The following is a 115,343-nucleotide window of genomic DNA, read 5'->3' on the forward strand; positions in this document are numbered from 1 at the left end:
AAGGCAAATACTGAAACAATGGGTAACTCGATATACTTACTTCGTGGTAATAAATATTTTCATTAAAAAAATCTAATCTTGATGGCTGACTATATGTAATAAAATGTACTTCATGACCTGCTTTGGCTAATGCTTTTCCTAGCTCTGTGGCTACTACACCACTACCGCCGTAGGTTGGATAACAAACTATTCCGATTTTCATTGAGTAAATTGAGATTGAGTGTTTGATGGTCGTCTATTTGATGCCGAATAATAGTTATTTCGCTTTTTAGTTCAAAAAAACGAACTAGCTTTGTGTTGCTAAAGTTATAAAACCTGTACGGTTTTAGCATTTCAAAGACCCAAAGTATACCTCTATTATCGGTTAATTTCACAAAAAAGATAGATAGTCGTAGGCTCAAAAATATGATTGAATATCACTTTTTTTAAGCGTCCTTTTTAAACAACACGTAAATTGTAAAAAATTCTCCCAAGCAGTCATAAAATATTACAAACGGCCATAACTCATTTCATGATCAGTTGCTATTTTTGGTCTTTTTGCGTATTTGTGCCCATAAAGCATATAATTTTGGCACTATGAAAACTAGCCACAAAATCACTTTTTCGCAGTCTAGCCTCGCATTTGCTCGTCTTATTCGCTGGCCTAATTTATGTATTATTGCATTTACCCAATATTTTACCCGTATTTTTTTGATTCACGAAAGCGATGCCTCTTTGGATATTATTCAAGATACTTTTTTGGAAAAAAACCTTTTCCTCATAACGCTTTCTACAATTTTGATTGCTGCGTCGGGCTATATTATCAATGACTATTATGACATCAAAATTGATTTGGTCAATAAGCCTCATCGTGTGGTGATTGGACGATATATCAAACGCCGATGGGCCTTGGTTATCAATCAGGTATTCAATGCTTCGGGTATTTTGTTGGGTTTGATGGTCAGTAGAAAGGTATTCCTTGTCAATTTATTAGCAGTTTTTTGCTTATGGGTATATTCCAATCGCCTGAAAAGACTAGCCTTTTGGGGTAATTTTTTAGTGGCTATTCTCACGGGTTTTTCATTGCTCATACTGGCGGTATATTACCCTGGCCATCAACGAGAGGTCTGGATTTATGCCATTTTTTCGTTTGCTATTACCCTGATTCGCGAGATTATTAAAGATATGGAAGACCTAAAAGGTGATGAAAAGCACGGCTGTAGAACCCTGCCTATTATTTGGGGAATAGCACGCACCAAAACGTTGTTGTATGTATTTATTGCTGCTTTTATTGTTACCTTATTTGTATTGGCTACCCAACTACCCCATTCACGTATTGGGTATGTATTTTTGGTTTTGATGCTTCCTTTGGGCTATTTAACCTACAAGCTAGTATATGCCGACAAGCCTAAAGACTTTGCTTTTTTGAGCAACGCCTGCAAAATCATGATGTTATTGGGTGTACTAAGTATGGTTTTTGCCTAAAAAAATAGCTCGGTCATGTAAGTGACCGAGCTAAGAATAAAGCTAGCCCATAAATTCACCAGCTACCAGAAAAGTACTTATTGGCCACATTAGCATAAATTCAAAAGCTTGCCTAAAAAACTTTGACTTCACGCCATATTTCAGGACATTCACCCCTATTTATTCTGCTACTAGCTTATCTATCAATCGCTCAAAATCAGCTACCCATTGGTCATAATATTTGCCTGTACCTGGCCCCGAAAAGCCTGTGTGTATTTCACGAGCTTTCCCTTTTTTGTCGATAATAATTGTGGTAGGAAAACCTATAACTTTGTTGAGCATTGGTAGGGTTTTGGAGGCTTCGGCCTTGTCGTTTGTACCTGCCAGCAAAACCTCGTAGTCTATCTCAAAACGCTTCTTCATTTTCTCAATTTTAGGAGCAGATTCTTGCAAATCAGCACTTTTCTCATAAGCTAAACCTATTATTTCAATCCCTTTTTGCTTATTTTTTTTGTACCAAGGCGACAAGAAATTACTTTCGTCCATACAATTAGGACACCACGAACCCATGATTTGTAAAATAACCACCTTGTTTTGATAACGGGTATCAGACAATGAAACTTTCTTGCCCGTCAAATCAGGAAATGAAAAGCTAATACCATTATAACCTGGTTTGATAAAAGTTAAGCTATTAGCATCGGGTAGCTTAGCCTTATCGTCTTTACGGGCAGTCCAGCTTTCATGTCCTGAAGCACCCGCATAAAAATCGCCTTTCATTGTATTATCCGATATTTTGGCTTTGAACAAAAAAACGTGCGAGCCATCAAAACACGATAGCTTGAGGCTATCGCCTACCACATTTCCTTGCAAATAACGATAATCGCCCGTTGAGGTTAAAAATGTTCCTGTGAGCTTTTCATTTTGTTGTTGAAAAACCCCTACAGCAAGGGTTGTATCGCCTTCGTCGCCAATAAAAGTAGTGGCCCATGTTCCCGAAATATCCTTTACACTTGGTGGAATAGGAGTTTCAAATCGACTGGCACTATTGAAAGTAGCTTTTAATGGCAAACTGGTATATTCCGTTCCTTTACGGCGTTTTTTCCAGTAACCCTCAAGGCTATTATTGCTGATTTTAGCCACAATTTCGGCCTCAAAAATCTGGATAGGAATATGGATAGAATCGCCCTGTAGAGTTACGGTATCCATCTTGAGGCGTTCGTCGCCATTGAGTACAACAGCCGTATAAGTAGCCGAATCGGCATTGGGGGTAAGTTCTAGTCCAAAAGGGAGTTCGCCTCCTGGCGATGCCAATACTACACGCCAAAGTCCTGCATGGGGCTTGAGGTTAGCGGTATTTTGTTGACAAGCCCAAAAAGAAAGGCACAATAGGATAACACCTAGAAAGTTGTTTTTTTTCATGTTGATGATTGGTTTTCTAAACAAAAATAGAAAAAATAGGCAATTTTTGCCGATTTCTGTCCAAAAACCTTTGCATTTTCATTAAAGCCCTTGGCCTTTGTACTTAATTCAATGAAGTTCTGGAAAGCCAAACAGATTTTCCGTATTTTTGTCAATATTGCATTTTTGGATCTTGGTATTCTACATTCCGAGTAGACACTTTTAGTACCAAAAGTAGGCTGGGAATAGCATTCCATATAGCCTAATCACGCATAACTTTGATAATTCACAGGGCAAATCATGATTGCCCAAAGCCCTATAAAAACAATGTATCACGAATCAGTAATGCTCAATGAGTGCTTGGATGGCCTCAATATTCGCCCCGATGGCGTTTATGTAGATGTCACTTTTGGAGGAGGAGGCCACTCAAAGGCAATTTTAGCCCGTTTGGGCGAAAAGGGCAAATTGTTGGCTTTTGACCAAGACCCCGATGCCCAACAAAATGCTAAATTAATAGACGACAAAAGATTTACTTTTATTGAAGCTAATTTTAGATATATCAAAAAATACCTTCGTTTGTATGGCATTAAGCAAGTAGATGGGATTTTGGCCGACTTTGGTATTTCGTCGCACCAAATAGACGAACCTACAAGGGGGTTTTCAACCCGTTTTGATGGCGATTTAGATATGCGTATGAACCAAAAAGCTGAAGTTTCGGCCTTTACGGTCATTAATAAATACCCCGAAGACCAGCTTCATAAGATTTTTGGGATGTACGGCGAAATCAAAAACGCCAAAACCTTGGCTTCGGCCATCTGTTCGGCTCGTATGAACGCCCCCATTCAAACGACTGGCGAGTTGAAAACTATTTTAGAGAAATATGCCCCTAAGTTCAAAGAGTTTAGGTACTTTGCTCAAGTATTTCAAGCCATCAGAATTGAAGTAAACCAAGAGCTAGAGGTAATTCAAGAGTTTTTGGAACAAACCCCTGAGCTACTCCGTGATACTGAAAGCCGTTTGTGTATCATGACTTTTCATTCGCTAGAAGACCGTTTGGTGAAGAACTATATCAAAACAGGTAATTTTTATGGCGAACCCCAAAAAGATATTGTATATGGTACTATTACCAAACCCTTAGATGCAGTATCACGCAAACCTATAGAAGCATCGCAAGAAGAACTAGCCCGAAACAACCGTTCAAGAAGTGCCAAATTGCGTATCGCTACTTTGTCGGAATAAGCAACAAGCCCAAGTATTCTAATTGTATAAAATCAATGGCCAGAAACGTATCAAAACAGCAACCTAAGCGAGCATCAAGCCACAAAACCAATCGTGGTATTTTTGATTTTTTTGACAGAGTTTTCAACATGGACCGTCTTTTGGGGGGCGAATTCCCCGCCTATCAGTTACGGTATGTACTGTGGGTTTCTTTACTGATTGTGATGTATATCGCTTCGTCGCTGAATTCGGAGGGCTTGATTCACCAAATAGATAAAAGTAAGGCCGAGCTCGAAGAGATCCGAGCCGATTATACAACCCAACAAGCCGATTTTATGAAAGCTGGAAAGCAATCGGAAATTACTAAGCGTGTTGAGCCTATGGGGCTAGAAGAAAACAAGACTCCCCCTACCAAAATCATCATAAAAGACTGGTAATCAACAAACAATATTGTACCTTTTACCAAAGGGTTACCTGTCTTTTTTTTACTTATTTCTAACATTAGTATTCTATTTATCCATGAATATCAAAAAAGACATAGTAATACGTATTCGTATTATGTTTTTATTTATGTTACTTTTTGCCGTAAGTATTATCGGAAAAATATTCTATTTACAGAATATTGAGGGTGAAAAATGGCGAGAAAAAGCAAATATGTCTTATGTAAAAGAACGTACTATCGAGGCAGTACGAGGTAATATCTATTCGGACGATGGTAGCTTGTTAGCTACTTCACTTCCAAAATACAAACTAGGTTTTGACCCTTTGGTAAGTATCCGAAACAAAAAGAATCGTAAAATTTATGATGAAGGTATCGACTCGCTCTGTCATTTGTTAGCTAATTTTTATAAAGACCGCACCTATAAAGAATATTATGCCGAAATAGACTTAGCTCGTCGCAAAAAAATCACTTATATCGTACTCAACGACAAACTGATTGATTTTCAGGTGGTAAAAAAAATGCGGCAATGGCCCGTTTTTCGTTACGGAAAATTTAAGGGTGGTGTTGTTTTTGAGAAAGTAAATGTGCGTTATAACCCATTTGGCAAAATGGGTGCAAGAACCATCGGTTATAAAAAAGATAAAGACAAAGTAGGTATCGAAAACAGCTTTGATACCCAATTGGCTGGCACACCAGGCAGAGGTATTTTTGAAAAAATCGTAGGTGGAAGCTGGCGACCTGTAGAAGGAGGCGAACAGAGTATTCCTGTACAGGGGCTAGATGTACATACAACCCTCAACGTAAATATCCAAGACGTTGCCGAAACCTCGCTGATGCATGCCCTTAGAAAGTACCGTGCCGACAAAGGTTGTGTAATAGTAATGGAAGTAGCCACTGGCGAAATAAAAGCCATGACCAACCTAACACGTGTAGGCCGCGATACAGCTGTATATGCCGAAACCTATAACCATGCCGTATTAGGCCGTACCGACCCCGGCTCGGTATTTAAACTGCCCTCGATGATTGCTATTATGGAAGAATCGGGGCTTGAAAATACCGAAAAAGTAGCCACTGGCGATGGTACAATCAAAATTGGAAAGCTACAAACTGAAGATTCCAAAAAGGGAGGACACGGCACGATTTCGGCCGAAGAAGTTTTTGCGGTATCTTCAAATGTAGGCGTTATGCGGCTGATGCAAAAGTATTTTGGCGAAGCCAAACAAAAGAAATACTATGAGTATCTCCAAAAGTTCCACCTCAACGAACCGCTCAATTTCCAATTACGGCCAGATATGCCTCCAATTATCAACTTGCCCAAACGAGGCGATAAGTCGGCTATGTACTGGAATTCTATTGGCTATGGCGAGCTAATGACTCCGCTACAAATGCTTACTTTTTATAATGCTGTGGCCAACAATGGCAAATGGATTCAGCCTATTATTGTAAAAAATACCAAAATAGCTGACGAAGTTGTAGAGGACTACCACATGAATCAAATAAAATTTGAAGACCCTATTTGCTCAGAAAAAACCCTAGAGAAAGTTCGAAAAATGCTTGAAAGTGTTGTTGAACATGGTACAGCCAAAAATATCAAAAATCCTTTGTACAAAATTGCAGGCAAAACGGGTACTTCTCAAAAGCTTATTGACGGAAAATACCGTGAAGGGATGTATTATACCTCTTTTATTGGCTTTTTCCCTGCCGATGCCCCCAAATACAGTATTGCTGTAATGATAGACAACCCAAGGGGGGTATTGCGTGAAGCCCTTTATGCCAGCGATGCCTGTGCTCCTGTTTTTAAAGAAATAGCCGACAAAATTTATGCCTGCGATATTCAGATGCACAAATTACTTATTGCCGAAGAAGGACACAAAACCAACTATGCAACTCGTAAGATTATTGCTCACTCATCTGATATTAATACCATTAATAAAGAACTCAATATCAGCAAAGTGCCTCAAACAGAAGGCTGGACAATGGTAAAAACTGACGACTCGAACCGTATGGAGTTTGAAACTAAATTCAATAAAAAGAATAAAATTCCTGATACCCAAGGAATGTCGCTCAAAGATGCCCTATTTGTCCTCGAAAACAAAGGTATCCGTGTCAACTTTAAAGGTGTAGGCAAGGTTGTAAGCCAAAGTATTCCGCCTGGTACGATTTTCTCGAAAAACAGAACTATTGAGCTTACCCTCAAATAAATATCCTGATAATGTGGATTATATCTATAAAAATCCACATTATCACCCTATTTTTGTAAGGTTGTTTCAATATATTTATCCCACCGAATAATAGCTTTTGATTAATTCTATCAAAAATATTTGTATTTTTAGTTCAATTTCTATCAAGTACTATTATTTCGTCGATAATCACTATCTCAATCAATCTATGGCTTCTTTTACTGAGGACACAAACGATTCTGCCCAAGTATCAAAATTCAAATTATATCGCAATGGAGCTTTGGCTCTTATCGGACTTGCGGTTGCCTATTTGGCTTATCAGCAATATATTCAGGCACAAGTACAGGTGAGCCAAATACAGCTCAATTCTGAAGAAATCAAAACTATTAATACCGATTTAGGAAGGTTACGAGACGACATTCAAGACAACCGTACGGGTATTCAAGAAAAACAACAAAAGATTGATGAGCTAAAGGCTCAACTCGATGCCGTTAAAAATGAAGCAAAAAAGCAAAGTGAAGAACGCCAAAATGCCATTGTAGAGTCGCTTCAAAAACAAATTTCTCAGCTTTCGGCCGAAAAAGAACAATTACAAAATAGACTGAACAAAACGATTGGCGAGTATGAAACCAAAATTACTAGCTTTCAAAAAATCGTTAAGCAAAAAGATAGCATTATTGCAGGCCAGCGTACCACTATCGGCCAACTAGAGGTTGTACTGGCTCAAAAACAAAATGAGGTAAAAAAACTCGAATTTGAGCTAAATGAAACCAACGACGTAATTGAATCGCTCGACGATAAACTTCACGTTACAATTACTGACGTTAGTTTTTATGCCAATGGTTTTGACGATACCGACGACGACCTAAATAGTACAAAAAACAAGAAAAATATTACAGAATTAGGGATTTTTTATTCTTTGAGTCGAGAAATCAAAACCAATGAAAAGATTTTGGTAGAACTTTCGTTACCCAATCAGAAAATCATTGGCAAGAAAGAATTTACGAATAAAGACATAGATGATATTCAAAAACAAGCCAAACAAAATGGCGTTGAACGTCCTCTGAGCATCAAAATCCAAAAAGGCTCGTTCGATGTGCCACTCAAAATCAATTTTTACGTAAAAGTGGGTAGCCACAAACAACGTTTATTTTTGATAGACTCAAAGTTAATCCCAGCTATTAGAACAAAAAAATTGTTATAAACTCCCCGAAAAGTGGCAGGCTACAACTCAACGGCCTCCTTTTTCTACTGACACAATGAAAACAGTTACAGAAATCCTTCAGCATGTAAACACAGTCTCTATTTCAGGAAATCCAGCCATAGAGATTCAACACTTAACGATTGACTCTCGTCAGGTTGTGAAAGATACTCTATTTGCAGCCCTCAGAGGAACGCAAATAGATGGACATACTTTTATAGAAAAAGCTATTGAATTGGGTGCATCGGCTATTCTTTGCGAAGAACTCCCCGAACAAACCCATGAAAACATAACTTATATTGTTGTAGAAGACTCATCGGCGGCTTTAGGTGCAATTTCTTCTAATTTTTATAATAACCCTTCGGCCAAGCTGAAGCTAGTAGGTATTACAGGTACTAATGGCAAAACCACTACGGTTACATTACTGTTTCGCTTGTTTCGCAAATTAGGCTATCGTTGTGGGCTTATTTCTACCGTTCAAAACCAAATCGACGAAGAGGTTATTCCTTCTACACATACTACCCCCGATGCCATTAACCTCAACAAGCTATTGGCACAGATGGTAGCAGCAGGCTGTACGCATGCTTTCATGGAGGTAAGCTCGCACTCAGTGGTACAACACCGTATTACAGGGTTAACTTTTGCAGGGGGAATTTTCTCGAATATTACACACGACCACCTCGATTTTCATAAAACCTTCGACAACTATATCAAAGCCAAAAAAGGCTTTTTTGATATGTTGCCCAAAACAGCTTTTGCCCTTATCAATATCGACGACCGCCGTGGGGCTGTCATGGTACAAAATACCAAGGCAAATATCAGTACCTATTCGCTCGAAACCCTTGCTACGGTAAAAGGTCGTATTATTTCAGACAGTATCTATGGCCTTGAAATGGAAATCGACAACCAAGAGATTCATTTCCAACTAATTGGCACATTCAATGCCTACAACCTCATGGCTATTTATGGAGCAGCTATTTTGCTGGGCGAAGACAAAGAGGAAGTTCTCATTAATATGTCGAGCTTACAAACTGCCCCTGGGCGTTTTGAACAACTGGTATCGCCAACTAACAAAAAAGTAGGTATTGTAGATTACGCCCATACACCCGATGCCTTAGAAAACGTTTTGAAAACCATTAATCAAATTAAAAATGGTAATCAAAGTGTTATTACAATTGTAGGATGTGGGGGAAATCGTGATGCTACCAAACGCCCTATTATGGCCAAAATTGCCTGCGAACTCAGTGATAAAGTAATACTCACATCGGACAACCCACGCTTTGAAGAACCCGAAGAAATTTTGGCTCAAATGCAAAAAGGTGTTCCGCCTATCGACTACAAAAAAACCCAAACCATTGTTGACAGAAAAGAAGCTATCCTTTTCGCTGTCAATCACTTATCGGCCAATGGCGATATTATCTTGGTAGCAGGAAAAGGCCACGAAACATATCAGGAAATCAAGGGTATTAAGCACGACTTTGACGACCGAGAAATACTCAGACAAGCATTTGGGATATAACTCATAATCTGATAGTTAGTGTATAATTCATAAAACTTAATCATCATTTGTAATCGTTTATTCATAAAAAATTGTGAAATTTGAGGGCTTAAATCATACCTTATTTATCAACAATTTTCTATCCACTGAACCATGCTTTATTATCTTTTTGATTATTTAGATAAACATTTCAATTTTCCGGGTGCGGGTGTATTTCAATATATCACATTTCGTGCATTTGCCGCTACGCTTACTTCGCTAGGGATAGCCGCTATTTGGGGAAAAACCGTTATTAATATGCTTCGCAAATTACAAATCGGCGAAGATATTCGTGATTTGGGGCTTGAGGGCCAAATGCAGAAAAAAGGAACACCTACAATGGGTGGATTTATTATCCTTTTATCGTTATTAGTTCCTACCCTCCTTTTTGCCAAACTTCACAATGTCTATATTATTTTGTTGGTAATTACAGCCGTTTGGTTGGGTGGAGTTGGTTTTTTAGACGACTATATCAAGGTATTTCGGAAAAATAAAGAAGGTCTTTCTGGGCGTTTCAAAATTGTAGGACAAGTTGGCCTTGGCCTAATTGTAGGGCTTACGATGTGGTTCAACGACGACATCAAAGTTCGTACTTATGAAAAAGCTAAAATTGCAGCCAATATTGGCGAAATCCAAAAATTCACCGATTCAAAAGCTCTTATCACTACTGTTCCTTTTCTCAAAAACAACCAGTTTGATTACAGCTATTTAATTCCTGATGCTTTTGACCAATACACTTGGATTTTGTACGTAATCGTGGTGATTTTTATTATCACAGCCGTTTCAAATGGAGCCAATATTACCGATGGTATCGATGGCCTTGCCGCTGGCACATCCGTAATTATTGGTATTGCCTTGGCTATTTTGGCCTATGTATCGGGTAATAAAGTTATTTCGCAATACCTCAATATTATGTTTATTCCTAATTCGGGAGAGCTGGCCGTTTTTTGTGCGGCCTTTGTGGGGGCTTGTGTGGGCTTTTTGTGGTACAATGCCTATCCTGCACAAGTATTTATGGGCGATACGGGTAGTCTGATGCTTGGGGGAATAATCGCCACTTTAGCTATTGTAATCAGAAAAGAATTATTGATTCCAGTACTGTGTGGTATCTTCTTGGTCGAGCTACTTTCTGTGATTATCCAAGTAACGTATTTTAAATATACTAAAAAGAAATTTGGCGAAGGGCGTCGGGTATTCTTGATGTCGCCATTGCACCACCACTACCAAAAAAAGGGTTATCATGAAGCCAAAATTGTGACACGTTTCTGGATTATTTGTATTCTCTTGGTAGTAATGTCGTTGGTAACTTTAAAGCTAAGGTAACAATAATGACAAAACGAAGTTAGAAGATTCAATAATAGACCTTAAAAACTCATATTGTATGAATACCTAATTTTGGCATTTTTGTATAATAATCGTCTCCAAAAAGAGTTTGTAAACAACAAGCTCTTTTTTTTATGAGCATAGGTTTTACAACCAAGACAAGCAGGATACATAATACTTTTGATATTCGTACCTTACAGTGGGTATTTTATGGGTTTTATCAACCATTCATAAAAACTTACAAAAATTACGCTTTGTCAAATGAACTATTGATTAACTTTGGTGTCAAAACAAAACGTAGTGATGAAATCTAAAAATCATGACTACTCTATTGAAAAACAAAAACGTGTACCGAAATGATGAAGTTCTTCATAATACTAGCCTTGATTCTCTTCGTATTTCCACGATTATTGAAATGGGCACTAAGAGGCTTTGTAGTTTCTCAAATCAACAAAGCACAACAAAATTACCAACAACAGCAACAACCCAATTATCAAAGCTCTCATAAAAGAGAAGGCCAAATCGATGTTGATTTTGTACCTCCAAAATCTGGAAAATCATCCGATGATTTTAGAGGTGGCGAGTATATTGATTACGAAGAAGTAAAAGATTAAATTTAGCTACTAGCAAATTGAACAAAGTAGGATATTTTTTAGTTATACCAATACTCCTCAATTTGCTAGTACAATACCAAAATTATAGATTTATCATAATTTCATCTTACAAACAAGCATTTTGAGATACTATTTTTTCAGTTTTGTCGAATTTATAGCTTATATACTGGCTTTTTCCAACCTAAAAATAGTAATTTTACAAAAAACAAGGTAGTGATAGTAAAGAAACAACATATAATTTTTTTCCTCACATTTTTTATATTAATGTTGGCTAACATTAATATTGCAAAAACTCAAACTATCAAAAATTGTATTAAAGAAAGAATTTATACGTCAAAACATTTACACAATAAAGTCTTTTTTAGTCCACACAGCCATCAACATTCACAGCACGACTCTTGTAATATAGACTACTCTTCATCCGACAATGAAGATAGTGAGAAAGATTACTCTAATTCGGATACCATTCTCAAAATCCAAGACGATGATTTTTTGTACTGGTATCTATACACTTCAACCTTTAATAACAAATACGCAGACAATTACACAGGTATTGTGATAAGCCTGCATACACCTCCTCCCCAATACTAACATTTTCCATATTTTTTCTTTCCAAAACAATCAACCTACATAAATATCTACCACGAATCTATGACAACTAAGCGTTGTGATAGACTAGCGATATTTTTTGAGTTATACTTCATTCAATTAAAATCAACAAACAAAACTAGTTTGGAGGGTATTCTTAGGAGTACCTTCCTCCAAACTAATTTTGAATATATGCTCAAAGGATTATTGGCTCTGGTCAGGTCAATACGACAATAACCACTATTGGAAGAAAACAAGGGAAATCAATCTAGCCGAATTTCTCATTACTTACTGAAAATCAAACAACTGGTATTGTATCTTGATACGATACCACCATATTATCCTGTGCGATTTTTGGTATGATTTTTTTACGAAAAGCACTCTTATAAATTTATAGCAATCTCAAAATAAAAGAAAAGACTCATACTGTATTATCTATCTCTGGTATGGCCTCGTCTGAGTTTTAAGAATGCTCAAATCAGACAAATAGAAAAGTTATGAAAAAATTAGTGTTAGCAGCAGTAGTATGCTCTTTTTTGGCATCCTGCAGTCAAAAGGACGAAAAAGCAGACATTGTAGTCGAGAACTACACGGTAACATCGCCTGTCGTAGTAGATACCTTTCTGCACACCGACTACGTAGCCGAAATTAACGCCGTTCAGAACGTAGAAATCAGAGCCCGATTGAAAGGATATTTAGAAAAAATATACATCGACGAGGGTAAATACGTACAACAAGGACAAGTACTATTTAGTATCAATAACCCCGAACTCAAGGAAGAAGTAGTAAAAGCCAAAGCGATTGTAAGGAGTATGCTTACCGAGCTAAAAGCCGCCGAGCTAGACCTCAACAATGTAAAGAAATTGGTAGATAAAAATGTGGTTTCTAAAACAGAACTAGAACTAGCCCAAAACAAAGTAGAATTGGCTAGTGCCAAAGTTGAAGAAGCTCAAGCCAACGAATCTTTTGCCAAAATCAAACTTACTTATACCCAAATCAAAGCCCCTTTTAGCGGGCTCGTCAATCGGATTCCTAATAAACCTGGGAGTTTGATTGAGGATGGTACGTTGCTAACTACCATTTCCAAAAACGATGAGGTATTTGCTTATTTTGATGTTTCGGAAAAAGAATATCTTGATTATGCCGACAACCTAAAAACCCAAAAAACAGCAAGCCCCCAAGTAACCCTATTGTTGGCCAATGGCGAAGAACACGACTTTAAAGGACGTATCGAAACCAGCGAAGGAGAAATAGACCAAAGCACGGGTAATATTGCCTTTCGTGCCCGCTTTGCCAACCCCGAAAAAATCTTGAAACATGGTGCTAGTGGTAAAGTACGCTTATTGCAACGCTACAGAAATGCCATGCTGATTCCTCAAAAAGCTACTTTCGAGATTCAAGACAGAATATATGTTTATGTAATTGATAATAAAAACAAGGTGAAGTCAAGAGCCATCAAGACTACCAAGCGTTTGCCTCACTTCTATATAGTTGATTCGGGTTTAAGCATAGACGACCGCATTATTTATGACGGTATCCAAAATGTGAAAGAAGGAATGTTGGTTAATCCACAATTCCTTACCATGAGCAAAATTGCAAAAGAACTTTCGAAAAACGACTCTATTAAATAGGCCCAGAAATTATGTTTACTAACTTCATAAATCGACCTGTGCTATCATTGGTTATCTCCATTTTCATTGTGATTTTGGGGATATTATCCATGACTAGCCTTCCAGTAACGCAATACCCCGATATTGCACCTCCAGCAGTAACCGTAACTACCAAATACACAGGTGCCAATGCCGAAGTATGTGCCAAAGCCGTAGTGACTCCTCTTGAACGAGCCATCAACGGTGTACCCGGTATGACCTATATGACTTCGGTGTCGGGCAACGACGGTACGAGTATTATTCAAGTATATTTTGAGGTAGGAACCGACCCCGACGTAGCTGCCGTAAACGTACAAAACCGTGCTACTACCGTACTCGACGAGCTTCCAGAAGAAGTAATCAAAGCTGGGGTAGTTACCGAAAAAGAGGTAAATAGTATGCTTTTGTATATCAACCTTATCAGTGAAGATACTACCCTCGACGAAAAGTTTATCTATAACTTTGCCGACATTAATGTCCTTGCCGAACTCAAAAGGATTAATGGTGTAGGTTTTGTTGATATTATGGGTTCTAGAGAATACGCTATGCGTGTTTGGCTAAAACCAGGGCGTTTGGATGCCTACCAGATTTCGGCAGAAGATGTCATAAAAGCCCTTAAAGAACAAAACGTAGAAGCCGCCCCCGGTAAAATAGGCGAAAGTTCGGGTCGTCAGGCTCAGTCGTTACAATATGTATTGCGTTATACAGGTAAAATGACCGAAAAAGAGCAATATGAAAACGTAGTTATTAAAGTAACTGACAGTGGCGAAATGTTGCGACTCAGAGACGTTGCCGATATAGAATTTGGCTCGCTCGACTACGATGTACTTTCTAAAGAAAATGGAAAACCTTCGGCGGCTATTGTACTCAAACAACGCCCAGGCTCAAATGCCAGTCAGGTTATTGCCGATATTAAAGCCCGTTTGGAATACCTCAAAGAAACATCGTTTCCTCCAGGCATGACCTATACGCTCAGTTATGACGTATCTCGTTTTCTTGATGCCTCTATTCATGAAGTAGTCAAAACTCTTTTTGAAGCCTTTATTTTGGTGGCATTGGTGGTATTTATTTTCTTGCAGGATGTTCGCTCTACGCTAATTCCGGTACTGGCTGTGCCTGTGTCGTTGGTCGGTACATTTGCCTTTATGCAACTGTTTGGCTTTTCTATCAATCTACTTACCCTGTTTGCCTTGGTACTAGCCATTGGTATTGTGGTCGACGATGCCATTGTCGTAGTAGAATCGGTACATGCCAAAATGGAAGAAAAACACCTAAGTGCTAAACTAGCCACGATTGAGTCTATTACCGAAATCAGTAGTGCAATTATTGCTATTACCTTGGTAATGTCGGCGGTATTTATTCCTGTGGCTTTCTTGGATGGCCCTGTTGGGGTGTTCTATCGACAGTTTTCGGTAACAATGGCCATTGCTATTGTCATATCGGGTATCAATGCCCTTACACTTACGCCAGCCTTATGTGCCTTGATTTTGAAAAACCCTCATCTTGGCGAAAAGAAATCCACTTTTGTAAGTCGTTTTTTTGATGCTTTCAATACCAAATTTGACCAACTCACAGGCCGATACGCAAGCTTACTTCGTATTATTGCCAATCGTCGTTTAGTTACAATCTTGGTATTGGTGGGCTTTAGTGTTGGTACTTGGGGGGTTGCTCAGATTTTGCCTACCAGTTTTATTCCTAGCGAAGACCAAGGTACAATCTATGCCAGTGTTACTACACCTGTAGGGGCTACCCTCGAAAGAACCGAGGGTGTTATGAACGAGATTGATAAAATTGCACAGACTATCCCTGAAGTATCTTCTATTTCGAGCTTATCGGGCTTTAGTATGATGACCGATGGCGTTGGGGCTTCGTTTGGGATGAGTACTATCAACCTCAAAGGCTGGGAAGAACGTAAGGCTACAGCCAACGATATTATTGCTATTCTTATCGAAAAAACCAAAAATATCAAAGGAGCAGACATTCAGTTTTTCCCTCCTCCTGCCGTACCGGGTTTTGGTAATGCCAGTGGTTTTGAGATGCGTTTGTTAGATAAAACAGGAACAGGTAACCTCCAAAATACCGCCCGTGTTGCCGACAAGTTTATTGAAGACTTAAAAAAACGCCCTGAAATCAAGGATGTGTTTTCAAGTTTCAACCCCAATTTCCCACAATATTTGATTCATATCGACCAAGATATGGCTGCTAAAAAAGGGATTTCGGTCGACAACGCCATGAGTAATTTACAGTCTTTGATTGGTAGTTTTTATGCAACCAACTTTATTACTTATGGTCAAATGTACAAAGTAATGGTGCAGTCTGACCCTAAATTTAGGGCTCAGCCAGAAGATATCATGAAGCTGCGTATCAAAAACAAAAAAGGAGAAATGGTACCCTATTCTATTTTTAGTAGAATAGAAAGAGTATACGGCCCCGAACAGCTTACTCGTTACAACATGTATATTTCGGCCATGCTCAACGGCGAGCCTGCCGCTGGCTACAGTACTGGCGACGCTATCAATGCGATTAAAGAGGTAGCCAAAACAAGCCTTCCTCGTGGCTATATTTACGAGTGGTCGGGTATGACCCGTGAAGAAGTATTGTCGGGCAATCAGGTTGTAGCTGTATTTTCAATTTGTTTATTATTTGTTTATTTATTGTTATCGGCACAATACGAAAGCTTTGTTTTGCCGTTGGCCGTTATTGTATCGCTTCCAATGGGTATTTTCGGCTCGTTGTTTTTCTTGTATATTTTTGGTCTTGAAAACAATATCTATGCCCAAGTTGCTATGGTTATGTTGATTGGGCTTTTAGGCAAAAATGCTATCCTGATTGTCGAATTTGCTATTCACGAGCAACAACAAGGCAAAAGTATTTTGCGTGCCGCTGTAGGCGGTGCTGTAGCCCGTTTCAGACCTATCCTAATGACTTCATTTGCCTTTATTGCGGGGCTTATTCCGCTCATGTCGGCATCTGGAGCTGGAGCTATCGGTAACAGAACCATTGGTACTGCCGCCGCTGGAGGTATGCTATTCGGAACAGTTTTTGGGATTATTATTATTCCTGGACTCTACGTAATTTTTGCAAGCCTTACCAAAAAGAAGAAGAAAACCAATAAAACCTTAGAAGAAGCTTATGTTTAAATATAAAGGTATATCTCTTTTAATCTTCACCGTCTTTATGGCTGGATGTAAGATAAAACAGGAAATTCCACAGAATAAACCTTTATTGGCAATGGCCAATAAATACACTGCTCTGTCAGACTCAGCACAGGTAACATTACCATCTATCCAAACTTTTTTTGCTGACTCTACTTTGATTAGCTTGATTGACACGGCACTTCACAACAATTTTGATATGCAAATAACCTTGCAAAGAATTGAAATGGCTCGTGCTGGCGTAAGGTTTGCTAAGGGGCTTGGCTTGCCCGAACTTTCGGCCAATGTAGCCGCTGGTGGGCGTAAGTTTGGAAAATATACTGTTGATGGTGTTGGCAATTATGATACTCAATTTTCTACCAATATCGACGACAAACAACAAATTCCATCGCCATTTATTCCTGACTACCTCGTTGGTGTACAATCGGCTTGGGAAGTCGATTTGTGGGGTAAACTAAAAAGTCAGAAAAAGGCTGCTTTATCACGATTTCTGAGTGCGGGTTTTGGGAGAAATCTGGTAGAAACAGCCCTTATTGCAGAAGTTGCCAATGCTTATTTTGAATTGTTGGTATTAGACAATGAATTGATGTTTCTTGAAGAAAATATCAAGCTACAACAATCATCGCTCGACATGGTGCGTATTCTAAAACAAGCTGGTGAAGCCAACCAGTTGGGCGTTGAGTTACTCAAAGCTCAGTTGCTTAGCTCGTCGGCACTCAAGATAGAGGTAAATCAGCAAATCATTTTGAATGAAAGTAAAATCAATTTCTTGCTTGGACGTTATCCTCAGCCTATCAAGCGGCCTGTTTTTGCTTGGGAAAATGTAATTCCGCCAACTTTATCGGCAGGAATACCATCGGCTTTACTCCAAAACCGCCCCGATATTAAGCAAGCAGAGCTTGAGCTTTTGGCCAGTAATGCCGACTTATATACAGCCAAAGCGGCTTTTTACCCTTCGCTCAATATTACGGGAACACTAGGCTTGCAGGCATTCAAAGCATTATTGCTGGTCAACCCTGCTTCGGCAGCTTATGGTATAACGGGTGGCTTGGTAGCTCCTTTGGCCAACCGCCGTCAACTCGCCGCAGGACTTATGAGTGCCAAAGCCGAACAACAAATTGCTTATACCAATTACCAAAAATCTATAGTGAACGGTTTTACAGAAGTGTATAATTACATGAACCTTATTCGTACTAATGCCGAAATTTATAAGCTCAAATCGGAAGAAGTAGCATCGCTTCGCAATTCAATCGGTATTTCATCTGAACTATTCAAATCGGGGCGAGCTACCTATTTGGAAGTAATTACGGCTCAGAAAAATGCTCTACAAGCACAAATTGAGCTTATTAATATTAAAAAACAACAATATTCAGTAGCAATTGGCCTTTATAAGTCGTTGGGGGGCGGCTGGAAAAATAACTAAAAGCCTATCATTGTCAAGGCTCAATATAACTTTACAATTAGCTGGCGAATGTATTCGCTAGCTAATTGTAATTTTCAAGCTAAAACAAGTTAATGTCACCTATTTCGCCAACAATCCAACCATTTTATCAGAAATCCTATTTCTACAACACTTTGTGTCTTGCTGTTTATTACTGTTCGCTTTTCACTAATTGTTCTACTACTTCTGGAAAATGTTTATGTTCTAAAACCTGTCCTTTTTTAGCAACATCCTCAGGCGAATCGCTTGGTAATACAGGGTATGAAGCCTGAAAAATAACCGTTCCTTCGTCATAATGCTCGTTCACATAATGAATCGTAATACCTGATTCTGTTTCTTGATTGGCTACCACGGCTTCATGAACAAAATGTCCATACATACCTTTTCCCCCAAATTTTGGTAATAAGGCAGGATGAATGTTCACAATACGATTGGGATAGGCAGCTACTAAATTTTGCGGTATTAGCCACAAAAAACCCGCCAATATAACCCAGTCGATTTGGTTGTCTTGCAATATCTCTACAATGGCATCGGATTTGAACTGAGCCCTATCAAATAACACCAAGGGTACATTCAAACGTTTTGCCCGCTCAATTACACCCGCTTGAGGATTATTACACAGAATCAATTTGATATTAATAAAATCTGAATCACGAAAATACTCAACGAAACGTTCAACATTCGAACCCGAACCTGAAGCAAAAAGGGCAAGATTTTTCAATTTGTAAGAGTTTTTGATATTTTAATAACTTTTCAACAAAGTTAACGTATCATTTCCAACCTTTCTAGTCTAAAGGTAGTCTTTATCATAACAAATGTACCTCATATAAGTAGGTGTACCGAACCTTGGGTTCAAATAGTTTTGTACAATTACTTACTAACTTCAATCTCAGTATTTAACAACCAGTTTTTGCCCCATGAAAACATATTCAATTGTAGCCATCGCCCTTGTATTTTTGTTGAGTGCCTGCACTCGTGAAAACGTAGATGCTTCTGCCAAAGAAAATACCTCTGGTATTGCGGCTATCAAAGGCTCTTGGAAACTCGTCAATGTATTTTTGAGCGATGCTATTGATAGACCTTGCGGACAAGATTCGCTATCAAAAGACATAACGCTAGTAGTTACCGACGAACCAAGCAATAGTACCCCCAATACCTTTTCTATCAATGGGCAGTCGGCGGTTAATTTGTTTTTTGGCTCGGTAACAATTACCTCTTACGACAACAATACACATATAGGAACTGTAAAGATGAGTGCTTTAGGAAGCACCAAAATGGCAGGAACACCAGAGATGAATCAATGTGAACAAGGTTACTTTGATAAACTTTCGACAGCAACAGACTTTAGCCTTGCCAAAGATGCCTCTGGGAAAACCTTGCTTTACTTGGGTATTTTCAAGAAGAACAATACCCCTTCACGCGATGGAGGTGTATATTTAATTTATGAAAAAATCAAATAGGGATTAAACCATAAGAGATTATTGTGTCTATAGCATTAAATAGACTTTGTCAGCTATAAACAAGCGGTTAAATCTATTTTTCATCCCTTGCAAATGATTCATATCATATACAAACATTACACCTTTGGGGCAATAAGCCTCATAAACCATGTAGTGATTTTCCCCGTTAAACCATCTAACCTATTTCATCGTTAGGCTGTCGTAAAACGACGGCCTATTTTTTTGTTCAAAAAAATAGGCCAGAAACAGTTTCTGGCCTATTACTATTATGATACTATTAAAACAGCTTCATTGTTATTTCTTCTATACAGCTAACTTTGGTACTTGACGTTTGGCCAATTCAAATGCACCAAACATTACTCCCGAAAACAATAGATTGCTCAACATGGTGTTTCTCAAAAATGGAAGGGCGTTTCCATAACATTCTACCAAACCATTCATATCGGTAGTGTAAAGCTGACCACCCAACCATACACATAAATTAGATACTATAAAAAAGCCTAATGTACCTACCACATTAGCAGCTAATAGATTGGTAAGTGTTACTTTTTTGAGCAATACTACACCAGCCGTAACCACAACGGCAAAGCTTACAAATGTACCCCACTCAAAACCCATCGAGAAACTCGGATAATATTCTTTATAAAATACGTTGTTCAATACTAAATTAGAAAGCCACAAGGCCAATACTGGCAAAGCATACGCCCAACGCTTGTTAGCAAAATAAGCTCCACCAAACAAAGCCATTGCTCCGACAGGAGAAAAGTTGGCCAAAGAAGGTGTTAAAAACAAAAAACGACTGACTGCTGCTATGGCAATCATGCCTGCAATTACCCCAAAACGAAGATTTATTGAGTTTTTCATGAAATGTCTTTATTTGAATACACAACAAATTTAATAACCTTTCAATATTTAGCAGTAATTTTGGGTCACAAATAAACACGATTCTTGATTTCGTGCTACAAATCATGCCAATATTCTCGAAAAATTTCAAATTAGGACTTTTAGGTGGCGGCCAATTAGGACGCATGTTGCTCCAAGCTGCCATAGATTTAGACATTCACGTGAAGTCGCTTGACCCCGACCCCGATGCCCCTTGTGCCAAAATAGCACCAGAGTTTGTTTGTGGGTCGTTCTTAGACTTCGATACGGTTTATCAATTTGGACAAGATTGTGAGGTTATCACCATCGAAATTGAAAATGTAAACCTCGAAGCATTGAAGAAACTTCAAGCAGAAGGCAAAAAGGTTTTCCCTCAGCCCGAAGTACTTGAAATCATCCAAGATAAGCGTGTACAAAAACAGTTTTATCGTGACCACCATCTGCCAACGGCCGATTTTGTGCTAACCGACAACCAAGACGCTGTAGCAGCCAATACCGCTTTTTTGCCAGCCTTCAACAAACTAGGCAAAGGCGGCTACGATGGCCGTGGTGTACAACGAATCAGTACTGCCGAAGACGTACATTTGGCTTTTACAGAACCAAGCTTGCTAGAAAAAGCGGTTGATTTTGAAAAAGAAATTGCTGTTATTGTTGCTCGCAATGAGCAAGGCGAATGTCGCACATTTCCAACGGTAGAATGTGTGTTTCACCCTGTACACAACTTGGTAGAATACCTTTTTGCTCCTGCCGAGGTTTCGGAAGAAATCAACCAGCAGGCCAAAGATATTGCGATTCAGACAGCCGAAAAACTTAATATTGTTGGGCTTTTGGCAGTAGAGATGTTCTTGACCAAAGATGGACAAGTATTGATTAATGAAGTAGCCCCAAGAACTCATAATAGTGGGCATCATACCATTCGAGCTAATCATACATCTCAGTTTGAACAGCACCTCCGAGCCGTATTGGGCTTGCCATTGGGCGACACCACCGCACACAGCAAAGCCGCAATGGTAAACCTTTTGGGCGAAGACGGCTATTCGGGCGATGTGCAATATGTGGGTATGCTCGAAACCTTGGCAATCGAGGGGGTTTTCCCTTTTCTATATGGTAAAAAAATCACTAAACCATTCCGCAAAATGGGACATATTACGGTGGTCGACGAAAATATTGATTCGCTCAAAAAGAAAGTAGCGATTGTCAAAGAAACCCTCAAGGTGATTGCCTAAAACAAAAAACTAGTCAATTAATTTTAATCAATGCTCAGCTTGGTCTGAGCATACATCTTTACAAATTATGGTAGGTATTATTATGGGCAGTATCTCAGACCTCAAGGTTATGCAAGAGGCTGCCGACGTTATTAAAGAATTGGGTGTAGCTTACGAAATCGACATTGTGTCGGCACATCGCACACCTATCAAAATGGTAGAATATGCCCAAACTGCTCGTGAAAGAGGCATCAAAGTAATTATTGCAGGTGCGGGTGGTGCGGCTCATTTGCCGGGTATGGTGGCATCGGTAACTACTTTGCCTGTTATTGGCGTTCCTGTCAAATCTTCTAACTCTATTGATGGCTGGGACTCGGTGTTATCTATCCTCCAAATGCCATCGGGTGTACCCGTAGCCACAGTAGCACTCAACGGAGCTAAAAATGCAGGGATTCTAGCAGTACAAATGTTGGGTATTGAAAATGAAAACATTGCAACCACTTTGGCCGATTATAAAAAGCAATTGAGTAGTAAAGTGGACGATATGGTAGTGGAATTAAAAAAGGCCGTTCAATAAATAATATTGGTAATCTTCTTTCACTTACAGCACGAATTGTTATATTAGGTCAAGAATCCTTATTATTTGTCCTGCTAAACGCAAGCAAGCTTATTTGCTGAAGGTATCGTTGCACTTACACGACCTTTAAAAACTTTACGAAATGATGGAAGATAAAAAAAATCCTCGTCCTGCTGAAGAAGGCTCCCAATTGCCTACTGTTACATTATTGGTGCTTCTAGCCCTTATTGGTGTACTTTTATTTGTAGGCTGGCAGTACCTTAAAGATGATTCAATTTCTGACAATGAACTGACCAATGCTGGAGCCGACAGTATTGCCGTTGTTGGTAATGCCAATGAATTTCCTGTAGTAGCAGAATCTTCAGATAAATCCGAAAAAGAGGAAACTACTGAGGCTTCAAAAGCTACTGAAAAAACCAAGAAAGAAGAAGAAAAGCCTTCTAAAAAAGCCAAAAAAGAAGAACCCAAAACAGAAACAACAAAGGTTGTTGACCTGAATTCGGTTAAAGGCGAAATCATTACTCATACCGTACAGGCTGGCGAAACATTCTTTGGTATTGCCAACAGGTATAACCTCAAATGGCAATCTTTACAAAAGCTCAATCCTTCGGTAAATCCAGATGGTATAAAAGTAGGTGTAACCAAACTCAAAGTAAAAATCCAGACAATTCATACGGTTGGGCCTGGCGATGTGCTTCGTGTGGTAGCCCAAAAATACGGGGTCAGCAAAGCCCTGATTATGCAAGCCAATAAAAAGACCAAAGATTTTACAGAAAGAGGCGAAAAGTTGATTATTCCTTTGAAATAAAATCGCTTATTACTATTCTGATTTCTGGAATTTTGACTATCGAGTTATATAAAACCTAAACATAAGTCATCCCAAATTTTTAGATCAAAAAAGTGCGGTCGAAATTAGTTTTTCGACCGCACTTTTTTGATTAATAGTCAATAAATGCCTAACGGTTGTATGCTTTTTTCCAATAAATACAAACAGGTCTCTATCGTAAATTATCCCAAAATTTGGGATGACTCCTATTTTAGGTTAACTTGTCCTGCATCGACTAACTTCAATCGCCCAAACAAGTTACCAGTTTTTCTTTTTGTATCCAATCGTAGCAAAATATAAGATAAACAAATAAAGTGGTATCAATAATGAATAGGCTTTTTGAGCTCCAAAGCTATCGGCAAGTGTTCCGTACAACAAAGGCAAAATAGCCCCTCCTGCAATCATCATCACCAATAAAGCCGAACCTATTTTTGTGAATTTGCCTAGGCCATCAATAGCCAATGGCCAAATAGCTGGCCACATAATGGCATTTGACAAACCCAACACTGCAATACAAACAACCGACACATAACCTGTTGTAAATAAGGATACTAAAGTAATAGCAATACCCAAAATAGATGACAGCTTGAGCCATGTTTGCTGTGAAACGTATTTAGGAATCAATACAATACCAAATACATAACCCAACAACATCGACCACAAAGTATATTGCCCAAAATCCTTAGCTTCTGATTCAGGAAAACCCAACGATATACCATAACTGATAATAGTATCGCCCGAAATTACTTCTAAACCAACATAACAAAATAACGTAATCAAGCCTAATACTAGGCTAGGAAAGGCAAATACACTGGTTTTGGTGCTATTCTGAGCTTCGTTGCCGTCTTGTTCTTCACTCACTTCTGGCAAGCCTTTCGACAGCAAAATCAAGATAGCCAATACTACCAAAACACCTGTCAAAATAAGGTAAGGAACAGTTACCTTATCAAGTTCTTGCTGACTTGTTAGGGCTACTCCTACCGAGCCACCTGCCAATAAGATACTTCCAAAAAAACGTTGGCTCAAAATACCTGCTATTTTGTTGGCAATACCCATAATACTAATACGCTGAGCAGCACTTTCACGTGGCCCCAAAATCGTTACATAAGGGTTTGAGGCAGTCTGTAACAAGGTTAAGCCAATACCAATGGTAAATAACCCAAACAAAAAGAATGGATACGAGGCCATTTTGGCGGCAGGTACAAAAGTAAGTGTGCCGACTGCCATAATACCCAAACCTAAAGCCATTCCTTTTTTAAAGCCTACTTTTTTCAAAATAATAGACGAGGGAATAGCCATAACGGTATAAGAAATAAAAAAGGCAAAAGTTACCAACAATGAACTCGTGTTGTCGAGATTAAAGGCTTTTTTGAAAAAAGCGATGAGGGTTCCGTTTACCCAAGTAACAAACCCAAAAACGAAGAAAAGCACTCCAATAATAATAAGAGGGCCAAGGTAATTTTGTTTAGTATTATTTGACATTTTTAGAAAATTGGGGTTAAAGGTAATATATTACTGTATATAGCTAAATATATTATTCACAAGCATTGATTAGCCATTTTATAGATATTGTAGCAAAAACCCAAAGGTCTTTTTAGCAGATTTAGCCTTATAATTGATGATTCTTATCTATTTTTACACTACTCAAACTTTATGCAATATAAAGAATTGTTAGATTTATTCCCTATTTTCCTTTAAAACTCCTACTTTATTAGCATAAATTCTTAATTTAAAACAAGACAATAAGTAATATATTTCTTATTTATAAGAAAATACCACTTAAAACACTATTTCTTATAAAGCTCTAGCCTATAGCATTATACAAAAAAAGGTCGTAAACCCTAAAAGTTTACGACCCGTATATCTAAAGACAAAGCATTCTTACAAGTTTTTCTCCAAGAAGTTGGTCATCATAGTATAAAGATGCCAACGGGTATTTCCGCCTGCAATTCCGTGATTTTTGTTTGGATAATAAAATGATTGAAATTGCTTGTTATTTTTGATAAGAGCATCTTCCAAAGCTACAGCATTTTGAAAATGTACGTTGTCGTCGCCAGTACCGTGTACTAATAAGAAATTGCCTTTCAAGTTTTTGGCATGAGTTACAGGCGAATTATCGTCGTAGCCCGCAGGGTTTTCTTGTGGCGTACGCAAAAAACGTTCAGTATAAACAGTATCATAATAACGCCAGTTAGTTACAGGAGCAACCGCAATAGCAGCCTTGAATACCTCTGCCCCTTGAAACAAACAATTAGAAGCCATAAAACCACCATACGACCAGCCTTGGATACCAATTCGGCTTTTGTCAATAAATGGTAAATTACCAAAATATTTGGCTGATTCTATTTGGTCTCTTACTTCGAGCTTGCCCAAATTCAAATAAGTACATTTTTTAAACTCTGCACCTCGCCCACCAGTACCACGGTTATCTACACAAGCTACGATATAACCTTTTTGTGCCAAATGCTGATACCAGTAAAAGTTTGTTCCGTCGTATTGATTCATTACTTGCTGACTTCCTGGCCCACCATACACAAACATCAAAAGTGGATATTTTTTGGCTGGGTCAAAATTAGTAGGTTTAATCATCCAAGTATTTAGCTCTACGCCATCGGCAGTTTTGATAGTCGTGAATTCTTTTGGTGCTATATTATAGTCGGCCAAGCGTTTTTTTAGGTCGGTATTTTCTTCTAATACTTTTACTAATTGTCCTGTAGTGGCTCTATGCAAGCTTACTTTCAAAGGACTATTCGAGGCAGAGTTTTTCAAGATATAATATTTAAAATCTGGGCTAAAGTTTGCAGCATTTACACCTCTATCTACCGATAGCTTTCTTTTGGTTTTGCCGTCCAATGAAATACTAAATAAATGACGTTCTATTGAAGCTATTTCGGTAGAAGTAAAATAAAGTGTTTTGGAGGCTTCGTCGATGCCATAAAAATCGGCTACTTCCCATTTTCCAGAGGTAATCTGACGAATTTCTCGACCCGACATATCATATTGATATAGGTGCTTGAATCCATCTTTTTCCGACGACATAATAAAGCTTTTGCCATCGGCCAAATAGGTCATATCATCGCCAAAGTTTTCTACATCTACATAAGTTCTACTTTCCTCAATCAATACAACTTCGGTTTTACCTGTCAAAGCATCTGCATGAATCAACTCCATTTTGTTCTGATTGCGATTCAAGCGATTGATAGATAGCATATTGGCACTTTGAGTCCAACGAATGCGAGGAATATACACATCTTGCACTTTTCCTAAATCTACTTTTATCGTTTTATTATCTGACAAATGGTACACCGAAATAGCTACTGTCGAGTTGGGTTCGCCTGCTTTAGGATACTTATATCGGTAATCGGTTGGGTACAACTTACCCCACATTTGCATATTGTATTCGGGAACTTTGGTTTCATCGAAAATATAAAAAGCAATTTTACGGCTATCTGGCGACCACTGAAAAGCCTTTGCAAATGAAAATTCTTCTTCGTACACCCAATCAGATACGCCATTGATAATGCTATTCCATTTACCATCGGTAGTGATAGCTCGCTCGGTCATGGTAGCAAGGTCTACCACAAACAAATTGTTTTGACGAGCAAAGGCTATCTTGGTGCCATCTGGCGAGAAAGTGGCAAACAATTGTTTTCCGCCATTTGATAGCTGAACAAGTTTCTTGGTTTTGATATCATACACATAATTTTCGGCACGAGAACTACGTCTATAGATAGGCTCAGTTTCGGTTGTAATCAAGATTTTTTGTTCGTTGGGCGAAAGGGTGTAATCTTCGATGGTAACTTTTTTACCAAGATTTTCAACACTTACCCCTTCATCAAACAATGTTTCAACGGCTGCTCCGTCGGTTACTTGGTGCTTTACAATTCTACCGCTTTCTAAAGCCGTATAATAAGAACCATCTTTCATCCAATTCACACTTTGTACCTGTTTTTGAACGAAGGTAAATTTCGACCAAATATCTTCAAGTGTAATATTCTTTTTCTGAGCAACTAAATCGCAACTGCTTGACATGAGTAATGTGGCTACTAACAAAATGATGTGGGCTTTTTTCACTGTTTTTATATGGGTTTCTATGTTGTTGATATTCTTTGGTAAAGTGGTAGCTTGGTATAGTTATTGAAACTAATCCAAATTTATAAAAAATAGCCCAGACTTTAGTCTTTTCGTCTAGTCTGTTTTCGGTAATTTAGTTCGATAAATGACAGCTCCAAACTCGGCTTTTTTGCCATATTTTTGCATTCCATCGCAGGAGTTTAGTACCGCTACCACTTCTAAATCTTTGGTTTTGAACTGCTTCAGCTTTTCTATATCTACTTCCTGATTATCGACAATATACAAAGGTAGCTCGATGGGGTGATGTTCCCTTAAATGTGTTAGGTCGGCAATAATATTGCCCATACTCGAAAATCTATTGACACTATACCCAACCTGCTGCATTTTTATGAAGATAGTATCTATGCCCATTGTCAGCGTTGGCTCTTGACCATTTTTAGCCACAATATCTGCTTTTTTGATAACAATAGATTCTACGTGGTCTAGATTGATACTTTTTCGATTGATATATTCCGTTTCAAAATTACCATCAATCAAATACACGGGCATATTTTGTTGCGTGATTTTGGCTAGTCGATAAGAACTGAAACTCTCCATATCGTCGAGGAGGGTATCGGCTGTTACTATCCAATTACCCTGATTTTGTTGGGTTTCTTCTAGTACCCTAATTTTGAAAGCTAATTCTTTTTGTTGATGAGATTGCTTGGTTTTGATACTTACTAATCCTTTTTTAAAGCGAATACTAAAAAATCGCATCGCATCTTTTGGACTAAAAACATTAATACTAACAATATCATTGAACGGAATAGAGCGAATATCAAATTTGAGTGCTTGTAGCTTACCATTTACCAAGTATCGGGGTACATCAAAAACGGTCTCGGAAGTTGACGAAAATACATCAAAGATAGGCTGTTCGGCCGCACAACGATACCGAATACTTTCGAGGGAGTAGGGTTTTACGGCAAAAAAATCGGAAGGGAAATCTGGATGCTTTTGCATAACCATTGTCGAAAGCCCCAAGAGTTTCACCTTAGTTCGTTCTTCTTTTCCAACTATATAATATTGTGCCGTATCCGAGCGATTGGAGAGAATTCGATAAGAAGGCAGTTTTTGAATATATTTTTTATCAGAAAACCAAACATCATTTATTTGTACAACAGCCTGATAATGAATAGAGTCGTAGCTAATATTTCGGTAAAACCCATTGGCATAAGATACCCTCCTAGTAGGCATACGTGGCACAGTCTTGCTGTCTGTTCGTAGGGCTATCCAAACAGTATCAACATAGATATTTCCACCATCATAATACTGGTCGATAGCCACGGCATAATCGTTTTTTGTGGTTGGGTTTTGTGCTAGCGTAGCTAGCATGTTGGTCAATAAGCCTACCCAAAGCAATAAGTTTTTTTTGTTCATGGCGTAAAAATAGCTTTGTATCATAAAAAAAGGCATAACAACGTTATGCCTAGCGACAAGCCTATAATTTACAAAACTCCTGAAATAAAGCTTGTTAATAAAAAGTTAATTAGCAAATAATACCAACGGCACCGACTGCACAACATTACTTTTGTGCAAAGCCCTATCAATAATCCAAATATCAAATCTTACGGTATCTTTTTTACCTGTTAGCAAAGGAATACCCTTAAAGTTGTTGTAGTCAAAATTCATCGAAAAGTCGATAGTACCTTCAATTGGGCCAGGTTTGTCGCCAGGCTTGTATCGTTCAAAGTGATTCCCCCCCAACGGAAAGCTTGGCTGTGTTTTTACAAACTGCCCGTTTTTTTGTACATAAATATCAACATCGAAAGTACGTAAATCGGGCATATTTAGTTTCTGAAAGTCATCTTGAGTAAGTCCCAAATCGCCATCACCATCTTTAAAATCAATTGTCAATATCACCGAGTCACGTTTGGTGGTATTACCCAAAATATCAGCCGACTGTTTGGTAAGTACTTGTACTCGATTAAAGCCTATTTCAGGAATAATACTAAAATCTGGCTCAGAAATACATGAAATCAATCCAATAAGAGCCAGCACAAATAGTGTAATTTTTTTCATCTGATTATTAGTTCAGTTATTCTGTAAAACTTTGGCTATCGTTTTAGGGTTAAAATTTATGAAAAGACAACAAAATAGAAGTACTGGTGAAACGAAAAATAGCCTTAAATGTTGTTCTTTCGCTTTCAAACTTCCGTAAAGTTAATCATTTGGGTTAATTTTGCACTTTCAATCTATAAAATCATCCAACTATTATGGTAACTCAATCGGCCGAAATATTAAAACAAAGCGTTTTGGAAGTTAATTCCTCTACTTTCGATGCTTTAGCTCTTGATATTTTCAGATTTCAGGCCGAGCAGAACCCTGTTTATCGGCGTTATTTACAGTATTTAGGTATTGATCCTTCACAGATCAATAGTATTTTATCTATTCCCTTTTTGCCTATTGAGTTTTTCAAAACCCAACAAGTAATTACAGGAAATGTTCCTGCAAAAGTCGTTTTTGAAAGCAGTGGTACTACTGGCCTACAAACAAGCCGCCACTTTGTACATGACCCTGATTTTTATATAAAGGTTGCAATTCAGATTTTTGAAAAGTTTTATGGTAGCCTCAAAGATTTTCAAATTCTGGCTTTGCTTCCTTCCTATTTAGAGCGGAACAACTCGTCGTTGGTATATATGGTAAAGCATTTTATTGAACAAACGGGTTCTGAGCATTCGGGTTTTTACCTAAATGAATACCAAAGTTTGTTAGATGCCCTCCAAAAAGCTCATACACAAAACCCCAAAGCCAAAGTACTTTTGATTGGGGTAACTTTTGGCCTACTCGACTTAGCAGAATCTGGACTCGATTTTTCGTTTATGAAAGATTTTGAACAGGTGGTTGTTATGGAAACAGGCGGTATGAAAGGACGTAGAAAAGAAATGCTTCGCGAGGAAATACACGAAATATTAACGCAAGCATTTTCGGTCAATAGTATTCATTCAGAATATGGTATGACCGAGCTACTTTCGCAAGGATACTCCTTTGGAGAGGGTATTTTTGAGCTTCCTGCTTCAATGAAAGTGTTATTACGCGATGTCAATGACCCTTTTGCTTGGGTAGATTCGTCGGCACGCTCGGGCGGAGTCAATGTGATCGACCTTGCTAATGTAGATTCTTGCTCGTTTATCGAAACCAAAGATTTAGGGGCTTTTTTACCCGACAACCAGCGTTTCCGAATTTTGGGTAGATTCGACAACTCAGATATACGAGGCTGTAATCTAATGGTACTATAATATGGGGATTTGTGGTATTGTTCTGTAACCTCATCGCAGATTGATAAACAAAAAACACTCGACTACTAGACAATCCATTTTCCATTAGCTGACAACTATATTTGTCAGCTAATGGAAAAACATAAAAGCTAAAATACTATTTCGGAATGCTGCTTTTGGAATGACTGTATTATTTACAAAATATCTCTGAAAAGTAATCTACCAGCCATAATTTTCGCAATCCTATTGATAGCTCAAATTCACTACCTACTCAGTTCCTAAGCATGTGCTTCTAGCCATTCTTCACCATTTTCGTAAACCTCTTTTTTCCAGATAGGCACAACCTCTTTGAGCGTATCGATCAACCATTTACAAGCCTCGAACGAAGCCGCACGATGAGGAGTAGCCACGGCAATTACAACCGCTACATCGCCAATAGACAACACTCCTTTGCGATGAACCATCACCACTTTTTCGATGTCCCATTGCTGGCAAGCCTGATCGGCTAAGTCCTGCATTTTCTTGACAGCCATAGTATCGTAAGTTTCAAACTCCAAACGTACAACAGCCTTTGATTTATTATGATTACGAACCGTTCCAATAAACACATCGACAGCTCCTGCCCTTTCTGACTGAGCGGCATCTATACAAGCCTGTATATTGATAGGTTGATCTGAAATAGCTATCATGGGTTTTATGCGTCTTTTTTATGATAAGTAACAAAAGAAAAAGGAACAGCGTGTTTTTCGTCGATCACAAAATCGGTACGCTCTATTTCTTGCCAAACAGTTGGCTCTAATGAAGGGAAAAAAGCATCGCCTTCAAAGCCTTGTAATACCTCGGTCAAATAAACTATATCGGCCAAAGGCAAAGCCAAACGGTATATCTCGGCACCTCCAATAACAAAAGCTTCTGATGGCTCAATCTGTTGTGCTTGGGCAATGGCCTCCTCCAACGACCCCACCGTAATACAGCCTTCTACCCGATATTCAGGATTACGACTAATAATAATGGTAGTTCGGTTAGGTAAAGGTTTGCCTATTGATTCAAATGTTTTGCGACCCATTATGATTACATGTCCTGTAGTACGACGTTTAAACATTTTGAGGTCTTCGGGCAAATGCCAAATCAATTGGTTGTTATGACCAATTACGCCATTAGTGGCAGCGGCCACAATAATAGATAGTTTCAAAGCAATATTTTTTATAAAATGATATACACAAAATTACGCATTTTCTCTAGGCAATAGGTCAAATACACCTATTCATCCTAAATTTGTCAAGCTATTATAAAACTGTACCGTAGCAGATACTACAACATTTTATTCAATTGTATTATGTTATAATATTTATAATTATTTTTTAATATAACAATATATGCGTTTATCCCTATTAAGTCTCCTTAGTGTATTTAATTAGAATTTGTTCTAACAAAAAAGTATAATTGAATATTGAAACTTTGACTATGACAAAAATAGGTAATATTCATAGGGCTATTTCAATACTGTTTTGTAAACTACAGTACAACTTACAAATATTAATATAGGTAGAACTCAAAATGCTGGTGGAGGTTTCTGTCAGCTTTTTTTTTAGCCTATTGCCTTTTGTTTTCCACGAGTATATTTCTAAAAAATCACCGTATTTAGATGAAAAATATATTACGCAATATATTTGGCCCTTCCAAAGAAGAAATCTGGTCGCAACTAGAACAGCAAATCAATGCAAGAGTGGTACATACCCAACGGTTTTTATCGTCGGATATTAAGGTTTTGGTAGAACATAAAAACTGGACGATTGTATTGGATACATTTCATCGCCATGAAGGAAAAACCCAAATACCTTATACACGAATGCGATGTGCTTATGATAACCGAGATGGGTTTCGTTTTATGATTAAGAAAGAAGGCTTTTTTAGTGACTTAGCAAAATACTTTGGGATGCAAGACATAGAAATCGGCGACCGTATTTTTGACGACACTTTTATATTACAAAGTAAAAATCCTGCTCAAATCAAAACTTTATTAGAGCTTGACAGTATCAAACAACACTTTATGGCTTTATCTGAGCTGTCGCTTTTTATGGTAAAAGTAAAAGATGATGAAGGCTATTGGGGACAAACTTTTCCTGAGGGTGTCGACGAGCTTTATTTAGAAGTTCGTGGTATTCTAAAAAACCTAGAACAACTCAAAGTGATGTTTATGCTATTTGCTGAAATAATGGATAGGCTTTGCCAAATTGGTTCGGCCTACGAAACACCCCCCAATATTATATTAAAATAAAAACCTCCGACTGCCGAAAGGCAATTGGAGGTTTTTATTTAAGCATTCAAGAATCTATCTTGACAAATACAGGTTTCGTTCGCCGTACACTTTGCGGAAAAACTCATCCTTCAAAGAATCAATAAAGTAAATAGCTTCACCCGTTGATTTCATTTCTGGGCCTAATTCCATGTTCACATTCGGGAATTTATTGAACGAGAATACTGGAATTTTGATAGCCCATCCATTTTTCTTTGGTTGGAAGTTGAACTCGCTTAATTTTGCTCCTAACATTACCTTCGTAGCGTAGTTTACGTAAGGCTCTTGGTAAGCTTTACAAATAAACGGTACAGTACGAGATGCTCTTGGGTTGGCTTCGATAATATACACAACCTCATCTTTTATGGCAAACTGGATATTGATAAGTCCTTTTGTTTGGAGTGCCAAAGCGATTTTCTTAGTGTGTTCTTCTATCTGACGAATTACATTTTCTGACAAATCGAATGGAGGTAACACCGAGTGTGAGTCGCCCGAGTGGATACCCGCAGGCTCGATATGCTCCATGATACCAATAATATATACATCTTCTCCATCGCAAATAGCATCAGCTTCTGCTTCAATAGCATTTTCGAGGAAGTGGTCAAGTAAGATTTTATTACCTGGAATATCACGCAAAATATCAACAACGTGTTGCTCTAATTCCTCTTCGTTGATAACGATTTTCATCGATTGTCCACCCAATACATAAGAAGGACGTACCAGCAAAGGATAGCCTAATTCACGACCTAACTCGGCAGCATTATCTGCGTCTTCGCATACACCAAATTTAGGGAAAGGAATATCGTTTTCACGCAACAATGAAGAGAATGCACCACGGTCTTCGGCCAAGTCGAGGGCTTCAAAAGAAGTACCAATAATTTTGATACCATATTTAGAAAGTTTTTCGGCCAATTTCAAGGCTGTTTGTCCGCCCAATTGTACGATAACACCTTCTGGTTTTTCGTGCTGAATAATGTCGTAAACGTGTTCCCAGAAAACTGGTTCAAAGTATAATTTATCAGCAATATCGAAGTCGGTCGAAACGGTTTCGGGGTTTGAGTTAATCATGATAGCCTCGTAGCCTGCTTCTTTAGCAGCCAAGATACCATGCACACAAGAGTAGTCAAACTCGATACCTTGCCCGATACGGTTAGGACCAGAACCCAATACTACTACTTTTTTCTTGTTGTTGGTTACAGATTCGTTGTCTAACGAAGCCGAACCTTGCGAGAAAGTAGAGTAGAAATAAGGTGTTTTTGCTTCAAACTCGGCAGCACAAGTATCTACGCATTTATAAACACGTGTAATACCCAAGTTTTTACGACGTTCGTACACTTCAGATTCCAAACAACGCAAAGAGTAAGCAATCTGACGGTCGGCAAAGCCTTTGTGTTTAGCTTCTTCTAATAGTTCTTTTGGAACAGAGTGAATATTATATTTTTCTAATTCGTTTTCTACTCTTACCAAATCCTCCACTTGGTACAAAAACCATTTGTCGATTTTGGTAACATTACGAATTGTTTTGAACGAAATACCCATTTTGAAGGCATCGTAGATATGGAAAAGGCGATTCCAAGAAGGATTAGCCAACGACTTCATAATAGCGTCTTGGTCACGCAAGCCTTTACCATCGGCACCCATACCATTGCGTTTGATTTCGAGCGACTGACAAGCTTTTTGAAGAGCCTCTTGGAAATTGCGACCAATACCCATAGCCTCACCTACCGACTTCATTTGTAGTCCGAGGGTTTTGTCGGCACCGTGGAATTTGTCAAAATTCCAACGAGGAACTTTTACAATTACGTAGTCAAGAGCAGGTTCAAAAAATGCAGAAGTACTACCTGTAATAGCATTGGTAAGCTCGTCGAGGTTGTAACCAATAGCCATTTTAGCAGCGATTTTGGCAATTGGATAACCAGTTGCTTTTGAAGCCAAAGCCGACGAACGAGATACACGAGGGTTGATTTCGATAGCAATGATATCGTCGGTATCAGGATTCAAGGCAAACTGAACATTACAACCGCCTGCAAATTTACCGATAGCATTCATCATTTTGATAGCCATATCACGCATTTTCTGATAGATAGTATCAGGCAATGTCATAGCAGGAGCTACCGTAATTGAGTCGCCAGTGTGAATACCCATTGGGTCGAAGTTCTCGATAGAACAGATAATAATTACGTTTCCGAGGTTGTCACGCAATAGCTCCAATTCGTATTCTTTCCATCCCATAATAGACTGCTCTACCAATACTTCGTGAGTTGGCGAAGCGTGCAATCCTTTGTTAAGAGCTGCATCGAAGTCTTTGGGTTCATTCACAAAACCGCCACCAGTTCCACCCAAGGTAAATGAAGGGCGAATTACCAATGGGAAGCCTGTTTCCTGTGCAATTTCTTTACCTTCCAAGAAAGAGCGAGCAGTACGTCCTTTACAAACGCCTACACCGATTTCTAGCATCTTTAATCGGAATTTTTCACGGTCTTCGGTAGTTTCAATGGCCTTGATGTCAACACCAATGATACGAACGTCGTATTTTTCCCAGATACCAGCAGCGTCGCAATCAATAGCTAAATTTAATGCCGTCTGACCACCCATAGTTGGTAAAACGGCATCAACGTTATGTTTCTCTAAGATTTCAATAATGGACTTTTTCTCAAGCGGCTTCAGATATACATGGTCTGCATTGAGAGGGTCTGTCATAATCGTGGCAGGGTTCGAGTTAATCAAAATAACTTCGATGCCTTCTTCACGAAGAGAGCGAGCCGCTTGCGAGCCAGAATAGTCAAATTCGCAAGCCTGACCGATGATAATTGGACCTGAACCGATAATGAGAACGGACTTGATGGATGTGTCTTTGGGCACGGCTGTACTTATGTTAGTTTAAATAATTACGATTTATATAATATTAAATAACTGAGTAGTTTGTAGTATGCCTATTTATTTATACATTGCTTTTAGCAAGAATGAATAGGATAGGCTCAAAAATTGCACAAAGTTAATAGATTGAGCCGAAATAAGAAGGCTAGATTCATATTTATTGAATTTTTAAAATTAATTCTCCAAATATTCCATTTTACAATTTCTTCATTTTCAGGTTATTATCATACTACTGTAAGTCAAATAGACATTAGAATTTAGCTATTGTCTTGTTGAGCATAGTATTCAAGTATCTGTATGAGTGGGTTACTCATACTGCTAGTAAATAGCTAATAATCAATACAATTCGGTTATTGTACTTACGAGTTTTAGTTGTACTAAAGCTTGTTATAAATCGTATTATTTCAACTTTTGTGTACCCTGAGCCAGCTCCCAAGCAATATAGAATACGAGTTGAGCTCTTTTTTGAAGTATATCAAATTGAATTTTTTCAACATCATCACTTGGTTTATGATAATCTTCGTGTTCTCCGTTGGTAAAAAAGATGATAGGAATATTATGTTTGGCAAAATTGTAGTGGTCAGAGCGGTAGTACAATTGTAGAGGGTGCATCTCTGAATTGAAGCTATAATCAAGCGACAAATGGGTATATGTTTCGTTGATTTCAGTAAGAATTTTATCGAGCTTAGGGCTAATTTTGTCTGACCCAATTACATAGACATAATTAGAGTCGTTTTCGGTAATATGATAAGAGTCGACACGGCCAACCATATCAATATTGAGGTCACAAATAATTTTTGAGAGTGGAATAACAGGCTTTTCGGTATAATATTCCGAACCTAAAAGTCCCATTTCTTCGCCTGTAACTGTCATAAATAGCAAACTTCTTTTAGGTTGAAAGCCGTCGTGCAGAGCTTGTGCAAAAGCCGAAGCAATGGCCAATACAGAAGTTGTACCCGAGCCGTCGTCGTCGGCACCATTATTAACTTTTCCGTTTTGTGTACCTATGTGGTCGTAATGTGCCGTAATCACAATTACCTCATCTTTGTGTTCGCTTCCTTCTATAAAGCCCAATACATTTTCGGTAGCAATAACACCTCTTCCTTTTTTATTTTTGGCTGTGGGGTTATGGATAACGCTGTATTGTTCGCCAAAATATTTTTTGATATAAAATGGCTGAAAATATGATTTTTGCTGTAGGCTATCTGCTACAATGGGTAAAAGGCCATTGGCTTGGAAGTGGTTTGCAATATAAACAGCGGCTTTTTTTTGCCCAACCGAACCCGTAAAACGTCCTTCGAGTTGGTCGGAAGCCAAAAAGGTAAGATGTTTTTTTAGTAATGGTTGACTAATTATTTGAGCGTATTTGATAGCTATTGAGTCTTGTGCTTGTGTAATGAAGGGAACAAAGAGAAAAAGAAAAGGTAAAATTTGTTTCATGAAAATGATGTTAAAAAGGTAAAAAAGTAAAAAACAAAGAGGTAAAAGTATGGTACTATTACCTCTTTGTCTACAAACTTGTCAACCCAACTAAGGCTTATTAGAATCTACCACAATTCGTTTGTCACGGTTGGCCAACTCCCAAGTCATGTAATAAACCAATTTGGCACGTTTTTCCATTTTGTTAAATTCGATTTTCTCAACGTCGTCGGTTGGTTGGTGATAATCTTCGTGAACGCCATTGAAGAAAAATGCTACTGGAATCTTATTTTTGGCAAAGTTGTAATGGTCAGAACGGTAGTAAAAACGATTGGGGTCGTTAGGGTCGTTATAACGGTAATCCAACTCCATTTTGGTATAAGTATTGTTGTTACTTTCCATGATTTGGTGCAATTCCGACGAAAGTTTATCAGAACCAATCACATAAATATAGTCGGGTTTGCCTTCATGCTCTTTGTCGGTACGGCCTACCATGTCAATATTGATATCACAAATGGTATTTTCGAGCGGAAGCACAGGGTGTCTTACATAAAACTCAGAACCTAATAGACCTTTTTCTTCGCCTGTTACGGTCATAAACAAAATACTTCTACGAGGTTTTTTACCAGCTTTGGCAGCCTCGCCAAAAGCTTGAGCTACTTCCAATACCGATACCGTTCCAGAACCATCGTCATCGGCACCATTATAAATTTTTCCGTCATTTACACCTACGTGGTCGTAGTGCGACGTTACCACGACAATCTCCTCCTTTTTGTCTGTTCCTTCCAAAAAGCCCAATACGTTATAGGTTTCTACAGGCACAATTGTTCTTTCGATTCTCAGGGCAGCAGCTTTAGGCTTTACCAAACTTGCTACCGATTTTTTGGTTTCTACGGTTTTTGCTTTGGCGGCATCCAAAGTAGCCACGTCGATACCCAGCAAATCGGCTCCCATAGCATTGCTAATATTCAGTACAGCAAAGTCTGCTCCTTTGGGTTCACCATCTTCTCTGAAACCCATACGAGCATTTCCAAAACGCTTCATCATTGTTTGGCGTTGCTTGATAGTCTTTTCAAAATCTTCATCCGACGACTTTGTGATTATCAACATAGCTTTAGCTCCTTTTTCTTTAGCTACAGCCATTTTATCTTTCCAGCTATCGGCTTTGCCCCATTTAGACATCTCGCTAGTACCCGAAAGCATAAATGAACCATCGGCCAAGCGAGGTTCGCCATCAATTACTACGATAACCTTACCTTTAACATCCACCCCTTCAAAATCGTTTAAACGAGCGTCGTCGATGCCATAACCTACAAAGACAAGTTCAACTTGTTCTTCGGTATTGATAGGAGCTGTATTGCTTGTAATAAAATCCTGAAGATAGCGATAGGTTTTGTTAGCAGACTTGACATAAAACTCACCCCATCCTCTTTTTACTAAATCTACCAATTGAAAATGTGATTTTTCGGGACCAACAATTCCTCTTAAGCCGTAGCTATCAAAATGTTTGGCAATATATTCGGCCGCCACTTTTTGTTCTGGCGAGCCAGTGTCACGCCCTTTTAAGCTATCAGAAGCAATAAAAGTGAGATGTTTTTTTAAATCCTCGGCCTTGATGGTATTCGCAAATTTGGTAATCGTCTTATTTTGAGCATTCAGACTACCGACGCTTGCGAATAATAGCACAAACGGAACAATTATTTTTTTCATATAAAGGTAATTTTGTTGATTGATTTCACGAAGATAAGCATTTTTTGGTTGAAGGAAGTAGCTCCTATACAGCACAAAGCACATCACTACAAATCAGACTTGCCAGATAGCTACACAGCTTAGCAACATCATGCCTCTTCATAAGAAGTCTTGAATAAAGACACCCATAAACCACTCATTTCTAAAAACCTAATAATCAATCAAATACAAAAAAACGTAGTATTTGATTAATTACCAAACAATTTTACCATACCATAATTATGACAGTTTTTATCAGAACACTTTTCAGTATTTCTTCTTTATAAAACCCCGTATTCATTTCGTAACTACTCAATTACAAGGCTTTTATGAGTGATTTTATAGCCTCTTGGCAGTAGTAAATTAGTCCATTTTTCTCTCAATTATCTTTTACCAATAACTATTTGTCAAAGATAATTTTCAACCCGCAAATACCCCTGTAGTGCTATAGATTTAGATATTCAAGAAGCTATTTGGTTTTTGTACTTATCCAAGAAAAAACATCATCTGCAAGAAAGCTACAGATAAAGCAAACAAAATAATTTTACAAGAAGTTAGAAGTATAATCATTGAGTAGCATCATGTTTTGGCCTATAAGTATTTATTGTTAGGCATTTGTAAAGATATACTTGCTGTTTTGCTAATAATTCTAATTAAATTTGTGTCAATTTCCGACAAAATATCATCAAATCACCCATTTAATGAAAATCAACTTTCAGTATCAGGAAAAATTTGAGAACCGTCATAACAACTCAAACGAAGCAGACCGCAAGGCCATGTTGGAGACAATTGGCGTAGATTCTATCGAAACACTCATCAATCAAACAGTACCAGCAGCGATTCGTCTGCCCCAAGCATTAAACCTTCCGCAAGCGAAATCTGAGGCAGATTTTTTGAAAGATTTCAAGAAATTGGCTCAGTTAAATGATACCTACAAGTCACATATTGGAATGGGGTATTATGATACAATTACGCCTGCCGTGATTTTGCGAAACATTCTTGAAAATCCATCTTGGTATACAGCTTACACGCCATATCAAGCCGAAATTGCACAAGGACGCTTGGAGATGTTGCTCAATTATCAAACCATGATTATTGATTTGACAGGCATGGAAATTGCCAATGCTTCTTTGCTTGATGAAGGTACAGCCGCCGCCGAGGCTATGACAATGCTTCATGGGCAAAGGAAGGGCAATAAGAAAAATGCTGAAACGATTTTTGTGTCTGAGCTTTGCCATCCACAAACTATCGACGTATTGATTACACGTGCAACTCCACTAGGTATCAAAGTAGTAGTAGGCGATCACCGTACTGTCGATTTGACCCAGGAAGATATTTATGCGGTTTTCTTGCAATATCCAGCTACAGATGGTTCGGTATTTGATTACACAGATTTGATTGCGTCGGCACACGAGTTAAGTATCAACGTTATTGTTGCTGCCGACCTTTTGGCTCTTACCTTATTGAAGTCGCCAGGTGAAATGGGAGCCGACGTTGTGGTTGGTTCGTCTCAAAGATTTGGTGTACCAATGGGCTTTGGTGGCCCTCATGCAGCTTTCTTTGCTACAAAAGATGAATTCAAACGCCACATTCCTGGTCGTATTATTGGGGTGTCTGTCGATGCTGAAGGAAACCGTGCTTTACGTATGGCTCTCCAAACACGTGAGCAGCATATCCGTCGTGAAAAAGCTACTTCCAATATTTGTACAGCACAGGTATTGTTATCGGTAATGGCTTCGGCTTATGCCATTTACCACGGCCCTGCAGGTATTAAGGCTATTGCCGAAAAAGTACATGGCTTAACAAAATTGACAGCTTTGGCACTTGAAAAATTGGGCTACAAGGTAGAAACTGAAGCTTATTTTGATACGATTAAAGTATTTGTCGACGAAGACGAGAAACGTTTGAGAATGGAAGCCCTTGCCAATGGTATCAACTTCCGTTATTATGAAGACTACCGTTATATTGGTATTTCGTTGGACGAAACTTGTACTTTAGAAGATGTAGAAACGATTATTTATGTATTTGAGAAAATCGGTAAAAAAGAGGTAGAATTACCAACCCTTTTCGACCAAGTAGATTTTGCATTTCCTGCATCGTTGAAACGTGAGAGTACTTATTTGACACACCCTGTTTTCAATAGCTACCATTCTGAACATGAAATGTTACGCTATTTGAAGCAACTCGAAAACAAAGACCTTTCAATGGTGCATTCAATGATTTCGTTGGGCTCGTGTACCATGAAGTTGAATGCTACTACCGAAATGATTCCTGTAACTTGGAAGGAATTTGGTAATGTACACCCATTTGCTCCCAAAAATCAGGTAAGTGGTTATTTGAAAATGATTGAAGACCTCAACGCTTGGTTGTCCGAAATTACGGGTTTTGCCCAAATGTCGTTCCAACCAAACTCTGGTGCTCAAGGCGAATATGCTGGCTTGATGGTTATTCGTGCTTACCACGAGTCAAGAGGTGATTTTCATCGCAATGTAGCCCTTATTCCATCATCGGCACATGGTACAAACCCAGCATCGGCTGTTATGGCAGGAATGAAGGTAGTTGTTACTAAATGTGACGAAAATGGCAATATCGATGTGGCCGACCTTCGTGCAAAAGCTGAACAGTATGCCGATACGTTGTCGTGTTTGATGGTTACGTATCCATCTACCCACGGGGTATTTGAAGAATCTATCAAAGAAATCTGTGCTTTGATTCATGAAAATGGTGGTCAAGTATACATGGATGGTGCCAATATGAATGCTCAAGTAGGGTTAACGTCGCCTGCCACTATCGGAGCAGACGTTTGTCATTTAAACCTACACAAAACATTCTGTATTCCACACGGTGGTGGTGGCCCAGGCATGGGTCCAATCGGCGTAGCTGCACACTTAGCACCATTCTTGCCTTCGCACGCAGTAGTAAAAGACTCGGGTGGTAAATTGGGTATTTCGGCGGTATCGGCTGCACCTTACGGCTCAGCTAGTATTTTGACGATTCCTTATGCCTATATTGCCTTGATGGGTGGCGATGGCCTAACACGTGCTACAGAAACAGCTATTTTGAATGCTAACTATATCAAAGCTCGTTTAGAATCATACTATCCTGTACTTTACACAGGTTCGGAAGGACGTTGTGCTCACGAAATGATTTTGGACTGCCGTCCATTCAAGCTATCGGCAGGTGTGGAAGCAGAAGATATTGCAAAACGTTTGATGGACTACGGTTTCCATGCTCCAACTCTTTCTTTCCCTGTAGCTGGTACGTTGATGATTGAGCCTACTGAATCTGAATCTAAAGCTGAATTAGACCGTTTCTGCGATGCTATGATTGCTATTCGTACCGAAATCGCTGAGGTAGAAAATGGTACAGCCGATAAAGCTAGCAATGTATTGAAACACGCCCCACATACTCAGTCGGTAGTTTTGACAGAGGAGTGGACTCGCCCGTACACTCGTGAGAAAGCAGTATTCCCATTGGCTTACGTAAAAGCAAACAAATTCTGGCCAACTGTTTCAAGAATTGATTCAGCATTTGGCGACCGTAACTTAGTTTGTGCTTGCGTCCCTATTGAAGAATATGCACAATAGTGATGTTATTTATTGAGTGATTTTATTTATTGAGTGATTTAGTGAGTTGTGATTTAGTGATTTAGCGAATTAGCGAATTAGTGAATTAGTGAATTAGTGAATTAGTGAATTAGTGAATTAGTGAATTAGTGAATTAGTGAATTAGTGAATAGGCCGAACGCCATCTCTATATTTTGAGTTCTTCAAATACTAACTTTTTTCAAAAAAATCACTCAATAAATAAAATCACTAATTCGCTAAATCACAACTCACTAACTCACTAAATAACATCACTAAATCACAACTCACTAAATCACTCAATAAATAACATCACTAATCTTTCAACGAAATACCATCATTGTACCTTTTAGCTCAAGGCTTGGCATATTAGGAAATGGAATAATATGATAGTTATAAGCTCCAGCAGGAAGTTGTTTTCCACCTTGTGTGCCGTCGAAAGGGGTATAAATTCCTTTTGAATAAAAAATTACACCTCCCCATCGGTCATATATTTTCACCTCAGCTTCTGGATAAGCATTGATACCTGACAATACCCAAAAATCATTGACGTTATCATTGTTAGGCGAAAACGCATCGGGTATCCATATTTTCTCAAAAACCACTACATTAACATCGGCCTCATCCTGACAACCATAAGGACTTTTTACTCGTAAGGTATACGTAGTGGTAGCATCGGGTTTTGCCTGTGGTGTTGCTAGTGTAGCATCGTTTAAATAGCTATTAGGCAACCATTCATACAAATAGCCAGGGTCGGTAATATTACTTTGTAATATTGTAAATGCACCTTTCCACATAAATATGTCTCCAGCAAATTCTACCTCTGGTATACGCTGAATAACAACCTTTTGAGAAACCGTTCCATTCAAACACGTCAATGCACCTGATATTTGGTATTTTACCTCGTGTGTTCCAATACCCAATTTGGCGTAATCAAAAGTAGAAGCAGGCTGTTCATTCACCCTAAAAACCCCTCCTACTGGTAAACCCACCAAAGGCACTGCCGCATGATTAGTACCACATACTGATGGAATAGAAGTGATGGATGGTTGTACTTGGTTTTCAAAAGTAGCCATAAATGGCGATGACTCTACGGTACAATTGTCAGAATCTTGCACCTTTACCGAATAAGTCCCATTACTTGTAATAGCAAGTTTGGCCGTAATTTCGGGCAATACAACACCATCTTTTTTCCATTCATAAGTAGTAAAACCAGTGCTTGCTTCTAAGCTAGCTGGCTGACCTATACAAAACTCGTTGCCTCCTGTACTTGATGTTATTTTAGGTTCTGGATTATTGACCTTTACTACAACTGACTCCACAATATTGGGACAACCATTATTTTGGGGTAATGAATAAGTAACCGTATGTGAACCCACTCCAGCAGCAGAAGGTGAAAACGCCCCCACCGTGGTATTGACAATACCCGTACCAGCAAAAATACCTCCTGTAGGGTTGGCATTAATATTGAAGGTAGGAACGGAAGTAGCACATACCGCAGGAACTGGCGTTATGACTGGATTGAGTGGAGGAAAATACGATATTTTATAAGGAGCAGATGTGGTTACACAGCCTGTTGTTTGGTCTATTACTTCTAAAGTATAATCACCTTCTTCTTTTGCATTGAGTGTTGGTACTGTGACGTTCAAAGCTCCAGCATTTAGCCTCCAGTTGTAGTACACACCTGTTTCAATATTGCCATTTAATACCAAAGCATCGCCTTTACATATCTGATGCACTGGATTGGCTGGAGTAATAATAGAAGGAGGAGATGTAAGATTGACAACTGTTACGGTATTAAACACAACATTTGCTCCACCCGACTTTGGAACGGCAATCAACCGATAATCACCCGCATCGCTTGTACTTAAATCATACGAATTAGCGGTACTACTTCCATTTCTATAGCTAGACCAAGAATTTGAGGTTACATCAAAAATTTGCCAGCTAAATCCTGTATAATCATTGGGGTTGTTTATATAAAGTCTAATAGAACCATTGGGACAAATACCACGGCCATCTTTTTCTATTGTCTGAGAAAACACGTTACTAGCCGATATTACTAGAAGTACCGCAAAGAAAACGTATTTCGCTTTTTTTAACATCATATTAAAAATATTCACTAGCAAACTGATAATCAACTAGAAAGTAAATTTACTTGAAATAACGTTGTGATACAATCAATTATTTTGATGACACTGGTGTTTAGGCATTCATGTATTTTCAATGGATTCTATCATTCATTGAAAATACCATAAACTATTTTGAAAATGAAAGCTTTTACCAAAAAGAAACCCCTAAGCCATAGACTTGAGGGGTTTGCTAATATGGGATAAGATTGGGTCTTCGCTCGCGATGAAAACTTCCTATACTTTTGGTCCCATTTATTCTTATTATCGTTGCTATAATGATAAAATCATTATAGGTAAATTATCTTCCTATTCTTTGAATTGCTATTGGGATACAGATAAGTGGCCCACATTCACAAGTTACAGCTTGAATCGTTACAGTCTTATCGGTAAAGCAATTATTTGTATTGAATACCCGAATAGTGTACGTTTTATCCGTAGTTGGGTTAGTAATATTCGACAGCAACATACCATTGGAAGGAATAACGGTAGCATTAGCAAAAGTTTTTCCTCCGGTATAAGTGCTTCCTTCTACTATATCGTATTTATTGATAGTATCAAAACCGATAATTTTGATATAGCCATTGTTGGCTGGAGTATTGTTATTACAAGTAGAATTAGCTAACACTGGCACAAATACTGGTTTTTCGTAAACCGTTACCGAACTTGTGGCAGTAGCAGTACATCCATTGTTATTCACTGTTACTTCATACACACCTTGCCCTGCTTTTGGTAAGTGGGTTAGTTGTGGGTTTTGAGCCGTCGAAGTAAATCCGTTTGGCCCTGTCCAGCTATATGAAGTTCCGCCTGTTGCCGTCAAAGTAATACTACCCTCTTCACAAGTACTACCACCTGTTGCTGTAGCTGTCGTAGTATTTTTGGTAACACTTACTGAAGTAGTAGCTTCGCAGCCTTTATCGGATATAACTTTTACGACATAGTTTCCTGCCTCTGTTGCAGTAATTGTCTGCGAGGTTGAAGAAAATCCATTTGGCCCTGTCCAGCTATAAGTTTGTCCAGATACCCCCGAATTGATGGTTAAATCAGTAGAAGTATAAGAACAGAAAGCAGTTGCTCCTGTAATGGTAGCCGTTGGTTTTGGATTTTCGGTTACATTAAATGACCCAAACGAAATACATCCATTAATATCTATAACAGTTACGGTATAAATTCCAGAATTGGTTACTTCAATCGATGATGCTGTAGAACCTGTATTCCAAAGGTAGCTGGTATAATTATTTACCGACAATACAGCTTTAGAACCTTGACAGAACCCTACAGTATTATTAACTGTTGGAATAGGCTGTACGGTTACATTTACGGTTGCCGTAGAAGCACATCCAGAATTACCTTCTACTGAAACAGTATATACACCCGATGATGCTACCACTACGTTATTCAAGGTTGGGGTAGCCTGTGTAGAAGTAAACCCTGCTGGGCCAGACCACGCATAAGATTTGATTCCTGAACCTACCGTAGCATTAACTCGTAAGTTGATTGTACCACCAGTACAAGTAATATTTGGAGAAGCAAAAGCCGCCAAACTAAATGTTTCTGTAGTGAGAGCAATCGTTCCAACAGCCGAGCAACCATTATTTGTAACAGACACCTGATATGTTCCTGGATTACTTACGTTCACACTCGATGTAGTTGCAGTAAACGAATTTGGCCCTGACCAACTGTATATTCCTGTTGCATTAGTACTAAGCGTTACCTGACCTGCTGGACATATTACGGTATTTCCTAAAATAGTCACTACGGGATTTTCTTTAACCGTCAGCGTAGCAGTTGCCGAACCAATACAACCCAACGAGGTAGTTGCTACTACAGTATAAACACCGCTGAGGCTTGTACTTGCACTATTGGCAACGATTGGTTCTGCAATGGTTGAACTAAAGCCATTTGGCCCACTCCAAGCATAATTACTACCACCTGTTGCTACAAGTTTGGCTACACCACCAACGCATACTTCTATGTTGCTAGCTGTAATTGTTGCTGCAGGATTTACAGTTAATGAAGCCGTTGCAGTAGCAGTACATCCATTGGTATTAGTACCCACTACGGTATAAATCCCCTGAATATTGACAGAAGGCGAAGCTCCTGTTGCAGTAAAGCCATTTGGCCCACTCCAAGCATAACTTGTAGCTCCTTGGGCATTAAGGTTTGTTGAAAGTCCAGCACATACTACTCCTCCTGTTGCTGTTACCGTTGGTAATGGATTTACAATTACATTGACAGTAGCAGAAGCACTACAGATATTTCCATCCTTAACTGTAAGTGTATAAACACCTTCATTAATCTCATCGACATTGGTAATGGTAGGATTTTGTTGGGTTGAGCTAAACCCTGCTGGGCCAGACCATCCATAACTATTACCAGAGCCATTTCCTTTCAACTCAATAATACCACCTTTACAAACTTGTGAAGTAACTACTGTTGCAGCAACTGTTGGCTGAGCATACACCACAACATTGACGGTAGCCGTAGCTGTAGCAGCACAAGCGTTATTGGCTGTTACAGTTAAAGTATAAACACCACCTTGGGTAGTACTTGCAGAAGCAATAACGGGGTTTTGAACCGAGCTAGTAAATCCAGCAGGACCAACCCATGAGTAACTTGCTACTGTTGGCGAACCTGTTACCACTGTCGACAACTGGATTTGAGAGCCTGCACAATATGAGTTTTTATCAGCCGAAATAGCAATATTAGGAGCAGGACAATTGATACCTGCATCAATGGTTAAATTGATTGTGCCTGGCACTGTAATACTAATAACACCTGTTTTACCATCGGTGTCTACATCACTATCTTTGGTGCTGTCACCTCCTGCATTTTGTGGAGAGAATACATACGCAGGTGGCAAGGTAGTTTTATCGAATACTACTTTATAATCACCCAAACCAAGATTATCAAACAAATAATAACCCGTGCTTGAAGTTGTAGTAGTAGCCAACTCATTACCCAAAGCATCGGTCAAGGTAACTTTCATACCGCTTACTCCTGTTAATGTTCCATTCTGGATACCATCTCTATCTATATCATACCATACATAATCACCAATTTTTGAAGGTTTGAATAACCCAAAATCAACAGTAAGATTCGAGTTATTATCGCTGTCTCCATCGTTAGTTGGCTCAGAGAAATTAATAAGTGTCACTGGTTTTGTAATAATTTCTAAACCTACTGTACTACCGTTATCATCATCATTAATATCATCGTCAGGGTCTGGGGTATCAATACCCTCGTAAGGGCCAGTAGTATTTCCATTTTTACCTGTCGATGAAACATAACCTGCAGGAGCAATAATAGCTACCAAATAATTATCAGGCTCTAATCCTACAAATAAGTAATTCCCTGTACTTGAAGTGATTTTAGTATCTAATGCCGAGCCATCTGGCGTTCCATCGTTATTGGTATCGCGATAAAGCTTTACAGTAACACCTGCTATACCACTTTCACCATTGTCTTTAATACCATTATTATTCAAATCATTCCAAACTAAATCCCCCAATCTCAAGCATTTATCAAGAGTAATACTAATGGTAGTTGCTGCCGCACAACCATTGGCATCTGTAATGTTTACGGTGTAAACCCCTACGTGAATAGGCGATGCGTTGTTGATAGTTGAATTTTGAATTGTTGATGAGAAACCAGAACCCGCAGGGCCAGTCCACACATAACTACCACCAATACCCGCCCCATTGGCATACAAACTAATTGGAGCTCCTTGACAAATAATATTACCACCTTCGCTACTTGCTGTTGCAGAAGGAAGTGGGTTTATCCAAACAAATACTTGTGAAGTAGCAGTACAGCCAAAGCTATCAGTAGCCTTTACGGTATAGAATCCTTCATTTGCCTCAACTGCATTTGGAATAGTTGGGTTTTGAGAAGTACTAGCAAAAGTACTTGGCCCTGTCCAATCATAAGAGGCGATTGTTGACCCGATAGCAGGCGTACCTGCTGCATTTAATAAAATAGAGCTATTGGTACAAACAGTACCATCTATTACGGTTGCTGTTACGGTTGGTTTAGCTTTTACCATTACTTCTACTGTTGCAGTACCGGCACAGCCACCTGCTCCAGCTACCGTTACGGTATAAATACCGCTTGTTGCAAGAGCAACATTGGTAATAACTGGTGTAGCAGAAGTTGAGTTAAAACCATTTGGTCCATCCCACGAATAAGTAGTACCTCCTGATGTTGATAGATTCAATGTGCCCCCAACACAAATCGGTGAATTACCTATAGCAACAGGAGCTGGTTTATCATTGTAAATCACCTCAACGGCTCTTCTATTTCCTGCTGGTGTTTCGCAACTCGAAGCGATATTTTTACATGCTACATAATAGGTCGCATTCGCTGTAACTGCAACCGTATAAGTATTACCTGTTGCCAAAACAGCTGTTGAGGTTTGAGAACTATACCACACAGAAGTCAAATTAGCATCGTTACAATTTGCAGTTAAAGTTAAACTTCCTGTACCGCAAACAGAGCCTCCTTGTACATTACTCGAACTCGGTGAACTTGGAATAGGGTTTACTGTCCCTATTACACCTTGACGACTGCCTGTGGACGTTTCGCAATTTGATGTAGTATTTTTACATGCAACATAATATGTTGTCGTAGTGCTGATATTGGGACTATAACTTGTGCCTGTGGCCAATACCACTGTAGATGTTTGACTTGCATACCATTGTACCGTTTCGCCTACTCCACAACTTGCTCCGAGAGATACAACGCCGGCTCCACATATTGAACCATTCGTGATGTTGCCTGCTACAGGGGCACTTGGAATAGGATTTACTGTCCCTATTACACCTTGACGACTGCCTGTGGGTGTTTCACATCCTGTTGTATTGTCTTTACAACCTACATAGTACGTCGTCGTGGTGCTGATATTGGGACTATAACTTGTGCCTGTAGCCAATACCGCTGTGGATGTTTGACTTGCATACCATTGTACTGTTTGACCTCCACTACATACTGCACTTAAACTTACTACTCCTGTACTACAAACTGAACCGCCTTGGACATCACTACTACTTGGGGATGGTAAGTTAGGGTTGATTGTACCTGTTACACCTCGACGACTGCCCGTTGGTGTTTCGCAATTTGATGTAGTATTTTTACATGCTACATAATATGTTGTCGTGGTGCTGATATTGGGACTATAACTTGTGCCTGTGGCCAATACCACCGTTGATGTTTGACTTGCATACCATTGTACAACTTCTCCAGCACCACAACTTGCTCCGAGAGATACAACGCCAGCTCCACATATTGAACCATTCGTTACATTACCCGAACTTGGTGAACTTGGAATAGGGTTTACTGTACCTATTACACCTTGACGACTGCCTGTGGGTGTTTCGCAATTTGATGTAGTATTTTTACATGCTACATAATATGTCGTCGTGGTGCTGATATTGGGACTATAACTTGTGCCTGTGGCCAATACCGCTGTGGATGTTTGACTTGCATACCATTGTACAACTTCTCCAACACCACAACTTGCTCCGAGAGATACAACGCCAGCTCCACATATTGAACCATTCGTTACATTACCCGAACTTGGTGAACTTGGAATAGGATTTACTGTACCTATTACACCTTGACGACTGCCTGCGGGTGTTTCGCAATTTGATGTAGTATTTTTACATGCAACATAATATGTTGTCGTAGTGCTGATATTGGGACTATAACTTGTGCCTGTGGCCAATACCACCGTTGATGTTTGACTTGCATACCATTGTACAACTTCTCCAGCACCACAAGTTGCTCCGAGAGATACAACGCCAGCTCCACATATTGAACCATTCGTTACATTACCCGAACTTGGTGAACTTGGAATAGGGTTTACTGTCCCTATTACACCTTGACGACTGCCTGTGGGTGTTTCGCAATTTGATGTAGTACTTTTACATGCTACATAATATGTTGTCGTAGTGCTGATATTGGGACTATAACTTGTGCCTGTAGCCAATACCACCGTTGATGTTTGACTTGCATACCATTGTACCGTTTCGCCTACTCCACAACTTGCTCCGAGAGATACAACGCCAGCTCCACATATTGAACCATTCGTTACATTACCCGAACTTGGTGAACTTGGAATAGGGTTTACTGTCCCTATTACACCTTGACGACTGCCTGTGGGTGTTTCGCAATTTGAGGTAGTATTTTTACATGCTACATAATACGTTGTCGTGGTGCTGATATTGGGACTATAACTTGTGCCTGTGGCCAATACCACCGTTGATGTTTGACTTGCATACCATTGAGCAACTTCTCCAGCACCACAAGTTGCACCTAAAGCTACAATACCAGTACCGCATCTTGCACTTGGTGTTACAATTGGAGTTGATGGAGTTGGGTTTACTGTCACGGCTATAGAAGCAGAAGATGAACAGCCATTATTTCCTGATACTGTAAGCGTATAAGTACCAGTAGTACTAGCACTAATATTTTGACTAGATGATGTAAAACCACCCGGCCCAGACCATGAATAACTCACACTAGGAGTTTCGACAGTCATCGAAATATCATCTAGCGCAAAATCATTTCCTCCTGAATTAGTATTCTCATTTCTAATTTCTAAAGTAATTGCAGTATTAGTACCCGAATTCCATGTAGTTGTTAATTGTTGCCACAGACAAGTGGTGGCCGACAATGTTGCTGTTGTACCAACTTTCGTACCATTGATATATAGCGCTAACTGCGATGGCAAGGTTGATGAAATTGATGAAGCCCAAGCCGACAAACGATATGTTGTATTAGGATTCACAACTATTCTTTGAGACCATACTGTCAAGCTTGCAGTAACACCACCATCGGCTACGAATATATTTCCTGTACCTGCGGCTGTTCTATCCTGACATGCCGATGCCCAGTTAAAATATGAATTAGCATTTGTGACAATTCCATAAACACCATAACCGTTGTTCTGGTTGCCATAATTGGTTGTGAAGCCAACATTTCCTGCTGAAAAGTCACCATTATATACCAAATTAGGATTGGCAACGCTACCTGTTCCATTGATTTGAATTGGTACACCACAAGCTGAGGTATTGCCTCCTGAGGCTGTTGCTGTAACACCCGATACAGAACCATTAACAGTTAATGAAACAGCTTGCCTGATGCTTTCGCAAGAATTCAAGGTACAAGTAGCAAATAACGAAAATGAATTTGATTTTGATGTTGGGGTATAGCTTGCTCCTGTAGCTAGTGGAGTAGTCGAGCTTAATGACGAATACCATTTGACAGTACCTCCTGTACAACCTGTTGCTGTAAAGGTAGATGTTCCTGTACCACAAATAGCAGCACTCGATACCGTTGGAGCTGGCGTGCAATCGGTTTCAGTTAAACACACATCGTCGATACCTACACCGTCGCCTTCTTCGTCACGAGGAGTAATATAAAACTCTAGGTAAGATGCTCCTAGTGGTGCTGTTATTTCTACACAGTATTGTTGCCAGCCCAAAGTTTCCCATTTGCCATCGGTATCGGCAGGCACAACTTTGAGAATCTCGCCCGACGATAAAATACCCTGACTTCCATCGTTTCCATTTCTGAATTTATATTCAAAATACACATCTGCATTGCCTTGAACACCCGATGGGTTGAAAGCCGCCATATAAGCACAGATGGTATATTTTTTACCAGGAGTAACAGGTAAGAATACTTGGTTTGAGTTATTGCTAAATACGACACACTGATTGTAACGACCATAGATAAATCTGTCGCCAGAATTGGCATTTCCTGTTACACTTGCATCAATATAATATGCACCATTTTGGTTAGCATAGTCGTTTACATTTGTTCCAATGCTCCAATTGGTCGGCGATGCTCCTCTATATATATCTGTATTAGTAGATGTACGAGTAATATATGAAGCTGGCGATGATTGAAAATACACAGGGAACTTTTTTCCTCCGTAAGTTCCGTTATCGTCTGTTTCAAAACTAGCATTAGTTACAAGGTTATTGGCACAAGGCGTAACAGTACAGTTATTTTTCAAAACTACCAAAACAGCATTTGATTCTGCTACAAAATCAGAACAGTTAGCTCTTTTGGCTGTTCTGATATAACAGGTTGTTTGCGTTATAGCTCCTGGTGTATATTCCGACGAAGTAGCTCCGCTAATGGCTGTATATTTATTTGACCCTGATACGTTGGTTGGACAAGCCCCATTTTCTAATGAAGTAGCTCTGTACCATTGGTAACTAATACCCTGTCCTGTGTCGCCACCAGAAGGAAGAGTTACGTTGGCAATTTTAGCTGGAGTACTACTTACATTTTTGCACAATACCTGATTGGCCCCAATAGTACCACCGCTTGTTAAGTTGTTACAAGTATTATTAACGGTTAAGCAAAGGTTATCTAGTTTTAGCCAGTCGCCACTTGCATAGCCTTCTACTCTCAAATAAGATGTTCCTATCGGAGCAACTCCATTTAATACATATTCTTTTAGTTTTGGTTGACCTGCAGGTACAATATCTACATCCCAGTCAACCTGTGCTTCTACAAAACTCAATAATGTTCCAGCACTATTATAAAAAGCCAAACGATAACGGTGGTTATAGCTTGGTTCGTGAGTTCCTCCATAAGCCGAAAGCGTATAGGCTGTTCCTTCAGTAATATTATTTACTTTTTGCCACATAGCAGCACCACTACTCTTGGCATATAAATAAGCATTGTTAGCATCACAAACCTCAAACCCCGAACCTGTCGTTAATGTTGCCTCCGAGTTCCATTCCCAGTTGCGTGTTTTGTAACTAGCATCATAACCTGCTCTGTTTTCTTGTAATTCAAAACCAGAGTTTAATAACAAACCACCGGGGCAGTCACAAGTTACCGAGCTATAAGTACTACAGTTAAGTGTTGTACCAAAAGGTTGGTAGTGAACTTCGCCTTGATCGTGGTTGTAGTTCAAGCAAACGATTTGTCCTTCAATATTTCCAGAGCCTAATTTAGCCACATGCGAATACGGAGCGAATACTGTACCAATGATTGTTCCGCCACCATTCAGGTTGACTGTTGTTGTACTTCCGTTGACAAAGTTGAATAAGATATACTGACCTGCAGCATTAGGTACACCCGGAAAATTAGGGATATTCCAGTTGTAAGTGGTTAAAGAACCCAGATCGACAGTAATAACCACTGGGTTGGTAGCCGAAGGTACAATACTAAATTTTATCTCATTGAAGTTGGCTAAGGTAGCAGCCGATATTTTGTAAAAATTAGTACGTCCTGCCGTAACATTAAATGTATAAGAATTAACAGATGTAGATACCGTAGTATTGGAACTACAGTTTTTATAAGTATCTGAATAGCTTCTCAATGTAGCAATAGTACCATTAAAATCGAATACATCGGCATTGATTGAAGCCTGTGTTTGGGTTGTCGACAGGTTAATACGGGGATTGGCATCCTGCGATGATGCAGACGAAGAGGTTAATCTAGTTGGGTTGGTAGCCCAGTATTTTGACGTGCTAAAATCTTTTATCTTCACAAAGCCATTGCTGAGTACATTGATACCCGACCCTGCCTGATAATTCACATTTCCTTCTACAATCAATACTGTATTGTTGGCATCGCCAGAGGCTTTGAATGTACCCGTCGAACTCATGGCAAGGGAAAAAGCTCCTTTGGTTGTTAAATTACCAGAAACAGCAAGCCCTCCGTTGAAGTCACCACTATTCACGGTGGCATTACCATAAGAAAAGACATTGAAGCCTTGAATAGGAGTTAATGGATTTACCTGTGCATCAGATAAATAGGAAGCGAAAATTAAGGGTACGATAAAAAAATACCAAAAGTTTGAGAACTTTCCTCTGGCATGATTTTTGAGGCCCGCAGATGGCTTCTTTTTTTGTTTTGAATTAGGCGTACACGTGTTGATAATGTACTCCCCTACTAGGGTGCGTAATGAAGCAGTAAAGTTTTTCATTGGGGAAACTTTATTGATTTTAAGCGGCGGATATAGGAAAAAATTTATATTCCAGTTTGAACACAAACTGAACTGATAACTGCATTGATGCAATTAGCTCGTAGAAATTTGGCGGGAAATACGAATAGTAATTACTAAAAAAACTATAGCAAGAAAACCCGTTTTGTTGGCATATAAAACAGCATGACTATAATCTTTTTACATCAAAGACAGCTAGGATATACAAAGCTAAAATAGCTCAAGACTGTTAGCGGGCGGAAGTCTTGAATGATAAACCTGTTTTTTTTGATTTTAACTACTGAAAATTTGATTTGAAGGCAAGGTGGCGTTCCTTACTTAGGCAAAACAATACAAAAAAATGATAGTTTTTTATGGAAATATCTCTGGGGCGGCTGAGGTATTTTCCTATGATTTGTTACAAAATTATGAAGCGGCTTTGGTAACAATCATACAGTAATAAACATCTTAAAACTAAATTATGGCTCTGTTGTTGTCGGCGAACAACCGCAGATTCTAACATACTTTGAATCCTATAAAATTGTACAAGAATGTTTGCGGCATTGTACTTTTACGGATTCCTTAATTTTTTAATGATTATGTCTAATAATAAACCTCTTTAATATAAGCCAAAATCATGCCAAAATCATATTGCTGATGTATCACTTTTTTTTAACTTTTTAAACGTTTTTTTTTATTTCTTTGGTTTCTTCGCAAATTATAGAGCCTTACCCTATCTATCAATAGCATATAGTTGATTTATCAATCAACTATATGCTATTGATGTGTTTCATAAAATACTTTCAAACACTCCATTTTTTAACATACTCAACCCAACGGATGTAATCGTATCCAAAACAATTCGATACATCTAAGGTTTTAGTTATTCCGTAGTTTATTGAATCTTATCACATTCAATTCTTCCTCAAAATGTCACGACAATTTATTTCTTTTTTTTATATATTAGCCTGTCTATCATGTGCTAATACCGAACCATCTACGGTTATGCCTAGCACTTTACCCAATCCTATGAACAACCCTATTTTACCCAAAACTTTTTTAGCCCTTGGCGACTCCTATACCATTGGCGAAAGTGTACCCGAAAACGACCGTTGGAGCGTTCAGCTTATCAAGCTACTTAGCAGTGATTTTCAAATTACACAACACGATATTGTTGCTAGAACAGGCTGGACTACCGACGAATTGATGCTTGGGATTCAGTCCAGAAATTTGACAGGAACATACGACATGGTATCGCTATTGATTGGTGTTAATAACCAGTACCGAGGCCGTAGCTTGGAACAGTACCGAACACAGTTTAGAGAGCTGCTTGTTATTAGTACTCGTTTTGCAGGCAATAATGCCCAAAAAGTAATGGTTCTTTCGATTCCTGATTGGGGGGTAACGCCATTTGCTAGCACCTTGAACAGAAATAAGATTGCTGATGAAATAGACGCTTTTAATAGAGTTGCATTGGAAGAATGCCAAAAAATGGGTATTGTTTATATTGACATTACCCAAATATCACGCACACACAATGGCGACCCAAGTATGATAGCCTCTGACCAGTTGCATTTTTCGGGCAAAATGTATGCTTTGTGGGCAAGCCAAGCCTTGGATGCTGCCAAGGGGATTTTGAAAAAATAATTATCAACATAAGGCCGTAACATCAATAAATTACGGCCTTATGTTGGTAATGGCTACTGCCCTGTTAGCTCTGCAAAATAATCGGCATTAACGATGAGTGTTAGTGATATGCCAGCTACAACTCCTGATAGTATCAATGTCCAGTCATGTTTTTTGGCCTTGAATATTTCTAAAACGATAAAACTTACCATTAAGGCTATCAATACAATCAATAACTGCCCCACTTCTAAGCCTAAGTTAAATGCCAATAGGGGTTTCCAAAGACTCTCCTCTTTTCCGAGTAGGCTACGCAAATAGTTGGAGAAGCCCATTCCATGAATCAAACCAAACAACATTGCCATTGGATAACGTAGTTTAGACGATGCTTCTTTGGCTGTGCGGATGTCTGTTGATTTATGAAAAAAATTGAGAATACAGGTTAATACAATCGTTATGGGAATCAAAAATTCAATAACATCGGTACGATAGGTAATTAATTGTAGCGTAGCAAGAGCCAATGTAATCGAATGCCCAATCGTAAAAGCCGTTACTAAAACAGCTACTTTTTTCCAATCGCTTATTCTATAAACAGCACACAGAGCTATTACAAACAAAATATGGTCGTAGCCTTTAACATCGGTAATGTGTTGATAACCAAGCTGGAGGAATAATGAAAAATCAGACATGAGACAGTTATTAAATAAGATTAAATAGTTTGTTTGAGTATGAATATTAACCACAAATTTAATGCAATTTCCCTAACAAAGTAACGATGCGTTTTGAACACTATTGGCAAAAACAAAATCTTGAAAAATAATATACGCTATTGTTGCTCGATGCTGCATTGATTTTCCTCTAAATGTAGATGTTCATTGGTGTCGTAAAAAGTTTTTTATTCAAAGTGTTGATGGGTGTATCCATATTAAAAAAGCGATTTTTAGGACAAAAGCTACTACGTTTCGCCTCAAATGTTCATGTTTTAACCCCCGCTTGATTTATACTTTACAATCAATTAACAATCAAGTATTTACTACAAAAACCATCTATGATTTGCTGAGAAACTTCAGGAAAAAAGCTGATATTTATAACCTCTTAGCCAAGAGATAAAAGTTACTTTTGTGTATCAAATAAATCTCATATACAAACCATGAACAATATCCTTATTGCTACCGACTATTCAGAGAATGCCGAAAAAGCATTACAATATGCTATTTTGTTGGGTAAAGCTTACCAAGCAAAAATCTATATTATTCATACTTATTTGCCTCGCTTTGTAGAACCAGGCATATATGCCAATGCCGAAATCATGCAGCAGTCGCTCAACGAACAGCACGATGCCTACCAAGCCAAGCTTGTGCCTTTGGCCAATCAGGTAGAAGAGGCTGGCTTAGTATGTGAGGCTATCCTAGAATTGAATGATGTGGTATCGGGGGTATTCGATGCCATTGAGAAATACGATATTGATTTATTGGTAATGGGCAGAACAGGTTCGGGTGGTTTTCTTAACAAACTGATAGGTAGCAACGCTGCTCATATCACAGCCAAATCTAAAATTCCTGTATTAGCCATTCCTCATCAAGTAGAAAAAGTAGCTATTGAAAAAATCTTATATGCTACCCAATTAGAATTTGATGAAAACCATATTCTTTCACAAGTTTTTGAGATTGCACATAAGCTCAAGGCTGAAGTAAATCTTACCAAGGTAAACGCTTCTTTTGAACCTGATATTCAGTCAGACAAACAGTTTATCGACCAAATTAATACGGCTTTTGTCAAAGAAAACTTTGTGATTGATACTATCACGGCCGACAGCGTTACAGAAGGTGTTTTTAGGGCTGCTGCCACACATCAATCCGACCTCATTGTATTAGCGGCTCATCATCGTAATTTTTTGAGCCAACTAATAGATCCTAGCAAATCAAAGCAAGTTATTATTAGCTCACATTTGCCAGTTCTTACTTTTCAGTGCTAAAACATGAGTCGTCCCGAATTGAGTGAATAGCGATTGAGTAATTATTCTTTATGTATAATTTGCAGTAATAAAGACGTAAGATTTTGTGCCTAAAAATATGCGTCATCCCGCATTTTGGGATAATTGACAATAGAAACCTCTTGTTAGTATTTATTAAAAAATGTACATAATTGTTAGGCATTTATTGACTATTAATCAAAGAAGGCGGTCGAAATTAGTTTTTCGACCGCCTTCTTTATTCTAAATACTCGGGATGACACTATTTTGCTTGAATATGCTGCAAAAACTCCTCTATTGCTGTATAGATATATTGTAAGTCCTCTTCTGAAATACAATAAGGTGTCAATAAATAAATTACATTCCCAAGAGGACGCATAAGTATTCCTTTTTCCAAAAAGAAATTATAAGCTGTATCTCTGATATTACTAAAATACGACGTACCCTCCGACGTTTGAATTTCGATAGCCAAAATAGTACCTCTAATGCGTACATCAGCAATTGCCTTGCCATATTTTTCTTGCAAAACCTCTTTAAAACACTGATGGCTTTGATGAATCATCTGTATTTGAGCCTGTGTTTCGGGCAATAGCAACAAATCTAAACTAGCCAACGCAGCAGTACAAGCCAAAGGATTTGCCGTAAAACTATGGCTATGGAATAAAGTTTTTCGACGGTCGTCAGATAGAAATGCCTCAAAAATAGTCTGCGTACTCGAAGTTACACCTAAAGCCATTGCTCCACCCGTTAAGCCCTTCGACAAACAGAATATATCGGGTTTATGTTCGATATAATCGGTAGCAAACATCTTGCCTGTTCGCCCAAAACCCGTCATAATTTCATCGGCAATAGTCAATACTCCATGGGCTTTGGCCAAAGCAATTAGCTCGTTCAAAACACCTGGTTCATACATAACCATTCCGCCCGCCCCCTGAATCAAAGGCTCGAATACAAAGGCGGCAATTTCGTCGGCATTTTGCAAATATTCTTGCATAGCCTCCAAGGCCCTAGTTTCATGGCCTTTTGTGGGTACAGGCAAATACAAGGTTTCATACAAAAAAGGCTCGAAAGGAGCGTTAAATGCACTTTTAGCACCTACAGCCATAGTACCAAAGGTATCGCCGTGGTATCCATTGGCAAAGGCAATAATTTTGTTTTTCCGAGTATTCCCTTGGTTATGAAAAAACTGAATCGCCATTTTTAAGGCCACCTCCACAGCCGTAGATCCGTTGTCGGAATAAAATATTTTGGCCTGATTATTGGGTAAAATATCTAACAGCCGTTCGGCCAAACAAATAGCAGGTTCATGTGTAAACCCTGCAAAAATCACTTGTTCGAGTTGTAAAAACTGCTCGGCTACCTTTTGAGCAATATATGGATGAGCATGCCCATGTAAATTAACCCACCAAGAGGCAATTGCATCGATATAACGTTTGCCATTTTCATCAAACAAATACGCCCCTTGCCCTTTTACTACAGGAATAGAATAAGGTGCTGTATAATGCTGTGTAAAAGGATGCCACACAGATTTTGCATCACGCTCGCTCATGGAAGTAATCACAGGATTTTCCACGTTTTCTACGGGGTATTCCAAATGCTCATCAATAGAAAAATCTTTTTGCATAACAAGAAAAGTTATAGCCCATTGTCGGCTAAACTATTGGCTAGTTTCAAAACAGTTGCTTGGTCAATTTCGGCCTGTGAGGCTATTCTTCCCAAACACTTTACTTTTGCATAATTTAAAATAAAACTTTCGGTAGAAACATTACTAATACCATTGAAAATAATGCCTTCAATAGCAATATTTCTAGCCCGAAGTGCCTCTATAGAAAGAAGCGTGTGATTAATACTTCCCAAATAATTTTTGGAAACCAAAACAACAGGCAAACCTAATTTTTGTACTAAATCTATTACCAAAGTATTGTCATTGAGAGGTACCATCAATCCACCTGCCAACTCTACTATCAAATTATTGTTGGTTTGAGGCAAATTAATCTGGGCTAATTCTATAGTGATACCGTCGAGAGCCGCAGCAGCATGAGGCGACAATGGTTCGTTGAGGCGATATGCTTCTGGGAAAAAAACAGATTTCTTATTACTAATTAAACTTTTTACTACGTCTGTATCAGAAAACTCTAACCCTCCCGACTGAATAGGCTTCCAGTAATCTGCTTGCAGAGCCTCCACCAATATACTTGAAATAAAAGTTTTACCAATTTCAGTTCCTATTCCTGCTACAATCAATTGTTTTTTCATAAATATTTAGTTAATGGTATGTTCCTATTAATTTGGATGTGCCAGCCGAATACATTTTTTACAAACAAAACATACTTAAATAGATATGCCTGTTTATGTCCAAAAGCTGAATATGTAAAGTACAAATGAGGTTGAGTTACTAATATCAACAATTATATGGTACACAATTGTTTAATTTTAAGGCTCGCTCTTACTTATATTGAACGAATAATGTCGAAAATCTTTTCTATTTCCTCCTCTGTATTGTACTGATGAATACAAATACGTAAACGCTCTTTTCCTTTTGGCACTGTTGGCGACACAATAGGCCGAATATCGAGGCCATTGGCTTGTAAAGTTGCAGCTACCGCTCGGCAATGTTGATTACCCGGTACCACAATACATTGAATAGCCGACCAGCTATCTATGGTTTCATAGTTGCCAAGTGTTTCAGCTTTTTGTTTAAAAAATTTAATTAATTCATGAAGGCGTTTGTTGGTAAAATCGCCAGAAGCAAGAAGGTCATACGCACATTTTATGCTAACATGCGTATGTAATGGAGCAGCCGTTGTATAAATAAACGACCTTGCAAAATTGATTAAATAATCTCGTAATAAACGACTTCCCAATACCACCGCACCATGACAGCCAAGGGCCTTGCCAAAGGTTACGATTCGGGCAAAAACTTGTTTTTCGAGATTGAGTTCATTGACTAATCCCCAACCATTTTTGCCAAAAACACCCGTAGCATGAGCTTCATCTACTATTAGCAGAGCCTTGTATTGCTCACAAATTTGGGCTATTTCAGCTAAATGGGCCGTATCACCGTCCATAGAATACACCGATTCTACAGCTACAAAAATACGAGCATCAGCAGCCTGACTGAGGCAGTTTTTTATTTTTTTCTCTAAATCGTCAATATTGTTATGAGCAAACTTATAGCGGGTAGCATAACTCAGGCGGGCACCATCAATCATACTAGCATGAATAAGCTCGTCGGTAATCAAATAATCACCCTTTTGTGGAATACTTGCCAAAACACCCACATTGGCATCGTATCCTGAATTAAATATAAGTCCAGCCTCGGTTTTATGAAAAGCCGCAATACTTTGTTCGAGGCTTTCGGTATAGGCATAATTGCCCGCCAATAATCGTGAACCTGTAGCACCAATCAAATGCAGACCGTCGGCAACTAGCTTGTTGGTTTCTTGTTGGATACGCTCTTCCAGATTTTGGGAACGGGCAAAACCCAAATAATCATTAGAACAAAAATCTATTAAGCTATTGGCTGTTCTAAGAGAACGAAAAAGCGATTGGTCTTTTCGTTTTTGTAATATTTCTAGAAAAAAAGTATCGAGCTTATTCACAGTATCAACCTATTCTGTATAACTTTTTGTTTTGTTAATAACCACAAATATAACAACAAAACCTGATGGATACGGTGCAAAGCTAGTTATTACCTTTGGCTATGAAGATAATAATAGAAATGGTCATTATCTTTTTGGAAGCCCAGTTTGTCATAAAGAGCCTGAGCCTTTACATTTTCGACATCTGTTTTTAGGGTAAGCCAGCACGCCCCCGACTGAAGTGTATATTGATAGGCCGCCTCTACTAGCAAAGATGCAACTCCTCCTTTTCTAAAATCGGCCGAAACAAATAAATCATTTAGCAACCATACCCGTTGTAGCTTGAGGGTAGAAAACAAAGGGTACAACTGTGTAAAACCCGCTACACGATTCGAGGCTTCGTCTATGGCCAACAAAATAACGGAATCGTTCTGTCGTAGTCTTTCTTGTAAAAACTGGTGAGTGGCAAGCTCGTTGGCTTCTTGCCCAAAATGAGTTCGATAAGCTATTAATACAGGCGTAATAATATCAAGATGCTCAAAAGTTGCTTGAATAATCTTCATAAAAATGATAAAATTTTGAAAAAAATGAAATAAAGCGATGTCATACTCATTGAATACGCCCTTAAAGTTATTAGTATTCCAACAAACATCTTCGCTTAATAGTATTTATTCTACTTTGAAGTACACCATTGGATTATTCGTAATAATTTTTTCTTTTTTTTCACTTTCCTTGTTGATTATTCCATTAATATGTAATAACTTTGCCCTCAATAGGTGTAGAACTATTTACTAGGCTTGCTCAAGTGGTTTCCGCTTGAGCAACTTTTTTTTATAGGATTACAACAAAAAAGACCTTGTCGGTGTGCTGACAAGGTCTTTTTTGTTAACTCAAATACTTGGTGTCATTATTAGTTTTTGGCACCTTGTACTGCTGCACCTGCTTGCTTTTGTTGTTGCATTGGGTTGGGTTGTGCAGGGCGTTGAGCTTTAAATACCTGAAAACGAGAAGGTTGCTCTGGCTCACGAGGAAAGGCATTATCCTCAGTATCAATATCAGCAATTTCTAAGAATGGGTCAAGTACCCATTTAGCTACTTTTTTGTCGGTAGGAATTACTTTTTTCACTTCTTTGTCGTTCAAACGCCAGATTTCTGCTGGAATTCTTACTACTTCGTTTGTTCCGTCTTCAAACACCATTTTGATAATTACAGGCATTGGTAGCCCTCCTTTATTTTTTAGGTTTACCACATAGAAGTTTTTATTGCTTTGTACCAAGTTTTTCTCTTCGTCCGAAAGCCCTGCGGTAGCTTGTTCAAAACGCTTTTTATCAGCTTCTGAAGTAGCATAACGGTCGTAACTGTTATAGAAATCACGCATATCGGGGTTAGCTTCTACGACAGTTTGAGGAATATCTTTTTTGTTGCGGATATTGCTCATGGTTTGGCGTTTTGCTTCGGCATCTGCTTTTGCTTTTTCGTTTTTCTTTTCTGGAGAAAGGTTATCGATGCCAAACCATTCTACATTTTCGATCGATTGGTTTACAGGCTCAACACCATAGAACCAACCACGCCAGAACCAGTCCAAATCTACGCCAGAGGCATCTTCCATAGTACGGAAGAAATCAGCAGGATAAGGTTGTTTGAAAGCCCAACGGCGAGCATATTCTTTGAAAGCAGCATCAAATAATTCACGACCCATTACCGTTTCACGCAAGATATTCAAGGCTGTAGCAGGCTTGGCATAAGCATTAGGCCCAAAAGCCATAATATTGTCAGAGCTACTCATAATTGGTACTTGCTGAGTAGGGTCTGTTTTCATATAAGGAACAATATACTGAGCTTCGCCACGGCGAGAAGGGAAATCTCTGTCCCATTCTTGTTCGGCCAAATATTGACAGAAAGTATTCAACCCTTCGTCCATCCAAGACCACTGACGTTCGTCAGAATTGATAATCATTGGGAAGAAGTTGTGGCCCACCTCATGAATAATTACGCCAATCATCCCAGCCTTTGTTGCTTCAGAATATGTACCATCAGCCTCTGGACGGCCACCATTGAACGAAATCATTGGGTATTCCATACCTCCACCCGATGTAGCGTGACAAGAATATGCTACAGGGTAAGGATACGCAACGGTATGTTTTGAATATGAACGCAAAGTATGTGCAACCACCATTGTTGAGTATTGTCCCCAAAGAGGATTCCCTTCTTTTGGATACAACGACATAGCCCATACTTTTTTACCTTCTACATCTACTTGCATAGCATCCCAAATAAATTTACGAGAACTAGCAAAAGCGAAGTCACGTACGTTGTCGGCTTTATAAATCCACGTTTTTTTACCCGTAGGTTTACCTTTTTCTGCTTGTTCGGCTTCAGCTTGTGACACAATCAACACTGGTCGAGTAGCAGTTTTTGCTTTCTCCATGCGTTTTTGTTGTTCGGCCGAAAGTACCTGTGTAGGGTTTTGTAACTCACCCGAAGCACCAACTACGTGGTCGTTGGGTACAGTAATAGCAACTTTGTAGTTACCGAAGTTCAACGTAAATTCACCTTGACCAAGGAACTGCTTGTGTTGCCAGCCATAAACATCGTTGTACACAGCCATACGAGGAAACCAGTGAGCGATAAAATAGTTGGCATTACCATCCTTTGCATAAAACTCATAACCAGAGCGACCATAATATTCGGTAATCAAGTAATTCCAATCAATAGCAAACGAAACACTACCACCAGCCTTTACAGGTGTTGGCAAATCGATACGCATCATGGTATTATTGATAGTGTATTTTAGAGGAGCCCCCTTACTATCACGTACTGAAGTAATATTGTAGCCATATTTTTTGGGGTCGGTCAAGTTTTTGAACTGAGCCGTACTAGCCTGAGGGCCAATACCACCTGTTTTGGTAGTATTTCCGATAGCATCTTCCTTAAATAGGTTTTGGTCTAACTGTAGCCAAAGGTAGGGCAATTCATCTGGCGAATTGTTGTAATATGTTACTGTTTCAGAGCCCGTAATTTTGCGAGCAATATCATCTAATTCTACCTTAATATCATAATCTGCTCGTTGTTGGAAATAATCCTTACCCGGAGCACCTGATGCGGTACGATAGGTATTGGGCGTTGGGAGTTCTGTACCCAATTGTTCAAAACGCTTGTTGCCATTGTAAGGGTTTGCTTGTTGTGCCAAACTACTAGCATTACAAAAAGCAACCAAGCCAGAAAAAATCAACAGTATTTTTTTCATGTTCGATTTGTTGGTGAAAAATTGTTTTTGACGAAATTAACAAAAAAACTGTTTTATACAGTTGGTTTTTGTATGCTATTTGGCTGGCAAAGTCAGGAATTGAGCGAATTGAGTAGATTTCTGGTAGACTTCCAAACTATAATGTACCATTTTTGTAGGCTTTGAAAAAAGCAAGGGCAACTTCTTGTTCATTTCTTGGTAGATTTGAAATGGCAAGCTTATGGAAATTGTCTGCACTTTCCATGACGAACCATCTCAGTAAAGTAAATGTCCTTTTCTCGTCTGTTTTATGACTATCCAATTTTTGAAATAATTCTTTCATCTCTTCTCTAAACATTTCTTTGGATATGCTCCCTTTAGAAAGCTTTGCAAATATCTTTTTGATTTCAGTATTTACATAGTTATTTATGTAGTCTAACCTATTTAACAAAAGAGGTTGTCGATTAAGATTACAAATACCAATCGCTTTATCACCTCTACCTCCTATTCCATCAATCCCTATTATAGAAACCCCGTTTTTATTAGCATCAATCTCAAATGCTAGAAATTCTTTCGGCTCATCTATTTCTGGATGAAGTAAAAAAGGGGCTTCTTTTGAGTTGAGATAGGCAGCTTTTACTTTTACAGGGTTAATTTTCTGATTATTGGTTAGACAATCAGCATGAGTCAGGTGTTTGTTACTTACAGGAAATTGAGTTCCTTTACTTCCTCCAATTTTATTACATTCATGGCAAGCTGGTAGTAAATTACTCCATTCATAGCATAACCAATAATATCCGCCATGTCTTGAACCTTGTACGTTCCCCTTCGGGCGGTAATGTTCTATGTATATTAGAGTTCGTTCTTCACAATAAGCACATTTCCCATGATATATTTCAGCTAACTTTTCTACAACTTCATCTCCTTTGCTTCCATCTGTTTTAAGATATTTCCCTCTATAAATGTCAGATTTTATCAAGCTGTTATCTTTTGTATCAATAATATTTTGTAAACTGTCTATAGCCTCTTTACTTACTAATGATGCAGGTATATTATTTAAGTCTTTAACTACTTTCCGCATAATTATTTTTCTTTTAATAGGTCTAACAGTTCTTGCTTTCTATCATCTGTCAAAAATTCATCTATTTGCTTATCTAACTGGTCATGAAACAAAACTTCTTTGTAAGTATCCTCTCACCTGTCAAAAAAATCCATTGTGTATCCAATGGGATATTCTCGACTTTCGTGTCTATGATACCTTTGTAATTTTTTATATGAAAGGATTTTAGTGCTATTGGAGGCATATTGGTCGGTTGTTTATCTGTTATAAACGACAAAAACTATCTTTTTACTATACACAAATGTAATCATAAAAACCGCTAATCGCCATAAGTCTACACAAAACAAAAAGCCCAATACAACCAGTGTATTGGGCTAAAAAGTGTTTTTGGATAAGCTTATAAATTACCCATTTTCATTTGTTTTACGGCATAATCTACTGCCCTAGCAGTAAGTGCCATATAAGTCAAAGATGGATTTTGGGTTGAGGTAGATGTCATAGACGCACCATCGGTTACAAATACATTTTTACAAGCATGTACCTGATTCCATTTATTCAAAATCGACGTTTTAGGGTCTTTACCCATTCTTGCCCCACCCATTTCATGAATATCCAAACCAGCAGCCTGTTTTGAATCGCTGAATTTGATGTTAGTAAAACCAGCTTTGGTGAACATCTCGGTCATTTGTTCTTGATAATCTTTCACCATTTTCTCATCGTTATCGTCATAACCTACAGCAATTCTCAACTGAGGAATACCGAATGGATCTTTGAGGCTTTTATCCAGAGCTACATAATTTGATTCCTTCGGAATTGTTTCGCCCATCATGTGCGAGCCCACGCTCCAGCCTCCACGCGTTACTTTTCCTAAATTGGCTTTCAAATCTTCACCAATACCATCATTGCTACGGTACTCGATACGATTAGCACCAAAGCCCGCTGCATACCCCCGTAAAAAGTCTGTTTCTTGTTTATAAACATTTCTAAAGCGAGGGATATAACCGCTATTTGGACGACGGCCGTCGGTAGTGGAGTCGAGCATACCGTCGTATTCTCCCGAAATTCGGGCACGATAATTATGAAAAGCTACATATTTACCCAAAACACCGCTATCATTACCAAGACCATTTTGGAAACGATTAGACGTTGAATTAAGTAAAATTAAATTAGTATTAAGAGCCGCCGCATTTACAAAAATGATACGAGCATAATATTCAATCATTTCGTGTGTATTGGCATCTACCACACGAACTCCGACGGCTTTCCCTTTTTTATCGTCATAAATAATAGAATGTACAACAGAATGCGGGCGAAGAGTCATTTTGCCAGTTTTCATAGCCCAAGGAATAGTAGATGAATTACTACTAAAATAACCTCCAAATGGACAGCCTCTTTCACAAATAGTACGATGCTGGCATTGTCCACGGCCTTGTTGCAGGTGAATAGGCTTTGGCTGGGTAATATGTGCAGCCCGTCCTATAATAAAGTGACGGTCATTATAATTTTTGGCAACTTGTTGTTTAAAATATTTTTCTACACAAGTCATTTCGTGAGGAGGCAAAAACTCACCATCTGGCAAGGTATCTAACCCGTCTTTATTGCCCGAAATACCTGCAAACTTTTCGACATAACTATACCAAGGTGCTAAGTCCTTATAACGAATAGGCCAATCTACGGCAAAACCGTCACGAGCTGGGCCCTCAAAGTCGAAGTCACTCCAACGCTGTGTTTGGCGAGCCCAAAGCAACGACTTTCCACCTACTTGGTAGCCCCGAATCCAATCAAAAGGCTTTTCTTGAATATAAGGGTGTTCTTTATCTTTGGCAAAAAACTGTGTTGTTCCTTCATAAAAAGCATAACATTTACTTACTATGGGGTTTTCTTGTTTTACATCGAAGGGTAATTGGCCTCGGTGTTCAAACTCCCATGGTTGCATCATCGTAGTAGGGTAATCTACCACATGGCGTACATCTCGTCCACGTTCCAGCACTAATGTTTTCAGGCCCTTGCCTGTTAGTTCTTTGGCAGCCCAGCCACCACTAATACCCGAACCTACCACAATGGCATCGAACGTCCGAGCTTTGGCACTATCTATATTGAAGTTACTCATTTCGGTAGTATATAATTAATTTTTTTGGATAGTTTTCTGAAAATATCACAGAAGGCAATACCCTCCTAGCAACGTACAAACTTATTAGCCTTTTACTGGCACACAGCCATAAAAATGCCCCGGTACCATTTCGTAATGAGTAATATTGGTCATTACATATTCAGAATTAAGGTAACCTCGAATAGTCAAGCCTTTTACCAAACCATAAAACTCTTTCTTGTCGTGGTCGGTACTTGTTTCGTAGCCTTTGAGTAGCTCGATACGCTGCGGTGTTGTTAGGCTAGCAAAAGGTTTACTAAAGCTTTTGCTAGCAGTAGCTTCTATACTTGCAAGTCCTTTGGCAAAATTGTCTTGTACAGTTTTGCTGTAACAGTCGGCTATCACTTTTTGGATAAATTGGTCGATACCCAATGCTTTAGCTCCTGGCGTATCAGTAGCAGGAATAATCGTTTCAACGATTTCGGTCAATAACCCACTTGCATTGGCTGATAATAAAGTATTGGGTACAATGGTATTTTTTGACCACCCGTTGGCCCAATCAGGCAGAGCTACTAGCCCTCCTAGCATCATTGCCATATTCTTTAAGGCACTACGTCTTTCCATTCGATTATGGGGTTTATAATTTTATCAAATGCTATTGAAATTGTATTTTTATGAGAATTCTCTTTTGAAAAAAAATTACTTAAAAAAAGCTTCTTTTAGGTATATCAAACCAATACCAGATAGTACTATAATACTATTTTATCTTAAAAGCTGGTAAAAAAATATTAGCGACTTATTATACCAAGGTCTAATTCACAAATTACACATTTTCGGTTAAATTTCTATCCTTCTTAACACGTACTAAATACGAGTCATTTATGGTTTTACTAAGCCTACTACTTGAATAGAATACTAATTTTCGTTATATTCAATACAATTTTAGCTTAGCTAAACCAGTGAACCCATTACCGAGAAAGATGCTAAAATTTCTCAAACAAAAAAACGTACACTTGGTTACAGCAATAACAGAAGTTGGTTTCATTCAAAATTGTTTTATATCATGGCACATGCAAATGCAGAATTAATTCATGCACTTCGCCGTACGGCACAAAAGTTGGCGGGTGGCACAGCGTATCAATGGGGACACATGGGTAGTTGTAATTGTGGAAATTTGGCTCAGGAATTAACACAGCTTACCAAAGCCGAAATTCACCAATTTGCTATGCAAGGCAGAGGAGATTGGCGTGAACAAGTAGAAGAATACTGTCCAACGAGCGGTTTACCGATGGATTTATTGATTGCAGATATGCTCAATCATGGCTTAACTACCACCGATTTACAAAACCTAGAGCGTTTGAGCGATAAACGTATTTTGGCACGTATTCCATTAGAGCGTCGCAATCGCCTGAAGCATAACAATCGTGAAGATGTGGTGTTGTACATGACACAATGGGCTAATATGCTTGAAGAAGAACTTTTGCCACATATCAAATTGGATTTATCATTTATGGCCCAACCCGCACTCATAACAACATAATCAATTGTTCGATAGCCTTTCCGTTTGTGGATAGGCTATTTTAATTTTTCCCAAAACTCATCTACTTTTTCGGGCGAAATACCTGCTATAATACCGCCACGTAGATTTAGGTAGCCTCCATCGCTTTTTACAAACTCTAGGGTTTCGTGAAGGTTGATAATATACGACTTGTGACAGCGAAAAAAATAGGGAATATGCCATAATACTTCTTCAAAGTGCTTGAGGTTGCGGCTAGCCAAAATCTTGCTCCCGTCTAATAGATGTATTTCGCTGTACGACCCTTCGCCTTTAATCATCACAATTTCGGCTGGATTAAGCAACTTATAATTTTGCCCATTAGGCACAACAATTCTTTTTTCCTCCCATGTTTTGGCTACATTCAAGTTTTGTTGTAGGGCTTTTAATTGCTGATTTTGGTTATGTTCTTGTTTTCTGGTAAAACGCCCAACAGCTTCTACCAGTTGGGTATGCTGAATAGGCTTGAGCAGGTAATCAATGGCCGAGAATTTGAAGGCTTGAAGGGCATATTCGTTATAGGCAGTAGTAAAAATAATACCAAAATCGACTTCGTCTTCATCAAAAAAATCTAACAATTCTAAGCCGCTATGACCAGGCATTTCTATATCTAAAAAAATCAAATTGGGTTTATATTTTTTGATGGCTTTGATGCCCGACGGCAGGTCGCTGCACTGAGCGTCTATTTGAACATTGGGGCAATATTGCTCAATAATGGCATTCAGTAGAACTCTAGCTTTAGGTTCGTCGTCGATAATAATACTTTTTAAGATAATGCTCATAGGATTTCAGAATAAGTCTGTAATAAAGGTAGTAAAGTAAGATTTTAGTACCATTTAATGTTTTAGGAAATACCTTTTTTACTTGACCAAAACATTGGCCGATGACTTCATCAATGGGATTCTGATATTGACAAGCGTACCCATTGCCTCGCCCAAATTATTTTGTTTGTCAATAATTTCCATCATAATGCTATATTTTGCCCCTTGGTTCAGAATCTCCAAACGCTTTTGATTGGCCGAAATAGCAAAGCTTTCGTGTTTTTTCTCCTTTAACTTTTTCAACTCGCCCGAGCGTTTTCGGCCTATTCCGTTGTCTTCAATAATCACAAGCAAACAATCTATTTCTTTTCTAAAACGAAGCAATACTTGCCTATTATCACGTTTGTGTAACAGTCCATGTTTGATTGCATTTTCGACATAAGGCTGAATCAGCATCGGGGGAATATACACAAAGTCGGGTTGTAGATCGGGGTCTATTTCGATGGTATAGGACAGTAAATCTTCAAAGCGGATTTTTTCTAAATCGAGGTATAGGGTTAGCGACTTAATTTCTTCGCTCAGTGGTACGCTATCTTTATTACTCATATCTAGGATACGCCGAGTAAGCTCGCTAAATTTCCCTAAATACACTGAAGCATTTTCCTTGTCGTTGGTATAAATATATGCCTGAATAGTATTGAGTGCATTGAACAAAAAATGGGGATTCATCTGGCTTCTAATGCTTGTCAATATACTTTGTTTTACGGCTTGTTCTAACTGTAGTTTGTCGGCAATCAACTGATTTTTTTGCTTAATATCATTGATTCTCCATTGAAAATAGCTGTAAATAATGACGGTCAAAAGTATCAAAACCAGTCCAATAAACCAGCCCTGCCAATAAAAAGGAGCATTGATCCGAAACTGAAGTTCGAGGGGTTGTTTGGTCATCAAACCATCTTCGTTAAATACCCTAATTTGGAGGCGATAGCTCCCAAACGACAATGACGGAAAGCTCAGCATTCGAGACTGAGCAGGCAAACTCAGCCATTTTCCTTCATTGATACGATAGTTGATTTTTAGCTCGTCTTCACTTTTAAAACTTAGCACCGAGAAATAAATACCAATACTATTTTGGTCAGCATTCAGCTCTAATGGGCCATTATAATCTCTGAGCTGGTCGTTGACCGTAAATTTAGTAAGCGATATTAACGGCCTTGTTGTATTGCGTATCGGAATGTGCTTATCAAATACCGCAAGCCCATCGGTTGTAGCCAAAAACACTTGTTGTTTTCCAACAGCAATATCCTTTATTTCGGCACGAGGAAGGCCATCGATACTACTATAATTCATTGTCCGCCCAGTTGGTAAATGATATGCTTGTAGCATTCCTTCTTCCAAGAGCCACAGAGTTTGTTGGTCTTTTTTAAAACGATAAATTGTATTACTAGCCAAACCATCTTTCCGAGAAATCTGTCTTATTACTTTTTGGTTTTGCAATATCAAAAGCCCCTCACTAAAGGTACTCACATAAGTATTGTGGCCTTCGGTTATAATTTGAGAGCCGTAAATATGGCTACCTCTGTTCGTAATAAAGCCTTGTCCTTTGGGCGAAAAATACGCAACACCCATAATAGTCGCCACATACAAAGTGGTATCGGAGGCACTAAAAGCCACATACCTCGACCTACTTTGTACAGCACTCTGAGTAAGAGCATAAAGGCTATTGGCAGCTATATAGGATTCGTGCTTGGTATTTTGTAACCAGCGTGGTACTGCCATTTTTTGAGATGAACGATTCAGCAGATACACCCCTCCAGAATAAGCTACAGCATATAAATTTTCTTGAATTTTGGTAATACTCTTAGCCGCCATTTCAAGGATATTGTTTACGCCATAGTGGCGATTAAGCAACACCAATCTATTACTACAAAACATAAGTTCGTGGCTAGCTTCGTCTTCAAAAATAGAGATTATTTCATGATTGGAGGCCTTGTCATTAAACAGTACTTGAAATTGGCGTTGCTTACCAAAGGTTAACAACTTTTGTGTTTCAGTGCCAATCAAAACCCCTTCGCCTTGCTGGTAGTCGGCTAGGGCGGTTAATTCTAACTGTTGGTACTGGTACAGCCTAAAGCTGATATTAGGCACAAAAAAAATGCCTCTGTTGAGAGTAGCAAACCAATAACACCCCTCACGATCTTTCATCAATTTGCTAATACTAACTCCTTCAAAAAAACAAAAACCCCCATATTTGGGCTTGAAGTCATGGTCAAAGCAATAGGCACCACTCGATGTCAAAACCCAAATTTCATCAGCTAATGTTACAACATCTTGAACGAAGATATTAGGTTTTAGTACCTCGACAGGCCGCCCCCCATGCAATAGCCGCCTAATATAAGGGTAATGATTTTTACTAATTCCATAAACTTCTTTAGAGGTAGCGGTAATAAAAAATGAGTTGTAGGTATTTAAAGGCATAAATGTTCCTTTAACACCATCGGTTTTGTATAAGCCATTGGCACAAAGGGCTAACAAATGGTTGTTAGAAGCACTAATTCCCCAATTAAAATAGTCCTTGATTTTAATTTTCTTTATTTTCTTCGTTTGTAAATCAAATATTCGCAAAGTATCGGCAATACAACTCATTAGTTGCTGGGTATTGATAATAGCCGAAGGCATAAAACCACCTTTCCATATCAAAGATGGCTCTTGAATAAGTCTATCGTGACAAGTATAATAAAAGTTTCCTGCAAAATCTTGACAATAAATAACATTCTGATACTCTATCAAATTGAACAACGAACGCCCCTGCTTGGCTATGCTTTCATAATGCACAAAGCTTTTGCCATCGTAACGGCTCAGCCCTTTGTCGTGAGCTACCCAGACAAAGCCTTTTTTATCTTGCAAAACACTATATATCGTATTGCTAGAAAGGCCATTCAGGTTGTTGATAACTCTATATACAGGGTTTTGTGCCTGTACCCACAAGCACGAGCAAAGTACTAGCAATATTATGTAATATCGAATGGTATTCATATTGTTGGGAATAAAGCTGTTTAAACTTTTGTAACTAACCTATAAATTAGCCTGCGAGAAAAATTTCTTGCTTCTGAGTAGTATTTCTGGAGGTTTGACCCTATTTGAGTAACCTTATTAACTTCTCATTAATTTAAACAGCTTCAATATATAAAAACAAAAGAAGGTCTCCAATGAAACCTTCTTTTACAAAATTCTAACACACTCATTAGCTTTATGCTTGATATACGCTGCATACCTATTTTTGTTTTTTACAAAACCTAGAAATAGGATTGGCCAACCCCAAGAAAGTTGGCTTTATCAAATACGCACATGAGACTTACCTTGTACTTACAATGGTAACAAATCGCCGACAAATTTTTGTATGAGAATTTATCAAAACCTATTTTGCCTCGACCAAAGCACCATTTGGCTATATCCACACCGTTTTTTGTTCTTTGGTAATAGCCCAATGTATCGATATTAGCGAAACTGTCCTTTTTCTGTATTTTTGTATCAAACTTATTTGAGCAAATGTTACAAAATTATCCTCTCCAAATCGACCTTTTTGCAATAATCATCCTCTTGGGTATTGTTCAGGGTTTCTTTTTGGCATTTTTCTTTATTTTTATACCTAAAGGCAATATCATTGCACACCGCTATTTAGGGCTTTTTTTGTTGGCTGTTTCGTTATGTACCCTCGAAGTACTGTTATGCTATACCAACTATATGTTTAAAACACTCCGTTGGGTTGATTTTGCCGAGCCGCTTAATTTTGTTATTGCTCCGTTTGTTTTTTTATATGTCAAAAGCTATCTATCCGAAAAATTTTCAACTACCGATTTACTGCATTTTATTCCTTTTGTTTGCTATTTGGCAGGCATGATTTACTATATCTATCATTTACCTGTCGAATACCGCTATAATTCGTATCTCGATGCGTACCATCCCGAGCTAACGTTTATCAAGGACTCTACGAGGGAATATGGCTGGTTTTTTAGTATTCGAGAATATGTCAATGTTTTGATGTTTTGGCAAATGCTTTTGTATGTTTGTTTAGGGTTTGTATTACTACAAAGGGCCTTTCATCAGGAGCAACTTTCATTATGGTCACGACAAAATCAAAAGCTTAGTTGGTGTCGAACACAGTTACTTTCATTTGCCTCCATTGTATTGATATATCTTATTATTAAGCTTACATTTCCAAGCGATTTGGGCGACCATATTCTTTCGGCACATATTACCTTGGTGATATACACTATTAGTTTTTCGGTTATTCGTCAATCTGTTTTCTTTACCGAAAACCCCACTAAGCCCCTAAGAAAGTATGAAAAGTCGTCATTGACTAACGAAATACAAGACCAAACCCTAGAACGCCTCAACAGCCTAATCGAGCAAGAGAAACCCTATTTGACCGATGTATTTTCCTTGCCTTGGCTTGCCCAAAGGCTATCGGTGTCGCCTCATCATTTATCTCAGATTTTGAATGAAAGTTTGGGACAAAGCTTTTTTGACTATACTGCACAACTTCGTATATCGGAAGCTAAGAAACTACTTCGTTCACCCGAAAAATCCCATCTCAAAATCGAAGAAATTGCCGAGCAAGTAGGCTATAATTCAAAATCTGCGTTTAATACAGCTTTCAAAAAAATTGTTGGGCAAACACCCTCTCAATTTAGGAATTCAGCGTAGGGTTTTGTACTTCCCTATAAAAACGAACGTCTACTTTATCGGCAGAGTTGTGTTATGGGCTATGGCTGTTTTAGTTTTGGGCTATTAATCATTATTTCCTATTACTATGACAACAACTCAGACAACCTCCAGTAAAGACCCCCTACCAACTCGCCAATATTATATCGACTGGATTCGGGTATTGGCTTTTTGTATCCTTATTTTTTTCCATACAGGCATGTTCTTTGTAAAATGGGGATGGCACGTTAAAAACAACGAAATTAGTTCGGCTATCGAAATACCTATGGAATGGCTACACCAATGGCGACTACCTCTGTTATTCTTTATTTCAGGCGTTGGGGTAAGTTTTGCTATGAAATCGCGGTCGGGGTTTCAGTTTATTGGCGAGCGTACCCAACGACTATTTATCCCTTTGATATTCGGTATTTTTGTAATAGTACCTCCTCAAATTTATTTTGAACGCTTACAAAGACATCAGTTTGAGGGTTCTTACTGGCAATTTTACCCAAAAGTATTCGAGTTTGTACCTTATCCCGAAGGTAATTTCTCGTGGCATCACCTTTGGTTTGTGGTGTATTTATGGGTCTTTTCGGTAATATGTACGCCCTTTTTTTCTTGGGTTAAAAATCATGGGCATCGCTTTATTACGGCACTTCATGGATGGATAAATACGCCTATTGGTCTGCTTTCTCTAAGCTTTTTCCCAATGCTATCTTATTGGACATTACACCAACACTGGAGAGTAACCAACAACCTCATTGCCGACTGGTATAATTTCACCCTTTCAATTACGCTATTTTTGTTGGGCTATCTCATTGGCAAAAGCCCCCAAAGTTGGAATCTGATGGAAAAATACCGAGTCCAGTATGCCTTTATTGGTCTGTTTATTACTGTTTTTAGATTTTCTTACGATACTATCTATGGGGGTATTCCCGAAACCACCATAGCCGTTTTGGGTATGAATGGCGTTCTTACTATGGTCGATTTATGGGCTACTATTTTGGCTATCGGAGGTTTTGCCAAACACTATCTAAACTTTAATAACCAGTTTGTGGCTTATGGCAACCAAGCGGTATACCCTTTTTATATTTTGCATCAAACCATCACTGTAGCACTGGGATATTACATGGCCAACTTAGCCCTAAACCTCTGGTTCAAGTTTGTGATTATAGCATTTGGTACATTTTTTATAACATGGGGCATCTACCATTTTTTGATTCGTCCTATAGGTTTGTTTCGCTTTTTGTTTGGCGTAAAAAAGCAATAACCACTCATCTGGCTATAGTACCGTTTATCCAGTAAGTACAGTATCTTACCTAAGCACAAAAAGGCTCAGAATCAGTTTTCACAAAAATTCTGTATTTTCGTGAAAACATCTTTTTCACCAACAAATTCACTATGAAGAAACTTAGCTTTTTTGCGTTTCTGGTTGGGCAATGTTCAATACTGTTTGCCCAAAACCCCTATAATGGAAACGACCGCTTTGAACAAATGGGAACATTATTGCCAACACCCAATACATACCGTGCTGCTTCGGGTGCTCCGGGCAAAGACTACTGGCAAAACCGTGCCGACTATGATATTAAAGCTGAATTAGACGACCAAAAACAGCGTATATCAGGTACAGAAGTGATTACTTACAAAAACTTTTCGCCCGATGAATTGCGTTATCTTTGGTTGCAACTAGACCAAAATAACTTTAAAAAAGGAGGAATTGCCCAAACTACCCAAACGTCGTCGTTGACTGATAAAGCCACCAGTTTTGGTCGCCTTAATGCTGCTGCTGGTGTTTTGAACAACAAAGAATACGGTTATAATATTGCAGCCGTAAAAGACGTAAAAGGGGCTCCGCTTCAGTACACTATCAACGAAACGATGATGCGTGTTGACTTGCCTATTGCTTTGAAACCAGGACAAAGCATAAGCTTTCAGGTAGACTGGAGCTTCAATATTACCGATGCCGTGGCTACTCGTGCTAGAAGTGGCTACGAGTTGTTTCCAAAAGATGGTAATTATGTTTATGAAATTGCACAGTGGTTTCCTCGCATGTGTGTCTATGACGATGTAAATGGTTGGCAACACAAGCAATTTTTAGGGCAGGGTGAATTTACGGTTCCTTTTGGTGACTATAAAGTGGCCTTAACCATGCCAAACGACTTTGTGGTATTAGGTACTGGCGAATTACAAAATCCAGCACAGGTGCTTTCGGCTACTCAAATCAAACGTCTGGAGCAAGCCAAAGGAGCAAAACGCCCTGTACTTATTGTTTCACAAGCAGAGGCCGAACAAGCCGAAAAAGGAAAACCTACAGGTAAAAAAACATGGATCTTCAAAGCCGACAACGTGCGTGACTTCGCCTTTGCTGGTTCTCGCAAATTTATTTGGGATGCTATGCAAGTTGAAGTTGAAGGCAAAAAAGTATGGGCTATGTCGGCATATCCCAAAGAAGCTAATCCACTTTGGGGACAGTACTCGACGATGTTGGTTGCACATACATTGGTATCATATTCAAAAAGAACTATTCCTTATCCATATCCTGTAGCCCAGTCGATTCATGGCCCTGTGGGTGGTATGGAATACCCTATGATTTGCTTTAATGGGGCTCGTCCAGAAGCTGATGGGACGTATTCGGAAGGCACTAAAAACTTCTTGATTGAAGTGGTTATTCATGAGGTGGGTCATAATTTCTTCCCAATGATTGTCAACTCTGACGAACGTCAATGGTCTTGGATGGACGAGGGTATCAATTCTTTCTGCGAGCAGTTGGCCGAGAAAGAATGGGATAGAAACTTTGAAACGTCGTATGGCGAACCTCAAGATATTGTAACTTATATGCGTACCGACAAGTCGCAACAAGTACCTATTATGGCTAGCTCCGACAATATCATGGCTTTTGGGGCAAACGCTTATGCCAAGCCTGCTACAGCCTTGAATATCTTGCGTGAAACGGTAATGGGTCGTGAATTATTTGATGCTGCTTTCAAAGAATATGCTCGCCGTTGGGCATTTAAACATCCAACACCTCAAGATTTCTTCCGTACTATGGAAGATGCCTCTGGCGTAGATTTGGACTGGTTCTGGCGTGGTTGGTTTTATGGTGTCGAGCCTGTTGACCAATCGATCGAAAATGTAGAATGGTTTGGCATCGATAACCTTTCTCCAGAAAAGAAAAACGAAAAAGCAAAAGCAGATGCCGAAGCAAAACGCCAAACCATGAGCAATATCCGCAACAAAAAAGATATTCCTCAAACTGTCGTAGAAGCTAACCCCGATATGCGTGATTTCTATAACAGTTATGACCGTTATACTACTTCAGAAGCTGATAAAAAGCGTTTTGAACAAGCTACCGCAGGGCTTTCGGACGAAGAGAAAAACTTGGTACAAAGCAATAAAAACTTCTATGTAGTAAATTTGAAAAATGTAGGAGGATTGCCAATGCCTGTAATTATCAAAATGGTGTTTGAAGACGGAACAAACGAAGTAGTAAGAATTCCAGCAGAAATCTGGCGTTTGAACGACAAAGAAGTGAAAAAAGTAATTCCTACCGACAAAAAAGTAGCCAAATGGATTCTTGATCCATTCTATGAAATTGCCGATATTGATACCAAAAGTAACTTCTTCCCTCGTGAACCAGAGCAACCTACACGCTTTCAGGTATTCAAACAGCAACAACGCTCACAGCCCAACCCAATGCAACAACAAAAGCAAGCAGGTGCAGCAGTACAAGGTGCTAAAAACTAATCCCTATAACTGAGCCTACCCTAAAAGCCTCACAAGCCCTCGGTTTGTGGGGCTTTTTTTGTTCTATTATTGATTAGCTTTTAGTATCATTTGGGGGTAAAATATAAAAAGAGATAGTTCTTGTTTTCTATGAGAAAAATATCCCATTTTTTACTTGGTTCGTATTCATTTCACCCTGAACTTCAACCCCGAAACATCTCGCTACAAGTTATGAATACTGAAATCCTCTCTCGCATTCAATTTGCTTTCACAGTAGCTTTTCATTATATCTATCCTCCGCTAAGTATTGGATTAGGTATAGTTATGGTTATTATGGAAGCCCAGTACCTTCGCACGGGCCTCAAAGCCTACGAGCAAATGACACGCTTCTGGATTAAAATCTTTGCCTTAATATTTGGCATTGGAGTAGCCACGGGTATTGTCATGGAATTTGAATTTGGCACCAACTGGGCGGTTTATTCTCGGTATGTTGGTGATATTTTTGGTAGTGCATTAGCTGCAGAAGGCATCTTTGCATTTGCCTTAGAATCGGGTTTTTTAGGTATATTATTGTTCGGTTGGAATCGAGTAAGCCCCAAAGTTCACTTCTTTTCTACTATTATGGTGGCTACAGGCTCGATGTTCTCGGCAATTTGGATTGTCGTAGCTAACTCGTGGCAACAAACACCCGCAGGGTTCAAGATTGAAGGCGAAGGCTTACACGCTCGTGCCGTTATTACCGACTTTTGGGCAATGGTATTTAACCCTTCAAGTAGCGAAAGGCTTTCGCACGTATTGATTGGGTCGTTTTTGGCAGGTTCCTTTCTTGTTTTAAGCGTGAATGCCTATTATTTACTTCGCAACAGGCATGTCGAAATAGCCCGAAAGGGTTTTAAAATTGCATTGGTGGTAGCTACTGTTGCATCCTTGCTCCAATTAGTTTCTGGCCATAAATCGGCCGATGGCGTGGCTCATAATCAACCTGCCAAATTAGCTGCTTTTGAAGGCCATTATCCTGCTTCGCAAGTAGCAGATATGTACCTATTGGGCTGGGTCGACACTCAAAAACAGGAAGTAATAGGGCTGAAAATCCCGAAAGGATTAACCTTCCTATTGCACCAAGATACCACTACCCCCGTAACAGGCCTGAATGCCTTCAAAAAAGAAGACCAACCCCACGCTGTAAATTTCGTTTTCCAAACCTATCACCTTATGGTAGCTATTGGAATGCTTTTGATTGGACTTACTTTATTGGCTTCGTTTCTTTGGTGGAAAGGCACACTTTTTCAACAACGCTGGCTTTTACACATCTTTGCTTGGTCGGTATTTCTACCTCAGTTAGCTAATCAGCTGGGCTGGTACTCGGCCGAAGTGGGTCGGCAGCCTTGGGTGGTATATGGCCTATTGCGTACATCCAATGCCCTTTCGCAATCGCTAAAAGCCTCGCAAGTGCTTTTTTCTTTGATTCTATTTACTCTGGTATATATGTTGCTATTAGGTTTGTTTTTGTATTTGCTCAACAAAAAAATCAAACATGGCCCCACCGACGACCATCGTTCTGACGACATCCCAGATTACTCTAAACGTGATAACCCTATCTTTCAATAATGGAAACAATATTCGGTATCGACTTACCCACTTGGTGGTTTCTGGTGGTAGGTGGCGTATTTAGTGGATATGCTATTTTAGATGGCTTTGATTTAGGAGCAGGTGCATTGCATTTGTTTTTCAAGAAAGAAGAAAGCCGCCGTATTGCCCTCAACGCTATTGGCCCCGTTTGGGACGGCAACGAGGTTTGGCTAGTCATTGGCGGTGGGGCCTTATTTGCAGGTTTTCCGGTGGTATATGCAACCGTTTTTTCGGCATTTTACGAATTGTTTATGATATTCTTGGTAATGCTTATTTTAAGGGCGATTTCTATTGAGTTTCGGTCGAAAGAACCTATGATTTGGTGGCGAAAACTTTGGGATATTAGTTATAGTATTTCGAGTATTTTGTTGGCTTTGGCTCTGGGTTTGGTATTAGGCAATATTATTCAAGGCTTACCTATCGACCAAAACTATATTTTCCAAGGCGATTTATCTTTCTTTTTCAATTCCTTTTCTATACTCATGGCTATCACTACGCTATCGTTGTTTATGATGCACGGAGCGATATATTTAGTCATGAAAACCGAAAATAGGTTGTATGCCAAATTAACCATTTTGGTAAAAAACACCACGATTTTCTTTGTACTAATGTTTGCCCTAAGCACGGTATATACTTTGCTGTATTTGCCTCACATGGTCGAGCGGTTCAAAGAAGTTCCATTGATGTTTGCCTTTCCTGTATTAACCATTTTGGGCGTTGCCAATATTACTCGACAAATCACCAAACGAAAATACAGATTCGCCTTTTTATCATCGGCTTTTGTAACAGCCATGCTCATGGGGCTGGTAGCCGTTGGGCTTTTCCCCAACATTGTATTATCTACCCTCGACCCTGCGTTTCATATTACTGTACATAATGGAGCATCCACCAACAAATCCCTTAAAATTATGCTTACTTTTGCGGCCATTGGTGTACCTCTGGTAGCTACTTATACAGGATTTGTTTTTTGGACTTTTAGGGGAAAAGTAAAACTGGACGAAACCAGTTATTAAGCCTAAAAAGATTGGACTTAAAGGTTCTTAAATATCCAATACTCTAAATTTCCTAGTTGTAATACTTGATATATTTTAGAACTGCGGTGATAACCCCTTCTTTCAAGAATAAATCTTTGATTTGGACTGTTATGTAACTTTTATCACGGAAAGGCACTTGGTATTCAGCGAATTTTGGGCTATAATCATTTAGAAAACAACTATAGCTATGTTCGATTTTTTTAAACCCAAGAAAAACTACGAGAACCTGTCGGCAACCGCTTTCAACCAACTTTTGAACGAAATGCCAAATGCAGTATTGATAGATGTAAGAACGCCCCAAGAATTTAGACAAGGTGCCATAGAGAATGCCATTAATATCGACCTTATGAGCAACGACTTTAGTCAAAAAATAGCAAAACTACCTAAAGACAAAGCCTATTTTGTATATTGTAGAAGTGGCAATCGCAGCGGCTCGGCTTGTAAACATCTTGGCAATAATGGCTTTGAGCAAGTGTACAATCTGTCGGGGGGTATTATGAGCTGGAGCTTTTAGCATACCCAATCTTATCACTCAATCCTGTAGAAGTGTTTTTTGCATTTCTACAGGATTTTTGTGTTTAGTACAAAAAACTATTTGGCCCTCCCAAAACTGATATTTATCACATACCTTTTGTGAGGAAAGTTACAGAAGCCCACCTGTCATAGCAATAACTTTGTTCTATCAATTTCAAGCATATTAAATAACTCATCATCATGAAAGTAGAACAAATTTATACAGGATGTTTGGCCGAAGCGGCTTATTATATTGAGTCAGCTGGCGAGGTTGCTATTATTGACCCATTGCGTGAATCAAAACCTTATATAGAGCGTGCCCAAAAAGACCATGCTACTATTAAGTATGTCTTTGAAACACACTTTCATGCCGATTTTGTATCGGGGCATATCGACCTCTCTAACAAAACTGGAGCAACTATTGTATTTGGCCCCACAGCACAACCTGCTTACCCTGCCTATATTGCCAAGGATAATGAAGAATTTGTATTAGGAAAAGTAAAAATCAAGGTACTCCATACGCCAGGCCATACCATGGAATCGTCAACGTTTCTGTTGATTGATGAAAAAGGGCAAGATTACGCTATTTTTTCGGGCGATACCCTATTTATTGGGGATGTCGGTCGTCCAGATTTAGCCGTAAAATCAGACTTGAGCCAAGAAGATTTGGCAGGTTTGTTATACGAAAGTTTACATAACAAAATCATGCCTTTGTCCGATAATGTTATTGTGTATCCTGGCCACGGTGCTGGCTCAGCTTGTGGCAAAAACATGAGCAAAGAAACAACCGATACACTAGGCAACCAAAGGCGATTCAACTATGCTTTGCAAGCCAAAACCAAGGAAGCATTTATCAACGATGTACTTACAGGACTAGTAACGCCACCCCAGTATTTCCCCAAAAATGCAGTTATGAATAAAATGGGGTATGCCAACGTAGACGAAGTACTCCAAAAAGGAACAAGAGCCCTTAGTCCAGCAGCATTTGAAGCAGCCAGCAATGAAGAAAATGCCCTTATTTTGGATGTTCGTCAAGCACAAACATTTGCACAAGGGTTTATTCCCAATGCTATTAATATAGGCTTAGAAGGCCAGTTTGCTTCTTGGGTAGGTACTTTGATTCCAGACTTACAACAGGCTATTGTACTAATAACCGACGAGGGCAAAGAACAAGAAGCGGTATTACGCCTTTCAAGGGTCGGTTACGATAATTGCATTGGTTATTTGGAAGGAGGTTTTGAGGCATGGAAAAACGAAGGCCGAGCAATAGACACTATCGAGTCTATCAGTGCCGAAGAGTTTGCCAAACGTTTCAAAAGCCAAGTCCATATTATGGCCTTTGATGTCCGTCGAAAAAGTGAATACGATTCTGAACACGTAATTGGTATCGAAAATCTGCCCCTTGATTTTCTTAATAATCACTTATCGGCTATCAATCGCAACATTACTACCTATATACACTGTGCAGGCGGTTACCGTTCGATGTTGGCCATTTCAATCTTAAAAGCTCGTGGATTCAACAACCTGATTGATATTACTGGCGGCTTTGCTGCCATTAAACAAACAGGACAATTGGCACTTACCGACTACGTTTGTCCTTCTACTTTGCTATAAATATTCAATACACTTTTATTTAGTTCGCTTATTTATTGGTAGCGTATGTTGTCATACAGCGTTGCAGGATGTTTCTTCAATAGCTTCACAAAAGCCTTTTTATGATTGGCTGTGAATACTTGGCAAACTTCGTGTAACGCTTTGTTGTATTGAAAGTTACGCTACTGTCTATTGAGTTGACAGCCATTCGGATATGCTACGCTGATACCCCAACGAGTTGCTCTTATCAACTTTTCTTCTCAAAAATACGCTTGTGTGATAAAAGTTACATTATGCCCCATTAGTAATATGTACTTTTGTATGCTTTTAGTAGCGAAGGGTTCTCTACAATAATGAACTTTTTATCTATTAATTTATATTTAATAAGTGTACAAAATAGAAAAATGCCCGCTTCGTGAATACTCTGTAATATCATGTTACACTAGCTTTATCGCTTAGCGTTATTTACTTTATAAAATGTCGTATATACATACGTGTAACTTTACGTTCTTTTTTTGCCATTGTTCCATCATCAAAAAAACACTCATTCATTATTGCATTTATCTGTTTATCAAACCATTAAAATACAATTTATCTATTCAGTTGATTACTTAATATGGAAACTTAGTATTTTAAACATTTACTTATTTTATTGAATAAATGTCAGTAAATTTATCCAACAAACTCTATAGAATAGCACGACAAATTAAACATAATATAAATGGAGCTACTTGAATTAATCAAAAAACCTTGGCCTTGGTATGTGGCAGGCCCGCTAATTGGACTTACCGTGCCAACGTTATTACTTATTGGTAACAAATCCTTTGGTATTTCTTCGTCGTTGAGGCATATATGTGCCGCTTGTATTCCTGCCGACATTTCGTTTTTTAAATACGATTGGAAAAAAGAGGTTTGGAATTTATTTTTTGTATTCGGTATATTTTTAGGTGGATTTATCGCCACTAATTTTCTCAAAAACCCCGATACCTTTGTCATTGCCCCCGAAACTATAGCCGACCTCAAGGCTTTAGGTATCAAAGATTTTTCGGGATTGATGCCCTCCGATTTATTTTCTCTGGAAAGTTTACTTAGCTTAAAAGGCTTTATTTTCTTTGTTGTAGGAGGTTTTATGGTAGGATTTGGCACTCGTTGGGCAGGTGGTTGTACATCGGGTCATGCCATCATGGGTATTTCTAATTTACAATTACCTTCGGTTGTTGCTACCTGTTGCTTTATGATAGGCGGCTTTGCCATGACTCATTTGATTTTGCCATTTATTTTCAAACTATTCTAAAAGTACTTTCAGTATTATGAAAAATATAGCAGAAAACCCTCTCAATCAGGTCGAAGAATTTGTGTGCGAAGCACCCAACGATATGAAGAAGCCCGAAAATGGACTTGCCAATCTCAAATACCTTATTGTAGGTATTCTGTTTGGGATTGTGTTTGTCAAAGCCGAAATTATCTCGTGGTTTCGTATTCAAGAAATGTTTCGTTTACAAAGTTTTCACATGTATGGCGTAATTGGCAGTGCCGTAATGGTGGGGATGTTGTCGATTTTTCTTATCAAAAAGTTCAATATAAAAACCCTTTCAGGAGAAAAGGTTGAGTTTCATCCGAAAAAATTTCAGAAAGGACAAATCTATGGTGGTTTACTATTTGGCTTGGGTTGGGCTATTACAGGAGCTTGCCCTGGGCCTTTATTTGCCCAAATCGGCAGTGGGTTCACCGTTGTGATTGTGACTTTACTAAGTGCCATTGCTGGTACTTGGACGTATGGTTATTTCAGAGACAAACTTCCTAATTAAACTACGATCTTGCCTACTTGGCTTTAGACGGTTTGTTGGGTTATGTAACATTTATCACAGAATGATTGTGTTTTTTAAGACAATTTGCAGAAAAAACATAATCATTCTGTGTCATGACTCATCATTTCAACATACTTATTATTGGGGGTGGCAATGCTGGCTTATCGGTAGCCTCTCAATTGTTACTCAAAAATAGTTCTCTTTCGATTGGCATTGTTGAGCCATCAGAAAAGCACTATTATCAACCAGCTTGGACTTTGGTAGGTGCTGGCGAATTTGATATTCGTGATACAGAAAAAACGAAAAAGACTTTATTCCCGACCGTTGTGTATGGCTAAAAGACGCTGCTGATACCTTTCAGCCCAAAGATAACCAAGTAACTTGTGTGAGTGGCCAAGTACTTCGGTATGATGCTTTGGTGGTAGCCCCTGGTATTCAGATCAACTGGCAACAAATCGAAGGGCTCGAAAATACCCTTGGTAAAAACGGTGTAACCAGCAACTATTCATTCCAGATTGCTCCATACACATGGGAGCTTATCCAAAACTTTAATGGAGGCGTAGCTGTATTTACCAATCCCTCCACCCCTATCAAATGTGGCGGAGCTCCTCACAAAATCATGTATCTAGCTTGTGATTATTGGCGTAAAAAAGGAATATTAGACCTTTGCGAAGTCCATTATATTTCGGGAGCAAGCGTTATTTTTGGGGTAAAAGAATACGCCCAAACCCTTGAAGGCGTTGTAGCTCAAAACAATATTCATACTCATTTTGGAGCAAATACTTTTGCTATCGAAGGGGAAAGCAAGTTTGTACGATTTGAACAAAAAGATACCAATGGAGTATCTATCCAAAAAACTATGCACTTTGACTTTTGTCATATCGTACCTCCACAAAGTGCTCCTGATTTTATTAAAAAAAGCCCTTTGTCCGACACCCAAAACCCATTAGGTTATGCTGAGGTTAATAAAAACACAATGCAGCATAGCCGTTTTCCCAATATTTTTGCCCTAGGCGACTGTACCAATGCCCCTTGTAGCAAAACAGGAGCAGCCATTCCTAAACAAGCACCAGTGGTAGTCCAAAATATTCTTGACGTATTGAACCAGCAAGCACCCTCGGCCAGTTATACAGGTTATAGTGCCTGCCCCATACCAACCCAATACGGCAAACTAATGCTGGCCGAGTTTGATTATACCAATACCCCAACTATGACATTCCCCTTTAATCAGGCTGTTCCGAGGTGGAGTATGTGGATACTCAAAAAATATATATTACCGTGGTTATACTGGCATAAAATTCTGAAAGGAAAAGCCTAATCCATCAACTATATTATTGTAGTTTTTTGGCGTAACTTGTCCTACAAACTAGCCGACGGATAAGTTTTAGGACATATCCGTCAGCATGCTTCACAAATAACACGACTATCATGAATCTGACATTTGTAGAAAAAAACTTTACGGGACTTTTTGAAAAAGCTCTTTTAGAAGAATTATCGCAGATTGGTAACTATATGGAACTAGACGAAGGACACGTAATTATGCGACCAGGAGGCTATATTCGTACCGTACCGATTGTATTGACAGGTTCTATCAAAATCCTCAGGCCCGACGACGAAGGCCGAGAAGCCCTATTATATTACCTCGGTGGCATGGATTCCTGTGCCATGTCGCTAACGTGTTGTCTCGACCGCAAAAAGAGTGAAATATTGGCCATTACAGAAGAAAAAACCACTTTGATTACTATACCTGTAGAAAAAATTGAAGAATGGATGTGCAAATATTCTACTTGGCGACAATTTGTGTTTTTAACCTATCAAAGGCGTTTTGAAGATTTGCTTAATGCCGTTGACGAAATAGCCTTTCATAAACTCGACGAGCGGCTATTGAGCCTTTTACAAAGGAAAAGCAAGCAAACCAAAAATAAAACTATTGTTATAACACACGAAGTATTAGCTGGCGAACTAGCAACCTCCAGAGAAGTAGTATCGAGGCTACTCAAACAATTGGAAAAACTAGGTAAAGTGAAATTATCTCGCAACAAAATTGAACTTATGTAACCCTCAAGCACAAGCAAAGCTATAATAACATTATTACTCTTTCTCAGGATTTTGTATTGGAAAAAAAGGCATAGTTTAGCACAAAAACTATCCTTTTTCTATTTTCACCTCTATAAATCTCTTAATAGTCGCAGTATTGATAAAAAAAAAATCAAACTCCTTGACAAATTAAAAGATTGGTATTATCATTGCACTACGAATAACTGTTCAGTGATATTCTCCAGTTAAGCTCCTTACTAATAATTGCTTAACAATCATCTTCCACCTCGTACCAAATTTCCGAATTTTGATTGTAACGTTTATCATCTTTTATACAATTGTAATAAACTTAACCACCAATATCTTTTGAGGCTCTGCAACGCAACAAGCCTTATAATTTACCCGTATGTATAATATTGAAGAATTAGAAATAAAGCTTATTTCAGAGCTTCGTGAGCTTGCCAAAGGGCTAAATATCCAGAATACGATTGACCTACCAAAAAAAGAACTCATCTATAAAATACTTGAACAGCAGGAAAAAAGTAACACCCAAACACTAAAACCTGCTTCTAGCGATGCTATGGAAAATGAACAAAAACCAGAGAGAAAAGTGAGGAAAGAGAGTGCTTCAGCATCAGACAGCCCACGCCCAAAAAGACAACGCATTCAGAAAGGTGACTCTGAGGCCGAAACGCCCGTTGCGGCTATTCCAGAGCCAATATTCAAGCCTGAGCCTGTCAAAACAAAACCTGCTCGTGAGGTAAAACCAAAAAAAGCAGCAGTAGAAGATATCGTATTTGACTTCGATGAAGAACCTATCGTAATAGACCTTCCAGAAGATGTAGAAGACGAATTTGCCTCAATAGACACCTCGTTTATTACAACATCGCCAGAAGAATTAGGCGTAAATGTAAGTACAAACAATTTTCGACCAGAACCAACCGTCGAAAACAATCGTCAAGAGAATAATCGTCCTGCACAAAATACTCCAAATACTGGCGGAAATATCCGCAAACCAATATATAATCAAGCAATTCGAGAGTTTGACGGTATTATCGAGAACGAAGGTGTACTCGAAATTATGCAAGATGGCGGCTATGGTTTCTTACGTTCGGCCGACTACAATTACTTGGCTTCGCCCGATGATATTTATGTATCGCCTTCGCAAATCAAGTTATTTGGCCTAAAAACAGGTGATACTGTACGTGGAGCTATCAGACCTCCTAAAGAAGGTGAAAAATACTTTGCTTTGCTTAGGGTAGAATCTGTCAATGGAAAAACCACCGAAGAAATCCGTGACCGTATTCCTTTTGAATACCTTACTCCGCTCTTCCCTGATGAAAAATTAAACCTTTCTTCTCGTCCTGACCAATATTCAACCCGTATTTTAGATTTATTTGCCCCTATCGGTAAAGGTCAGCGTGGTATGATTGTGGCCCAGCCCAAAACAGGTAAAACGGTGTTGTTGAAAGAAATTGCAAATGCTATTTCTAAAAATCACCCAGAGGTATATTTGTTGATTTTACTTATCGACGAACGCCCAGAAGAGGTTACCGATATGCAACGTAGCGTACGTGCCGAAGTAATATCATCTACCTTCGACGAACAAGCCGAACGCCATGTTAAAGTAGCAAGTATTGTGCTAGAAAAAGCTAAACGTATGGTAGAGTGTGGTCATGATGTTGTGATTTTGTTAGATTCAATCACTCGCTTGGCTCGTGCGTATAATACGGTCGTTCCATCTTCAGGAAAAATTCTTTCGGGTGGGGTCGATGCCAATGCTTTGCACAAACCAAAACGTTTCTTTGGGGCTGCTCGTAACGTAGAAAATGGTGGTTCTTTAACCATTATTGCAACAGCCCTTATCGATACTGGTTCTAAAATGGACGAAGTTATCTTTGAAGAATTTAAAGGTACTGGTAATATGGAATTACAACTCGACCGTAAGCTATCTAACCGTCGTATGTTCCCTGCTATCGACGTTCCTGCTTCGGGTACTCGTCGTGAAGACTTGTTGATGGATAAAGAAACGCTACAACGTGTCTGGATTCTTCGCAAACACATGAGCGACATGAATTCTGTAGAAGCTATGGATTTCTTGTTGCAACAAATGAAACATAGTCGAAACAATGATGAGTTTTTAGCATCTATGAATCGATAACTAAAAAAAAGAGCAGGTATTTTATCTGCTCTTTTTTTATTTGAGAATTCAATGTGTATAAAAGTTGATATATTGAATTTGTATATTTCGGATTTTACTATCTGGTATTTTACAATAATATAAAAAATAGCATCACACAACCATAAACAACTAATTATCAAACTATTATTCAATTCAAAAAACAACACCAAGGCTACTATATCCTAACTACCGCTTTCACAATTCACAATTCCACTAATCACAAATTCTTATTTATAACCATCTGCAAGTTATCTTTGTTTTACTGATATAAAATACTTGATTTCTACCTTCATCCACACGAGGGCTCTACTATTTTTTCACAATTTTTTAAAACACCATGAGAAAACGTTTATTTTTTTTGTTTTTCTGTATCATCTATGGCTCACTTTCAACAAATAGTTACGGGCAAGTCTTCGACAAAGTTACCTTTAGCCAACTCCCTCAAGACTGGCAACTTTACCCTAGAAAAACCAATAACCAAGGTATTATAACAATAAAAGGTACTGTTACAGCCTCTAATATCGATGCTATCTCGTTACTTTTATACAGAAATAAACAACTAATTGGTTACCAAAAAATAACTTCGTTAGCATTAAATAGCTCGTTTTCATTCAAAGACTTGGCCATCAAAGCCGAATTAGCCGAATATGATGTCAAGCTTTATACTTTCAGTAAAACCGACTCCTCGCTTATTGTAGAACGTGTCAATATTGTTGCTGGCGATATATTTGTTATTAATGGGCAGTCAAATGCAGGAGCAAATTTTGGCGATGACCCCGTTTATTTTACCAGCGAATATGCCCGTAATTTTGGCAAACTACTGGACTTTACCTACCTTCCAGCCTATAACCCTGCCGATACTCTTTGGAATACTCAAGCACCTGGCAAGCTCGGCAATGCCCTTCAAAAATTGATAATCGAAAAGCATAAAATTCCTGTAGCTATTCTGAATCAGGCCAATGGAGGCTCGACAGTTACATTTAATGCTATCAGGACTAACCCCGTAGCCAATTTTGGTAATACCTACGGCGTTTTGTACTATCGACTATTAAAAGCGGGCGTTTTGAACGATGTAAAAGGGTATATCTGGCGACAAGGTGAAAACGAATCGTCGGGTGCGGCATCGCTTTGGGGCGAAAATTTTGATATTTTATACAAATACTGGCGACAAGATTACCCTAATATTCAGAAATATTACGTGTATCAAGTTAGTCTTCTCGACTTCCCACTATATGCGGCAGGTCAGTTGCGAGACTATCAGCGACGTACCAAATATATCTATGACCGAGTAGAAAACATCACCGCTATTGGCCTACCCGACTACGACGGTATTCACTATGGCTTACAGGGGCATATCAAAAGTGCTGAAGAGCTTTTCTTACAAATTAGCCGTGATTTTTATGGCTCGACCGATACCGACAATATTACCTGTCCTAATATTCAAAAGGTGTATCGCAACAACAAGGATAATATTATTTTGGAATTTGATAAAGGACAAGAAATTGTTTGGCAAAATGATACAACCCTTATCAATAAATATAATCAGCCTATCAAACAGTACCTACACAATATGTTTTTTACTAAAAACAACAACAGAATGTGGGTACTTTCGGGATATGCTGTAGGTAATAAAGTAATTCTTGATCTGGCCAAAGACCAGTTTTCTTATTCGGTATTGAATTATCTTCCTGCCTTTCATACCTCCGAACAAACCGTGCAGTTTGGTGGGCCTTTTATCAAAAATAAACGAGGATTAAGGGCTTTTTCTTTCCATGAAGTACCAGTTGGTACTATTACCGACAATTTGGCTCTTAAAACACAAATCTCAAACGGTAATCAAGTAGCGCTTTCATGGAATAAACTTAGCTCAGCCGACTATTATATACTAGACCGTAAATCAGCTAACTCGACAGTTACTCATAGTATCAAAATTGATAAAAACCTAAGTGCTTATATCGACACTCTGGCAGCCGATGACACTTTATTTCGCTATGTATTAACGGCTTATAGTAAGGACACAGCCAATAACTTCTCGATGCAAAATGTTGTTATTCCTATTATTAGTCACCCAACAATCACTGCTCAACTGCGAAGCCATAATAGTATTGTATTACAATGGAATCGTGTTCAGCAAGCAAAAACGTATCTGATAGAAAGAACAACCAACAATAGTATCAAAACATATCAAACCAACCAATTGTCATTGGTAGATACTGGCCTAGTGGCCAATGTAACTTATTCGTACCGAATCAAAGCATTAGCAGATATTGGCCAGTCTGATTTTTCGTCATATACCAAAGTAAGTACTTTACCCCTCTTGGCTAGCCCTACGGCAAGTTTGAAGGCTTTGTTCAAAAACAAATTAGAGTTTTCGTTTCAAAACGTACCTCAGGCCGATAGCTTAATAATTGAATATAAAGAAAGTAGTAATCTCAACGATTATACTCTGTTATCAAAACGCAGAAACCTTGCAGGAACAATTGTTTTAAATGATTTGAAAAGCAATACTAGCTACTCGGTACGCATCATGGCTACGGCACAGAACCGCATTTCAGCATGGACAATCATAACGTTGAGTACTCCTGCCGACCTTGTTGCTCCTGTTTTAAATATCGACGAAGTAACTTATAAGTCGGTTCTGTTATCGTGGACAAGTGTTACCGGAGCAACATCGTATTTGCTAGAAAGAAGAAAAGACAATGACAACTTTACACTAATAGACACCTTAAAATCAACCGCTTATAAAGATAGCCTTGTAAAAGACAATACCAGTTATACGTATCGAATCAAAGCACTTGCTACATTATCCGATTCGCCAACAAGCACCAAAGAGGTACGTACTACCACTATTTTGGGAACAGAAGAGCTTATCAGCGAGCCTATTACGCTTGCTCCAAACCCTACTACCGACTGGCTCAGTATCAAGTTTGTTCAGCGACTTACGGGTTCGTTAAGTATTTACAATACCTCAGGCGAGAATGTTTATCAAGCCAAATTCAACGATACCTATACCCTAGAAATTTCGTTGAAAGGCTTACAGAAAGGCCCATATTTTGTCAAGATTTCAACCGCAAAAGGACAATTTACCAAAAGATTAATAATACTATAAACAACAAAAAAGCCTGTTACCTCTAGGGCGACAGGCTTTATCCTCTATCTAAAATTCAAAATGATTACTAAAATGTGTAGTTAAGTTTGAGTTCGCCTCCCAATCCATATTCTTTTCTATAATCCACTCTTGTTTGTTGAAACGAATAGGTTGGTGCAACTTGAACTGCAAAGTGGTTAAAACGTTTCTCGACACCCACCGAAATCATATAATTATTAAACAATTTGGTATCGAGTTTTGAAGAAACGTTATCCACCGTTTGATAAACATTTTTATCTTTGAAATCAAAGCATACTTTCTTTGTTCCTGCAATGTCTAAGTCTGTTCCTATTTTCCCTAAAACATAAAATTCACTTGGTAATGGTAAGTAGTAACTAATACGTATTGGCACTTGCCACAAAGTACGTTGCTCTTCAATGTTTTTGATAGGAGCACCAAACGGTACTTTTGGTGCAAACCGAACACGGAAGTCAAAATCATTACGCATTTTGAAATGCTCGTCAGTATTATATTTCTCGTTACCTACATTTACGTATTGCAAACCAGCACTAATACTAAGTCGTTTGTCCAAAAACAGCTCGGCCTGAATACCTCCTCCTAGCTGCTGAGGAGCCAACATACCTGTTGCACCTACCCTCAAATAGGCATCGGCCAATGAAAAACGCATTTTTTTCTCAGTCGAATCTTGAGGTTCATAGTACGAGAAATCCGTTTTGGTAATACCCGACGACGCAATCTGAGTAGAGTCTATCACCCAACCATGAGCTTTCAAGTGTCTCCAAATTATCGGAGCAGCACTATTTCCACTATTTGACTGAGACATAGCATATAGCTCTTGGTTTATACCAGTACCTCCACCATTATTTGCATCAGCCATACCTCTATTTCTATTAGCCCTACGAGAACCAGTCTCTTTTTTTCCAACATTTGCAAATGCTGTATGAGCTTGTCTTTTTGTATTTTTGGCAACACCCCAATTACCTGTTGCAAAATCTACGTTTTCGTTATCTACAGAAGCTTTCAGGTTGGGTCTTACGGCAATATCTCGACCTGGCAAAGCTCCTACTAACCCATCTTGACGACTGTCTAATCCCTGTTTTTTATCAACATCAATTAGCTTTTTATTATCTAGCTGCTGATACAATTGAGCAATAGATTGTTTTTGGCTATCCAACCGAGCAGCAAGTTGCTCTTTATTGAGCATCAAGCTATCTCGTTGTTGGGTCAAAGTGATTACTTCTTGCTGTAAATCTTTTTTTGCATAGTATTGGGTTAAGGTGACAAATAGTAAACCTACGATAGTAATAGCTGCGGCCGAATACATCACTTGTTTGCTCACTATAATTTTCCAGTAAGGAACTTTATGAGCATTGGCAAAAGCATTAAATTTTTCCCAATCTTCCTCTTGAAAAGTGGGCTGGATGCCCTCAAGTTTTTTCTTGATTGCATCATCGAATTGATCAGTTTTCATAAAGTTTGTTGGTTAAACTGACCGCGAATAAATGCGGGTAATATGTCTTTATCATTTCTTGAAGCTTTAAACGAGCTTTCATAAAATTAGAACGAGATGTCCCTTCGTTGATACCTAACATTTCGGCAATTTCTCGGTGGTTATATCCATCCACAACGTGCATCATAAATACCGTTCGGTAAGATGTTGGAAGTTTTTGTACCAAGGCCAAAATATCTTCGGCTGCCATTTTATCAATTACATTTTCATCATAAACAGGCATACTTACATGCTCCACCTCTAGGCTATATAAGTTTTTTTCTCGCTTATGATAGTAATTGATACTAGTATTCACCAAGATAGTACGAAACCAAGCCTTAAAGGATTGTATATTTTCGTAACGATGTATGTTCTGGAATACCTTCATAAATCCATCGTTCAGAATCTCTTCGGCATCTTCTTGGTTGGCGGCATACCTCTGGCAAATATTTTTAGCATAACTAAAGTACATCTTAAATAGCACTTTCTGAGCTTCTGGATGTTGCTCACGACATGCCTGTAAGACACTTTCGAGATTGTCTTTGTCAAATTCAGTATGTTTTTTTTTGAAAAACAACGGCTTAAAAAGTTTTATAAAGCTAAAATTAGAAATTCTTCATCAAATTCAGAAGTAATGTACTGATTTTCAAGACCCTCTACCCCTTAAATAATCATATATACTCAGCATTGAGACAATTTGCCAATGAGTGTTTAATGATTAGTTATAACGCTTTTCATTTGCTCCTGGCCTTTACTCAATCTATACGTTCTATTTATGATGACTTGTAGAAAAAACAAAACGTTGCCTAATAAAAAAAATATTTTTTAGGCAACGTTCCTGTAACACCCTGTGTCATACTATTAAAACAGCGAAAAGGGTTGTTGAGAAAAACAACAGCAAGCAAAACAATAGATGAATAAGGAGCTTTTTCGCTCAATAATCATCAGCAATGAACGGTTTGTAGAAAGCTTGTTTACTTAACCATTAATAGAACCATTTTAAACAAAACAAAATATGAAAATAATCAACAGAAATGTATGTTTAGTTCTCTTGTTATTAGTAAGTCAGATAACAGTTGCACAACAGGTAAAAAAAGATTCTAGTAAAACAGAATATATCTTTAAAGGAATAGGAGCTCAAAGAATTACCCAACTAGGATTATACATAGCCCCCGAAACACAGGTGAGTTCTTTAGGAGGAAAATTTTCACCTTTGACAGGGGGGGCGGTAATGCTACTATTAAATCAGCGATTGGGCATTGGGGTTAGTGGTTATACAAGTCTTCGTAATCGCCATAAGAGTAACGATATTGATACACGCTATGGTGGTGTGAGGGTAGAATATACCTTTAACCCCAACAAACGATTTCATATAAGTGTACCAATATTGATTGGTGTGGGTATGGCCAACAACGATTCTACTAACCGATATGGCGGTGGCCCCAGAAGAGGCGGGTATGACAACGGCCGCAATCGATTCGATGGCTCAAATTATTTTGTAGTACAACCTGGTGTGAATATCGAAGGTAATTTATTTAGATATGCCAAAATATTTGTAGGAGCAAGTTATCGTTTTGCCAATATCACCCACGAGCGACACAACAGCAGTACAGATTTGTCGAGCAGCCAGCTTAGTGGAGTGTCGTTCAATGTCGGGCTAAAATTAGGCCTATTCGATTACTCTATCAGAAAGAAAAAAGATTAACGTATAGTAAAAATAGTTCATTTCTATAAAGCTATATTTTTCACATGAGAATCTTAGTTATTGGCGGATGCCATGTCTTCGGGTACGGCATCCAAAATTCACAAGGGTTTGTCGAAGTATTCTCAGAAAGCATGAAAATACTAGAAAATGAACCTATACAAATAGACAGCTATGTGCATTTTTCAATGGAAAAAACCGTTGAACTGCTAATGAGTATTGGTAACAAAATCTCGAAATATGACCTAGTACTTATGCAGATAGGCCATGAGGAGTTAATGGCTGAAGATTCTATCATAGACCTAGTGAATACCCAAGATATTTATTTCAAAAATAGCTATAGGGCCGACACAAATCATGATCCTGTAGCACCCTCAAATACCCAGCTACTCAAAGAACTATACGACGAGGCAACAGAGTATATCGACGAAGCCAATATATGGGAATATTGTTTGACAAGCCTCAAATTGAAATGTTTGAAAAGTATTCATAAAATCGGTAAACTCGGGCGTTTGGCCTACTATCAGCGATACCACAAAATTATTTTGTCGCTTCTTACTCCAGTAAAAGAACAAACTATTTTGATTTCGCCGATGCCAAGCCTCAACCCTTGCAATAACTATATGCGACAAGAAGGACGTAAGATTTTTGAGGATGAATGTACAAAACAACAATTCAAATGGCTACAGTCTATAGATTTTATTGAAAAACACCCTTATTTCTTTTTGTCGGATGGAAACCATCTTAATGCACTAGGGCATCGTGTATTGGCTAGTCAGTTGCTAAGGTTTTACCGTCACGAGGTACGAAAGCATCAATTTTATTTTCATTTATGTTCTAATTAATTATTATGGTCAAGCAGAATCAAAATATAAAATCGCTTATTCGGATAGGACTTCTGGGTATCCTATTTTTCTTCTCTTATTGCTCTAAGAAAGAGGACACTACGGTAACACCCGTTACAACAGACAACACCGCCGAAATCAATAAATGGGTGTATGATACTATGGAGGATGCCTACTTTTGGTACGACCAAATGCCTACGCTTGCCACTTTAGATACTCAGGCAAAAACAGAAGATTTCTTTGAAAAATTGATTTATCAAAGAGAAACCACCGACCGTTTTTCGCTTATTACCGACGATATTGATGCTCTTGAAAAAGAATTTAATGGTGTATCTAAAATCTTTGGTATACGCTATTTGCTTGGCTATACCGACAACACGAATACCAATATTGGTTTGTTCTTGAGTTATGTAGTACCCCAAAGCCCTGCAGCCAATGTTGGGCTTCAAAGAGGTGACATTATCCTAAAAATCAATGGGCAAAATATTACTAGTTCTAATTTTTCTACCTTGATGAACAACGATAATGTTACTTTTACCCTAGGTAAAATATCAAATAATAGCATCGTAGCCGATACCAAAACCCTTGCTGTAGCCAAGGCCGAAGTAACCGAAAATCCTGTTGGGTTTTCGAGTATTATTCAAAAATCGTCGGCCAACAAAACGATTGGGTATTTGCTATATACTCAGTTTGTACCAGGCCTAGACCAAGGCGATACCCTAAAGTACGATAACCAACTCAGAAAGATTTTTGGAGACTTCAAAGCAGCAGGAGTCAACGAACTAGTACTGGATTTGCGGTTTAATCCAGGGGGGTACATCAGTAGTGCTACTACTTTGGCATCGTTGGTTGTCAAAGACCTTACGTCCAATAAAATCTTCTTCAAAGACCAATACAATAGCAAATACCAAGCCTATTTCAAACAACAATACGGAGCTAATATTTTCAACAACTACTTTAGTACTGAACCTAACAATATTGGCAACAACCTCAGTCGGGTATTTGTACTAACCTCTACAGGCACGGCTTCGTCGAGCGAGCTAGTGATTAATGGCTTACGCCCCTACATGGACGTAATTACTATTGGCGACCATACTTATGGCAAAAACCTTTTTGGTACACTAATTAGCGACGACCAAAACCGCTGGAAATGGGGCCTGTATGTGATGTTGGGTATTACAACCAATGTCAACGGCGAATCGAGCTATGGCAATGTCAATGGTATTTCGCCAACTTACCAAGTAGATGATAATTTGATTCCTTTTAGTCCATTTGGCGACGATACCGAACCGCTGTTTAGAAAAGCCTTAGAAATCATGGGTGTTCCTTTGGCAAGTGGCACTGGTGCAAGGGTAGCTGCTACCAAAGCCATCAGCTTGCCCAATCATGAGCACTTATCTGATAATCCAATCAATAACGAAAAACGGATGATTCAGAAACAATACCTGAAAATAAGTCCTTAAAAACAAGGCACTTACCAAGGTTAACTAAGTACCTTGGTAAGTACTACCGTTCCTTTTTTCAGATTCCATAACCACAACAAACCATGACTATTAATCAATTAGATATCGAATGTAGAATTATTTCCGATACCGACTATTCGGATACAGTGAAAACTCAGCTCAATCAATGTTGTACATTAATAACTCACGACCTTGGTATTCAACTCTGGGAAGGCATAGAAGTTGTCGTTGAAGAGGCTCAGTCTCAATTGATTTTTTTGCTCGACAACATTCAAGCAGATACAGAACACACCATCTATCATTTTCAGTTTGTAAAATATATCCCCATTCCTAGCATAATGACTCACTATCAATAAATGATACTGTTATATTTTACGGTACCAGACTATACTGTTTTTGTTGTTTTCTACAAATAGACAAGTCGGCTATCTTACCAATCCAAACAGCTAATTACCCAATCTGCTTAATATATTACAGTACATATTGAACTATACTCTTAACTAAATCAATTGAATATGACACGATACGACTTTTTAAAGTCTATGGGATTTAAAGGTGGAGCTTTAATGGTACTATTGGCTTCATGTCAGAAAAGTACAGACCCATCCCCTTCTGACGACACCACTACCACAACGGGTACAAGTTCGGGAACAACCACAGGAACAGGTACAAGTACAGGTTCGGGAAGTTCAACAACTCCAGCTACTAGCACATTGGCTAGTATTGATTTAACATCGTCCACTTATGCAGCTTTATTACAAAATGGAGGATATGTAATTGTGAATAGTATTGTGGTGGCTCGTATATCTGAGGGTACGTATGTGGCTGCTACTCAAACCTGTAGCCATGAACCCAAGAAAAAAGTGATATTTAGAAGTGGCGAATTTTACTGTACCGAGCATGGTGCACGATATAGTACCACAGGCACAGGCCTCAACAGCTACGGCAGTAAAGGCATCAAGGTGTATACAGTTACGGTAAGTGGTAGTACGCTCACGATTACCTAGTGAATCAATGTGATATGAGTTTGGAGACATCGGAATGTGAAGTAAGTCTAATAAATCCGAAATCGAATACCCGACATCTAAAATTTTTCACAATTCAACAACCATTTTATATTTATGACACGCTTTGAATTTCTAAAATCGGCAGGCTTCGGTGGAGCAGCCCTCATGACATTATTAACATCTTGTAGCAAAAACTCGGAGGTTTCGCCCACAACAGGCAGCACAGGCTCTGTTGATTTTACCCTCGACCTCGCCGCTACAAGCAATGCCAGCCTAGCTAATAGCGGGGGGTATGTAATTAGCAATGGGGTTGTTGTAGCCCGAACCTCGCAAGGAACTTACGTTGCCGCTACCAACACTTGCTCGCATGAGGCCAAAAAAAAGGTAATTTTCTCGAATGGCGAATTCTATTGTACAGAACACGGTGCACGCTATAGCACAACAGGTACTGGGCTCAATAGCTATGGAGCTAATGGATTAACTGTGTATAAAACCGAATTGACTGGTACTTCGCTAAGAATTTATTCTTAAAAATATCTTTTGTATCAATACGAAACTGATTTGAGGTATTTCGTTGTTACTAAGTTCAATAAGCATATAACTCTTTAATATATCTTGTCAAATGAAACTCATATCATCCTTATTTTTCGCTGTATTATTGGCACTTTCGCCCGAATGGAAAACAGATTTTGCCAATGCTCAGAAAGAAGCTATCGATAGCCACAAATATATTTTGCTCAACTTTTCTGGCTCTGATTGGTGTGTACCTTGTATCAGAATGACGAAAGATGTTTTTGAAACAGCCGTTTTTCAAAAATTTTCTCAAGAAAACTTAGTCCTTGTTCGTGCAGACTTTCCTCGTTCGGCCAAACACAAATTAGAAGCCAAACAAGTACAACACAACGAAGCTTTAGCCGAAAAATATAACCCTGAAGGCAAGTTCCCGTATACTATTTTATTAGATAGCAATGGGAAAGTCCTTAAAACCTGGGACGGATACACCAATACTTCTCCCGAAGACTTTATTGCACAAATAAACAAAGTATCGAATGCTCGTTAGTCAGTCCTCCAATACTATTCATAAACAAGGGCATCGCTTGATGGGCAATTACTTTGAAATTAGCGTAGTGAGCCCCGATGCTCAGTACGCTAATACATGTATAGATGAAGCTGTAGCCGAAATTCGCAGAATAGAAAAGTTATTTACTACTTTCGACAACAACAGCCAAACCAACCAAATCAATCAGGCTGCAGGAATAGCTCCTGTTGTAGTTGACCAAGAGGTTTTTGACCTTATCAGTCGTTCTTTGCGTATTTCTGAGCTTACCCAAGGGGCTTTCGATATTACCTATGGTTCGATCGACAAAAGCCTCTGGAACTTTGATACTACCATGACCTCGCTTCCTTCTCCCGAAATTGCACTCGAATCGGTAAGGTTGATTAATTATAAAAATATCGTATTGAATCCTACTAATCACAGTGTTTTTTTACGAGAAAAAGGAATGCGAATTGGCTTCGGGGGTATTGGAAAAGGCTACGCCGCCGAAAAAGCCAAAGAACTTTTGAAAGCCAAAGGATTCATAAGTGGTATTGTCAACGCCGCTGGTGACCTTACTACTTGGGGTAATCAACCCAATGGCCAGCCTTGGACCATAGGTATTGCCAACCCCAATGCCGACCATAACCCTTTTTCTTATTTGTCGATTAGCGACGTAGCCGTAGCTACTTCGGGCAATTATGAAAAATATGCAGTAATTAATGGCAAAAAGTATTCGCACACCATCGACCCAAAAACAGGATTACCTGTTACTGGTATCCAGAGTGTTACAGTGATTAGTCCCAATGCCGAACTCTCCGATGCCATGGCAACACCTATTATGGTAATGGGTATCAAAGTAGGCTTAAATTTGATTAATCAGCTTTCTCAGATTGCCTGTATTATTATCGACGACCACAACAAAATATATACCTCCCACAATATCAAAATCAAATAATCATGAAGCTGTCCAATCGTTTACTAGCAAAAATATGCCTAACCTTCATAACAGGCATTTCGTTGTCGGCGTGTACGTCGGTAAAACCATACCAAAAGGCTTATTTGAACGACTCCGAAATGGAATTAAGTTCACGCAAAAGCGTAAAATTTGAGCAAAACTTTCAGTTGTACCGCGAAGGGGCATCTGGAGCCAATGGTGGAAAAACTGGCGGAGGCTGTGGATGTAACTAATCGGCCTGTATCGTTATGTCTAAAATCTTTTTGTATATCTGTTTATTGTTTTGTACCACCAGCTACGCCCAATCGTCAGTCAAAAAAGCGAAGATTCTGGTAACCACCAACAAAGCAAAACCCCAAATAGGCGAAATCATAGATTTGGTGATTGAAGCTCATATTTATCCACAGTGGAAAATGTTTTCGAGCAACAAACAGGTTTTTCCTGGCCCCAAAGCTACGGTAATTCAATTAGAAAAAAACGATTCGTTTCAGCTACAGGGTACACTGCAATCAATTGCTCCTATTGTCAAAAACGATACTTTTTGGAAAGGAGAAGTCTCTTTTTTTAGGCATAAAGCAAGGTTTATACAAAAAGTAAAAATCCTAAAACCACAGGCTCAGTTAAAAGGTGTAATCATTTACCAACTCTGTACCATACACGACGGCACATGTATACGTTACCAAGATGCCTTTCGTGTATCGCTTCGCTAATACGCATAAATACTAAATTAGATGAAAAAAATAACACTAGCCATTGGCCTATATATCGGTATTCTCACGGCATCGGCACAATCGAGCCAATCAACCGACTCTACTAATTACCAAAACCGAAAACTGAAAGTAGAAGAAATCAATTTTGTGTCGAGCTACTATCACCAAAACGGCAACAACTCGGCTGTAACAGGAGGTATTGGCACCGAAAAACTCACCGACTTTGGTAATACCATCGAGTTAAGGATGTCGAGGTGGGACAAAAAAGCTCGTCAGCATTTCTTTTCTTTTGAATTAGGCGTAGACGCTTACTCATCGGCCTCTTCCGACAAAATAGACCCAGGAACAATTTCGTCAGCTTCTATGACCGACAAGCGTATTTACCCTTCGTTGGCATGGAGTATCAATAACCCTAAAAAGGGTACTACATTTGGTATTGTAGGGTCATATTCAACCGAATACGATTACAAATCGTATGGGGCAGGGCTAAATTTCACCAAAACGTCTAAAGATAACAACCGTGAATTTGGTGCAAAAGTTACTGCCTTTTTCGATACTTGGAAAGTTATCTTACCTGCCGAGCTACGAACCTTGCCCGATGGCTCATTTTATGGCTCTGGGGGTGAACACGACCCTTTTCCTGTAGACTACAAACCCCGCAACTCATTTAGTTCGTCGTTTTCGTTGGCACAAGTAATCAACCGCCGTACACAAGTGCTACTTACTATTGACCCCGCTTACCAAGACGGTTTGTTGGCAACCAAATACCAACGGGTTTACTTTACCGACGGTACGGTAAAATCAGAAGTTTTACCCGACACACGTTTCAAATTACCTATTGGGGCGAGGCTCAATTATTTTGCAGGAAACAAGGTTGTAGTACGTACTTTTTATCGCTATTACCAAGACAACTGGGGCGTAAAAGCACATACATTCGAGCTAGAAACACCTATTAAAATGACACCATTTTTATCGGTAAGTCCATTTTATCGGTATTACACCCAAACCCAAGCCGACTACTTTGCTCCGTACATGAAACATAGCCTTAGTGATACCTACTTTACGAGCGACTACGACCTATCGAAGTTCAATAGCAATATGGTAGGTGTTGGCGTAAGAATTACCCCTCCACATGGTGTATTAGGTATTCAGCACTGGAACTCGTTGGAGCTACGTTATGGCCACTACGAACGCTCGAATGGCCTTGCCTCGGATGTACTAACCCTTTATGCTAAATTCAAATAATAGATAATAAATAGGAGTGTCAATATTTGGGTTAATACAAAGATTATCAAACGCTTAATCTATTGCCATAAAACAACGTTACACTTCTATCTTTCTCTTTATATCGTGCGGATAAATCCTATGGGGCATTCCGCACGATATAATATTTTATCAGCCACATATTTAAGTTAGAAAAGCCAACCTCAGAGATAAAACATTCATTATCAGACAATTATTTTGTTTCAAAATCTAGCAATTGCCATTCATAACTCTGATGTTATGACCAATTACTCATTTATTCCCCAAAAGAGTCGTCATTTTCATAGACAAATAAAATAATCAAAGCGTATTTTTGTTATCATTATAAGAAAAAGAAGTTTTCTAGCCTTTGTATTCCTGCTATAAAAAGATGGTAACACCCTGCCTTCTTTCAAAATATCCCATCATTTTATTATCAGAAACAACAGGCTCTAAACATATTCTTGTTAGATTAACTTCAAAATTTAATCAATCATTTATTATTATGAAAAAGACCAGCTTATTGATAGGGTTTATGTTTGCCCTTATCTCACAATTGAATGCACAAACTGCCGACGAGATTTTTGACAGATATTATGATGCCACAGGAGGAAAAACCCTTTGGAATGGCGTAAAATCGTATGTTGTCAAACAAGATTTTGTGGCTAATGCCCCTACAGACTTCTCGCAGGAAATCAAGGTTTCGTTAGAACATAAGGCTATTCTCAAAACAAAAACCATTTTGAAACGTGACTTTATTTATGGCGTAAACACTTCAGAAGCCTTCTTTAAAGTTCCGACAGGTAGCCGTGACAAAAACGTGGTGTATGAAACCAAAGATTTGAGCGATAAAGACAAAAATACCATCAAGCGTGAAATGACCGACGGACTAGTGCCATTTAGAGACTATCAAGAAAAAGGCTATATAGCTACTTATGTAGGTTTAAAAGCTGACAATGGCAAACCTGTACATCAGGTAGAGTTGAATGGAAAAGATATTAAATATGATTTGTTTTTTGACGCTACAACCTATTTATTGTCAAAACAAAAGGCTAAATTAGCTTCTGGAGAAGAAGTTACACAAGAGTTTACGCAATATACCAAATCTCCTTATGGTGTAAGCTACCCTTCAGCAGGCACTTATTATAGTAGTGTTGAAAAACGTAATACAAAGTTAAGCTCGAATGTGACTTTCAACGATAAAATTGAGGATTCTGTTTTCAAAAAATAAGCCCCAAAGCCATAGTTAGCTCAACACCTAGTTGGCTACCTTATTCTAATAAAAGAATTATGATTTTAGTAATGACCCATTTACTTCATTACCAAATCATAATTCTTATTTTATATTACACATGAGACCATATTTACGCATACTACTATATTCATTCATTGTTATTCTTGTACTCTTGGGAGGGCTTATTACCTATACCCAAACTTCAAGTGGTCAGGCTTTTATTACCCAAAAAGTTACAAGTTTTTTAGCAAGAAAATTTGGCACAAAGGTCTCTGCCAAAAAAATTTCCTACAAAATTCCCGACTGGATTGCCTTAGATGAGGTTTTTATTGAAGATACCCAACACGACACCCTTGTGTCGGGTAAGCGTTTGTATGTAGATATAGATATGTGGGCTTTGCTCAGAAGTGAAGTGGCTATCAATAAAGTGGAAATGCAAGATATTAGGGCCAAAGTAAAACGTACCTTGCCCGATACTACTTTCAATTTCAACCAAATCATACAGGCCTTTGCCTCTACCGATACCAGTCAGGTATCAAATACCTCTAGTTCAAAGCCTTTGGCCATGAATATTAAGCAAATCACCTTGAACAATATTCATGTATCATACCAAGACAACGTAATTGGTACTGATGCTGAGGTGATTCTTAATCAATTTACAGCCAAATTTGATGCTTTAAATCCTGTAACCTCCGTTTACAAAATCAATGATATCAGTCTTATTGGTTCGCAAATTGACTTACATACCTACAAACCGCTTAAAGAAGCTAGTTCAAGTACATCGAGCGACACCCTCAATTTGCAATTAGGCCATTTACACCTTGAAAAAGTAAACGCTTCTTTCAACGACCAAGTTTCGGGACTAAATAGTAAGGTAAATATTGGTGTATTAAGTGCCGAAGGCGAAACTTTCTATTTAGATAAACAACTGGTTAAGCTCAAAAATATTTATCTCGACAACTCGCTGGCACAAATAACCCTCAAGCCTGTAAAAGTAGTAAAAAATACACCCGAAACAGCCTCAAAACCTTGGGATATACGGGTTGGAAAAATATCATTCAAAAAAAATAGCATTATCTTCGATGATAATACGAAACCTCGCCAAACAAAGGGATTAGACCCTGCCCACCTCAAAATTACCCCTTTCAATCTGGAAGCAGAACGATTTGTTTTTGCTCCTAATGACATTTCGGGCTGGTTACAAAATATTTCGCTCAACGAGAAAAGCGGTTTTAAATTGATAAAACTCCAAACTGACTTTGCTTATACCAATAAAAAGGCTTTCCTCAAAAAATTAACCTTCCAAACTCCTAAAAGCCTTATCCAAGACGAAGTTAGCCTAAGTTATAATTCGCTTGAACAACTCAACAAAAACCTAGGTGCAACAAGGGTAACTGTCAACCTCAAACAAAGCAAACTTGCCTTTGAAGATATATTATTACTAGCACCAACACTTGCCACAACACCACCTTTTGTGGGCAACAACAAAGAGATTTTACGTTTCAATGGTAAGGCTACAGGTACAATTAATCGGCTTAGCATTCCTAATTTTAGTGTAGAAGGATTCAATCATGCCAAAATCAACCTTAACGGCGATATTGTAGGATTACCGAATATCAACAAAACTTCTCTAAAAGTAGGTATCAAAGAAGTATCGGTTACCAAAACCGATTTGGTCAAAATGCTTCCACCCAATAGCCTTCCTCCCGATATAGAACTGCCAGAAAAGGTACTCATGAAAGGCTCAATCAACGGTAGTATCAATAACCTTTTGCTCAATACCAATATTGTATCGGATTTGGGCGAAGCTTCTTTTAAAGGGAAATTGGTCAATATTACCGCCAAAACCAACCAGCAATATGAGGGTTTACTAACCCTAAACAACTTTGACCTTGGCAAACTTCTCAAAAAACCAGAACAATTTGGCAAAATCAGTATAGAAAGTGATTTTAAAGGCACGGGTTTTGACCCCAAAACCATGCAAGGGCAGTTTGCAGGCAAAATAAAGCAAGCCGTACTCAATGGATACGACTACCAAGATGTACTATTTGAAGCTAGTATTGCTCAACAAATAGCCCATATCAATGCCAAACTAGCCGACCCCAATGCCAATTTTAGCCTTGATAGCAAAATTGATATTTCACAAGAACATCCAGCTATTGTGGGCGATATGCTTATCAAAGAACTGAACCTCAAAGCCCTCAAGCTATATCCAGACGACATTGCCCTCAAGGGTGACATCCATATCAATATACCACAGGCCGACCCCAACAACCTCAACGGTTTTGTCACTATCGACCAAGGTTTTATTTATCAAAACGGTAAGCCTATTCCTTTAGACGATGTACGATTGGTAGCCCAAAATAGCAGTCAAAAGAACTCATTCACAATCACGAGCCCTTTTCTAAAAGCTGATATGAAGGGTACATTCAACTATACTCAGCTAGCCGACATTATCATTGGCGACATCAACCGCCATTTTACCATTCCTGATATAAGTGCCAAAGCAGTTACACAACCTTACCAAATTAGTATCAAAGCAGTGGCCATAAGCCACCCAGCAATACGAGCGTTTTTACCACAGCTCACCCGCCTAGATTCGGCCAACTTTGTTGCCGAATTAAGCAGTACTATTGGTCATAGCATGAGTATGTCGCTCGATATTCCTTTTGTAGAATACGACACCATCAGAGCCTACAAGATTAACTTCACAGCTCAAGCCGACTCTAACCAGCTTAGCTATACAAGTAGCTTAAAACAACTTACTTACAGTGCATTCAAAATGCGTAATACCACCCTAAATGGCATTGTAAAAAATAACCTTGCTACCTTCAACTTGGTATTAAAAGACTCCGTCAATCAAGAACACCATCGTGTGGCGGGAAATGTGGCCAATTTTTCTAATCAATTCAGAATTAATTTATTAGAAAATGGGCTGAAACTCAACTATGAGCCTTGGCAAATCGACTCTTCGGGCTTTATTCAATATGGACAAGCGGGCTTGGTTGTAAGCAACTTTTTGCTACAAAACAAAGAACAGCATTTGTTGGTAAATACCCCCGAAATGACCCCAAATGCCCCAATTGATATTACTGCACAAAAGTTAGATTTGCACAAAATGATAGCATTGGTCTATCCTGATTCGACCATTGCCGATGGTACACTCGACGGCAAAATCACACTGGCAAATTATATGCAGTCGCCTTCTTTTACAGGCGATATAACGGTGTCGGGCTTTACCTTCCAAAATACACCTATCGGCGACCTTGTGGCTCATGTCTACAACGAATCGCCCGAAAAAATCACTGTAAATACAACTTTGGCTAATAGCCAAAACAACATTTCTTTGATTGGTAATTATATGCTAAATGCCAAAGAACCACTCAATTTCAACCTAAAAATCAATAAGTTAGGCACAGAAACAATACAGGCATTTAGCTTTGGGCAGCTTCGCCGAGCCAAAGGAAGCCTCAATGGCGAAATAAGCGTTAAAGGTGCCGTAGACAAGCCTTTCTTAGATGGATTTATAGGTTTTGACAAAGTAGGCTTCGACGTGTCGCAGTTGGGAAGTAGATTTTTAATTAATCAACAAAAAATCACTTTCAAAAATCATGAAATGCTATTCAACAATTTTACCCTAAGCGATACCCTCAACCAACCGTTGAAGGTAAATGGGAAAATTTTGTTCAATAAACTACCCGAAGTAGAATATGACCTCAATACTTCTACCAAAAACTTTATGGTGCTTAATTCAACCCGAAAAGACAACGACTTTTTCTATGGAAAAGCTTTTGTCGATGCCAATATTGGGTTGAAAGGCACAACCAGCTCGGTAGCTGTAGAGGGCAATGTAAAGCTCATTGAAAAAAGTAAAATCAGTGTCTTGATACCCGATAATACAACCACTGAAGATGCTAATAGCGACATTGTAGTATTTGTTGACAAGAATAAAAAAATCACAGAGAAAGACTCTACTTTAGCCCAAAATACAAGGTTCAACAATAATTTTATTTCGGAAATGACGCTATTGCTCGAAGCCGACGAGAAATCAGAAATGACTATTATTGTAGACGAAATCAATGGCGACAACCTCAAAGTAAAAGGGAAAGCACAGCTTAATGTAGGTATTACCCCAAGTGGACAGCCTTATATTTTGGGCTTGTACGAGCTTACCGAGGGAAGTTATGACCTTTCGTTTGAGCTTCTCAAAAAGCAATTTACCATTGAAAAAGGAAGTAATATCTTGTGGATGGGCGACCCTATGAGCGGTAAAATCAATATTACGGCCATTTATCAGGTAAATACCTCAGCAGCCGATTTACTCAATTCTACCGAAACGCAATATCGCTCTAAAATCCCTTTTGAGGTTCTTCTTAAATTAGATGGGCCAATGCAAAAAATTGAAACGTCATTTGAAATACGCCTTCCCGAAAAACCCGCCGTACCAATCGACGACAATGTAAAAACGAATGTTAATGCCAAATTAAAAGAGTTAAATACCAATACCACCGACCTCAACAAGCAAGTATTTGCTTTATTGATTTTAAATAAATTTTTCTCAGAAAAATCTTCCGATTTTTTCTCGACTATCAACCCTGAAGCCATTGTTCGCCAAAGTGTGAGTAAGCTCTTGTCTGACCAATTAGAAAAACTAGCTGGCGATGTTATTAAAGGAGTTAACTTGAGTATAAACCTCAATTCTACCCAAAGTACTTTTGGCAAAGAATCGTCTTCAAGAACCGACCTAAACTTAGGGTTATCAAAAGCATTTTTCAACGATAAGCTCAAAGTTGAAGTAGGCAAAAACTTTGAATTAGAAAATACCAATGGTATTCAGAGAAATCCAACTGAGGTATTTGACAACGTAAGAATAAACTATAACCTTACCGACGATGGCAGATACCGATTTATAGCCTATCGTAAAAATCAGTTTCAAACAGTACTTGAAGGTTTTGTGGTAGAAACAGGTGTAAGCTTCACCATCACGTTTGATTATCAGTCTATTAATGAAGTTTTAAGAAAAAAGAAATAAGTAAGCATTTATGCCCACGAAAATAATTATATACCTCATTGTATTACTCATCATGAGTAGTTGCTCTGTTTCTCGCAAATTACCTGCGGGCGAGAGCCTCTATACAGGTGCCGAAATTATCGTACAACCAGACTCTTCTATCAAAAAAGCAGATGTTGAGGCGGTTAAAGTTGAACTTACCGAATTTGTACGTCCTAAGCCCAATAGCAATATCTTTGGCTTTCCTTATCGTGTTTGGCTGTATTATCTGATGGGCGAACCCAAAAAAGAAAAAGGTCTTAGAATGTGGTTTAGAAAAAAATTTGGTGAACCCCCAGTATTAGCAAGTAAAGGAGCTACAACAGCCAATGCCAAGCAAATCAACTCTTTACTCAATAACCAAGGTTTTTTCAGAACAACAACATCGGGCGATTTGGTTGAAAAAAGCCGTATGGCAAAAGCCGTTTATAAAGTTCGTTTAAAAGCTAGATATTATATTGATTCTGTTACCTTCCAAACCGATGGCGATACATCGGCCTTTGGGAAGGCTTTTGCCGATACACGAAAAAATACTTTATTGAAAAAAGGTACGCCTTATCAGTTTGACAAGTTGCTGGAGGAACGTACTCGAATAGAAAGGGAACTCAGAGTAAAGGGATTCTATTACTTTAGGTCCGATTATATTCTTTTCAAGGCCGACTCAGTAAGCCACAAAGAAAAAGTAGATATTACCGTAGAAATAAAAACCAACGTTACCCAAGTAGACAAAAAGGTTTACCGTATCAACGACATCCACGTAATTGCCGATTATGGCGAAAACTTAGCTACCAATACGTCGTCGGCTGTACTTGCCAAAACTTTTAGAGGTATTCAAGTAATTGACCCACTGGGTGCTTATCGTCCCAAAATATTTTCAGATGCTATTGGTTTCCGACGCGGCGGCCGCTACAGTAGCCGTAGTCAAGATATATCATTATCGAGGCTTATCAACTTAAAAAATTTCAAATTTGTCAAAAACACTTTTGAATTAGTACCCCGCTCCGATTCGGCTTTACTCGATGTTTATTATTACTTAACGCCACTTAAAAATAAGTCGTTTCAAGCAGAACTAAGTGGTTTCTCAAAGTCCAATAACTTTAACGGTACAGATATATCACTGAAATGGCAACATCTAAACCTCTTCAAGGGAGCTGAAATATTTTCCTTATCGGCCAATGCTGGTTTGCAGTTTCAAGTAGGTGGTGGTGCCAACGCCATCAATAACTCAACCTTCGGAATAACATCGTCGTTGACATTACCACGCTTTGCGATTCCATTCTTGAAGTTTAATCCAGCTCGAAACCAGTCGCTTCCTTCTACAACATTCAATGTGGCCTACAATTATATTAGACGTGGGGGCTTGTACAAAACAACCTCATTGACCACATCGATGGCTTATGATTGGAGTCAGAATGCTACTTTCCGTAATACAATTACACCAATTTCAATTACGTATGTCAAGAACTTCGATTTTTCATTTGATTATATAGAATACATTCTTACTACCGCCCCCGAGCAATTAATCATCCTTGAATCAAACACCATTATACCTAGTTCGAGTTATCAGTTTTCCTATACCCCAAGGCCAAGTATAAAGGGCGAATCCTTCACTTTATCAGGCAGTTTGGAAGTAGCAGGAAACCTAGCAAGTATAGTTTCCAATTCGGCACATTCCAACAACGAAGCCCAGACAATCTTGGGTGTGGGCTATGCCCAATACGCCCGTGCAGATTTAGATTTTAGGTACTACAAAAATATCAATTCCAAAATTAAATGGGCCAATCGTGTAATGTTGGGTTTTGGCTTACCTTATGGCAATTCAAAGTCATTACCATTTGTCAAACAATATATTGTTGGAGGTAGCAATAGTATCCGAGCCTTTGTAGCACGTTCGGTAGGGCCAGGTACTTATAAATCGACAGTAGATAACCCAACAGCCTTTTTGGGGTCTCAAACGGGCGATATGAAACTAGAGCTCAACACCGAAATACGAGCCAAACTTAATGGCTTTATCCAGGGAGCAATGTTTGTCGATGCAGGTAATGTGTGGATTTATAAAAATGAAGATTTATATGGCAAAGACGGTTTGTTTGGGTCAGATTTTTACAAACAACTTGCTATAGGAGCAGGCTTGGGTATTCGCTTCGACTTTACGTATTTGCTACTCCGCTTTGACCTAGCTACGCCACTACACAAGCCCTATTTGGCCGAAGGCGAGCGTTGGGTTATCAAAGATATCGACTTTGGGAGTTCGGCATGGCGAAAAGAAAACCTAATTTTGAACATAGCAATGGGCTTGCCTTTCTAATCGAAGGATTTGTGAGACAATTAGTCTAACTTAGAATAGTGATATTATTACGGATATATCATATTTGCGAAAAAAGGCGTTTAACTTTACAATAAACTTTTTTAATTAAAAAACTGCGACTATTTTTGTAGTCTAGTTTCTGATAACGAGTATAATAAATATATAGCAATGAATCGCAAAAATATCTTAGCCATCGCGGCAGTAGCCTTGTTAGCTGTAGCTTGTGACTACCAAAAAAACAACAAAATCAAGCAAAAAGATCTTCGTCTAAACGATGAATATGTTTATGGCGTTCACCCTGATAGTGTTGCTCGTCAAACGAAGAATACTTATACTGCAAAACCTGAAAATGAGGTAAGAGCAGCTAAAATTCGTGAAAAATTATTCGGAGCGTCAGGTACTGTTGCTCAGGGTAACTAATCCCAACAAGGTGTATTCTCTTAAAATATATACTTAAAAAGCGTTGCGACCTGTGTTTGTAACGCTTTTTAGTTTGAAGGAAAAAATTGTCTATCTGTACTTACACCCATTCCTTCAATTGTTTAAACCCCCTCTGTATCAAATATGAATATTGCACTAGTAACAGGCTCGGCTGGATTAATTGGTAGTGAAGCCGTGTCATTTTTCTCTGAAAAATTTGACCTTGTCATTGGTATTGATAATAACATGCGTCAATATTTTTTTGGACAGGAAGCATCTACTGCTTGGAATCGCAATCGCCTTGAAGAACAATTTTCTAATTATAAACACTACCAAGCAGATATTCGTGAAGTGCCTCAATTAGAGGTTATTTTCAAGGAATATGGTAACGACATCAAGTTAATTCTTCATACTGCTGCACAACCCTCGCACGACTGGGCTGCCAAAGAGCCATTTACAGATTTTACTGTAAATGCCAATGGTACACTAAATATGTTGGAAATGACTCGCCAACACTGCCCTGAAGCTGTTTTCATTTTTACATCAACCAACAAAGTATATGGCGATAACCCTAATTACTTGCCGTTGATTGAAACTGAAACTCGTTGGGAAATTGATGCCAGTCACCCTTATTTCAAAAATGGTATCGACGAGCAGCACAGTATCGACCACACCAAGCACTCGTTGTTTGGGGCATCGAAGGTAGCAGCCGATATTTTAGTACAAGAGTATGGCCGTTATTTTGGCATGAAAACAGGTGTATTCCGTGGCGGATGCCTTACTGGCCCCAACCACTCAGGTACACAATTGCATGGTTTTTTGGCATACCTAATGAAGTGTGCTATCACGGGCAATCACTATACAATTTTTGGCTATCAGGGCAAGCAAGTGCGTGACAATATTCACTCGTACGACCTTGTTAATATGTTCTGGCATTTCTACCAAAACCCACGTGTAGGCGAGGTCTACAACGCTGGTGGTGGGCGTTTTGCCAACTGCTCGATGCTTGAAGGTATTGCTATTTGTGAAGAAATCACTGGCAAAAAAATGAATTATAGCTACTCAGAAACCAATCGTATTGGCGACCATATTTGGTATATTTCTGACCTTTCTAAATTTAAAGCTCATTATCCAACTTGGAACTGGACGTTTGGTTTGCACGAAACCCTACAACAAATCCACGATGGTATTTCGAGTAGATTGTAGGAATATATCTATCAGCCAGCCATAGGCTCGTAAGTGAGTATATAATAAGGTGATAGGCAAGCAAATAGCACACAATAGCGTATTTATTGCCTATCACCTTTAAAAGGCTCACTGAAATTATTTACCTAAAAGCACTGCTTTTAAGCACCTCTACCGAGCTATCCTACAAAAGCTATTCTATTTTCGTTCCTGACCAAGCTTTACGACAACAGGCTATTTGATGACACATGCGTATTGATGCCCCTATGCCATACCGAAAACACTATTTAGCAAATACCTTGCAATATCCAAATACCTCATTTCTGTTAATATCGGTTTATCATCATAAAAGTATATAATACATGAACTTCTCAGCTAAGTCTTCACACTTCCCACAGATAGATGCCCTACGAGCATTTGCTATGCTTGCCGTTTTGGCATTCCACTGGCTACCCGAGTCGATGCGTATTTTACCTTGGGGAGGTATCGGAGTAACGCTTTTTTTTATTATTAGTGGTTTTTTGATTACTCGTATTTTACTTATCGACAAAGAAGCCTATTTGTCACAAAAAGCTACATTAGGTAAGCTCTACAAAAACTTTGTGGTAAGACGTGGCCTCAGAATTTTTCCGCTGTATTATGCCTTTATTACTTTTATCTTATTAGCCTATCCCAACAACTCGTTTATCGACGAACGCCCTTGGTTTTATTATGGTTATTTCTATAACTTCGACTTGGCCAATACTCACGAATGGTCAGATATTCTATCGCCATTTTGGTCGTTATCGGTTGAAGAGCAATTTTATCTTTTTTGGCCATTGTGCATTTTTTTGATGCCACATAAGTGGACACCTCATTTTATTATTCTGACGATGGCATCAGCTTTTGTGAGTAGAGCCATACTGAATCCACTCCCACTCGAAAACGGTATTCTAACCTCCTCGTGTGTAGACTCCTTTGCCATGGGGGGGCTTTGGGCATTTATTGGTATTTATAAGGCCAATTATGTCAAGCAGTTTACCAAGATAGTAACGTGGGCAACACCCGTTTGTCTGGCTATATTTCTTTATATTGTACTTAGTGGTAACAAAGGGCTTTGGGCCAATGTGTTTTATCGTTTCTTGATGTCGGTGCCTTTATTGCTTTTGCTGATACAAGCCACCAAAAGCGAAAAGAATAAAATCTTATCTCCTATTTTGGACAATGTTTTTATCAAATTTATTGGTCGAATTAGTTATGGGATGTATGTTTTTCACATGGTAGTTCCCGAAAAACTATTTCCATTCTGTATGGGTCTTATCAATCGTTTTTTATCTATTACGATTCATAGCACCATTATACCAATATTCTTGAATTTTGCGTTACTGGTTGTGGTATCTACGCTTTCATTTTATTGTTTTGAAAAGCCTATTACCAACCTAAAAAAACATTTCAATTAATCATCAAAAGGCTTTAATATTCTGTAAATTAGTAAGATATAAAAATACACATATCGTTGTGTCGAGTAAAATAGCTAGTAATACCTCGATACCAATGAACTGTTATATTGCATATTTTAAAATATCATGCCCAATTCCATTAAAATTCTAATTCCTTCATACAACGATTGGGACGCTCTGGCTCTCCTATTACAACGTATTAAAGAAAAAGTAGAACCTCATTTTTTTGATCAACTTTCCTTTGTTATTGTCGATGATTGCTCGTCGATCCCCTGCGAAGTCAATAAATTTGCTGGTTATCAACTCGAAATTATCCGCCTATGGCGCAATGTTGGCCACCAAAAAGCCATTGCTTTAGGATTAGCATTTTTAACCAAAGAGCGTAATTTCGACTACGTAATTGTGATGGACTCGGACGGCGAAGACAGACCCGACGACCTAGAGGCCTTGTTTGAAGCCTGTTCAAAATCACAAACTATTGTATTTGCCAAAAGAGCCAAAAGAAGCGAAGGTATTGTTTTTAGAATGGGCTATATTGTATATAAACTACTATTTGGCTTATTGACGGGTAAAGTAATTGAGTTTGGCAATTTTAGTATTTTGCCAT

Annotated in this window: 81 protein-coding genes (2 of these 81 cut by a window edge); 53 read left to right on the top strand and 28 right to left on the bottom strand. The window is 38.7% G+C overall.

Translation table 11 applies throughout. From position 1 onward, the window contains the following. On the bottom strand, positions 1-202 hold the 5' end (the start) of the coding sequence (gene bshA, locus FLEMA_RS0123730) for an N-acetyl-alpha-D-glucosaminyl L-malate synthase BshA (RefSeq protein WP_026997808.1). Its footprint begins 956 nt before the window's first position; only the first 202 of its 1,158 coding nucleotides appear in the window; its start codon is at positions 200-202; the stop codon falls past the left edge of the window. A 374-nt stretch (positions 203-576) separates the two neighbouring features. On the opposite strand from bshA, the gene FLEMA_RS69770 reads away from it, so the two are divergent. Continuing rightward, on the top strand, positions 577-1,464 hold the full coding sequence (locus FLEMA_RS69770) for a geranylgeranylglycerol-phosphate geranylgeranyltransferase (protein WP_044171907.1): 888 nt from the start codon (positions 577-579) through the stop codon (positions 1,462-1,464). A gap of 159 nt (positions 1,465-1,623) precedes the next feature. Here the strand turns inward: FLEMA_RS69770 and FLEMA_RS0123780 are convergent, their stop codons facing one another. Next, entirely contained in the window at positions 1,624-2,862 is a 1,239-nt protein-coding gene (locus tag FLEMA_RS0123780) for a peroxiredoxin family protein (RefSeq protein ID WP_026996082.1), read from the bottom strand. A 306-nt stretch (positions 2,863-3,168) separates the two neighbouring features. On the opposite strand from FLEMA_RS0123780, the gene rsmH reads away from it, so the two are divergent. The 10 genes from rsmH to FLEMA_RS69830 all read left to right on the top strand — a co-directional run bounded on the left by rsmH (position 3,169) and on the right by FLEMA_RS69830 (position 18,171). Then, a complete protein-coding gene (gene rsmH, locus FLEMA_RS69780; protein WP_044174769.1) occupies positions 3,169-4,080 on the top strand; it encodes a 16S rRNA (cytosine(1402)-N(4))-methyltransferase RsmH in 912 nt (303 codons plus the stop codon). Positions 4,081-4,115: 35 nt separating this feature from the next. Beyond that, on the top strand, positions 4,116-4,496 hold the full coding sequence (locus tag FLEMA_RS69785; protein ID WP_044171909.1) for an FtsL-like putative cell division protein: 381 nt from the start codon (positions 4,116-4,118) through the stop codon (positions 4,494-4,496). An 82-nt stretch (positions 4,497-4,578) separates the two neighbouring features. Continuing rightward, on the top strand, positions 4,579-6,702 hold the full coding sequence (locus FLEMA_RS69790) for a PASTA domain-containing penicillin-binding protein (RefSeq protein ID WP_044171910.1): 2,124 nt from the start codon (positions 4,579-4,581) through the stop codon (positions 6,700-6,702). 187 nt (positions 6,703-6,889) lie between these two features. Then, the gene (locus tag FLEMA_RS69795; RefSeq protein WP_044171911.1) at positions 6,890-7,885 is read left to right on the top strand and encodes a hypothetical protein; all 996 of its coding nucleotides are present in this window, start codon (positions 6,890-6,892) and stop codon (positions 7,883-7,885) included. Between the two features lie 55 nt (positions 7,886-7,940). Beyond that, entirely contained in the window at positions 7,941-9,401 is a 1,461-nt protein-coding gene (locus FLEMA_RS69800) for a UDP-N-acetylmuramoyl-L-alanyl-D-glutamate--2,6-diaminopimelate ligase (RefSeq protein WP_052354111.1), read from the top strand. A 132-nt stretch (positions 9,402-9,533) separates the two neighbouring features. Then, on the top strand, positions 9,534-10,742 hold the full coding sequence (mraY, locus tag FLEMA_RS69805; protein ID WP_044171912.1) for a phospho-N-acetylmuramoyl-pentapeptide-transferase: 1,209 nt from the start codon (positions 9,534-9,536) through the stop codon (positions 10,740-10,742). Between the two features lie 356 nt (positions 10,743-11,098). Next, a complete protein-coding gene (locus FLEMA_RS0124020; RefSeq protein WP_081681329.1) occupies positions 11,099-11,356 on the top strand; it encodes a DUF4834 family protein in 258 nt (85 codons plus the stop codon). Between the two features lie 1,085 nt (positions 11,357-12,441). Continuing rightward, complete coding sequence (locus tag FLEMA_RS69820) at positions 12,442-13,575, top strand: efflux RND transporter periplasmic adaptor subunit (protein ID WP_044171915.1); 1,134 nt, start codon at positions 12,442-12,444, stop codon at positions 13,573-13,575. Positions 13,576-13,586: 11 nt separating this feature from the next. Beyond that, a complete protein-coding gene (locus tag FLEMA_RS69825; protein WP_044171916.1) occupies positions 13,587-16,733 on the top strand; it encodes an efflux RND transporter permease subunit in 3,147 nt (1,048 codons plus the stop codon). Next, positions 16,726-18,171 carry a TolC family protein gene (locus FLEMA_RS69830; protein ID WP_044171917.1) on the top strand — a complete coding sequence of 482 codons (1,446 nt, stop codon included), beginning with the start codon at positions 16,726-16,728 and terminating at the stop codon, positions 18,169-18,171. The genes FLEMA_RS69825 and FLEMA_RS69830 overlap by 8 nt, the downstream gene beginning before the upstream one ends. A 169-nt stretch (positions 18,172-18,340) precedes the next feature. Here the strand turns inward: FLEMA_RS69830 and purN are convergent, their stop codons facing one another. After that, positions 18,341-18,910, bottom strand: a complete 570-nt coding sequence (gene purN, locus FLEMA_RS0124190; protein WP_026997809.1) for a phosphoribosylglycinamide formyltransferase — start codon at positions 18,908-18,910, stop codon at positions 18,341-18,343. A 196-nt stretch (positions 18,911-19,106) separates the two neighbouring features. Here purN and FLEMA_RS69835 point away from each other — a divergent pair, with 196 nt between their 5' ends. After that, entirely contained in the window at positions 19,107-19,649 is a 543-nt protein-coding gene (locus FLEMA_RS69835; RefSeq protein ID WP_044171918.1) for an META domain-containing protein, read from the top strand. A 303-nt stretch (positions 19,650-19,952) separates the two neighbouring features. On the opposite strand, the gene FLEMA_RS0124225 is transcribed toward FLEMA_RS69835, so the two are convergent. Further along, a complete protein-coding gene (locus FLEMA_RS0124225; RefSeq protein ID WP_044171919.1) occupies positions 19,953-20,513 on the bottom strand; it encodes a DUF6580 family putative transport protein in 561 nt (186 codons plus the stop codon). 104 nt (positions 20,514-20,617) lie between these two features. Here FLEMA_RS0124225 and FLEMA_RS69840 point away from each other — a divergent pair, with 104 nt between their 5' ends. The 3 genes from FLEMA_RS69840 (at position 20,618) to FLEMA_RS69850 (ending at position 23,121) form a co-directional block, all read left to right on the top strand. Beyond that, positions 20,618-21,757: a 5-(carboxyamino)imidazole ribonucleotide synthase gene (locus FLEMA_RS69840; protein ID WP_044171920.1), complete on the top strand. Its 1,140-nt coding sequence runs from the start codon at positions 20,618-20,620 to the stop codon at positions 21,755-21,757. Positions 21,758-21,824: 67 nt separating this feature from the next. Continuing rightward, positions 21,825-22,313, top strand: coding sequence for a 5-(carboxyamino)imidazole ribonucleotide mutase (gene purE / locus FLEMA_RS69845; RefSeq protein ID WP_044171921.1), 489 nt, complete (start codon positions 21,825-21,827; stop codon positions 22,311-22,313). A gap of 142 nt (positions 22,314-22,455) precedes the next feature. Then, a complete protein-coding gene (locus tag FLEMA_RS69850) occupies positions 22,456-23,121 on the top strand; it encodes a LysM peptidoglycan-binding domain-containing protein (RefSeq protein ID WP_081681330.1) in 666 nt (221 codons plus the stop codon). A 276-nt stretch (positions 23,122-23,397) separates the two neighbouring features. Here the strand turns inward: FLEMA_RS69850 and FLEMA_RS0124300 are convergent, their stop codons facing one another. The 4 genes from FLEMA_RS0124300 to FLEMA_RS69855 all read right to left on the bottom strand — a co-directional run bounded on the left by FLEMA_RS0124300 (position 23,398) and on the right by FLEMA_RS69855 (position 29,271). Further along, positions 23,398-24,621, bottom strand: a complete 1,224-nt coding sequence (locus FLEMA_RS0124300) for a sugar MFS transporter (protein WP_026996101.1) — start codon at positions 24,619-24,621, stop codon at positions 23,398-23,400. A gap of 399 nt (positions 24,622-25,020) precedes the next feature. Further along, positions 25,021-27,213 (bottom strand): S9 family peptidase, encoded by a 2,193-nt coding sequence (locus FLEMA_RS0124305; RefSeq protein WP_310587220.1) that lies wholly within the window; start codon positions 27,211-27,213, stop codon positions 25,021-25,023. 114 nt (positions 27,214-27,327) lie between these two features. Beyond that, entirely contained in the window at positions 27,328-28,629 is a 1,302-nt protein-coding gene (locus FLEMA_RS0124315) for a hypothetical protein (RefSeq protein WP_144080111.1), read from the bottom strand. 105 nt (positions 28,630-28,734) lie between these two features. Further along, on the bottom strand, positions 28,735-29,271 hold the full coding sequence (locus FLEMA_RS69855) for a hypothetical protein (RefSeq protein ID WP_044171924.1): 537 nt from the start codon (positions 29,269-29,271) through the stop codon (positions 28,735-28,737). A gap of 194 nt (positions 29,272-29,465) precedes the next feature. Here FLEMA_RS69855 and FLEMA_RS69860 point away from each other — a divergent pair, with 194 nt between their 5' ends. Next, entirely contained in the window at positions 29,466-30,488 is a 1,023-nt protein-coding gene (locus FLEMA_RS69860; RefSeq protein ID WP_044171925.1) for a LuxE/PaaK family acyltransferase, read from the top strand. 257 nt (positions 30,489-30,745) lie between these two features. Here FLEMA_RS69860 and FLEMA_RS0124365 read toward each other — a convergent pair whose 3' ends face one another. Continuing rightward, complete coding sequence (locus tag FLEMA_RS0124365; protein WP_026996106.1) at positions 30,746-31,156, bottom strand: molybdenum cofactor biosynthesis protein MoaE; 411 nt, start codon at positions 31,154-31,156, stop codon at positions 30,746-30,748. Between the two features lie 5 nt (positions 31,157-31,161). Next, complete coding sequence (locus FLEMA_RS0124370; protein WP_044171926.1) at positions 31,162-31,659, bottom strand: dihydrofolate reductase; 498 nt, start codon at positions 31,657-31,659, stop codon at positions 31,162-31,164. Positions 31,660-32,112: 453 nt separating this feature from the next. Between FLEMA_RS0124370 and FLEMA_RS69865 the strand changes: the two genes are divergently transcribed. Then, on the top strand, positions 32,113-32,745 hold the full coding sequence (locus tag FLEMA_RS69865) for a hypothetical protein (RefSeq protein WP_044171927.1): 633 nt from the start codon (positions 32,113-32,115) through the stop codon (positions 32,743-32,745). A 54-nt stretch (positions 32,746-32,799) separates the two neighbouring features. Here the strand turns inward: FLEMA_RS69865 and carB are convergent, their stop codons facing one another. From carB to FLEMA_RS0124425, 3 genes are all read right to left on the bottom strand, one after another. Next, positions 32,800-35,625 carry a carbamoyl-phosphate synthase large subunit gene (carB, locus tag FLEMA_RS0124400; protein WP_026997812.1) on the bottom strand — a complete coding sequence of 942 codons (2,826 nt, stop codon included), beginning with the start codon at positions 35,623-35,625 and terminating at the stop codon, positions 32,800-32,802. Between the two features lie 414 nt (positions 35,626-36,039). After that, on the bottom strand, positions 36,040-37,080 hold the full coding sequence (locus FLEMA_RS69870; RefSeq protein ID WP_044171928.1) for a M28 family peptidase: 1,041 nt from the start codon (positions 37,078-37,080) through the stop codon (positions 36,040-36,042). A 90-nt stretch (positions 37,081-37,170) separates the two neighbouring features. Then, on the bottom strand, positions 37,171-38,769 hold the full coding sequence (locus FLEMA_RS0124425) for a M28 family peptidase (RefSeq protein WP_026996108.1): 1,599 nt from the start codon (positions 38,767-38,769) through the stop codon (positions 37,171-37,173). A gap of 719 nt (positions 38,770-39,488) precedes the next feature. Between FLEMA_RS0124425 and gcvP the strand changes: the two genes are divergently transcribed. Then, the gene (gene gcvP / locus FLEMA_RS69875) at positions 39,489-42,374 is read left to right on the top strand and encodes an aminomethyl-transferring glycine dehydrogenase (protein ID WP_044171929.1); all 2,886 of its coding nucleotides are present in this window, start codon (positions 39,489-39,491) and stop codon (positions 42,372-42,374) included. 320 nt (positions 42,375-42,694) lie between these two features. On the opposite strand, the gene FLEMA_RS0124530 is transcribed toward gcvP, so the two are convergent. Both FLEMA_RS0124530 and FLEMA_RS0124540 read right to left on the bottom strand, forming a co-directional pair. Further along, entirely contained in the window at positions 42,695-44,479 is a 1,785-nt protein-coding gene (locus tag FLEMA_RS0124530) for a T9SS type B sorting domain-containing protein (RefSeq protein ID WP_044171930.1), read from the bottom strand. A 322-nt stretch (positions 44,480-44,801) separates the two neighbouring features. Continuing rightward, positions 44,802-54,452, bottom strand: a complete 9,651-nt coding sequence (locus FLEMA_RS0124540; protein ID WP_044171931.1) for an Ig-like domain-containing protein — start codon at positions 54,450-54,452, stop codon at positions 44,802-44,804. Between the two features lie 927 nt (positions 54,453-55,379). On the opposite strand from FLEMA_RS0124540, the gene FLEMA_RS69880 reads away from it, so the two are divergent. Then, a complete protein-coding gene (locus FLEMA_RS69880; RefSeq protein ID WP_218918537.1) occupies positions 55,380-56,096 on the top strand; it encodes an SGNH/GDSL hydrolase family protein in 717 nt (238 codons plus the stop codon). Positions 56,097-56,149: 53 nt separating this feature from the next. Here the strand turns inward: FLEMA_RS69880 and FLEMA_RS0124575 are convergent, their stop codons facing one another. Continuing rightward, positions 56,150-56,761: a HupE/UreJ family protein gene (locus FLEMA_RS0124575; RefSeq protein WP_026996115.1), complete on the bottom strand. Its 612-nt coding sequence runs from the start codon at positions 56,759-56,761 to the stop codon at positions 56,150-56,152. Between the two features lie 461 nt (positions 56,762-57,222). Between FLEMA_RS0124575 and FLEMA_RS69885 the strand changes: the two genes are divergently transcribed. Further along, a complete protein-coding gene (locus FLEMA_RS69885) occupies positions 57,223-58,047 on the top strand; it encodes a universal stress protein (protein ID WP_044171932.1) in 825 nt (274 codons plus the stop codon). 259 nt (positions 58,048-58,306) lie between these two features. Here FLEMA_RS69885 and bioA read toward each other — a convergent pair whose 3' ends face one another. From bioA to FLEMA_RS0124705, 8 genes are all read right to left on the bottom strand, one after another. After that, positions 58,307-59,668 carry an adenosylmethionine--8-amino-7-oxononanoate transaminase gene (gene bioA / locus FLEMA_RS69890; protein ID WP_144080112.1) on the bottom strand — a complete coding sequence of 454 codons (1,362 nt, stop codon included), beginning with the start codon at positions 59,666-59,668 and terminating at the stop codon, positions 58,307-58,309. An 11-nt stretch (positions 59,669-59,679) separates the two neighbouring features. Continuing rightward, positions 59,680-60,300: a dethiobiotin synthase gene (gene bioD / locus FLEMA_RS0124630; RefSeq protein ID WP_026996116.1), complete on the bottom strand. Its 621-nt coding sequence runs from the start codon at positions 60,298-60,300 to the stop codon at positions 59,680-59,682. A gap of 194 nt (positions 60,301-60,494) precedes the next feature. Further along, positions 60,495-61,646 carry an aminotransferase class I/II-fold pyridoxal phosphate-dependent enzyme gene (locus FLEMA_RS0124640; protein ID WP_026996117.1) on the bottom strand — a complete coding sequence of 384 codons (1,152 nt, stop codon included), beginning with the start codon at positions 61,644-61,646 and terminating at the stop codon, positions 60,495-60,497. Positions 61,647-61,735: 89 nt separating this feature from the next. Then, positions 61,736-62,188 carry a GNAT family N-acetyltransferase gene (locus tag FLEMA_RS0124650; RefSeq protein ID WP_026996118.1) on the bottom strand — a complete coding sequence of 151 codons (453 nt, stop codon included), beginning with the start codon at positions 62,186-62,188 and terminating at the stop codon, positions 61,736-61,738. A gap of 347 nt (positions 62,189-62,535) precedes the next feature. Next, a complete protein-coding gene (locus tag FLEMA_RS0124670; RefSeq protein ID WP_026997813.1) occupies positions 62,536-64,872 on the bottom strand; it encodes a M1 family metallopeptidase in 2,337 nt (778 codons plus the stop codon). 136 nt (positions 64,873-65,008) lie between these two features. Then, positions 65,009-65,932: an HNH endonuclease family protein gene (locus FLEMA_RS0124680; protein WP_026996119.1), complete on the bottom strand. Its 924-nt coding sequence runs from the start codon at positions 65,930-65,932 to the stop codon at positions 65,009-65,011. Positions 65,933-66,308: 376 nt separating this feature from the next. Beyond that, positions 66,309-68,021, bottom strand: a complete 1,713-nt coding sequence (locus tag FLEMA_RS0124695) for a GMC oxidoreductase (protein ID WP_026997814.1) — start codon at positions 68,019-68,021, stop codon at positions 66,309-66,311. Positions 68,022-68,105: 84 nt separating this feature from the next. Next, on the bottom strand, positions 68,106-68,624 hold the full coding sequence (locus FLEMA_RS0124705) for a gluconate 2-dehydrogenase subunit 3 family protein (RefSeq protein WP_229359446.1): 519 nt from the start codon (positions 68,622-68,624) through the stop codon (positions 68,106-68,108). 439 nt (positions 68,625-69,063) lie between these two features. On the opposite strand from FLEMA_RS0124705, the gene FLEMA_RS69895 reads away from it, so the two are divergent. After that, the gene (locus FLEMA_RS69895; protein WP_044171933.1) at positions 69,064-69,540 is read left to right on the top strand and encodes a hypothetical protein; all 477 of its coding nucleotides are present in this window, start codon (positions 69,064-69,066) and stop codon (positions 69,538-69,540) included. A gap of 35 nt (positions 69,541-69,575) precedes the next feature. On the opposite strand, the gene FLEMA_RS0124745 is transcribed toward FLEMA_RS69895, so the two are convergent. Both FLEMA_RS0124745 and FLEMA_RS0124755 read right to left on the bottom strand, forming a co-directional pair. Continuing rightward, a complete protein-coding gene (locus FLEMA_RS0124745; RefSeq protein ID WP_044171934.1) occupies positions 69,576-70,337 on the bottom strand; it encodes a LytR/AlgR family response regulator transcription factor in 762 nt (253 codons plus the stop codon). A 78-nt stretch (positions 70,338-70,415) separates the two neighbouring features. Continuing rightward, entirely contained in the window at positions 70,416-73,352 is a 2,937-nt protein-coding gene (locus FLEMA_RS0124755) for a sensor histidine kinase (protein WP_026996120.1), read from the bottom strand. A 513-nt stretch (positions 73,353-73,865) separates the two neighbouring features. Between FLEMA_RS0124755 and FLEMA_RS69900 the strand changes: the two genes are divergently transcribed. From FLEMA_RS69900 to FLEMA_RS69960, 14 genes are all read left to right on the top strand, one after another. After that, the gene (locus FLEMA_RS69900; RefSeq protein ID WP_044171936.1) at positions 73,866-75,023 is read left to right on the top strand and encodes a helix-turn-helix domain-containing protein; all 1,158 of its coding nucleotides are present in this window, start codon (positions 73,866-73,868) and stop codon (positions 75,021-75,023) included. 106 nt (positions 75,024-75,129) lie between these two features. Continuing rightward, entirely contained in the window at positions 75,130-76,290 is a 1,161-nt protein-coding gene (locus tag FLEMA_RS69905; protein WP_044171937.1) for an acyltransferase family protein, read from the top strand. Positions 76,291-76,421: 131 nt separating this feature from the next. After that, on the top strand, positions 76,422-78,764 hold the full coding sequence (locus tag FLEMA_RS69910) for a M1 family metallopeptidase (RefSeq protein ID WP_044171938.1): 2,343 nt from the start codon (positions 76,422-76,424) through the stop codon (positions 78,762-78,764). Between the two features lie 210 nt (positions 78,765-78,974). Next, on the top strand, positions 78,975-80,351 hold the full coding sequence (locus FLEMA_RS69915) for a cytochrome ubiquinol oxidase subunit I (protein WP_044174778.1): 1,377 nt from the start codon (positions 78,975-78,977) through the stop codon (positions 80,349-80,351). After that, positions 80,351-81,385, top strand: a complete 1,035-nt coding sequence (gene cydB / locus FLEMA_RS69920) for a cytochrome d ubiquinol oxidase subunit II (RefSeq protein ID WP_044171939.1) — start codon at positions 80,351-80,353, stop codon at positions 81,383-81,385. The genes FLEMA_RS69915 and cydB overlap by 1 nt, the downstream gene beginning before the upstream one ends. Positions 81,386-81,593: 208 nt before the next feature. Beyond that, positions 81,594-81,920 carry a rhodanese-like domain-containing protein gene (locus FLEMA_RS69925; RefSeq protein ID WP_044171940.1) on the top strand — a complete coding sequence of 109 codons (327 nt, stop codon included), beginning with the start codon at positions 81,594-81,596 and terminating at the stop codon, positions 81,918-81,920. A gap of 200 nt (positions 81,921-82,120) precedes the next feature. Next, positions 82,121-83,533, top strand: a complete 1,413-nt coding sequence (locus FLEMA_RS69930) for an MBL fold metallo-hydrolase (protein WP_044171941.1) — start codon at positions 82,121-82,123, stop codon at positions 83,531-83,533. A 700-nt stretch (positions 83,534-84,233) separates the two neighbouring features. After that, the gene (locus tag FLEMA_RS69935) at positions 84,234-84,806 is read left to right on the top strand and encodes a YeeE/YedE family protein (RefSeq protein WP_044171942.1); all 573 of its coding nucleotides are present in this window, start codon (positions 84,234-84,236) and stop codon (positions 84,804-84,806) included. Between the two features lie 16 nt (positions 84,807-84,822). Beyond that, positions 84,823-85,320, top strand: coding sequence for a DUF6691 family protein (locus FLEMA_RS69940; protein WP_044171943.1), 498 nt, complete (start codon positions 84,823-84,825; stop codon positions 85,318-85,320). A gap of 113 nt (positions 85,321-85,433) precedes the next feature. Then, positions 85,434-85,658, top strand: a complete 225-nt coding sequence (locus FLEMA_RS77230) for a lycopene cyclase family protein (protein ID WP_229359448.1) — start codon at positions 85,434-85,436, stop codon at positions 85,656-85,658. A 47-nt stretch (positions 85,659-85,705) separates the two neighbouring features. Next, entirely contained in the window at positions 85,706-86,638 is a 933-nt protein-coding gene (locus FLEMA_RS69945) for an NAD(P)/FAD-dependent oxidoreductase (RefSeq protein ID WP_229359450.1), read from the top strand. 110 nt (positions 86,639-86,748) lie between these two features. Further along, positions 86,749-87,378, top strand: a complete 630-nt coding sequence (locus FLEMA_RS69950; protein WP_044171944.1) for a Crp/Fnr family transcriptional regulator — start codon at positions 86,749-86,751, stop codon at positions 87,376-87,378. Between the two features lie 385 nt (positions 87,379-87,763). Continuing rightward, positions 87,764-89,518 carry a transcription termination factor Rho gene (gene rho, locus FLEMA_RS69955; protein WP_044171945.1) on the top strand — a complete coding sequence of 585 codons (1,755 nt, stop codon included), beginning with the start codon at positions 87,764-87,766 and terminating at the stop codon, positions 89,516-89,518. Between the two features lie 358 nt (positions 89,519-89,876). Further along, a complete protein-coding gene (locus FLEMA_RS69960) occupies positions 89,877-92,648 on the top strand; it encodes a T9SS type A sorting domain-containing protein (protein WP_044171946.1) in 2,772 nt (923 codons plus the stop codon). A 67-nt stretch (positions 92,649-92,715) separates the two neighbouring features. Here the strand turns inward: FLEMA_RS69960 and FLEMA_RS0125260 are convergent, their stop codons facing one another. Together FLEMA_RS0125260 and FLEMA_RS0125270 are read right to left on the bottom strand one after the other, a co-directional pair. Next, complete coding sequence (locus FLEMA_RS0125260; RefSeq protein ID WP_044171947.1) at positions 92,716-94,119, bottom strand: hypothetical protein; 1,404 nt, start codon at positions 94,117-94,119, stop codon at positions 92,716-92,718. Then, positions 94,109-94,714, bottom strand: coding sequence for an RNA polymerase sigma factor (locus FLEMA_RS0125270; protein ID WP_026997817.1), 606 nt, complete (start codon positions 94,712-94,714; stop codon positions 94,109-94,111). Before FLEMA_RS0125270 ends, FLEMA_RS0125260 begins: the two co-directional genes overlap by 11 nt. Positions 94,715-95,152: 438 nt before the next feature. On the opposite strand from FLEMA_RS0125270, the gene FLEMA_RS69965 reads away from it, so the two are divergent. The 18 genes from FLEMA_RS69965 to FLEMA_RS70040 form a co-directional block, all read left to right on the top strand. Beyond that, a complete protein-coding gene (locus FLEMA_RS69965; RefSeq protein WP_044171948.1) occupies positions 95,153-95,842 on the top strand; it encodes a hypothetical protein in 690 nt (229 codons plus the stop codon). Positions 95,843-95,886: 44 nt separating this feature from the next. Continuing rightward, positions 95,887-96,684: an SGNH/GDSL hydrolase family protein gene (locus FLEMA_RS69970; protein WP_144080113.1), complete on the top strand. Its 798-nt coding sequence runs from the start codon at positions 95,887-95,889 to the stop codon at positions 96,682-96,684. A 5-nt stretch (positions 96,685-96,689) separates the two neighbouring features. Beyond that, the gene (locus FLEMA_RS69975) at positions 96,690-98,147 is read left to right on the top strand and encodes a S41 family peptidase (protein ID WP_052354114.1); all 1,458 of its coding nucleotides are present in this window, start codon (positions 96,690-96,692) and stop codon (positions 98,145-98,147) included. A gap of 83 nt (positions 98,148-98,230) precedes the next feature. Then, complete coding sequence (locus tag FLEMA_RS69980; RefSeq protein WP_044171950.1) at positions 98,231-98,503, top strand: hypothetical protein; 273 nt, start codon at positions 98,231-98,233, stop codon at positions 98,501-98,503. Between the two features lie 159 nt (positions 98,504-98,662). Then, the gene (locus FLEMA_RS69985; protein ID WP_044171951.1) at positions 98,663-99,154 is read left to right on the top strand and encodes a Rieske (2Fe-2S) protein; all 492 of its coding nucleotides are present in this window, start codon (positions 98,663-98,665) and stop codon (positions 99,152-99,154) included. Positions 99,155-99,268: 114 nt separating this feature from the next. Beyond that, entirely contained in the window at positions 99,269-99,685 is a 417-nt protein-coding gene (locus FLEMA_RS69990) for a Rieske (2Fe-2S) protein (protein ID WP_044171952.1), read from the top strand. 91 nt (positions 99,686-99,776) lie between these two features. Next, positions 99,777-100,214: a thioredoxin family protein gene (locus FLEMA_RS0125405; RefSeq protein ID WP_026996146.1), complete on the top strand. Its 438-nt coding sequence runs from the start codon at positions 99,777-99,779 to the stop codon at positions 100,212-100,214. Continuing rightward, the gene (locus tag FLEMA_RS69995) at positions 100,204-101,148 is read left to right on the top strand and encodes an FAD:protein FMN transferase (protein ID WP_044171953.1); all 945 of its coding nucleotides are present in this window, start codon (positions 100,204-100,206) and stop codon (positions 101,146-101,148) included. Before FLEMA_RS0125405 ends, FLEMA_RS69995 begins: the two co-directional genes overlap by 11 nt. Before the next feature lie 2 nt (positions 101,149-101,150). Continuing rightward, a complete protein-coding gene (locus FLEMA_RS0125430; protein ID WP_026996149.1) occupies positions 101,151-101,381 on the top strand; it encodes a DUF4266 domain-containing protein in 231 nt (76 codons plus the stop codon). Positions 101,382-101,396: 15 nt separating this feature from the next. Further along, positions 101,397-101,858, top strand: coding sequence for a protein-disulfide reductase DsbD domain-containing protein (locus tag FLEMA_RS70000; RefSeq protein ID WP_081681331.1), 462 nt, complete (start codon positions 101,397-101,399; stop codon positions 101,856-101,858). A gap of 21 nt (positions 101,859-101,879) precedes the next feature. After that, entirely contained in the window at positions 101,880-103,103 is a 1,224-nt protein-coding gene (locus tag FLEMA_RS70005) for a DUF3570 domain-containing protein (protein WP_044171955.1), read from the top strand. A 502-nt stretch (positions 103,104-103,605) separates the two neighbouring features. Then, the gene (locus FLEMA_RS70010; RefSeq protein WP_044174783.1) at positions 103,606-104,331 is read left to right on the top strand and encodes a hypothetical protein; all 726 of its coding nucleotides are present in this window, start codon (positions 103,606-103,608) and stop codon (positions 104,329-104,331) included. A 121-nt stretch (positions 104,332-104,452) separates the two neighbouring features. Then, entirely contained in the window at positions 104,453-109,366 is a 4,914-nt protein-coding gene (locus FLEMA_RS70015) for a translocation/assembly module TamB domain-containing protein (protein WP_044171956.1), read from the top strand. 10 nt (positions 109,367-109,376) lie between these two features. Then, entirely contained in the window at positions 109,377-111,692 is a 2,316-nt protein-coding gene (gene tamL, locus FLEMA_RS70020; protein WP_044171957.1) for a translocation and assembly module lipoprotein TamL, read from the top strand. 168 nt (positions 111,693-111,860) lie between these two features. Next, positions 111,861-112,112, top strand: a complete 252-nt coding sequence (locus tag FLEMA_RS70025; RefSeq protein WP_044171958.1) for a hypothetical protein — start codon at positions 111,861-111,863, stop codon at positions 112,110-112,112. A 144-nt stretch (positions 112,113-112,256) separates the two neighbouring features. Further along, a complete protein-coding gene (locus tag FLEMA_RS70030; protein ID WP_044171959.1) occupies positions 112,257-113,318 on the top strand; it encodes an NAD-dependent epimerase/dehydratase family protein in 1,062 nt (353 codons plus the stop codon). 341 nt (positions 113,319-113,659) lie between these two features. Beyond that, entirely contained in the window at positions 113,660-114,736 is a 1,077-nt protein-coding gene (locus FLEMA_RS70035; protein WP_044171960.1) for an acyltransferase family protein, read from the top strand. A gap of 126 nt (positions 114,737-114,862) precedes the next feature. Further along, positions 114,863-115,343: the 5' portion of a glycosyltransferase gene (locus FLEMA_RS70040; protein ID WP_044171961.1), read on the top strand. The gene runs 464 nt beyond the window's last position; 481 of the gene's 945 nt are visible here — the first part of the coding sequence; its start codon is at positions 114,863-114,865; its stop codon lies off the right edge, out of view.

Source organism: Flectobacillus major DSM 103, assembly GCF_000427405.1.
GTDB classification, from domain to species: domain Bacteria; phylum Bacteroidota; class Bacteroidia; order Cytophagales; family Spirosomataceae; genus Flectobacillus; species Flectobacillus major.

Bases quoted from the DNA above. Each gene is read 5' to 3' on its own strand.
- FLEMA_RS69770 (WP_044171907.1), top strand. From the start codon at position 577: ATGAAAACTAGCCACAAAATCACTTTTTCGCAGTCTAGCCTCGCATTT.
- FLEMA_RS0123780 (WP_026996082.1), bottom strand. From the start codon at position 2,862: ATGAAAAAAAACAACTTTCTAGGTGTTATCCTATTGTGCCTTTCTTTT.
- rsmH (WP_044174769.1), top strand. From the start codon at position 3,169: ATGTATCACGAATCAGTAATGCTCAATGAGTGCTTGGATGGCCTCAAT.
- FLEMA_RS69785 (WP_044171909.1), top strand. From the start codon at position 4,116: ATGGCCAGAAACGTATCAAAACAGCAACCTAAGCGAGCATCAAGCCAC.
- FLEMA_RS69790 (WP_044171910.1), top strand. From the start codon at position 4,579: ATGAATATCAAAAAAGACATAGTAATACGTATTCGTATTATGTTTTTA.
- FLEMA_RS69795 (WP_044171911.1), top strand. From the start codon at position 6,890: ATGGCTTCTTTTACTGAGGACACAAACGATTCTGCCCAAGTATCAAAA.
- FLEMA_RS69800 (WP_052354111.1), top strand. From the start codon at position 7,941: ATGAAAACAGTTACAGAAATCCTTCAGCATGTAAACACAGTCTCTATT.
- mraY (WP_044171912.1), top strand. From the start codon at position 9,534: ATGCTTTATTATCTTTTTGATTATTTAGATAAACATTTCAATTTTCCG.
- FLEMA_RS0124020 (WP_081681329.1), top strand. From the start codon at position 11,099: ATGATGAAGTTCTTCATAATACTAGCCTTGATTCTCTTCGTATTTCCA.
- FLEMA_RS69820 (WP_044171915.1), top strand. From the start codon at position 12,442: ATGAAAAAATTAGTGTTAGCAGCAGTAGTATGCTCTTTTTTGGCATCC.
- FLEMA_RS69825 (WP_044171916.1), top strand. From the start codon at position 13,587: ATGTTTACTAACTTCATAAATCGACCTGTGCTATCATTGGTTATCTCC.
- FLEMA_RS69830 (WP_044171917.1), top strand. From the start codon at position 16,726: ATGTTTAAATATAAAGGTATATCTCTTTTAATCTTCACCGTCTTTATG.
- FLEMA_RS69835 (WP_044171918.1), top strand. From the start codon at position 19,107: ATGAAAACATATTCAATTGTAGCCATCGCCCTTGTATTTTTGTTGAGT.
- FLEMA_RS0124225 (WP_044171919.1), bottom strand. From the start codon at position 20,513: ATGAAAAACTCAATAAATCTTCGTTTTGGGGTAATTGCAGGCATGATT.
- FLEMA_RS69840 (WP_044171920.1), top strand. From the start codon at position 20,618: ATGCCAATATTCTCGAAAAATTTCAAATTAGGACTTTTAGGTGGCGGC.
- purE (WP_044171921.1), top strand. From the start codon at position 21,825: ATGGTAGGTATTATTATGGGCAGTATCTCAGACCTCAAGGTTATGCAA.
- FLEMA_RS69850 (WP_081681330.1), top strand. From the start codon at position 22,456: ATGATGGAAGATAAAAAAAATCCTCGTCCTGCTGAAGAAGGCTCCCAA.
- FLEMA_RS0124300 (WP_026996101.1), bottom strand. From the start codon at position 24,621: ATGTCAAATAATACTAAACAAAATTACCTTGGCCCTCTTATTATTATT.
- FLEMA_RS0124315 (WP_144080111.1), bottom strand. From the start codon at position 28,629: ATGAACAAAAAAAACTTATTGCTTTGGGTAGGCTTATTGACCAACATG.
- FLEMA_RS69855 (WP_044171924.1), bottom strand. From the start codon at position 29,271: ATGAAAAAAATTACACTATTTGTGCTGGCTCTTATTGGATTGATTTCA.
- FLEMA_RS69860 (WP_044171925.1), top strand. From the start codon at position 29,466: ATGGTAACTCAATCGGCCGAAATATTAAAACAAAGCGTTTTGGAAGTT.
- FLEMA_RS0124365 (WP_026996106.1), bottom strand. From the start codon at position 31,156: ATGATAGCTATTTCAGATCAACCTATCAATATACAGGCTTGTATAGAT.
- FLEMA_RS69865 (WP_044171927.1), top strand. From the start codon at position 32,113: ATGAAAAATATATTACGCAATATATTTGGCCCTTCCAAAGAAGAAATC.
- FLEMA_RS69870 (WP_044171928.1), bottom strand. From the start codon at position 37,080: ATGAAACAAATTTTACCTTTTCTTTTTCTCTTTGTTCCCTTCATTACA.
- FLEMA_RS0124425 (WP_026996108.1), bottom strand. From the start codon at position 38,769: ATGAAAAAAATAATTGTTCCGTTTGTGCTATTATTCGCAAGCGTCGGT.
- gcvP (WP_044171929.1), top strand. From the start codon at position 39,489: ATGAAAATCAACTTTCAGTATCAGGAAAAATTTGAGAACCGTCATAAC.
- FLEMA_RS0124530 (WP_044171930.1), bottom strand. From the start codon at position 44,479: ATGATGTTAAAAAAAGCGAAATACGTTTTCTTTGCGGTACTTCTAGTA.
- FLEMA_RS0124540 (WP_044171931.1), bottom strand. From the start codon at position 54,452: ATGAAAAACTTTACTGCTTCATTACGCACCCTAGTAGGGGAGTACATT.
- FLEMA_RS69880 (WP_218918537.1), top strand. From the start codon at position 55,380: ATGTCACGACAATTTATTTCTTTTTTTTATATATTAGCCTGTCTATCA.
- FLEMA_RS0124575 (WP_026996115.1), bottom strand. From the start codon at position 56,761: ATGTCTGATTTTTCATTATTCCTCCAGCTTGGTTATCAACACATTACC.
- FLEMA_RS69885 (WP_044171932.1), top strand. From the start codon at position 57,223: ATGAACAATATCCTTATTGCTACCGACTATTCAGAGAATGCCGAAAAA.
- bioA (WP_144080112.1), bottom strand. From the start codon at position 59,668: ATGCAAAAAGATTTTTCTATTGATGAGCATTTGGAATACCCCGTAGAA.
- bioD (WP_026996116.1), bottom strand. From the start codon at position 60,300: ATGAAAAAACAATTGATTGTAGCAGGAATAGGAACTGAAATTGGTAAA.
- FLEMA_RS0124650 (WP_026996118.1), bottom strand. From the start codon at position 62,188: ATGAAGATTATTCAAGCAACTTTTGAGCATCTTGATATTATTACGCCT.
- FLEMA_RS0124670 (WP_026997813.1), bottom strand. From the start codon at position 64,872: ATGAAAAAAATACTGTTGATTTTTTCTGGCTTGGTTGCTTTTTGTAAT.
- FLEMA_RS0124680 (WP_026996119.1), bottom strand. From the start codon at position 65,932: ATGCGGAAAGTAGTTAAAGACTTAAATAATATACCTGCATCATTAGTA.
- FLEMA_RS0124695 (WP_026997814.1), bottom strand. From the start codon at position 68,021: ATGAGTAACTTCAATATAGATAGTGCCAAAGCTCGGACGTTCGATGCC.
- FLEMA_RS0124705 (WP_229359446.1), bottom strand. From the start codon at position 68,624: ATGGAAAGACGTAGTGCCTTAAAGAATATGGCAATGATGCTAGGAGGG.
- FLEMA_RS69895 (WP_044171933.1), top strand. From the start codon at position 69,064: ATGGCACATGCAAATGCAGAATTAATTCATGCACTTCGCCGTACGGCA.
- FLEMA_RS0124745 (WP_044171934.1), bottom strand. From the start codon at position 70,337: ATGAGCATTATCTTAAAAAGTATTATTATCGACGACGAACCTAAAGCT.
- FLEMA_RS0124755 (WP_026996120.1), bottom strand. From the start codon at position 73,352: ATGAATACCATTCGATATTACATAATATTGCTAGTACTTTGCTCGTGC.
- FLEMA_RS69900 (WP_044171936.1), top strand. From the start codon at position 73,866: ATGTTACAAAATTATCCTCTCCAAATCGACCTTTTTGCAATAATCATC.
- FLEMA_RS69905 (WP_044171937.1), top strand. From the start codon at position 75,130: ATGACAACAACTCAGACAACCTCCAGTAAAGACCCCCTACCAACTCGC.
- FLEMA_RS69910 (WP_044171938.1), top strand. From the start codon at position 76,422: ATGAAGAAACTTAGCTTTTTTGCGTTTCTGGTTGGGCAATGTTCAATA.
- FLEMA_RS69915 (WP_044174778.1), top strand. From the start codon at position 78,975: ATGAATACTGAAATCCTCTCTCGCATTCAATTTGCTTTCACAGTAGCT.
- cydB (WP_044171939.1), top strand. From the start codon at position 80,351: ATGGAAACAATATTCGGTATCGACTTACCCACTTGGTGGTTTCTGGTG.
- FLEMA_RS69925 (WP_044171940.1), top strand. From the start codon at position 81,594: ATGTTCGATTTTTTTAAACCCAAGAAAAACTACGAGAACCTGTCGGCA.
- FLEMA_RS69930 (WP_044171941.1), top strand. From the start codon at position 82,121: ATGAAAGTAGAACAAATTTATACAGGATGTTTGGCCGAAGCGGCTTAT.
- FLEMA_RS69935 (WP_044171942.1), top strand. From the start codon at position 84,234: ATGGAGCTACTTGAATTAATCAAAAAACCTTGGCCTTGGTATGTGGCA.
- FLEMA_RS69940 (WP_044171943.1), top strand. From the start codon at position 84,823: ATGAAAAATATAGCAGAAAACCCTCTCAATCAGGTCGAAGAATTTGTG.
- FLEMA_RS77230 (WP_229359448.1), top strand. From the start codon at position 85,434: ATGACTCATCATTTCAACATACTTATTATTGGGGGTGGCAATGCTGGC.
- FLEMA_RS69950 (WP_044171944.1), top strand. From the start codon at position 86,749: ATGAATCTGACATTTGTAGAAAAAAACTTTACGGGACTTTTTGAAAAA.
- rho (WP_044171945.1), top strand. From the start codon at position 87,764: ATGTATAATATTGAAGAATTAGAAATAAAGCTTATTTCAGAGCTTCGT.
- FLEMA_RS69960 (WP_044171946.1), top strand. From the start codon at position 89,877: ATGAGAAAACGTTTATTTTTTTTGTTTTTCTGTATCATCTATGGCTCA.
- FLEMA_RS0125260 (WP_044171947.1), bottom strand. From the start codon at position 94,119: ATGAAAACTGATCAATTCGATGATGCAATCAAGAAAAAACTTGAGGGC.
- FLEMA_RS69965 (WP_044171948.1), top strand. From the start codon at position 95,153: ATGAAAATAATCAACAGAAATGTATGTTTAGTTCTCTTGTTATTAGTA.
- FLEMA_RS69970 (WP_144080113.1), top strand. From the start codon at position 95,887: ATGAGAATCTTAGTTATTGGCGGATGCCATGTCTTCGGGTACGGCATC.
- FLEMA_RS69975 (WP_052354114.1), top strand. From the start codon at position 96,690: ATGGTCAAGCAGAATCAAAATATAAAATCGCTTATTCGGATAGGACTT.
- FLEMA_RS69980 (WP_044171950.1), top strand. From the start codon at position 98,231: ATGACTATTAATCAATTAGATATCGAATGTAGAATTATTTCCGATACC.
- FLEMA_RS69985 (WP_044171951.1), top strand. From the start codon at position 98,663: ATGACACGATACGACTTTTTAAAGTCTATGGGATTTAAAGGTGGAGCT.
- FLEMA_RS69990 (WP_044171952.1), top strand. From the start codon at position 99,269: ATGACACGCTTTGAATTTCTAAAATCGGCAGGCTTCGGTGGAGCAGCC.
- FLEMA_RS0125405 (WP_026996146.1), top strand. From the start codon at position 99,777: ATGAAACTCATATCATCCTTATTTTTCGCTGTATTATTGGCACTTTCG.
- FLEMA_RS69995 (WP_044171953.1), top strand. From the start codon at position 100,204: ATGCTCGTTAGTCAGTCCTCCAATACTATTCATAAACAAGGGCATCGC.
- FLEMA_RS0125430 (WP_026996149.1), top strand. From the start codon at position 101,151: ATGAAGCTGTCCAATCGTTTACTAGCAAAAATATGCCTAACCTTCATA.
- FLEMA_RS70000 (WP_081681331.1), top strand. From the start codon at position 101,397: ATGTCTAAAATCTTTTTGTATATCTGTTTATTGTTTTGTACCACCAGC.
- FLEMA_RS70005 (WP_044171955.1), top strand. From the start codon at position 101,880: ATGAAAAAAATAACACTAGCCATTGGCCTATATATCGGTATTCTCACG.
- FLEMA_RS70010 (WP_044174783.1), top strand. From the start codon at position 103,606: ATGAAAAAGACCAGCTTATTGATAGGGTTTATGTTTGCCCTTATCTCA.
- FLEMA_RS70015 (WP_044171956.1), top strand. From the start codon at position 104,453: ATGAGACCATATTTACGCATACTACTATATTCATTCATTGTTATTCTT.
- tamL (WP_044171957.1), top strand. From the start codon at position 109,377: ATGCCCACGAAAATAATTATATACCTCATTGTATTACTCATCATGAGT.
- FLEMA_RS70025 (WP_044171958.1), top strand. From the start codon at position 111,861: ATGAATCGCAAAAATATCTTAGCCATCGCGGCAGTAGCCTTGTTAGCT.
- FLEMA_RS70030 (WP_044171959.1), top strand. From the start codon at position 112,257: ATGAATATTGCACTAGTAACAGGCTCGGCTGGATTAATTGGTAGTGAA.
- FLEMA_RS70035 (WP_044171960.1), top strand. From the start codon at position 113,660: ATGAACTTCTCAGCTAAGTCTTCACACTTCCCACAGATAGATGCCCTA.